Origin of the sequence: Caballeronia sp. GAFFF2 (assembly GCF_023631485.1) — a bacterium.
In the GTDB taxonomy this organism is placed as follows: Bacteria; Pseudomonadota; Gammaproteobacteria; order Burkholderiales; family Burkholderiaceae; genus Caballeronia.
Genome location: NZ_JALQDA010000006.1, coordinates 230,687 through 334,159 on the forward strand (window position 1 = coordinate 230,687; position 103,473 = coordinate 334,159).

Annotated in this window: 86 protein-coding genes, 1 tRNA gene and 3 pseudogenes (1 of these 90 running past the window's edge); 41 read left to right on the forward strand and 49 right to left on the reverse strand. The window is 61.3% G+C overall.

Translation table 11 applies throughout. The features are described from left to right. From NCT04_RS03610 to NCT04_RS03620, 3 genes are all read left to right on the forward strand, one after another. Nucleotides 1-1,588, forward strand: partial view of a fimbria/pilus outer membrane usher protein gene (locus NCT04_RS03610; protein ID WP_250463566.1) — the 3' portion only. It extends 1,121 nt beyond the left edge of the window; only the last 1,588 of its 2,709 coding nucleotides appear in the window; the start codon falls outside the window, past its left edge; the stop codon is at nt 1,586-1,588. Nucleotides 1,589-1,661: 73 nt separating this feature from the next. Next, complete coding sequence (locus tag NCT04_RS03615; RefSeq protein WP_250463569.1) at nt 1,662-2,198, forward strand: fimbrial protein; 537 nt, start codon at nt 1,662-1,664, stop codon at nt 2,196-2,198. 39 nt (nt 2,199-2,237) lie between these two features. After that, a complete protein-coding gene (locus NCT04_RS03620; protein ID WP_250463572.1) occupies nt 2,238-3,308 on the forward strand; it encodes a fimbrial protein in 1,071 nt (356 codons plus the stop codon). A gap of 102 nt (nt 3,309-3,410) precedes the next feature. Here the strand turns inward: NCT04_RS03620 and metG are convergent, their stop codons facing one another. Together metG and NCT04_RS03630 are read right to left on the reverse strand one after the other, a co-directional pair. Beyond that, on the reverse strand, nt 3,411-5,567 hold the full coding sequence (gene metG, locus NCT04_RS03625; protein ID WP_250463575.1) for a methionine--tRNA ligase: 2,157 nt from the start codon (nt 5,565-5,567) through the stop codon (nt 3,411-3,413). A 335-nt stretch (nt 5,568-5,902) separates the two neighbouring features. Further along, nucleotides 5,903-6,559, reverse strand: a complete 657-nt coding sequence (locus NCT04_RS03630; RefSeq protein ID WP_244827286.1) for a YiaD family glycine zipper/OmpA-like lipoprotein — start codon at nt 6,557-6,559, stop codon at nt 5,903-5,905. Between the two features lie 267 nt (nt 6,560-6,826). On the opposite strand from NCT04_RS03630, the gene apbC reads away from it, so the two are divergent. The 4 genes from apbC (at nt 6,827) to NCT04_RS03650 (ending at nt 11,729) form a co-directional block, all read left to right on the forward strand. After that, complete coding sequence (gene apbC, locus NCT04_RS03635) at nt 6,827-7,915, forward strand: iron-sulfur cluster carrier protein ApbC (protein WP_250463578.1); 1,089 nt, start codon at nt 6,827-6,829, stop codon at nt 7,913-7,915. Between the two features lie 120 nt (nt 7,916-8,035). Beyond that, the gene (locus NCT04_RS03640; protein ID WP_250463581.1) at nt 8,036-8,575 is read left to right on the forward strand and encodes a superoxide dismutase family protein; all 540 of its coding nucleotides are present in this window, start codon (nt 8,036-8,038) and stop codon (nt 8,573-8,575) included. Between the two features lie 192 nt (nt 8,576-8,767). Then, the gene (gene dcd, locus NCT04_RS03645) at nt 8,768-9,337 is read left to right on the forward strand and encodes a dCTP deaminase (RefSeq protein ID WP_086972352.1); all 570 of its coding nucleotides are present in this window, start codon (nt 8,768-8,770) and stop codon (nt 9,335-9,337) included. A 106-nt stretch (nt 9,338-9,443) separates the two neighbouring features. Then, on the forward strand, nt 9,444-11,729 hold the full coding sequence (locus NCT04_RS03650; RefSeq protein WP_244827289.1) for an arginine/lysine/ornithine decarboxylase: 2,286 nt from the start codon (nt 9,444-9,446) through the stop codon (nt 11,727-11,729). Between the two features lie 28 nt (nt 11,730-11,757). Here the strand turns inward: NCT04_RS03650 and NCT04_RS03655 are convergent, their stop codons facing one another. From NCT04_RS03655 to NCT04_RS03680, 6 genes are all read right to left on the reverse strand, one after another. Next, the gene (locus NCT04_RS03655; RefSeq protein ID WP_250463584.1) at nt 11,758-12,732 is read right to left on the reverse strand and encodes a Csu type fimbrial protein; all 975 of its coding nucleotides are present in this window, start codon (nt 12,730-12,732) and stop codon (nt 11,758-11,760) included. 1 nt (nt 12,733) lies between these two features. Next, nucleotides 12,734-15,154, reverse strand: a complete 2,421-nt coding sequence (locus tag NCT04_RS03660; RefSeq protein WP_250463586.1) for a fimbria/pilus outer membrane usher protein — start codon at nt 15,152-15,154, stop codon at nt 12,734-12,736. Between the two features lie 36 nt (nt 15,155-15,190). Next, nucleotides 15,191-15,916 carry a fimbrial biogenesis chaperone gene (locus NCT04_RS03665; RefSeq protein ID WP_250463589.1) on the reverse strand — a complete coding sequence of 242 codons (726 nt, stop codon included), beginning with the start codon at nt 15,914-15,916 and terminating at the stop codon, nt 15,191-15,193. 91 nt (nt 15,917-16,007) lie between these two features. Continuing rightward, nucleotides 16,008-16,514 carry a Csu type fimbrial protein gene (locus NCT04_RS03670; protein WP_250463592.1) on the reverse strand — a complete coding sequence of 169 codons (507 nt, stop codon included), beginning with the start codon at nt 16,512-16,514 and terminating at the stop codon, nt 16,008-16,010. Between the two features lie 265 nt (nt 16,515-16,779). Beyond that, a complete protein-coding gene (gene gstA / locus NCT04_RS03675) occupies nt 16,780-17,385 on the reverse strand; it encodes a glutathione transferase GstA (RefSeq protein ID WP_250463595.1) in 606 nt (201 codons plus the stop codon). An 82-nt stretch (nt 17,386-17,467) separates the two neighbouring features. Further along, entirely contained in the window at nt 17,468-18,397 is a 930-nt protein-coding gene (locus NCT04_RS03680) for a bestrophin family protein (protein WP_250463598.1), read from the reverse strand. Nucleotides 18,398-18,993: 596 nt separating this feature from the next. Between NCT04_RS03680 and NCT04_RS03685 the strand changes: the two genes are divergently transcribed. Continuing rightward, nucleotides 18,994-20,463, forward strand: a complete 1,470-nt coding sequence (locus NCT04_RS03685) for a lytic polysaccharide monooxygenase (protein WP_250463601.1) — start codon at nt 18,994-18,996, stop codon at nt 20,461-20,463. A 70-nt stretch (nt 20,464-20,533) separates the two neighbouring features. Here the strand turns inward: NCT04_RS03685 and NCT04_RS03690 are convergent, their stop codons facing one another. Continuing rightward, nucleotides 20,534-21,394, reverse strand: coding sequence for a 2OG-Fe(II) oxygenase (locus tag NCT04_RS03690; RefSeq protein WP_250463604.1), 861 nt, complete (start codon nt 21,392-21,394; stop codon nt 20,534-20,536). 384 nt (nt 21,395-21,778) lie between these two features. Here NCT04_RS03690 and NCT04_RS03695 point away from each other — a divergent pair, with 384 nt between their 5' ends. After that, a complete protein-coding gene (locus NCT04_RS03695) occupies nt 21,779-22,552 on the forward strand; it encodes a lytic transglycosylase domain-containing protein (RefSeq protein ID WP_250463607.1) in 774 nt (257 codons plus the stop codon). Nucleotides 22,553-22,649: 97 nt separating this feature from the next. Here NCT04_RS03695 and NCT04_RS03700 read toward each other — a convergent pair whose 3' ends face one another. From NCT04_RS03700 to NCT04_RS03780, 16 genes are all read right to left on the reverse strand, one after another. Further along, nucleotides 22,650-24,668, reverse strand: coding sequence for a glycoside hydrolase family 19 protein (locus NCT04_RS03700; protein ID WP_502800650.1), 2,019 nt, complete (start codon nt 24,666-24,668; stop codon nt 22,650-22,652). An 18-nt stretch (nt 24,669-24,686) separates the two neighbouring features. Beyond that, nucleotides 24,687-25,223, reverse strand: a complete 537-nt coding sequence (locus tag NCT04_RS03705; protein WP_250463611.1) for a type II secretion system protein — start codon at nt 25,221-25,223, stop codon at nt 24,687-24,689. Further along, entirely contained in the window at nt 25,198-25,575 is a 378-nt protein-coding gene (locus NCT04_RS03710) for a type II secretion system protein (RefSeq protein WP_244827303.1), read from the reverse strand. The genes NCT04_RS03705 and NCT04_RS03710 overlap by 26 nt, the downstream gene beginning before the upstream one ends. Before the next feature lie 5 nt (nt 25,576-25,580). Next, entirely contained in the window at nt 25,581-26,048 is a 468-nt protein-coding gene (locus NCT04_RS03715) for a type II secretion system protein (RefSeq protein ID WP_244827304.1), read from the reverse strand. Between the two features lie 22 nt (nt 26,049-26,070). Continuing rightward, nucleotides 26,071-27,999 (reverse strand): secretin GspD/PilQ domain-containing protein, encoded by a 1,929-nt coding sequence (locus NCT04_RS03720; protein ID WP_250463613.1) that lies wholly within the window; start codon nt 27,997-27,999, stop codon nt 26,071-26,073. Then, nucleotides 27,996-28,538: a hypothetical protein gene (locus NCT04_RS03725; RefSeq protein WP_250463615.1), complete on the reverse strand. Its 543-nt coding sequence runs from the start codon at nt 28,536-28,538 to the stop codon at nt 27,996-27,998. The genes NCT04_RS03720 and NCT04_RS03725 overlap by 4 nt, the downstream gene beginning before the upstream one ends. Nucleotides 28,539-28,549: 11 nt before the next feature. Then, entirely contained in the window at nt 28,550-29,071 is a 522-nt protein-coding gene (locus NCT04_RS03730; protein WP_250463618.1) for a hypothetical protein, read from the reverse strand. Next, nucleotides 29,068-29,649 carry a hypothetical protein gene (locus NCT04_RS03735; RefSeq protein ID WP_244827308.1) on the reverse strand — a complete coding sequence of 194 codons (582 nt, stop codon included), beginning with the start codon at nt 29,647-29,649 and terminating at the stop codon, nt 29,068-29,070. Before NCT04_RS03735 ends, NCT04_RS03730 begins: the two co-directional genes overlap by 4 nt. Continuing rightward, nucleotides 29,646-30,467, reverse strand: coding sequence for a hypothetical protein (locus tag NCT04_RS03740; protein WP_250463620.1), 822 nt, complete (start codon nt 30,465-30,467; stop codon nt 29,646-29,648). The genes NCT04_RS03735 and NCT04_RS03740 overlap by 4 nt, the downstream gene beginning before the upstream one ends. 12 nt (nt 30,468-30,479) lie before the next feature. Then, the gene (locus NCT04_RS03745; RefSeq protein WP_250463622.1) at nt 30,480-32,144 is read right to left on the reverse strand and encodes a GspE/PulE family protein; all 1,665 of its coding nucleotides are present in this window, start codon (nt 32,142-32,144) and stop codon (nt 30,480-30,482) included. A gap of 3 nt (nt 32,145-32,147) precedes the next feature. Next, on the reverse strand, nt 32,148-33,332 hold the full coding sequence (locus tag NCT04_RS03750) for a type II secretion system F family protein (protein ID WP_250463624.1): 1,185 nt from the start codon (nt 33,330-33,332) through the stop codon (nt 32,148-32,150). Nucleotides 33,333-33,349: 17 nt separating this feature from the next. Then, entirely contained in the window at nt 33,350-33,835 is a 486-nt protein-coding gene (gene gspG / locus NCT04_RS03755; protein WP_250463627.1) for a type II secretion system major pseudopilin GspG, read from the reverse strand. A gap of 73 nt (nt 33,836-33,908) precedes the next feature. Next, nucleotides 33,909-36,050: a glycosyl hydrolase family 18 protein gene (locus tag NCT04_RS03760; RefSeq protein ID WP_502800651.1), complete on the reverse strand. Its 2,142-nt coding sequence runs from the start codon at nt 36,048-36,050 to the stop codon at nt 33,909-33,911. A 560-nt stretch (nt 36,051-36,610) separates the two neighbouring features. Further along, nucleotides 36,611-37,033, reverse strand: coding sequence for a hypothetical protein (locus NCT04_RS03770; RefSeq protein ID WP_250463634.1), 423 nt, complete (start codon nt 37,031-37,033; stop codon nt 36,611-36,613). A 185-nt stretch (nt 37,034-37,218) separates the two neighbouring features. Next, nucleotides 37,219-38,625 (reverse strand): argininosuccinate lyase, encoded by a 1,407-nt coding sequence (gene argH / locus NCT04_RS03775; RefSeq protein WP_250463637.1) that lies wholly within the window; start codon nt 38,623-38,625, stop codon nt 37,219-37,221. Nucleotides 38,626-38,711: 86 nt separating this feature from the next. Beyond that, nucleotides 38,712-39,524 (reverse strand): helix-turn-helix transcriptional regulator, encoded by an 813-nt coding sequence (locus tag NCT04_RS03780; RefSeq protein WP_250463640.1) that lies wholly within the window; start codon nt 39,522-39,524, stop codon nt 38,712-38,714. A gap of 136 nt (nt 39,525-39,660) precedes the next feature. Between NCT04_RS03780 and NCT04_RS03785 the strand changes: the two genes are divergently transcribed. Next, nucleotides 39,661-40,425 (forward strand): class I SAM-dependent methyltransferase, encoded by a 765-nt coding sequence (locus NCT04_RS03785; protein ID WP_250463642.1) that lies wholly within the window; start codon nt 39,661-39,663, stop codon nt 40,423-40,425. 104 nt (nt 40,426-40,529) lie between these two features. On the opposite strand, the gene ppc is transcribed toward NCT04_RS03785, so the two are convergent. Further along, nucleotides 40,530-43,610 carry a phosphoenolpyruvate carboxylase gene (ppc, locus tag NCT04_RS03790; RefSeq protein WP_250463644.1) on the reverse strand — a complete coding sequence of 1,027 codons (3,081 nt, stop codon included), beginning with the start codon at nt 43,608-43,610 and terminating at the stop codon, nt 40,530-40,532. A gap of 272 nt (nt 43,611-43,882) precedes the next feature. Here ppc and hemC point away from each other — a divergent pair, with 272 nt between their 5' ends. The 3 genes from hemC to NCT04_RS03805 are packed head-to-tail and all read left to right on the forward strand — an operon-like array spanning nt 43,883 to nt 48,191. Continuing rightward, on the forward strand, nt 43,883-44,929 hold the full coding sequence (hemC, locus tag NCT04_RS03795; protein ID WP_244827319.1) for a hydroxymethylbilane synthase: 1,047 nt from the start codon (nt 43,883-43,885) through the stop codon (nt 44,927-44,929). Then, nucleotides 44,929-46,998 (forward strand): fused uroporphyrinogen-III synthase HemD/membrane protein HemX, encoded by a 2,070-nt coding sequence (gene hemDX, locus NCT04_RS03800; RefSeq protein ID WP_250463646.1) that lies wholly within the window; start codon nt 44,929-44,931, stop codon nt 46,996-46,998. Before hemC ends, hemDX begins: the two co-directional genes overlap by 1 nt. Next, on the forward strand, nt 46,998-48,191 hold the full coding sequence (locus NCT04_RS03805) for a heme biosynthesis protein HemY (protein ID WP_244827980.1): 1,194 nt from the start codon (nt 46,998-47,000) through the stop codon (nt 48,189-48,191). The genes hemDX and NCT04_RS03805 overlap by 1 nt, the downstream gene beginning before the upstream one ends. A 91-nt stretch (nt 48,192-48,282) precedes the next feature. Here NCT04_RS03805 and NCT04_RS03810 read toward each other — a convergent pair whose 3' ends face one another. From NCT04_RS03810 to trxB, 5 genes are all read right to left on the reverse strand, one after another. Next, on the reverse strand, nt 48,283-48,606 hold the full coding sequence (locus NCT04_RS03810; RefSeq protein WP_250463648.1) for a rhodanese-like domain-containing protein: 324 nt from the start codon (nt 48,604-48,606) through the stop codon (nt 48,283-48,285). Nucleotides 48,607-48,663: 57 nt separating this feature from the next. After that, nucleotides 48,664-49,317: a protein-L-isoaspartate O-methyltransferase family protein gene (locus NCT04_RS03815; protein WP_244827322.1), complete on the reverse strand. Its 654-nt coding sequence runs from the start codon at nt 49,315-49,317 to the stop codon at nt 48,664-48,666. A 181-nt stretch (nt 49,318-49,498) separates the two neighbouring features. After that, a complete protein-coding gene (locus NCT04_RS03820; RefSeq protein ID WP_244827323.1) occupies nt 49,499-50,119 on the reverse strand; it encodes a trimeric intracellular cation channel family protein in 621 nt (206 codons plus the stop codon). A gap of 3 nt (nt 50,120-50,122) precedes the next feature. Beyond that, complete coding sequence (locus NCT04_RS03825; protein ID WP_250463650.1) at nt 50,123-50,914, reverse strand: Smr/MutS family protein; 792 nt, start codon at nt 50,912-50,914, stop codon at nt 50,123-50,125. 227 nt (nt 50,915-51,141) lie between these two features. Beyond that, on the reverse strand, nt 51,142-52,137 hold the full coding sequence (gene trxB / locus NCT04_RS03830) for a thioredoxin-disulfide reductase (RefSeq protein ID WP_250463652.1): 996 nt from the start codon (nt 52,135-52,137) through the stop codon (nt 51,142-51,144). 372 nt (nt 52,138-52,509) lie between these two features. On the opposite strand from trxB, the gene NCT04_RS03835 reads away from it, so the two are divergent. Further along, nucleotides 52,510-54,819, forward strand: coding sequence for a DNA translocase FtsK (locus tag NCT04_RS03835; RefSeq protein WP_250463655.1), 2,310 nt, complete (start codon nt 52,510-52,512; stop codon nt 54,817-54,819). Between the two features lie 32 nt (nt 54,820-54,851). Then, a complete protein-coding gene (gene lolA, locus NCT04_RS03840) occupies nt 54,852-55,523 on the forward strand; it encodes an outer membrane lipoprotein chaperone LolA (RefSeq protein WP_250463657.1) in 672 nt (223 codons plus the stop codon). A gap of 15 nt (nt 55,524-55,538) precedes the next feature. On the opposite strand, the gene NCT04_RS03845 is transcribed toward lolA, so the two are convergent. Continuing rightward, nucleotides 55,539-55,964, reverse strand: coding sequence for a hypothetical protein (locus NCT04_RS03845; RefSeq protein WP_250463660.1), 426 nt, complete (start codon nt 55,962-55,964; stop codon nt 55,539-55,541). A gap of 194 nt (nt 55,965-56,158) precedes the next feature. Continuing rightward, complete coding sequence (locus tag NCT04_RS03850) at nt 56,159-57,073, reverse strand: LysR family transcriptional regulator (protein WP_250463663.1); 915 nt, start codon at nt 57,071-57,073, stop codon at nt 56,159-56,161. Nucleotides 57,074-57,190: 117 nt separating this feature from the next. Between NCT04_RS03850 and speB the strand changes: the two genes are divergently transcribed. Next, nucleotides 57,191-58,180: an agmatinase gene (gene speB / locus NCT04_RS03855; protein ID WP_250463667.1), complete on the forward strand. Its 990-nt coding sequence runs from the start codon at nt 57,191-57,193 to the stop codon at nt 58,178-58,180. 13 nt (nt 58,181-58,193) lie between these two features. Here the strand turns inward: speB and cytX are convergent, their stop codons facing one another. Then, nucleotides 58,194-59,498 (reverse strand): putative hydroxymethylpyrimidine transporter CytX, encoded by a 1,305-nt coding sequence (cytX, locus tag NCT04_RS03860; RefSeq protein WP_250463670.1) that lies wholly within the window; start codon nt 59,496-59,498, stop codon nt 58,194-58,196. A 186-nt stretch (nt 59,499-59,684) separates the two neighbouring features. Here cytX and NCT04_RS03865 point away from each other — a divergent pair, with 186 nt between their 5' ends. The 3 genes from NCT04_RS03865 (at nt 59,685) to NCT04_RS03875 (ending at nt 62,745) form a co-directional block, all read left to right on the forward strand. Further along, the gene (locus NCT04_RS03865; RefSeq protein ID WP_250463673.1) at nt 59,685-61,001 is read left to right on the forward strand and encodes a replication-associated recombination protein A; all 1,317 of its coding nucleotides are present in this window, start codon (nt 59,685-59,687) and stop codon (nt 60,999-61,001) included. A gap of 234 nt (nt 61,002-61,235) precedes the next feature. Beyond that, nucleotides 61,236-62,534 (forward strand): serine--tRNA ligase, encoded by a 1,299-nt coding sequence (serS, locus tag NCT04_RS03870; RefSeq protein ID WP_250463676.1) that lies wholly within the window; start codon nt 61,236-61,238, stop codon nt 62,532-62,534. Between the two features lie 120 nt (nt 62,535-62,654). Continuing rightward, a tRNA-Ser gene (locus NCT04_RS03875) sits at nt 62,655-62,745 on the forward strand. A gap of 75 nt (nt 62,746-62,820) precedes the next feature. Here NCT04_RS03875 and NCT04_RS03880 read toward each other — a convergent pair. Next, the gene (locus NCT04_RS03880; RefSeq protein ID WP_250463679.1) at nt 62,821-63,198 is read right to left on the reverse strand and encodes a hypothetical protein; all 378 of its coding nucleotides are present in this window, start codon (nt 63,196-63,198) and stop codon (nt 62,821-62,823) included. Nucleotides 63,199-63,442: 244 nt separating this feature from the next. Between NCT04_RS03880 and map the strand changes: the two genes are divergently transcribed. The 6 genes from map to NCT04_RS03910 all read left to right on the forward strand — a co-directional run bounded on the left by map (nt 63,443) and on the right by NCT04_RS03910 (nt 67,604). Next, entirely contained in the window at nt 63,443-64,225 is a 783-nt protein-coding gene (map, locus tag NCT04_RS03885) for a type I methionyl aminopeptidase (RefSeq protein WP_250463762.1), read from the forward strand. A 217-nt stretch (nt 64,226-64,442) separates the two neighbouring features. Beyond that, a complete protein-coding gene (locus tag NCT04_RS03890) occupies nt 64,443-64,967 on the forward strand; it encodes a GNAT family N-acetyltransferase (RefSeq protein ID WP_244827335.1) in 525 nt (174 codons plus the stop codon). Nucleotides 64,968-65,085: 118 nt separating this feature from the next. Beyond that, on the forward strand, nt 65,086-65,868 hold the full coding sequence (gene minC, locus NCT04_RS03895) for a septum site-determining protein MinC (protein ID WP_250463682.1): 783 nt from the start codon (nt 65,086-65,088) through the stop codon (nt 65,866-65,868). 79 nt (nt 65,869-65,947) lie between these two features. Further along, the gene (gene minD / locus NCT04_RS03900; protein ID WP_244827337.1) at nt 65,948-66,763 is read left to right on the forward strand and encodes a septum site-determining protein MinD; all 816 of its coding nucleotides are present in this window, start codon (nt 65,948-65,950) and stop codon (nt 66,761-66,763) included. A 9-nt stretch (nt 66,764-66,772) separates the two neighbouring features. Further along, complete coding sequence (gene minE / locus NCT04_RS03905; RefSeq protein ID WP_244827338.1) at nt 66,773-67,027, forward strand: cell division topological specificity factor MinE; 255 nt, start codon at nt 66,773-66,775, stop codon at nt 67,025-67,027. A gap of 268 nt (nt 67,028-67,295) precedes the next feature. Continuing rightward, entirely contained in the window at nt 67,296-67,604 is a 309-nt protein-coding gene (locus tag NCT04_RS03910; RefSeq protein WP_250463685.1) for a YXWGXW repeat-containing protein, read from the forward strand. A gap of 17 nt (nt 67,605-67,621) precedes the next feature. Here NCT04_RS03910 and NCT04_RS03915 read toward each other — a convergent pair whose 3' ends face one another. Both NCT04_RS03915 and NCT04_RS03920 read right to left on the reverse strand, forming a co-directional pair. Then, nucleotides 67,622-68,998, reverse strand: a complete 1,377-nt coding sequence (locus NCT04_RS03915) for a chloride channel protein (protein ID WP_250463688.1) — start codon at nt 68,996-68,998, stop codon at nt 67,622-67,624. A gap of 257 nt (nt 68,999-69,255) precedes the next feature. Continuing rightward, nucleotides 69,256-69,435 (reverse strand): hypothetical protein, encoded by a 180-nt coding sequence (locus NCT04_RS03920; RefSeq protein WP_244827341.1) that lies wholly within the window; start codon nt 69,433-69,435, stop codon nt 69,256-69,258. A 252-nt stretch (nt 69,436-69,687) separates the two neighbouring features. Here NCT04_RS03920 and NCT04_RS03925 point away from each other — a divergent pair, with 252 nt between their 5' ends. Next, nucleotides 69,688-70,839, forward strand: coding sequence for an OpgC domain-containing protein (locus NCT04_RS03925; RefSeq protein ID WP_250463691.1), 1,152 nt, complete (start codon nt 69,688-69,690; stop codon nt 70,837-70,839). Between the two features lie 34 nt (nt 70,840-70,873). Here NCT04_RS03925 and NCT04_RS03930 read toward each other — a convergent pair whose 3' ends face one another. Together NCT04_RS03930 and NCT04_RS03935 are read right to left on the reverse strand one after the other, a co-directional pair. Further along, nucleotides 70,874-72,178 carry an MFS transporter gene (locus NCT04_RS03930; protein ID WP_244827343.1) on the reverse strand — a complete coding sequence of 435 codons (1,305 nt, stop codon included), beginning with the start codon at nt 72,176-72,178 and terminating at the stop codon, nt 70,874-70,876. Nucleotides 72,179-72,436: 258 nt separating this feature from the next. After that, entirely contained in the window at nt 72,437-72,922 is a 486-nt protein-coding gene (locus tag NCT04_RS03935) for a TonB family protein (RefSeq protein WP_250463693.1), read from the reverse strand. 145 nt (nt 72,923-73,067) lie between these two features. Here NCT04_RS03935 and NCT04_RS03940 point away from each other — a divergent pair, with 145 nt between their 5' ends. Next, complete coding sequence (locus NCT04_RS03940) at nt 73,068-73,223, forward strand: hypothetical protein (protein WP_244827345.1); 156 nt, start codon at nt 73,068-73,070, stop codon at nt 73,221-73,223. Here the strand turns inward: NCT04_RS03940 and NCT04_RS03945 are convergent, their stop codons facing one another. Continuing rightward, nucleotides 73,224-73,496, reverse strand: a complete 273-nt coding sequence (locus NCT04_RS03945; protein WP_250463694.1) for a hypothetical protein — start codon at nt 73,494-73,496, stop codon at nt 73,224-73,226. 1,545 nt (nt 73,497-75,041) lie between these two features. Further along, on the reverse strand, nt 75,042-75,779 hold the full coding sequence (locus NCT04_RS03950) for a TetR/AcrR family transcriptional regulator (RefSeq protein WP_250463696.1): 738 nt from the start codon (nt 75,777-75,779) through the stop codon (nt 75,042-75,044). A 34-nt stretch (nt 75,780-75,813) separates the two neighbouring features. Between NCT04_RS03950 and NCT04_RS03955 the strand changes: the two genes are divergently transcribed. The 7 genes and pseudogenes from NCT04_RS03955 (at nt 75,814) to NCT04_RS03985 (ending at nt 85,799) form a co-directional block, all read left to right on the forward strand. After that, nucleotides 75,814-77,034 (forward strand): ABC transporter ATP-binding protein, encoded by a 1,221-nt coding sequence (locus NCT04_RS03955; RefSeq protein ID WP_250463698.1) that lies wholly within the window; start codon nt 75,814-75,816, stop codon nt 77,032-77,034. A 31-nt stretch (nt 77,035-77,065) separates the two neighbouring features. Beyond that, nucleotides 77,066-78,241: an ABC transporter permease subunit gene (locus tag NCT04_RS03960; protein ID WP_250463700.1), complete on the forward strand. Its 1,176-nt coding sequence runs from the start codon at nt 77,066-77,068 to the stop codon at nt 78,239-78,241. 26 nt (nt 78,242-78,267) lie between these two features. Beyond that, nucleotides 78,268-79,893, forward strand: a complete 1,626-nt coding sequence (locus tag NCT04_RS03965; protein WP_250463703.1) for a class I adenylate-forming enzyme family protein — start codon at nt 78,268-78,270, stop codon at nt 79,891-79,893. A gap of 75 nt (nt 79,894-79,968) precedes the next feature. Beyond that, on the forward strand, nt 79,969-80,736 hold the full coding sequence (locus NCT04_RS03970; RefSeq protein ID WP_250463705.1) for an enoyl-CoA hydratase/isomerase family protein: 768 nt from the start codon (nt 79,969-79,971) through the stop codon (nt 80,734-80,736). 29 nt (nt 80,737-80,765) lie between these two features. Continuing rightward, nucleotides 80,766-81,765: pseudogene (acuI, locus tag NCT04_RS03975) on the forward strand (acrylyl-CoA reductase (NADPH)). A gap of 964 nt (nt 81,766-82,729) precedes the next feature. Continuing rightward, nucleotides 82,730-83,116 (forward strand): hypothetical protein, encoded by a 387-nt coding sequence (locus NCT04_RS03980; protein WP_250463708.1) that lies wholly within the window; start codon nt 82,730-82,732, stop codon nt 83,114-83,116. 1,057 nt (nt 83,117-84,173) lie between these two features. After that, on the forward strand, nt 84,174-85,799 hold the full coding sequence (locus NCT04_RS03985; RefSeq protein WP_250463710.1) for a PAS domain-containing sensor histidine kinase: 1,626 nt from the start codon (nt 84,174-84,176) through the stop codon (nt 85,797-85,799). A gap of 30 nt (nt 85,800-85,829) precedes the next feature. Here NCT04_RS03985 and NCT04_RS03990 read toward each other — a convergent pair whose 3' ends face one another. Then, the gene (locus NCT04_RS03990; RefSeq protein WP_250463764.1) at nt 85,830-86,261 is read right to left on the reverse strand and encodes a response regulator; all 432 of its coding nucleotides are present in this window, start codon (nt 86,259-86,261) and stop codon (nt 85,830-85,832) included. 176 nt (nt 86,262-86,437) lie between these two features. Between NCT04_RS03990 and NCT04_RS03995 the strand changes: the two genes are divergently transcribed. Both NCT04_RS03995 and NCT04_RS04000 read left to right on the forward strand, forming a co-directional pair. Then, complete coding sequence (locus NCT04_RS03995; protein ID WP_250463713.1) at nt 86,438-88,036, forward strand: hybrid sensor histidine kinase/response regulator; 1,599 nt, start codon at nt 86,438-86,440, stop codon at nt 88,034-88,036. A gap of 109 nt (nt 88,037-88,145) precedes the next feature. Beyond that, nucleotides 88,146-88,493 (forward strand): response regulator, encoded by a 348-nt coding sequence (locus NCT04_RS04000; RefSeq protein WP_250463716.1) that lies wholly within the window; start codon nt 88,146-88,148, stop codon nt 88,491-88,493. A gap of 1,021 nt (nt 88,494-89,514) precedes the next feature. Here the strand turns inward: NCT04_RS04000 and NCT04_RS04005 are convergent. From NCT04_RS04005 to imuA, 4 genes are all read right to left on the reverse strand, one after another. Beyond that, a complete protein-coding gene (locus tag NCT04_RS04005) occupies nt 89,515-91,875 on the reverse strand; it encodes a putative bifunctional diguanylate cyclase/phosphodiesterase (RefSeq protein ID WP_250463719.1) in 2,361 nt (786 codons plus the stop codon). A 470-nt stretch (nt 91,876-92,345) separates the two neighbouring features. Continuing rightward, entirely contained in the window at nt 92,346-95,495 is a 3,150-nt protein-coding gene (locus tag NCT04_RS04010; protein ID WP_250463723.1) for an error-prone DNA polymerase, read from the reverse strand. Between the two features lie 14 nt (nt 95,496-95,509). Continuing rightward, on the reverse strand, nt 95,510-96,973 hold the full coding sequence (locus tag NCT04_RS04015; protein WP_250463726.1) for a Y-family DNA polymerase: 1,464 nt from the start codon (nt 96,971-96,973) through the stop codon (nt 95,510-95,512). Further along, the gene (gene imuA, locus NCT04_RS04020) at nt 96,897-97,610 is read right to left on the reverse strand and encodes a translesion DNA synthesis-associated protein ImuA (protein ID WP_250463729.1); all 714 of its coding nucleotides are present in this window, start codon (nt 97,608-97,610) and stop codon (nt 96,897-96,899) included. The genes NCT04_RS04015 and imuA overlap by 77 nt, the downstream gene beginning before the upstream one ends. Before the next feature lie 499 nt (nt 97,611-98,109). Between imuA and NCT04_RS04025 the strand changes: the two genes are divergently transcribed. Then, the gene (locus tag NCT04_RS04025; protein WP_250463733.1) at nt 98,110-98,466 is read left to right on the forward strand and encodes a hypothetical protein; all 357 of its coding nucleotides are present in this window, start codon (nt 98,110-98,112) and stop codon (nt 98,464-98,466) included. Nucleotides 98,467-98,509: 43 nt separating this feature from the next. Further along, nucleotides 98,510-99,469 (forward strand): SOS response-associated peptidase family protein, encoded by a 960-nt coding sequence (locus NCT04_RS04030; protein ID WP_250463767.1) that lies wholly within the window; start codon nt 98,510-98,512, stop codon nt 99,467-99,469. A 76-nt stretch (nt 99,470-99,545) separates the two neighbouring features. Here NCT04_RS04030 and NCT04_RS04035 read toward each other — a convergent pair whose 3' ends face one another. Beyond that, nucleotides 99,546-100,205, reverse strand: coding sequence for a flavin reductase family protein (locus NCT04_RS04035; RefSeq protein WP_250463736.1), 660 nt, complete (start codon nt 100,203-100,205; stop codon nt 99,546-99,548). 219 nt (nt 100,206-100,424) lie between these two features. Here NCT04_RS04035 and NCT04_RS04040 point away from each other — a divergent pair. Then, nucleotides 100,425-100,601, forward strand: a pseudogene (locus tag NCT04_RS04040) (LysR family transcriptional regulator); the annotation flags it as partial. 220 nt (nt 100,602-100,821) lie between these two features. On the opposite strand, the gene NCT04_RS34640 reads toward NCT04_RS04040, so the two are convergent. Further along, entirely contained in the window at nt 100,822-101,007 is a 186-nt protein-coding gene (locus tag NCT04_RS34640; protein WP_350029993.1) for a LuxR C-terminal-related transcriptional regulator, read from the reverse strand. An 8-nt stretch (nt 101,008-101,015) separates the two neighbouring features. Next, nucleotides 101,016-101,489, reverse strand: coding sequence for a hypothetical protein (locus NCT04_RS04045; protein ID WP_250463739.1), 474 nt, complete (start codon nt 101,487-101,489; stop codon nt 101,016-101,018). A gap of 429 nt (nt 101,490-101,918) precedes the next feature. Here NCT04_RS04045 and NCT04_RS34645 point away from each other — a divergent pair. Both NCT04_RS34645 and NCT04_RS34650 read left to right on the forward strand, forming a co-directional pair. Next, nucleotides 101,919-102,570: pseudogene (locus NCT04_RS34645) on the forward strand (Tar ligand binding domain-containing protein); the annotation flags it as partial. 198 nt (nt 102,571-102,768) lie between these two features. Beyond that, entirely contained in the window at nt 102,769-103,329 is a 561-nt protein-coding gene (locus NCT04_RS34650) for a methyl-accepting chemotaxis protein (RefSeq protein ID WP_350029996.1), read from the forward strand. Nucleotides 103,330-103,473 lie beyond the last annotated feature (144 nt).

Consider the following 103,473-nt stretch of genomic DNA (forward strand, 5'->3'; position numbering starts at 1 on the left):
GATCAACGATCTCTACCCGACCGGCTACGGCGGCGACCTGCAGGTGATCGTCACCGAAGCGGACGGCAGCCAGCACGTTGCATCCGTGCCGTATGCCGCGCCCGTGAATTCGCTGCGCGAGGGGCGTTGGCGCTTGAACGTGGCAGCGGGCCAGTATCGCAATTCGAGCGAATCGGGCCATCCGTATGTCGTGCAGGCCGGTGTGCAGCACGGCGTGAACAACCTGGTCACGCTATATGGCGGCTCGATCGTCGCCGAAGACTACATTTCGGCGGCGCTCGGCGCGTCGCTCAACACGTCGGTCGGTGCATTCGCCTTCGACGCGACGCAAGCCAATGCGAATCTGCCGGAATCCGGCAGCCGGAGCGGACAGAGTCTTCGCCTTTCGTTCTCGCGCAGCTTCACGCCGACGAACACCGACGTCACGCTCGCGGCGTACCGCTATTCGACGAGCGGCTTCCTCGGGTTCCGCGACGCCATGAACCTGCGCGACCTCGAATCGAAGGGCACCGCGTTCATGAGCAACGGCATCCAGAAAGGTCGCCTGCAGCTCACGCTCAATCAGAACCTCGACAAGTGGGGCTCCATTTACGCATCGGGCTACACGCAGAACTACTGGAACAAGCATGGCAACGATACCGCGTTCCAGGTCGGCTACAACACGAACGTCGGGCGCGTCGGCGTGGGGGTTTCGGCTTCGCGCGAACTCGACACGTCAACCGCGAACTGGGACAACCGCGTGATGCTCACGCTGAGCGTTCCCCTCGATCTGGGCACGAACATCGCCAATTCGACGACGAGCTTCTCGCACGACTCGCGCGACAACACGAACCAGATTCAGGAAACCTTCACGGGCACGCTCGGCAAGGACTATGAGATGAACTACGGCGTGAGCGCGGGCCACACATCGGGTGATTCCGGCAGCCACAGCGACAGCCTTAGCGCCAATGTCGGCTATTTCTCGCCTGTGGCGCAGTTGCGCGCGAATGTTGGCCGCGCCAACGGATACACGCAGGCAGGCGCGGGTGCGTCCGGTTCCGTGGTCGCGTACGGGGGCGGTCTGGTGTTGTCACCGCAAAGCGGCGACACGTTGGCGATAGTCGAGGCGAACGATGCCGCCGGAGCGCGCATTGCCAGTTCGCCCGGCGTGCGTCTGAACGGCGCCGGCCGCGCGGCCGTGGCGGGCATGCAGCCGTATTCGCAGAACGCGGTGGAGATCGACACCAAGGGCTTGCCGATGGGCGTGCAGCTCAAGACCACCGAGCAGCACTTTGCACCAACGGCCGGCGCGGTGTCGCTTGTGAAGTTCGATACCGAAGACCGAGGCCGCGCAATCGTCATGCGCTTGCGTCGTCTGAACGGCGAGCCGGTACCGTTCGGCGCGGACGTGCTGGATGCGAGCGGCGAATCCGTTGGCGCCGTGACGCAGGGCAGCCGCGCGATGTTGTATAGCAAGGCCGCGAGTGGCGATCTGATCGCCCGTTGGGGCTCGGCGGCCGATCAGAGTTGCAAGGTGCATTACGCGTTGCCCGAAGCCGACGGGAGCCGGGCGGCATCGACTGCCTTCGCGGATGCAGTCTGCAACTAAGCCGGTATCTCCCCGACACGAATCTGCAATCGACAAAGACCCGCACGAGCGGCGGCAACATGAACACGTTTGAATGACTATGCGCACACTTGGATCACTTCTGGCTAATCTCGCCGTCACCATCGCCGTCACCGCGACCGGTTCGGCATTCGGAGCGGATGCCACGCTCAACTTCACCGGCACCATCGTGCCCCCGTCCTGCACGGTGGACACCGCTTCGGCGAATCAGACGATCAATCTGGGCAGCGCCAATATCCTCGACTTTCCGAGCGTGGGATCGACGATGAATCCCACGGCGTTCAGCCTGAAGCTGACCAACTGCACGCCGGGCACCACGGTATCGATGGCCGTATCGGGCCAGCCCGACACCGTTCCGAGTGTGCTCAAGAACACCGGCACCGCGACGCAGACCGGCGTGCAACTGCTGCAGGCGAGCAGTGCGGGCGGGACCACCGGTACGGTCGTCACGCTTGGCAACACCTCCAATCGCGGCCAAGTGGACGCGACCAACGCCATGACCATTCCGATGGTGGCGCAGTTCTATCGTCTTGGAACGATGACAGCCGGCACGGTGACGACCTCGGCGACGGTCAACTTCACCTACAACTGACGCGCGCGTGACTTCGACACCCTTTGACGGAATAGCGATATGAAAGGCATCGGATTTGCCCGGCTGCGACGATATGCTTGGATCATCTTGTCGAGCGCGCTGGTTTTGACAGGCGGCATGCAGGACGCATGGGCCGACGCTTGCACGGGCGGAGGTCAGAGTGTGCAGGCCATTCTCCCTGCGACGATTTCGGTGCCGCGCGACTTGCCAGTGGGCGCCATTCTGGCGCCCTGGAGCATCACGTCGATGGTCAACTACGTGTGCACCATGTCGACGACATCCGGTTCCGGCATGTATTCGAAGTTGAATGTCGCATGGCCGAAAAGCAGCGTGACGATCGCGAGCACACCGGGCCCAGGTCTCGCGTCCTATACGGTCTTGCAGACCAATGTGCCCGGCGTTGGCATGGCCATCGCGTTCGACGGCGAGCCGAGTTCGTGTGGCGGCGCGGATTGGCTCGACGAGGTGTCGCCCTCCGTGCGGCCGCCCTACGTGGGCTGGACCTGTACCGCCACTGGTTCCAACCTCAAAAACTATGGGCGTTGGGCAGTTGCGCTCGTGAAGACAGGCGTTGTGAGCGCGGCAGGCGTGCTGGGCGCGCAGACGCTGGCGAGCTCCAGCTCCATGATCAATTTTGTCCCGGACAGCCCGGGCACCACGCCTTTTTATCTGATCGTCCCGGCGGTGACGGTCGTCCCGCTTACCTGCCAGACCCCCGACGTGCCGGTGCCGCTCGGCACCCATTTTCCGGTGGAGATGGCGTCTGTCGGTGCGACTACCGCGGCGGTCCCGTTCAACATCAGCCTCAACAATTGTCCCTCGGGGATGAATGGCGTCCTGTATGAAATCGATCCCACGACCAGTGTGCTTAACAGTTCGCAATCCGTCGTGGCGCTCAATGGCTCGTCGTCGGCCACGGGCGTGGGCGTGCAGCTACTGGATGGCTCCGGCGCGGTGTTTCCGCTGAGCACGACGAAAGCATTCTCCGGCTATAACAGTTCCACGGGTGGCAGCTATGTCATCCCGATGAAGGCGCGTTACTACCGAACCGGTACCGTGACGCCCGGTCCGGCGAACACGTCGATGATCCTCACCATGACCTATCAATAGGCATCGCCGGGCAGCGCTGCTCAGGTTGCTTGCCACGGACAGACGTCGAAAAAAAACGCCCCTCAAGAGGGGCGTTCCTGTTTCGAGCGTCGCGGTTGTCGTTCAGCGCACCCGCATTCCCGGCGTGGCCCCGCCATGCGGTTCGAGAATATAGAGCCCCGGCTCCTTCTTCTCGTCGGCGGCGGACGCCGCCAGCACCATGCCTTCCGACAGGCCGAACTTCATCTTGCGCGGCGCGAGATTGGCGACCATCACGGTCAGCTTGCCGATCAGATCCTGCGGCTGATAAGCCGAACGAATACCCGAGAACACATTGCGCGTTTTCTCTTCGCCGATATCGAGCGTCAGTTGCAAGAGCTTGTCGGAGCCTTCGACCGTTTTGCAATCGACGATCTTCGCGATACGCAGATCGATCTTCGAGAAGTCGTCGATGGAGATGACGCCTGGCGTCTCTTCGTTCGCTTGCTTCTTGGCGGGCGCCGCGCTCTTAGCCGCACTCGCACTTGTAGCAGCGGCAGAAGCAGCGGCCGCTTCCGGCGCCGCCTGCAACGACTCGCGATTCGCCGCGAGCAAGGCCTCGATCTGCTTCGGGTCGACGCGCGTGGTCAGATGCTTGTACGCGTTCACGGCATTGGCCGACGACAGCGGCATGTCCGCATCCGCCCAGACGAGCGGCGCGATGCCGAGGAACGCCTCGACCGCTTCGATCAGCTTCGGCAACACCGGCTTCAGCGCAAGCGACAACAGGCGGAACGCCTCCAGACTCACGCTGCAAGTCTCGTGCAACGCGACCGAGTTGGCCGGGTCCTTCGCCTGTTCCCAGGGCTTCGCGGTATCGACGTAGCCGTTGACGGTATCGGCGAGATCCATGGTCGTGCGCAGCGCGCGGCCGTATTCGCGCGACTCGTAGAAGCCGGCAATCTGCGGAATCGCGGCGCGCAGTTGCGCAAGCAGCGGATGCTGCATCGCGCTGTCCTGCACGCGGCCGTCGAAGCGCTTCAGAAGAAAGCCCGCCGCGCGGCTCGCGATATTCACGTATTTGCCGACGAGATCGCTGTTCACGCGCGCCTGGAAGTCTTCCAGGTTGAGGTCGATGTCTTCCATCGTGCTGTTCAGCTTGGCCGCGAAGTAGTAGCGCAGCCATTCCGGATTGATGCCGGTATCGATCACGCTTTGCGCCGTGATGAACGTGCCACGCGACTTCGACATCTTCGCGCCGTCGACGGTCAGAAAGCCGTGCGCGAACACGTTCGTCGGCGTGCGATGACCGGAGTATTCGAGCATCGCGGGCCAGAAGAGCGTGTGGAAATACAGAATGTCCTTGCCGATGAAGTGGTACTGCTCGGTCTTCGAACCGGGCTTCACCCATTCATCGAAATCCAGGCCGATACGGTCCGCGAGATTCTTGAAGCTCGCGTAATAGCCGACCGGGGCGTCGACCCAGACGTAGAAGTACTTGCCCGGCGCACCGGGGATTTCAAAGCCGAAGTAGGGCGCGTCGCGCGAGATGTCCCAGTCGGCGAGCTTGGCCTCGCCCTTGTCGCCGAGCCATTCGCGCATCTTGTTCGTGGCTTCGGGCTGCGCGAGTCCGCCGACCCAGCCGCGCAGAAAGTCTTCGCAACGCGGGTCCGACAAGCGGAAGAAATAATGCGTGGAAATCTTGCGGATGGGCGTCGCGCCCGACACCACCGAATACGGGTTGATGAGTTCGGTGGGCTGATAAGTCGAGCCGCAAACCTCGCAATTGTCGCCGTACTGGTCCTTCGCGCCGCACTTCGGGCACTGGCCCTTGATGAAGCGGTCCGGCAGGAACATTTCCTTGACCGGATCGTAGGCCTGCTCGATGTCGCGCGCGTCGATCAATCCCGCTTCCTGGAGCGCGGCGTAGATGGTGTTGCAAAGGACGCGGTTTTCCTCGGCATCGGTCGAATAATAGTTGTCGAAGGAAATGCCGAAGCTGTCGAAGTCGCGCTTGTGCTCTTTCCAAACGCGTTCGATCAGCGCTTTCGGCGTGATGCCTTCTTTTTCGGCGCGCAGCATGATGGGCGTGCCGTGGGTATCGTCGGCGCCGACGTAGTAGACCTCGTGGCCATGCATGCGCAGCGTCCGAACCCAGATGTCCGTCTGAATGTATTCGACCATATGGCCGATATGAATCTGACCGTTCGCATACGGCAACGCGGACGTGACGAGGATCTGGCGAGCGCCGTTCTTGACGGCGGGCGCGGCGGTGGCGATGGCTGAAATCGGTGCTGACATAAGGCGCGGCCCGGAGGAAATGCAGAAGTTGATCGAAGAACGCAAAAAAAGCGATTTTCGATTTTAGCAGGGAGGGGAAGGAAGACGGGGAGGTGGGGAGACGGGGAGACTTGGGCGCGGCAGCCGAAAACCATCGCACCAAAAAAAACCGGGGTCCAAAACCGGGCCCCGGAGCAACAACGACAAGAGGAGAATGGCAGGTGGCGGCCTCGCCGCGCGCCTACCGTAAAGACAGACACGCGCCGTGCGCCCAAGTTTCAAATTTTTTTCAGGCGGCTTCGCGCGCTTTGCCACGCTGCGCCGGCATCTGCCGATTCTCCTTATAAATCAGAAATTTATTGCACTTGGCCCGGCTGTGCCGTCGCGCGCAGGTAAATTTCCACGCGACGATTTTGTGCGCGGCCTGCTTCGGTCGAGTTGTCGGCAATCGGCTGGTTCTGTCCCATGCCCTGCGACGACAGACGCTGACCGGCGACACCGTGCGTGGCGATATAGGAAGCCACGCTTTGCGCGCGATTCTGCGACAGCGTCTGGTTGTAAGCCGCCGTGCCGGTGTTATCCGTATGGCCGATCACGTTGGCGATCAACTCCGGATGCTGCTGCAACGTTTGCGTGACGGAGTTCAGAACCGGATCGAACGTCGGCTTGATCGCGTAGCTGTTGGTGTCGAAAGAGATCGAGTTCGGGATGTTGACCTTGAGCGATCCGTCTTGCTGCTCGGTAACCTGCGTGCCGGTGCCCTTCGAGTCGCCGGAAATCTTGTTGCGAATGGCTTGCCAGTTGTAGCCGGTCACACCGCCGACAGCCGCGCCTGCAGCCGCGCCGATTGCCGCGCCCTTGCCGCCGCCGAAAATCGCACCGAGGCCAGCGCCGGTCGCGGCGCCGACGCCTGTGCCTACCGCCGCATTGTTACCCTGCTCCGTCGCGCAGCCCGCGACCAGTGCGCCAGCAACGACGAAAACCGACAAACGGGTCATCAACTTCAACTTCATGTTTGATCTCCTTGAATCAACGAGCGATTCGGCGCGCCGCGCCGACAGTACGTAAGGGTCTTCGGACGTGCGTCCGGACGAACCTCTACAATTATGAGAAATGAGAGCGCGTCAGTCGCCAGTGGCGATGCATCCCCGGAAACAATTACCGCGCGCAATAGTGCAATGCGCGGGGACGCGGCGCAACGGCTCTAACAATTACTTTCACTTTCCTCAGTTTGTTGCAATGCGCCGTCGCATCAGCACAAACCATTCCATGGAGTTGCAATGAGTATCGACCGCGCGAAGATCGACGCCGCACTAGCCACACTGACCGATCCGAACACCAGCCGCAAGTTCGTCGATACCAAAAGTATCCGCAACGTTTCGCTACAAAACGGCACGGTCTCGGTGAGCGTCGTCCTGGGCTATCCGGCGCGTACGCAGTTCGCGGCCACGGCCAAACTGGTCGAGGATGCGTTGGGTGCGGTGCCCGGCGTGGAAGACGTCGTCGTCGATGTGTCCTCGCAAGTCGTCGCGCACGCGGTACAGCGCGGCGTGAAGCTGCTGCCGAACGTCAAGAACATCATCGCGGTGGCGTCGGGCAAGGGCGGCGTCGGCAAGAGCACGACAGCCGCGAACCTCGCGCTCGCGCTGGCGGCGGAAGGCGCCAATGTCGGCATGCTCGACGCGGACATCTACGGCCCGTCCTTGCCGATGATGCTCGGCATCTCCGGCCGGCCCGAGTCGCCCGACAACCAGTCGATGAATCCGCTGATCGGTCATGGCATTCAGGCGAATTCCATCGGCTTTCTGATCGAGCAGGACAACCCGATGGTCTGGCGCGGCCCGATGGTCACCTCCGCGCTCGAACAACTGCTGCGTCAGACCAACTGGAAAGACCTGGATTATCTCGTCGTCGACATGCCGCCGGGCACGGGCGACATTCAGTTGACGCTCTCGCAGAAAGTGCCGGTGACGGGCGCGGTGATCGTCACCACGCCGCAGGACATCGCGCTGCTCGACGCCAAGAAGGGCCTCAAGATGTTCGAGAAGGTCGGCATTCCCATTCTCGGTATCGTCGAAAACATGAGCACGCATATCTGCTCGAATTGCGGGCACGAGGAGCATATCTTCGGCGCGGGCGGCGGCGAGCGCATGGCGAAGGAATACGGCGTCGAGATTCTCGGCCAGTTGCCGCTCGATATCGCGATTCGAGAACGCACCGATGCCGGTCAGCCGACAGTCGTTTCGCAGCCGGAAAGCCGGATTGCCGAGACGTATCGCGCGATTGCGCGGCGCGTGGCGATTGCCATTGCCGATCGTCAGCGCGACATGACGTCGAAGTTTCCGAGCATCGTCGTGCAGAACACTTGATGTGGCGCGCTTGGACGCGTTTCGCCGAAGCCTTGTGCGGTGCGGCTCGCGGTATCATGTCGCCTGCTATGGGCGGCCGCGCGGATGCACCGGGTGTCGGCGGGCCGCCGAGAGGATCGCATGAGACATAGATTCGACGGAAGGGCGGCGCACGCCGGACTTGCTTCGGCGCTCGTCGCCTGTAGTGTTCTCGTGAGCGGCTGCGGCATCATCTTCCAGAATCACGAGAAACGCGCCGACGCGGTGCTTCAGCCGACGCCTGGCAACGCGGCGCGCGGCACCATCACGCTGATCGAGCGCGCGGACGGCGTTCAGGTGTCGTATAGCCTGATCGACATGCCGCCCGACAGCGATCACGCGCTGCAGGTTCACGAGCGCGGCGACTGCATCGCCGTGGACGATCAGGACGCAAGCCCGGTCTTCGCGCTGCCGGCGGAGCGCAAGCGCGCCACCGCGCGTCTCGAAGGCGAACTCGGCAACATTCACGCGGATTCCACCGGATCGGCCACGGGCTTTTTCGTGGCGACGGACGTGTCGCTCGACGGCGTGCGCTCGGTCATCTCGCGCGCTATCGTGCTGCATCGCGAAGCCACCGATCCCTACGCCGCCAGTCCGCACAACGTGGGACCGGCGCTCGCATGCGGCGTCATCCGGCGCTGATCGATGAAGACGCCGCGAGTATCATCCGAATGGTCGATCACGGTCGAGCGTCGCCGATACGACCCGTCGTTCGCGTAAAATACGCGCTTTCCGTTTGGCCGCAGCGCGCGACAAAATCGCTGCCGCCATGCCCCGTTTCACCGCAGGCGTCCGGTCGCATGACCGCGAGCCGCAACGCTGGGTAGCGTCCCTATGAGCATCAAGTCCGACAAGTGGATCCGGCGCATGGCCGAAGAGCACAAGATGATCGAGCCGTTCGTGCGCGATCAGGTGCGCGTGACCGAAGACGGCCGCAAGATCGTGTCGTACGGAACGTCGAGCTACGGCTACGACATCCGCGTGGCCGACGAATTCAAGATCTTCACGAACATCAATTCCACCATCGTCGATCCGAAAAACTTCGACGAGAAATCGTTCGTCGACTTCAAGGGCGATGTCTGCATCATCCCGCCGAATTCCTTCGCGCTTGCCCGCACGGTCGAATATTTCCGTATTCCGCGCTCGTGCCTGACCGTGTGTCTCGGCAAGTCCACCTACGCGCGTTGCGGGATCATCGTGAACGTGACGCCGTTCGAGCCGGAATGGGAAGGCTACGTCACGCTCGAATTCTCGAATACGACACCTTTGCCTGCCAAAATCTACGCGAACGAAGGCGTCGCGCAGGTTCTGTTTTTCGAAAGCGACGAGATTTGCGAGACGTCGTATGCGGATCGCGGCGGCAAGTATCAGGGGCAGCACGGCGTTACCCTGCCGAAAACCTGATTCCTTCGCTTCTCAAAGAAACGCACACCGCATACGCTTGTCGAAAGACCGCTGTCGTCGAGCTTCCAGTCTCGGGCAGCGGTCGTTCCATTTGGAGATTCGCACGATGAAGTTCCGCTTTCCCGTCGTCATCATCGACGAAGACTTTCGCTCCGAGAATATCTCGGGTTCCGGCATTCGCGCGCTTGCCGAAGCGATCGAGCGCGAAGGCGCCGAAGTGCTCGGCCTGACGAGCTACGGCGACCTCGCGGCCTTCGCGCAGCAGTCGAGCCGCGCGTCGTGCTTCATTCTGTCGATCGACGACGACGAACTCCTGCCATATGCCGATAACGTCGTCGTGGAAGGCGACACGCCGGAACTGGCTTCGGCTATCGTCGCGTTGCGCGCGTTCATCAACGCCGTGCGCCGCCGCAACGCGGACATCCCGATCTTCCTGTACGGCGAGACGCGCACCTCGCGCCACTTGCCGAACGACATCCTGCGCGAGCTGCACGGCTTCATCCACATGTTCGAGGACACGCCGGAGTTCGTTGCACGGCACGTCATTCGCGAAGCCAAGGTGTATCTGGATTCGCTCGCGCCGCCGTTTTTCAAGGAACTAGTGCAGTACGCAGAAGAAGGTTCGTATTCGTGGCATTGTCCGGGACACTCGGGCGGCGTCGCGTTTCTGAAGAATCCGCTCGGACAGATGTTCCACCAGTTCTTCGGCGAGAACATGTTGCGCGCGGACGTCTGCAATGCCGTCGAGGAACTCGGCCAGTTGCTCGATCACACCGGGCCGGTCGCGGCGTCCGAGCGTAACGCGGCGCGCATCTTCAGCGCGGATCATCTCTTCTTCGTGACCAATGGCACGTCCACCTCGAACAAGATCGTGTGGCACGCGACCGTGGCGCCGGGCGATATCGTGCTCGTGGACCGCAACTGTCACAAGTCGATCCTGCACGCCATCACCATGACGGGCGCGATCCCCGTGTTCCTCACGCCGACGCGCAACCAGTTCGGCATCATCGGACCGATTCCGCGCGACGAGTTCAAGCCCGAAAACATTCGCAAGAAGATCGAGGCGAATCCGTTCGCGCGCGAGGCGCTCGCGAAGAACCCGAAGATCAAGCCGCGCATTCTGACGATCACGCAAAGCACGTATGACGGCGTGATCTACAACGTCGAGATGATCAAGGACCTGCTCGGCGACCTGCTCGATACGCTGCACTTCGACGAAGCCTGGCTGCCGCACGCCGAGTTCCATTCGTTCTATCAGGACATGCACGCAATCGGCGCGGGCCGGCCGCGTACCGGCGCGCTCGTGTTCGCCACGCACTCCACGCACAAGCTGCTCGCGGGCATCTCGCAGGCGTCGCAGATTCTCGTGCAGGACAGCGAGAACAGCACCTTCGACCGGCATCGTTTCAACGAGGCGTACCTCATGCATACGTCGACGAGCCCGCAATACGCGATCATCGCGTCATGCGACGTGGCCGCGGCGATGATGGAAGCGCCGGGCGGCACGGCGCTCGTCGAGGAATCGATTGCGGAAGCGCTCGATTTCCGCCGCGCCATGCGCAAGGTCGACGACGAATACGGCGACGACTGGTTCTTCAAGGTCTGGGGCCCGGAGGCGCTGGCCGAAGAGGGTATAGGCGACCGCGAAGACTGGATGCTGAAGCCGAATGACCGCTGGCACGGCTTCGGCGCGCTCGCGGAAAACTTCAACATGCTCGACCCGATCAAGGCGACCATCATCACGCCGGGACTCGACGTGGACGGCAGCTTCGGCGACACGGGCATTCCGGCCGGCATCGTCACGCGTTATCTGGCCGAGCACGGCATTATCGTGGAGAAGACCGGGCTCTACTCGTTCTTCATCATGTTTACCATCGGCATCACGAAGGGCCGCTGGAACTCGATGGTCACCGAACTCCAGCAGTTCAAGGACGACTACGACAACAACCAGCCGCTATGGCGCGTGCTGCCGGAATTCATCGCGCAGCATCCATCGTATGAGCGCATCGGCCTGCGCGATCTGTGCGAGCAGATTCACAGTGTTTATCGCGCGAACGACATCGCGCGTCTGACTACCGAGATGTATCTGTCGAGCATGGAGCCGGCCATGAAGCCGTCCGAAGCGTTCGCCAAGCTCGCGCACCGCGAAATCGACCGCGTGCCTATCGACGAACTCGAAGGGCGCGTGACGAGCATTCTGCTCACGCCGTATCCGCCGGGCATTCCGTTGCTGATTCCGGGCGAGCGCTTCAATCGCACGATCGTCGATTACCTGCGTTTCGCGCGCGAATTCAACGAACGCTTCCCAGGCTTCCATACCGACATCCACGGGCTCGTGGGCGAGGTGATCAACGGGCGTATCGAATACTTCGTCGATTGCGTGCGCGACTGAGTTGCGCCCGGCTGCGCGCTGATCGTTGCTAGAAGACGATCAGCGCCATGATGGTGTCGCGATACCTTCCCGGCGGTTTCGATTCCTGCGCCGGGACCTGGCCATAGACCACGAGCGTTTGCGGCTGGCCGGTTCCGGTATAGAAGGCCATCGTCGTGCCATTCGTGCCATCGGCCCAAGGCACCTTGTGCGTCGGGTCGATGTATAGCTGATAGTCGATGGTCTCTGTCCCACCCTGGCGAGCGAGCTTGCGGTTGGTGGTCGTCGCGCCGGGCGTCATGCCGCGATCCAGCGCCACCGAAAAGGGCATGCCCGAGACGCACGTCACCCGCAACGAACTCGTCGCCTCGATCGGTTGATCGAGCAGGCTCGCCTCCCGAAAGACGAGGGGCGACGCGTCTATCGTGCAAGTCGGGCCGACCGTCGCCGTAACCGTGAACGGACCGCTCGTGTAGGGCGCCGTCGCCGTCTTGCAATCGGGTGGCGTGCCGGTGTAACCCACATAGACGAAGTAGGTGTCCGAGGCGCTGAACGGCATGGTGTACGTGCCGTTCGGTACGGGCTGGTTAGGCGGAATGCGTCCATAGAACGGCTCGTGTTCCCAGACCTTGCCGCCCGGATGAACGGGAAGATCGAGCGTCAGCGGCACGGTGTCGGGCGCCGTGACCGATCCCCACACACCTTGATGGTCCGGATCGACGTAGAGGTTGTAGTTCAACGTTGCGCCGCTTGGGCCAATGAGCGTGCGCGAGTCGGTGTGGCCGATGTTCAGGCACATGCGAACCATCGCCGTCGAATAGCCGCTGCACAGAATGTGAATGCCGCCGACGATATCGGCGGGCTCGGTGTCCGTCACATCGATGGAGCCGAAATCCGTATAGCCCACCGAAAACGTGCAGGTTTGCGAGCGCGCCGCGCCAGAGAGCGCGCAGAGCACGAGAAACACGAGCGCGTATCTGACGGGACGAAACGAGCCGTGCGTGCGGCGAAGGGGTGCGTGCATGTCATTTCTCCTTTTGGCTCTTGCCCTTGTCCGGCTGGCAGGTGATCGGCCCGAGCTGTGGCAGGTCTCCGGCCTTCGGCGGGTCGAGCCTGAAACCGGCTGAACAGTCGCCTTTCGCCTCGTGAATCGTCACGTGGTTGTCTGAATCGAGACGGCGGAAAAATGCAACGCCGTCGTAGCCGACGATCGCCGCTTCGCCCGTACTCGTGAGCGTCGCCACGGCGCCGGCGGGCAAGGGCGCGCCCGTAATATCGACGAAACTCACCGACGCGCCCTGATAGCGCGACATGCCGAAGTGCGCGAGCGCACCCGAGCGCCGCTGCGGCGCGATGTCCAGTTTCGTTCTTTCGATGGATGCGTCTGGCGGCAGCGCGAGCGGGTCGATCGCCAGTTGATTGCGCTGATAGGAAGTCAGATTCGGCACGAGCAGATAGCCCTTCGAGTTCGTCACGCCGACAAAGCGGTTCTCCTGCGTGACAGGAACATTGGGGACGCCATCGGTCGAAACGAGCGCGAACGCGTCGGTGACCGTGCGCGTCGGCAAGATGGCGCCGTCCATGATCGCGATGCCGCCCGCCATGTCCGTGCTGAGCGCCGTCGTGCCGTTGAAGCGCTGCGCGGTCGCCTCGAAATCGCCGAACTTCGAGCGATAAGTCGTTCCTGCGAAAGCATGACGATAATCGGCTCCGGCGCCGCCTTGAACCGACCAGCCCCAGCCGCCGCCGTAATCGGCGGGACGCGATGCGGTGACGTCGGCGGTCGTGTGTCCACCCGACTGCGCCACCGTCGTGCTGACCGACGTATTGCCGCCGAGCGCGATGGTTATGCCAATCGAACCGCCCCATACTCCGCGCTGCAGAAAGTCGCGATACGTGCTTGCGAAAAGCGACCAGCGGCTGCCGATCTGGGCGTTGTAGGCAAGCGTGACGACGCGCGCGTGTCCCGAGAACGTGTCTTCGGAATCGACGTAGCTCACTGTTGCCGATTGCGACCGCATCAACGCGACCGATACGGTCGCCTGGTAAATATGCTGAAACACCGAGGTGCCGTCGAGGGCCGCGATATCGCGATAGTTGTTGGTCGCGTGCGTGGTCTGCAGCGTCAGCGAAGCCGCAGGACTGATGTACTGGTAGCCAAGACTGAAAAGCGCGCCGGTCGCGCCATTCAGCTTGCTGCCCGCGGCCGCCGCATTGAAGACGCCGAATTGGCCTGCGCGCACGATCGCGCCCGTGCCGGCGTTGCTCAAACCTTGCCCGCCTTCCGCGTGGGCTTGCAGTGTGAGCCAGTCGGTGATGCCATACGCGGCCGTGCCGCTGAAGACGGGCGATGCCTCGTACGACCAGGAGCGCAGCGTGTAATCGTCGCGCAGAAAGCCGAATTCCGCCGAATAGCTCGACAGGCCTTTTGACAGCAGATGCGTGTCGATATAAAGCGGCACGCTCGTCGTGACGCGACGGCCGAGCGCATCGGTCACGACCACTTGCGCCGTGCCCGCGCCTGTCAGACTGGGTGCCTGCGCGATCTGGAACGGACCCGGCGCGACGTTGCCGTTGTACTGGCGCAGACCGTTGATATACAAGTCGACGGCAGAGGGCACCGCGGCCGATCCGCTGAACATCGGCAGGGGAAACGTCACGAGATCCGGGCGCAGGCTGAAATCGCGCTGTATCTGGAAGCCGCCGAATCGGACCGAGCGCGTCCACGCGAGCGAGCCGGAGATGGCGTCGCCGAACGTCATCGTCATGAGTTTGGCCGGATTCGAATAGACCCAGTTCGTGTCCAGCCGCGTGTAGCCGTTGGTTCCGGCGCCGTTGAGGTAAGTGCCGGTGTTGTCGAATACGCCCGCCGGACTGAAGAGCCGCTGTTCGTTCCAGACGCCGAACTGACCGGCCGCCATTTCGCCCAGTTGGCGCGTGTACGTCACGTCGTAGTTGAGCGCGAAGCCGGTGCCGGGCGTTGCCTTCGGTGTAACCGGAAGCCGGTTGCCGAGGCGCTGCGCGATCTGACGCGACCGGTCGACGTCAAGAAGCGCCTGCTGACGCGCGGAGGAATAAGTGGCGCGCACGCCTGGAATCGATGAAACCGCGATCCATCCGTCTGCATCGGCATGTAAGTCGTCGACCCGGATGCCCGCATTTTCGAGCGTGGCGCGCTCGGCATAGAGCTGGCCGTGACGCAACTCGAAGTTGGACGGCTCGCCCAGGTTCGTGCCGTTGACGACGATCTCGAGCACGAGCGACTGCGTTTCTTGCGATTGCATGTCGAGCGAGGCGGTGCGCGGCGAGCCCGCGATATTCGGAACCTGGCTGGGCGAGCCGCCGGTGATATCGACTTGAGCAACAGCCGCTTGGGAAAACACGCCCAGTGAAATCAGGAGAGGAACACCGCGCGTCACGAGCCTTGGGCGAGTCGATCCATCCATGACGATGCACGCCGTTCCCGTGGCAACCCCGAACGATCAGGGCGCGGCCGGATTGCTCAACGATCCGTTCATACTGGCGCCGTTCACCGTGGCGCTGACTTCGCCCGTCTTGCCGCGCATGGCGCTGGCCGCGTCGGGAAGTATCCATGAGCGCACCCGGCCTGGCAGCACGTAGCCGAGCAAACCGCCGGACACGCGCACATCCTTGTCCGATGTCTTGAGCGAAACGGTGCTCAGTTGCGCGTGAATGTCGCCATCGTTTTGCACTCGCAGATACGCCTTGCCGTTTCTTTCGACGACGGACCATTGCAGCTTCGGCGTGCTCGCCTCACCGCGCGGCGAAATGAATAGGGGTACGGAATATCTAAAGCGAAACTGAACCGCCGATTGCTTGTCGCCGCCGTCGGGCGGCAACTCGTCGATAATCAGGCGGTATGCGCGTTCCTGTGCAACGGGTGCGGCGTTGGCGCGAATGACGCGGATGACTTGCTGACCGCCGGCGGGCACTTCGGCGATAGGCGGACTGGCGATCAGATCGCGGGTTGGCGTGAGTTTGTCTTCTTCGTCGGACTGATCCCAGACGAAGGTTCGCACTTGAGCGTGAATCGGTTCATCGCCATCGTTACGTAACGTGACGACCTTGCCGTTTTCCGGGCCAGCGAGCTGGATTGAAACCGGAGATATCTGCAATGACGCGGCGAGCGAGGCAGCGCATTCCAAAAACAGAAAGGCTGCCCATGCTGGTTGTGTAAAGCGTGGCATCGTCGGTCTCCCGAATTACTTCCGACGATGCCAGTGATATAGCTTTATTCGAGCTCTGGCAAGCTTTGCACATGAAGCGAAGCGAGTTGCCTCAGAACACGACCGTGGCGGTAACAGTCGAGCTATAGGTGCCTGCGGCCGGGGTGGTTTGCGACGGTACGCGGCCGTACACGACGAGGCTCTGACTGTCGCCATTACCTACACCCGAAGCCGTGTCGATGCCGGTCTGCTGGCCCCAGAGCTTGGTGCGGGCTGCATCGCGATACAGGTTGAAATTGACCGAGGCGTCGCCGGTGGCGTTGGCGAGCTTGCGCTTTGCGATGAGCGAACCGGCTGCCGTGCCGGCATCGAGCGCGACGTTGTAGGGCGTTCCGGACGTGCAAGTCACCGCGAGGTTGCTCGACTGATCGACGTTGTCGGTAAGCGCGCCGGTGTCGCCAAAATTCAAGGGGTTCGCCGAGATCGAGCAATCGTCTTGAACGTTGAGCGTCACGTCGAACGTCGCGGTCTTGTTGCCGGCGAAGGCGCTGGGCGTGGCGACGGCAACGGTGCTTGCAACGATAGCGATGATGGCGACATTCTTGATCAGGTTACGCATGCTTGAGACTCTCCGGTACGAATTTAAGCGGGAAGCTTTTGATTCGGCGCTGCGTTTTTCTGCATCGCCGCGACATGTATGAATCATAGGGACGGGCGCTTTAAGACTGAATGAGACGAATCTCATTTGAGATAGCGTTATGCTGCGTTTCCCTTGCCGCATCAAAGGCTGCGGATTTATTAAGATAGAAGCGCTGCGCGGTCAGATATAGAAACGGCCTCCCGAAGGAGGCCGCTGTCTGCTGCGATCAGGCCGCGCGGTGCGCTCAGATCAACCCTTCGGCCTTCAGCGCCGCCTGCACGCCGGCGCGCTCGCCCACGCGCGACCGATACGCCACGAGCACCGGCCACTTGCCGAGATCCAGATCGATGAACTTGGCCCAACCGAGCACCGTGAACAGATAGGCGTCGCCAATGCTGAATTCGTCGCCAAGCAAGTACGGCTTGTCTTCGAGTTGTTGCGCGGTGTAGGCGAGGCGGCGTTCGAGATTGCTCATTGCCGCCGCTTTCCAGTCGCTGCTTGCGGACGGATTGAAGAACGGAGAGAAGTTCTTGTGCAACTCGGTGCCGATGAACGTCAGCCAGCCTTGCAGACGATAACGCGCCATGGCGTCGTTCAGCGGCGCGAGATGCTTTGCGGGCGCCTGGTCGGCGATGTATTGCATGATCGCGGGACCTTCGGTCAGCACATCGCCATTGTCGAGGACGAGTGCGGGAACGTAACCCTTTGCATTGATCTTCGTGAAATCCGCGCCGCTGGCGGTGACTTTCGCCTTCAGATCGACCGCTTCGATATCGAACGGAAGGCCGGATTCAACAAGCGCGATATGCGAGGCCAACGAGCAGGCCCCGGCTTTGTAGAACAGTTTCAAAGCGAATCTCCATTAATAAGGCTCGAAAGATTATGAAGGAGAGCGCTTGCGCCAGGCACGATCCACAATGAAATTAAGTGTCTCAATCCAGTATGTAGAGCCGCGACGAAGAAGAAGCCTTGGGCGCGCGTTCGAAGGCGGGATCGGCCGACATGTCGTGCAGAACGGCTTCGAGCGTATTGCACATTGCGTTCAGGGCGAGGTCGTTTTCTTCGAGGCCGAACGGATCTTCGATCTGTGCGGCGATTGCTTCGAGCGCCATGAACGCATAGGCGACGAGCAGCGCGAACAGTGGCGTGAGCATACCGGCACCATCGACGAGACCGAATGGCAGCAGCACGCAAAACAGATAGATGGTGCGGTGAATCATCACCGAATAGGAGAAGGGCAGAGGTGTGTTCGCGAGCCGCTCGCAGCCGCCGATGACGTCCGACAGCGCGTTGAGGTTACGGTCGATCGCGATGAGCGCGTAGCCGTCGATCGTGCCGTCACGCTGGCGTTGTGCGAGCCATTCGCCGAACCATAGCAGGATGATGCCCGGCTTGAATTGCGCGGTCGAGACGCGAGCGTGCAATTCGGGCGTCAGCCGTGATGCGAGATCGGCGAGCGCATCGGTGCCGCGCAACTGATGCCGCAACGCATGCGCAAAGCCGCCGATTGCCGCGAGGAAGTGCCGCTTTTGTAGAGGATCGAGCGAATCGGGCATCGACAGAATCTGGCGTGCGAGCGAGCGCGCCGTGATGAAGAGTTCGCCCCACAGTTTTCGGCCTTCCCACCAGCGCTCGTAACTTGCGCTGTTACGAAAGCCGAGAAACACGGCCAGCGCGATGCCCACGAGCGCAAACGGCGGCGTGCCCAGGTTCACCGGATAGTTGCGAATGTGATCGTGCATGAACATCGCCGAGATCGACAGCACGAAGATGAGCGCGAGCCTCGGCAGCAGTTGGGGCAGCACGGAGCCGCGCCAGACGAACAGCAACCGGAACCAGTTCAGTTTTGGGCGAATGATCATGAATGACTACCTTGTGCGAAGCGCGGTCGCTTTCGTTGTCGATTGATGCAGAAACAATCAGCATGATAAGCGGGCCGTAGAAAGCGGCAGCGAAACGACGCGCGCACTGCGGTGCATGCGCGTCCTGATGGCGAACATCGGCTACGCTGACAACATCCGGGATGTCGGTCCGCGCGTGCTACCGCATATCGTTTGAAGCGTCTAGAATGAAACCCAAACGAAGGGCAAGTAGATTCTTTTTAAGTTAGTAAAGCGAACTATTTCAGATGGCGTAAGCGAAACATGCGTCTAAGCCAGATGCGAAAAACAGTCCGTGTGAATCCGCGATACCAGACCCCTCTCCAATTGCCTGTTTCATTTCTTCTATGCCTGGAGTGCGCACGTATCGATACGCGTGATCTTGCATAGCCGATCGAGGAGAAGCAAACAACAAGCTCGGGCACCAATGCCGTTCGAAACTGGAACGAGGCACTGAGTGACTCGACGTTCTGAAAATGAGTCCGCTTGCCGACGTGTTTCGAATCTATATCGAGGCAATTCGGCTCGTCGTACACAAAGCGGACGCTGGCTATTGAACGAGCGTAGGAGTATCTCTCATGTTGCGTCACAAGAAGAAGGTTTTGGCAATGCTGGTACCGCTGGCCGTTCCATGCCTTGCGTGGAGTCACGGCACGATGGAAACGCCGATCAGCCGGGTCTACGCCTGCTACAAGGAAGGGCCGGAAAGTCCGACGTCCGCGGCGTGCAAGGCTGCGGTGGCCGTCGCCGGGCCAGCGTTTCTTTATGACTGGGCGGGCGTCAACCAGCTTCCCAATGGCGATCACAAATCGTTCGTACCCGACGGGCATCTGTGCAGCGCCAACAAGTCGAATTATTACGGTCTGGATCTGGGTCGCAACGACTGGCCCACGACGACGATCTCGCCCGACCTGAGCGGCAACTACGAGTTCGTCTGGAACGCGACGGCGCCGCACGTGACGCGCTACTTCCAGATATTCATGTCGGCGGATGGTTACGACTTCAATCAACCGTTGAAATGGTCCGATCTCGACAGCAAGCCGTTCTGCGAGATAACCAGCGTCACGCTCGACAACGGCCGCTACAAGTTGAAATGCAAATTGCCCGCAGGCAAGACAGGCAAGCGCATCCTTTATGCGATCTGGCAACGCAACGATAGCGCGGAAGCGTTCTATGCGTGTATGGACGTGGTCATCAACTCGACTAAAACGAGCTGGCGCGAAGTTCGTCCAATCCCGACCACCGCGGTGGATCAGCCGGTCGGCACGAAGATCACCTTGCGAGTATTCGATAACGACGGTCACGATCTCGAATCGCTCAGTTACACGGTGACGCAGCAAACGACCGCTGCGGCCGACTGGGTGTATGCAATGGCCACGAAGATCAACACGGACTCCGGGCGCGTGCATCTCGGTCTCGTGGATAACAGCGGGAACATCGTGCCGCAGAAGGTCATGTCGGCGAACCGCATCTACGTCGATAGCGCGCAAGACTACAACTTCGCGATGGACTACACCGGAGCGCCCGCGCCAACGCCTGCTCCGTCGCCGACGCCCACGCCCGCTCCGACGCCGACTCCCACGCCGGCCCCGACGCCGACGCCCACGCCAACCCCTGCGCCTTCACCAAAGCCGCCATCGCCGGCCCCGGCGCCAACGCCCACGCCAACGCCGAGCCCGACGCCAACCCCTGCCCCGTCGCCAAGCGCGGGCGGATCGACCTGCTCGGTTGCCTGGCAAGCCGGCACGCTTTATAAGGCGAAGGAAACGGTATCGGATAGCGGCCACAACTACAGCGCGCGCTGGGAGAACTCCGATCAGCCATCGCGCAACGCGGGTAACGGCAAGTCGTGGCAGGACATGGGGACGTGCTCCGGACAGACCGCGTTGACATGCGCGCCGGCCTGGAGTTCGAGCAAGACTTACTCGACAGCCGGAACGAGTGTCAGCGTGAGCGGCATGAACTATCGCAACAAGTGGTGGAGTTCGGGCGTCGACCCGGCAACCAACTCCGACGGTGCATGGGAAAAAGTAGGAGCGTGCAAGTAGCAGTGCCAGCGTGTCGCGCCGGAGCGAATGTTCCGGCGCACACGCGGCGTGGATCGCTCATCTGAATGCGTCAGGCTTCGGCGCGAAACCTGCCCTGACGAATCCACTTGGTGGCAATCCACTTCTCGCCTTTTTCGACAGGCGTTCCGGCATGCAGCGTGCGCGCGTCGGTTTGACCGAGGTCATTGACATACTCGAAATACAACGCGCTGCCGCGACGCGGATGAATGCGCAAGCCGACGTCCGGAAAGGTGGTATCGCCGCCTCGTTCGACTTCGTTGAGATAAAGGATGACGGTTGCAATACGCTGTCCGCCGCGCAGCATGTGGTGCCGGCTGCCGGCTTGCTCTTCGGGAAAGTAGTCGAAATGCGGACGATATTCGCCACCTATGCCGTAGCGCAGAATATGCAGGTCCTCGCCGTTCTCGATCGGTTGCCGCACGAGTTCGGCGAGCCTGCGATCGATCCTGGTGACGAGTGTATCGGTCGATGCGTTGACGAACGCGCCTTCGCTCTTGCGTTCCTCGATAGTGATCTCGTTGCCCGAGTCGGGATCGACGACCGATGACTGCTGCACCCGCGCGCGGCCGATATCGATCAACCTCGCGCATTCGTCATCGGTCAAGACGTCGGCCAACAGCGCGACTACCGGCGTCTCGCATGTGAATACCTTTAGCGCTTCGCAATCGCTCGCGCTCAGCACGCGACCGTCGGGAAGCATGGGCTTGCCGTATCGATACACACCGGGCGGATCATCGCCGTCATCCGATGTATCGCCTGCAATGTGACGCGCGATGATGGAGCGCGCGGCGTTCGGATGGAACGCGCTGGCGACCATTGCGTCGATGAGCGATTGATGCGTGCAGCCACGGCGGATATTCTCGTCGAGCCAGTTCTTCCATGTAGCGTCGAAGCGCGGGTTCGTGCTCATCGTGGCGTCATCAAAAAGCGAGAGTTTCGATTCGTCCCGAGCGGTGCGTGACAAGCCGACGCTCGGTTGAACGCTGGGCAAATCAGCTTTCATGGAAGCACAAACGCTGGCGTAAAACAACGGCATCCTTGGACAATCCGCCATTGAAGATCGTGCTAAAGAAGTGAATCGACCAATGAATCGAAACGCTGACTGCATGGCGGTTTGGTTCGTCGGCTCGGTTCGTCGATTAAGCGTGGCGGAAAGCCCGAAGCACACTATCCTTGTTGAATGTCCGCACGTTCAACTGTAGCGCTCGTCTTGCGAGCCGGCACGCGTCATTCCATATCGACGCTGCTGGCCTGCGCGCTCGTGATGTCGACGAGGCAGGCGAACGCAGCTTCCATGTTGAGATGCGAGGCCGCGGATAATTCCGTCCGCTATGCGAGCGAGAATCTCGACAACGCGAAATGCAGTCGCGTGAATCTGATCTGGCAAGCCGCCTATCCGCCGGTGGCGTCGAGCGTTGCGCCAGCCCGTGCCGCCGCATCGGGCGATCAGGGCGCGCTGGCATCGAGCGTGGCGTTACCGCGTCGTGCAAGTCTTGCGAGGCGCGAAGCCGTCACGCCTGTCTATACCTACGTGGAAGACGGCGTCAGGCATTACCTCACGAAGATGCCGCTGGGCGTGGCGCAAAACGTCGAAGTCATCAAATTGCACTTCATGGAGACGTGCAGCTTGTGCGCGCCCGAAGAGAACATCGGCATCCCCGCTTTGAAGCTCGACTTGCGTTCATATCAACGTGAAATCGATGCGGCTGCTTCGACCTTCGGCGTCGATAGCGCATTGGTTCGTGCCGTGATTCATGCGGAATCGGCGTATCGCAAGAACGCGATATCACGCGCGGGCGCACAAGGGCTCATGCAACTCATGCCCGCGACGGCGCTGCGCTTCAACGTCAACGATCCCTTCGATGCCGCGCAGAATATTCGCGGTGGCGTGAGTTATCTGGCGTGGCTGCAAACGCGCTTCAACGGCAACGTCGATCTCATGTTGGCGGCTTATAACAGCGGCGAATCGAGCGTCGACAAATACAACGGCGTGCCGCCCTACAGCGAGACGAAAATCTACGTCTCGCGCGTCAAGGCGTTAACCGAGCGTTACAAGAGCGGCAAATGACGATGGCACGGTCTTCGGAATCGGACGCACGATGCCGTCGTTCGCAGGCCGCGCGTTCAACCAGAACGAACCGTTGAACGCGTGCCCGTGGACGTTGCTATTGCGTGTTGTCTATCACGATCTGCCCGTTGTATTGAACCTTGCCGCGGAAGAAGTAGTCGGTGCAGGCCTTGTAGTCGCCGGGCGTGAGAAGCGAGAACGGCATCTGATAATCGACGAGCTTGCATCCCGTGACGGGCTTGCCGTTGGCCCACGCATAGTCCTTGTCCAGATACGCCTTGATTGCCGCGGCCGAGCCTTCCGTGAAACCGCGCATGTTCGCGCAGCCTAGCGGTTCGTCGGCGGGAATGGTGACGCCGAGTTCGCGCGCGAACTCCTTGTACGCGTTGATGCGATTGGTGACTTGCGAGCGTTCCGCGCCCCCCTGACCGCACTCTATGCCGCCGTTGATGATGTAGATCGTCGCGCCGAAGCCAGGCTTCATGTTGTTGCCGACGTCGACGCTATTAGGCTTCCAGGTGCCGTCGATCGCCCAGGTCATCGGCGGCTTGGGCGTCTGCGGGGTCACGGCGAACCATACCGCAGAGGCGAAGTTCAGCCATGTATCCGCGACTCGGCCGGGGTCGTCGAGCAGCACGTTGGGGTCGCCGTATAGCGCCTGTGAGAACGGGCCGAAGTTGTAGTTCCAGGACAATTGCTTGGCGCCGCGCCCGAAGTAGTCGAGGTACTTGCCTGCCGCGTTCTTCGCGCACGGAAAGAAGATCCAGTTGGTCGCATGCGAGCCCGGCGCGCATTGTTGATACGCACCAACGGCCGAGCCTTCCTCGTAGCCCGACTCGCGAAGGAACCATAAAGCCTGCTGCCAGAACGGGATGGCCGTGTCTTGCGGCATTTTTGCGAGCACGGCGTTGTTGTGGTCCGCATAGCCCGAGCGAACTTGCGCCGGCGTGAGCGACGGCCAGTTGGCGCCCGTCTCCTGAACGAAGTGCGCGAAGGACGTGGCGAGCAACTTGCGGCAGATGGCGGCGGCGTCGCGTCCGTCCGTGTAATCGCCGCAGTACGCCGGAAACTTGGCGATCCCGCGCAAGAAGCTGACGTAGGAGTATTTGATGTTGCGCACCGGGAAGAGCTGGTCGAACTTCGCTTCGCTTACGATCGACTCGACTCGCTTCACATTCGATGGATTCGCCGCGCGTCCGGGCGTGACGGCATCGACGTCGGTATCGGGCAGCACGCGCAGCGCGTCGCGGATCAAGCCGATCTGGCCGTTGGTCTGATCGACGAGTGTCTTCTCGGTCGCGTTGAACTGGGCGACGGTCGGATAGCCGGTGGGTTCGGGGATGTAGGTGATCTTCGGCTTGTAGGATGCGATTGGAGTCGGCGCCGGTGTTGGCGTTGGTGTTGGCGTTGGCGTGGGTACGGGCGCGGGAGCCGGCGTTGGTGTCGGTACGGGTGTTGGCGTCGGCGCTGGTACAGGCGCGGGCGTCAGCGTTGGAGTTGGTGTTGGCGCGGGCGTTGGTGTTGGTGTTGGTGTTGGCATAGGCGTAGGCGAAGGTGAGCCGCCAGAACACGCACCGAGATCTTCCCACGCACCATAGGCGCCCGATTGCGCCGGGTTGTCTCCCTGGGTCCACCACTTATTTCGATAGTTGCGGCCGTTATAAGTTATGCGCGTACCCGGTGTTGCATAAGCTTGGGTAGCAGACCACGCTGCAAAGCACGATGAAGTTGGCGTTGGCGTTGGCGTTGGCGTTGGCGTTGGGGCGGGTGTTGGAGATGGCTTTGGAGCTGGCGCAGGCACAGGAGCCGGAACTGGCGCAGGAGCAGGAGCAGGAGCAGGAGCCCCCGCCGCCCCCACATCCTTCCAAAGCGTCGGCGTAGTCGCAGGAAACCATCCCGCGCCCGGATATGCCGTATGCGCCTGCTGCGCCTGATAAACGCGACCGCTATAAGTCACCGTGGCGCCAGCCGCATAGGTCGCGCCTTCGCGCCATGCTTCCTGCGCGGACACGATGCCGGCATGCAATAGCAACGCGGCTGGAAGCATCGCCAACTTTCTACGAACGGTCAACATCTCAGCACCTCTTTTGGAACGCGACGGCCAGCAGCTGCACATGCCGGCCCGATATGAAAACTACCTTCGATTCATGCTCATTTCCGGGTAGCTCGTGAACTTCCAGTCTTCGTAGCTCGTCTTCAACGCGAAGCTCGCGTCCTCGTCGGAGAAGCCATCCGTTTTCAGCGGCGTTTGCTTCGATGAGCTGTACACGCCGTACAGCTCGCCGTTGGGGCCGCGCACCGTTTGCCATTCGCCGTTGGTCATCGGGTCGGTGTATGCATCGCGCAGGTATCGGCGCACGAAGGACGCGCGCGAGTCGCGCAACAGGTCATCGAGGCTCTTCGGAAAAGCGCCGCCAGGGTCGGCCTTGACGTACTCACGAATCGCGTTGCGGATCGCATCGCCCTTTTTCAGCAGTTCGAATTCGCGGTTGCGCTGAATCTGCGTGCTCCATACGGTGCCGATCTGCATCAGATAGATGCCGATGAGCGCCACGCACATTAGCGCCCACAACATGCCGAAACCATGCTGCCGCTTGCGCGATGCAAACGCTCGACGCGCTCGATCCGAATGCCGTCCGCGCGCGCTACCAGCTGCCGTAGTCGGTGCCATCCCTGGCCTTGCCTTTTGCGCCGCTGCGCACGTTATAGACGCCGGGCGTGCCGTCGTTGGGCGGCTCGGTCGTCCAGGTCGTGCGGCTTTGCGCGACCGGGTCCATCGGCACCTCACGCAGATAGCGGCGCTCGACCAGTTCGTTGAGCGATTGCGGATAGCGCCCCTGATCGCCGCGAAAGCGGTCGATGGAATCACGCATGGCGGCGAGATTCTCCTGCAGCACGGTTTCCTTGGCTTTCTCCGCCTGCCCGAAGTAGCGCGGCACGACGAGCGTGAGCAAGGTCGCGATGATCGCCAGAACGACCAGCAGTTCGATTAGCGTGAAAGCGCGCAGCATTCGTTTGTTCATGACGCTCACCACTTGCGGTAAGGGACGCCGTTGAGGCCGGTTCCTTCCGAAAGCGAGTAGACGTCGTAGACGTCGTTGCCTTCGCTCGGTGAATCGGCGGAACTCGAATAAGCGCGCTTGCCCCAGGTCTGTTCATCCGAACGGCTCGGGCAATCGCACATCGGATCGCGCGGAACACGCCGCAGGAAGAAGATGCGCGCGTGAGTCGGATTGGTCTTGTCGACTTCGCCGTCCACCAGTACGTCGAGCTTGGCGGGATAGCCCGTTTCGCCGAGCGGACGATCGAACTTGCCGGCATCGCCGGCGGCTTTGTAAGCATCGATGGCATCGCGAATACTCCATAGGGCGCGCCGCAATTCATCTTCGCGGTTGCGTTGCGCGGTCACCTGCACGAGCGGCGCCGCGACCATCGCCAGCACCGCGATGATCGCGAGCGTGATGAGCAACTCGATGATCGTGAAGCCCTTGTCCATGGTCGCGGCTGGTTGCACGTTTCTAGGGTTGGGTGGGCGGCGGCGAGGTCGCGGCGGGTGGCTGTGGCGGCGGCGTGGGTGCGGGCAGCGCCATTACGGGCGGCGGCGCGGAAGGCGTCGGCACGGGCGGAGGCAGGGCAGGCGCGCTGCCCGCGCCGCTTGGCGGAACGCGCACGCTTGCGTTCGGTCCGACCGGGTCGCGCTCCGTCGAAATGCGCGTCTCCGTGCCCGAATCGAAGGACACGACATTGCCCGCCGGCATGGCCTGATTGCGCACGATGCGCGGCGTCAGCATCAGCACGAGCTCCGTCTGATGCTGGTCGTTCGCGCGCGTGCCGAAGATCCGGTCCAGCAACGGAATGCGGCTCAGGCCCGGCAAACCGGAGCCGGACGCGCGCTCGTTGCGCTGCAGGAGACCCGCGAGCAGCTGCGTTTCGTTGTTGCGCACGCTCATCACCGTTTCGGCCGTGCGAGTGCCGATCTGATAGGCGACCAGTCCCGTCGTCGTCGTGATCGTGTCGGTAACGTTCGACACTTCCATGCGCAACTTCACCTGCACTTCGTCCGAGTTGACGATCACGGGCGCAACTTCCAGCGTGAGGCCCACGTCCTGATAGTTGATGCTCTCGGAGCTGAAGTTGCTGGAGAGCGTCGTCGTGACCACGGGCAGACGGTCGCCGATCAGCACCTTCGCCTTCTCGCGGTTTCTCACGCGGATGCTCGGGTTCGCAAGCGTCTTGGTTTTGCCCTGGTTCTGCAGCATGTCGATACCGACCGGCCCGATCCTCACGAGCACGTCGCTGCTGTTCAGGTTGCGCAGTTGCTGCAAGGTGAGCGTGCCCGGCGCGCGGGTCGAGGCATCGGAATTGGTCCCGTCCGGCATGAGCGCGAACTCGATACGATTCGGATACGAAATGCCCATCTGCAGCAGATCGGATGACGATACTTCGAGAATCTGCGCGTCGATGACGACTTCCGCGGGCGTCACGTCGAGCGCGCGGATGATCCGCTCCGCGACCTTGATGGTGTCCGGCGCGTCGCGCATGATGATCGCGTTGGTGCGTTCGTCGAGCACGGCATCGCGCGTCTTGACCATCTGCTTGACCGCCGCGAGCACCTGCGCCGCCTGCGAGTTCTGCAGATAGAACGTGCGCACGACGAGGTCCTTGTATTCCGTTTCCTTGTCGGGCCGCTTCGGGTAGATCAGGATCGAGTTGCCGCTCACCACCTTGCTCGCGAGCTGGTTCGCCTGCAGGACCATCGTCATCACTTGCTTGACGGGCGTGTTGCTCGCGAAGATGGTCGTCGGCGCGGCGGCCTGCACTTCGCGGTCGAAGGTGAAGTTCAGTCCGGTAATGTTCGACATCAGCTCGAAGATACTGATAAGCGGCTGATCCCGGAACTGCACCGTGATCGGCTGATTGAGGTCCTTGTTGAGCTTCGGTTCGAGGTCTTGTCCCTTGGGCGCGAGCAGCAGGTCGCGCAGACGGATGGCGCGCGCGTTGTCGGGCTGCTTCGAGAGCACGTCGTTGAGAATCGCCATCGCCTGGTCCGGTTGATCCTGATAGATCGTTTCGGCGTATTGCACGGCGGTGTCGATGGGCGCCTGCTTCTCGATCCACGCAATCATCTCGCGCGGCCCGTCGTCGCCGGGCGCGGCGGCCTGAGCCTTCTTCGCCCACGCGATCGCCTGGGCCGAATCTCCCGCGCGGTACGCGACACTTGCCCGCTGCAAGTACTCCAACGAAACCTTGCGACGCAGGCTCACATACCAGTTGTAGATTTCCAGGTCGTCGGGATACTGCGCGCTCTGCTGCGCGAGCAATTCGAGCTGCGCGTCGGGCGGCATGGTCCCCAGACGGTTCTGCAGATCCTTGCGATGCATCTCGCCCGCGCACGCCGTCAATAGCGGAATCAGGACCCAGACCGTAATGTCTTTGAGCCGGCTCATTTCAGTTCTCCGAGCGACAGCGTTTGTCGGCGCTTCAACGGCAAGTACATGAACCTCACTTCTTTACGGTTGATGTCCTCGATCTTGTAGGCGTTGAGAAGCACATCGCCCTTACGCAGGAAACCCGTTTTCTTGCAGTTGATGCAAAGCGGGAACTCACGTCCGGTGCCGCTCAGAACGACGTAGAAGATGCCTTGCTGGTCCAGCCACAGCGAACGGACGACAAAAGGCAAGGGCGGCAAGGGCGGCGGTGGCGGCGGCTTGATGGATTCGGGCGGCGGAGGCGGCGGCGGTGGCGGCTGCCAGTTCTGCATGGGGAAGATGTTCACGGCGGCAACGCGGGTATCCGGCGCGGCGTTGGCTTGCGGCGCACTTGCCGGTGCAGGCGCGCTCGCTCGTGAAACTCGCTCCTTCGTGGCCACCGCCGGAGGACGATCCGCCTCGTCGTCGGGCGCCCCGCGAAACCATACGAACAAGATCAAGCCGAGCGTCACGACGAGCAGCCCGCTTATCGGCCACGAGATTCTCAGCGTTCGCATATCGAGCGGCTTCACTTGGCCGCCTCCACGACGAACGAACATTGCAGCCGAACTTCGAGATCGGTCACGCCGATATTCGGCCGCGACAGCGTGAGCCGCTCGCAGCGAATGCCCGGCAAGGTCCGCAACTCGGAGAAGAAAGTACGAAATTGCAGATACTGACTCGAAAACGACGTCTCGACGACAAAGCGGCGGGAGGGCGAATCCTTGTCCTGCGCGGCCATCTGATACGTGATTTGCGGCATCGAGATACCGTTCTTCGCGGCGATCGCGTGCAGGCTGTGCAGGAAAATGAAGTAACGCTGCTCCGGACTCCTCGGCGCCACGGCTTCATCCGGCATGGGCGGCGGCGGTTGTTTCAGCTTCGCGGTGCGCGCATCGAGATCGAGCTCGCGTGCGGCGATGTCGTTGCGAAGCGGCAAGATCTCGACCAGCGCGATGATCGCCGCGCTGCTCAGGAGCAGTAGCGCAAAGAGCCCGAAGGTGCCGAGCCGCCACTGCGCGCGGCGCAGTTCCCAAAGCCAGCGGCTCATCTGGAACCTCCGGCGGAAGACGCGGCCACATCCGGCGCCGACGCGCCCGTTGCCGCCTGCGTCGCGAACGGGCGCCACGTCACCTGAAGCGCGGTTTCCACGGTTTTGACGGGCGGCCCCGGCTTCTCGCTCTGCCGCTTGATCGAGACGCTTTCGGCGGCGGGCTGCGCCTGCAGCCAGTCCGCATAGGAGATCGCTTCCTGCGCCGAGCGCGTCTCGAACTGCATGTTGATGGTGCGCGATGCGGTCACGATATCGAGCGAGAGCATCGCGATATTCGGTTGCCAACCGCCTTCGATCAGACTGCGCGCCGGTTCCGCCGCATAGCGCTGCTGCGCCATCAAGGCGTCCGCGCGGGGATTGCGCGTGCCGCGATGCGCCCGGCCAATGCGCTCGAAGCGTTTCTCCTCCTGCGCGACCGACGCTTCGCGTTCATCGAGCGCGGCGCCTTGCTCCTTGAGCTTGTCGCGATACTGCATCGTCACGAACAGCACGACGACGCCGAGGGCGAGCGCAATCAGCCCGGTCGCCACGCCCGGACGATTGGCCCGATGCAGGTCGATGGCGGGCGCTTTCATGGCGAAGCCTCCCATGGCGCGGCAAGCCATTCGACGAGCGTTGCATCCGCGACCCAGGGATCGGCTGCGCCCGGCCCGATGGCGTAACAGCGCTCGGGCGGCTCGGTGGCGGCGAGCACGAAGGCGTCGCGCAGCACGTCGTCGAGCGGGCCCGCCACCGGCAGCGCGATGAAGCCGCTCCAGCCGCCGCCGCGCCGCAAGCCGATATGCGCGATGGCCGCGCCGCTTGCCGCCTGCTCCAGTTCCACGACGGCGATGTTGCCGTCGCGAATGTGCGGCGCATGCTTTTGCATGGAGAAGGTAAAGCCCGGCTCGATACCGAGCAATTGCAGCCGTCGCGTCTTGCATAAGCGCTCGATGCCCGCGCACAGCGCCTCGGGCATCGCGGCGGCGAGGCGGCCTTGTTGCCACGCGCCATCGGTGACGGCGTAGCGCCACGGCTCGGCGCCCGCGCCCGCCTGCACGGCCTGCATGCGCGCCATCGACACCCATTGCTCCGGCTTGGGATGCGGCCGCCACGGCAGCGCGTAATAGCGCACGAACGGCGCGCCGACGACCACGCGCAGGCCGTGCAGCCCAGGTCGCGCGGGCTTCGGCGCGAGCGCCTCGATGGCCTTGAGCGCGGCCGCCGTGTCGCCCGGCGTCGTAAGGGCTTCGGTATTCACGTTGCTCGCGACGCCGGACTCTCGCACGCGTTCGCCATCGACCCATAGCGTCACGCGCGGCATGAAAGCGCCCGCGCGGGCCGTGCCCGTGCGCCTCGAAGGGCGCTTCGCGACGGCGCTCATCGCTCCGACCAGATCCGACCAACGTGACATGTTCCGTCTCCGCTATGCCGGTTCGACGATCGTGACGCGGTTGACTTCCGCGAGCGTCGTGCGGCCATCCGCGACCGCGCGCAGGGCGATCTGGCGAATCGGCACGAAACCGCTTCGATTCGCGAGTTGCTTCAGTTCGATCAACGGCCGCCGTTCCACGAAGCACTGCTTGATCGCGTCGTTCATGCGCAGCACTTCCGCAATCGGCTGACGCCCGAGATAGCCCGTCCGGCGGCATGCCTCGCAGCCCGCGCCACGGCGAAAGCGCCAATGCGCAACCTGCTCGCGCGTGAGCGCGGAGGCAAGCAGCGTGGCGTCGTCGGGCACCTCGTCGTCGCGCACGCAATGCGGACAGTTCTTGCGCATGAGCCGTTGCGCGACGGCGCCGAGCAGCGCATCGACGAAGCTGTGCATGTCGACGCCCATGTGAAGGAAGCGATCCAGCACGGAGAACACGTTGTTCGCGTGCACCGAGGTCAGGACCAGATGTCCCGTGAGCGCGGCCTGCACGGCGATGCCAGCGGTTTCGCCGTCGCGGATCTCGCCCACGAGAATCTTGTCGGGATCGTGCCGCAAGATCGAACGCAGGCCGCGCGCGAAGGTGAGCCCTTTCTTGTCGTTGATCGGAATCTGCAGCACGCCCGCGAGTTCGTATTCGACGGGGTCCTCGATCGTGATGATCTTCTCGTCGCCCGTGTTGATTTCGGTGAGCGTGGCGTAGAGCGTGGTCGACTTGCCCGAACCAGTCGGGCCCGTCACGAGCAACAGGCCGTAGGGCTCGCGCGCGATCGAGCGAATCGACGCTACCGTGTTTGGGTCGTGTCCGAGTCCGTCCAGACGCAGCGTCGTGCTGTTTGCATCGCCGCGCTGCTTGTCGAGCACGCGCAGCACCGCGTCCTCGCCGTGAATCGACGGCATGATCGACACACGAAAATCGATCTCGCGCTGATTGATGAACGCCTTGAAGCGGCCGTCTTGCGGAATGCGCCGCTCGCCGATATCGAGCTCCGCCATGACCTTGAGCCGCGAGAGCACTTGCTCCGCGACATCGGTGCCGGGCGCGGACGCCGTTTCCTGCAGCACGCCGTCGATGCGGTATTTGATGACGAGACCCGTCGCGGTGCTCTCGATATGAATGTCCGAGGCGCGTGCCCTAAGCGCGTCGTACAGCGACGAATTCACGAGCCGGATGACGGGATGCACGTCCGCCGAAAGCGTGGCGAGCGTGATCTCCACGCCCGCCGCGGCGGCGTTGCCGGTCTTGCTGTCGACATTGACCTGCGTGAGCGCCTGATGCGCGGACTCGTGCAGCGCGAGATACGCCATGAGCTCGCCCGGCACGCAGAAGGCGAACGCGAATGGCTTCTTAACGCGCTGCATCGCCCAGGCACGCAGCGGCGGATCGAATGGATCGGCAAGCACGAACCACAGGCGCGCGTCGCTGTCGGCGGCAAGCAGACAGCGGCGCGACATGGCTTCGCCGAACGGCAGGAGGTCGAAGCGCGGTTCGAGCGTTTCGAGCGCGGTGGCGTCGAAGCCGCGCAGGCCGATGGTCTGCGTGACCTTCTTCAGATAGTCGGCGCCGTCGTGTTCCGCTTCGTCCCAGAACTGCTGCTGCTTCGGGCGCGGGTCGCGCACGGGGTTCGCCTTCGCGGGCGTATCGGTGGTCTGTTCCATGTCTTATCCCACGCTTCCGGCCAACTGAAAAATCGGCATATAGAGCAGAAAGATGATCGTCCCGACGATGCCGCCCACCACCAGCATCAGCACCGGCTCGACCACGCGCATCAGCGTGTCGATCGCGCGGTCGAGTTCCTCGTCGCAGAATTCGGCCGAGCGCGTCACCATGCCGGCCAGCTCGCCGCTCTGCTCGCCGACGCGGATCAGCCGCTCGGCCACCGGCGTCGTGAGATTCGCGGCCGGCAACGCGCCGGACAGCGACTTGCCCGCGCGCACTTCGTCGAGCGCGCGCGCAAGCGCGGACTGCATCAGCGAAGGCAGCAATTGCGCGGAGAGTTCGAGCGCCGCGACCATCGACATGCCGCCCGCGAGCAACAGGCCGAGCGTCCGGTAAAACCGTGTCAGGGCGAAGAGCCGTTGGTAATCCGCGAGCTTGGGCAGGCGCAGCACCGCGCCGAACAACCTGCCGCGCACCTTCTCGTTGCGCAGCGCCATGATCGCGCCGGCGAGCGCGGCCACGATGCCCGCGAGCAGCACGCCGCCGTGCTCGGCGACGAGGTTGCCCCAGGCGAGCATCATGCGGGCGGAGAAGGGGATGTCTTTCATCGACGCGAACACTTGGCTGAACTTCGGAATCACGTAGAACGCGAGGAACAGGATGATGAACGCGCCCGTGGCGATCACGATGGACGGATACACCATGGCCGACACCACTTTCTTGCGCACCGCCGCGAGCCGCGCGTCGTAGTGGTGATAGCGCTTGAGCGCCTCGGAAAGATGCCCCGTCTGTTCCGCCGATGCCACGGTCGCGACATACAGCGGCGGGAAATGTTCGGTTTGACGCTCGAGCGCCCGCGACAACGGCTCGCCTTCGTAAAGCGCGGTGACGATGCCTTGCAGCACCGTCCGGTTGAGGCCTTCCTTGCTTTTGTCGCGCAACGTCTCGACCGTTTCGACGAGACTCAGGCCCGCTTCCAGAAGCGCGATCAGTTCCTGCGTAAAGAGCGCGCGCTCGAATACGGGCTTGCGCAACGAGAGGCCGCGCGTCTTCTTTTCCACGGGTGTCGCTTCGATCAGCGACAAACCCATGTCGGCCATGTTCTGCCGAAGCTGCGTTTCGTCCGCTGCATCGAGCTCCAGTTCCTGCTGGCCGCCGTCGGACTCGACCCGCACGCGATATCGCATGACTGCCGCCGAATCCATCATTTGCCGATGATGTCCGCGTCCTCGCCCGAACCGCCGGGCTTGCCGTCGGCGCCGTAGGTCATGAGGTCGTAGTCCTTGCCGTTCTCGCCGGGCGAGCGGTAGACGTACGGCTTGCCCCACGGATCGTTCGGAATGGCGCTGCTCATGTACGGACCTTCCCAGCCCGAGGTGTTGCCGACGTTGCTCATCAACGCCTGAAGCCCGGCGTCGGTGCCGGGAAAGTGGCCGGTGTCCAGACGGTATCGATCGAGCGCGTCTTCGATACCCTTGATCTGCGTCGCCGCTGTCTTGGAGCGCGCCTTGCCGACTTCACCGAAGAGCTTCGGGCCGACATAGCCCGCCAGGAGCGCGATGATGAGCAGCACCACCAGCAACTCGAGCAAGGTAAAGCCGCGCCCGCGCCAGCCGAGATTGTGCCGGGAGAGTTTCGTTTTCGACACAGCGGCCGTCGAGAACGCGGCATTCGTCAATCGATCCTGCATGGCTGCCCCCGATTCATTGCACTGCGCATCGTCTGCGCCCGGCGTCACGCACCGGGCGCAGTCGCGCGGCCGATCACTTGTTGACTTCGCTCATGACGCTCAGCAGTTCCGCGTTGGCGGCGTCGCCGTCCAGCTCCCAGCCGAAGACACCGCGCAGACTGAACTGCTTCACGTAGGCGTTCTTGACGCGGATCGTGGTGGGCGAGTCGTAGGACCAGAAAGTCGTGCCGTCGAACTTGTACGACTGCTTCGTCACCGGATGCTCGTACACCGTGCCTGCGGCGCTCTTCAAGAGCCGGTAGTCCTGGATGCCGGCCTCGTACTTCCCGGGCGCTGTCTTGGTGGCTTTCTGATAGAGCCCGTCTCCCTTCGGTCCCGGCGTGACGCCGGTCCAGCCGCGCCCATACAACGGAATGCCGAGAACGATCTTCGACGACGGCACTCCCGCTTTCAGCAAGGCCTGGATGGCGGCATCGGTGTAATAGGTGTTGCCGGGAGCGCCCGCCATGTTCGGGCTGGCCGGGTCCGGATACAAATGCGACTGGAAGTCCGTCGGGCCGGTGCTTTCCCATCCGCCGTGATAGTCGTACGTCATCACGTTGATCCAGTCGAGCGGCTTGCTGTAGTCGCCCGGGTTCGTGCTGGCGATCTTGTCGCCACCCGCGCCGATGGCGACCGTCAGCAGATAGCGTTTGCCGTTTTGCGCGCCCATGGCGTCGAGTTGCTTGCGGAATTCCGTCAGGAGAAGCGTGTAGTTCTCCTTGTCCTTGACGTCGTACGTGTTGTAGGGCTGACCGCCGCCACCGGGAAATTCCCAGTCGATGTCGATGCCGTCGAACACGTTCGCTGCGACGCCATCTCCGCCCGCGTTCGAGGCAGCATCGAAGGGCACGTTGCCCTTGATATAGACATCGATGCACGACGAGACGAGCTGCTTGCGCAGCGCATCGGTGGCGCTGGCCTTGCTGAACCACTTCGACCAGGTCCATCCGCCGAGCGAAATGATCATGCGCACGTTGGGGTACTTGTCCTTCAATAGCTTGAGCTGATTGAAGTTACCCTTGAGCGGACCGGACTTGCCCTGACGTGGATCGCCATAGGGCCAGTCCCATGCATCGCTCTTGCCGTTGACCGATTCGTTCGCCGAGAAGCCTTTTTGGTAGTCGGCCCAGGCGTCGCCGCCGGTGCCTGCGTCCGGGGCATTTTCGTTGGTCGCACCCGGTTCTGCCTTGTTGATGATGCCGCACTCGTAGCCGCCGTTCTTCTGATAAACGTTGCCGAATGCGTAGTTGATAAACGTGAGCAGCTTCGCCGAGCCCGATGTGTCGACATCCTTGACCTTGTAGTTGCGGTCGTAGATTCCCCATTGCGCGAAGTACGCGCCGACTTCACGCGCGCCGGCGGGAGCGGGCGTGGGCGTTGGTGTTGGTGTTGGCGCAGGAGTAGGCGTAGGCGCCGGCGTAGGCGTCGGGACCGGTGTCGGCACGGGTGCCGGCGTAGGAGTCGGGACCGGTGTTGGTGCTGGTGTTGGAACCGGCGTTGGTGTCGGTGTCGGCGTTGGGGTCGGAACCGGTGTTGGTGTTGGCGTCGGCGTCGGAACCGGCGTTGGTGTTGGTGTTGGTGTTGGTGCTGGCGTCGGCGTCGGCGTTGGAACTGGCGCTGGCGCCGGTGTCGGCGTCGGACTTCCCGAGCATGCGCCTATGTCTTCCCATACGCCGTACTGTCCGGACTGCGTCGGGTTGTCGCCTTGGGTCCACCACTTGTTTCTGTAATTGCGTCCATTGGCCGTGACGCGCGTACCCGTCTGTGCATAAACCTGCGATGCCGACCACGCAGCGAAGCAAGCCGAAGGTGTCGGAGTGGCAGAGGGTGTTGGCGTTGGAGTCGGCGTCGGGGTTGGTACGGGAGTTGGCGCAGGAGTCGGAGCGGGTGTCGGCGCAGGCGCAGGCGCAGGCGTGGGCGATGGTGCTGGCGTAGGCGTAGCCGCGCTCACATCGCGCCACAAGGTCGGCGTGCTGGCCGGAGTCCACCCAGCGCCTGGATAAGCCGTATGCGCCTGAAGAGCCTGGTATGTGCGCCCGTTGTAGGTGACGGTCGCGCCCGCCGCGTAGGTCGCACCTTCCTGCCATTCGGCGCTTAACGCATTGATTGAATAAGCGACGAGCGCAGCCAGCGTCAGCGCAGTAGTCTTCGACTTCATGCCAAGGCGATTCATGAGAACGGCCTCCTTACTCGGTTTGTTTGGTTCGTTTCGATCCGCGACTCATTTGCGCTGACTGAACTGTCGTCAAACCCTCTCTTATAGGGCTCGTGCGATCATTGATAATCCAGCGACCAAGGCGAGGCAAGCCGAAAATCGGATATTAGGTTTCCTACGGAAAAATTTTTAAGGGTAGACGGAGCATGTTTTCCTTGACGTTTTTTTCTTGTGAGAATGACGTCGATTCGTTCAAGGAACTCGTTGAGAGAAGCGAAGCAAATACGAACGATCCAGGCGAAACTGCGAATGCAATCTCGAACCATGACGATGCTTGCGTTACAAAGAAAGCTGCCACCGTTTAGCAGATGCCTTCAGTCGGGAAGACGATGAAGCAGATGCGGTGAAGCCGGAAGAACATCCGAGACCCGTCGTTTTATATTTGTGAATTTAAATCGGGATTGTTGGGCATCTAAAGCGTGTAGGGCAAAACACTCGACCTGCATTGCATCGCTTTCCAATGAATCGAGCGTTGTCTTGCAAGTCGTATCGTGCGCACGATTGGCGCCCCGCGAATATCAAAACTCGACGGTCACGAACTTGACCAGCGGCGTGGTCTCGGAGTTTATCGCTGACGATTGCGGTTCCGCGGCAACGCCGATCGTCTTTCGAGCATCGCCGTAAGCTGCCGTCGCGGCCTGTGCTGTTGCTTGCCTGGAGACGGCGGTGCTCGCATGCAGTTCGCTCATGACGGAAACGCCGTAGGGCGTTTGTTTTCCCGTGCAATCCACCTTGATGGACGTTCGGGCATTCGCACCGGAAAGCATCTCAATCGGATCTGCCGTTTCCGAACCGCTGACGATCGAGCAGGCATTGTGGATGGTCAACGTGACTTCTAGTTGTGAGCTTTTGCGCTCGGCATATGAGGCGGACGTGCCGGAAAGCGCTTCCGCCGCAACGAGCGCAGCCAATGCGGTACTGCGAAAATTGCGCTTGTGCATGATGATTCCCGAAGGCAAAAAAGTGTCTCTCATCATGCTTGCGGGCTACGCCAAGGCGGATAGGTTCGCTCCCATTTCATGCGCTCATTTGAACCATGCAGTGTTTCGCACGGCGTGATAAAAACCGGCGTTCCCAAAAAAACGGACCCACGAATGGGTCCGATTCGAAGCATGGTCCGGCTCGATCAGCCAAGCGCCGCACGCGCCGCCTTGGCGGCCGCACGCACCTGATCCGGCGCGGTGCCGCCCGCATGATCGCGGCTCGCGACCGAACCTTCGAGCGTGAGATATTCGAAGACATCGTCGCCAATCAGATGCGCGACGTTCGGCAGTTCCTGCTTCATTTCATCGAGCGACAAATCGGCGATATCGCATTCGCGATCCACGCAGATGCGCACCGCATGCGCCACGGCTTCGTGTGCGTCGCGAAAGGGCAGGCCACGTTTCACGAGATAGTCCGCGAGATCGGTGGCCGTCGAGAAACCTTGCAGCGCGGCCGCGCGCATGGCCTGCGGCTTGACGGTAATGCCCGCCGCCATTTCCGCGAAAATGCGCAATGTGTCGGCGACCGTATCGACGGTATCGAAAAGCGGCTCCTTGTCTTCCTGATTGTCCTTGTTATAAGCGAGGGGCTGGCCTTTCATCAGCGTGAGCAGCGCCATCAAATGACCGTTCACGCGGCCTGTCTTGCCGCGCGCGAGTTCGGGCACGTCGGGGTTTTTCTTTTGCGGCATGATCGACGAGCCGGTGCAGAAACGATCCGCGAGATCGATGAAACCGACGCGCGGACTCATCCACAACACCAGTTCTTCGGAAAAGCGCGAGACGTGCGTCATGACGAGCGCGGCGGCCGCCGTGAATTCGATGGCGAAGTCGCGGTCGGAGACGGCATCGAGCGAATTCGCGCAGATGCCATCGAAGCCGAGCGTCTTCGCCACCGCGTGACGGTCGATCGGATAACTCGTGCCCGCGAGCGCCGCCGCACCCAACGGCAGGCGGTTCACGCGCGTGCGGCAGTCGCGCATGCGCTCGGCGTCGCGCGAGAACATTTCGACATAAGCGAGCAGGTGATGCCCGAAGGTCACGGGCTGCGCCACTTGCAAATGCGTGAAGCCCGGCATGATGGTGTCGGCGTGCTTCTCGGCCATGTCGATGAGCGCGCTTCGCAGGTCCTTCAACAGTTCGTTGATACGGTCGATCTCGCCGCGCAGCCACAGGCGAATGTCGGTTGCGACCTGATCGTTGCGCGAGCGGCCGGTGTGCAGGCGCTTGCCGGCGTCGCCGATCAACGCGGTCAGCCGCGCCTCGATGTTCAGGTGCACGTCTTCCAGGTCCAGCTTCCACTCGAACTCGCCGCGCTCGATTTCGCCCTTGATCTGCGCCATGCCGCGCTCGATGGCGGCGAGGTCGTCCGCGCCGATGATCTTCTGCGCCGCAAGCATCGACGCGTGCGCGAGCGAGCCTTGAATGTCGACGAGAGCGAGCCGCTTGTCGAAGAACACCGACGACGTATAGCGTTTGACGAGATCCGACATGGGCTCGGAGAAGCGAGCCGACCAGGCTTCGCCTTTTTTGTGCAGTTGGGACGTCATGGTGATGTGATTGGCGGTTGAGGCGAATGAGGCGGCTAAAGCGGCAAGCCGGAAGTCGAAGATTTTAACATTCGGCGCCTGCTGCCTCAGTCGTTGCCGACGAGGATCACGAGCTTCAGATCTTCGCGATGCGCGGGCTTGAAGGTGATCTGGTTGAACACGAGTCGTCCGCGCGACGGATGATCGAACGCGCGTTCGCCGCCTTCGCGCTCGAACACGTCCTGCGACGCCCAGTAGCGCGCGAAGGCATCGCTGGCGGCGCCGAGCGCGTCGATCAGCGTGCGCGTGGGCGCGTCGTTGAGGTGACGGATGGAATCGGCGCGAAACTCGGCGGCAAGACGGCGCGCGCGCGTGTCCCAATCGACGATCAACGCGCGCGCCACCGGCGAGGTGAACGTGTAGGCGAGCAAGTTGCGGTCGTGTTCGCCATCGAGCCAGCCGACGAACAGTTCTGACGCGTGCGCGTTCCAGCGCAGCGCATTCCACTGGCGGTCGAGCACGTAGGCCGGCGCGCCGATCAGCCCGACGCTCTGCAAGAGCGCGGCGGGCACGTCCTGCGCGGTGGGATCGGGCTCGGCGGGATCGCGTTCCTCGGCCAGTTCGAAGAGATACGCGCGTTCGGCCCGCGACAACTGCAATGCGACGGCGATACGCGCGAGCGCATCCGCCGAGGCGGAAACCGGCCGGCCCTGCTCGATCCACGTGTACCAGGTCGGGCTGACGCCGCACAACGCGGCGACTTCCTCGCGGCGCAGCCCCGGCGTGCGGCGGCGCGGCCCCGGCGGCAAACCGACGGACTGCGGCGAAAGCCGTTCACGATGCGCCCGGATGAATTCGCCGAGCGCGCGTGCGGGGATATCGACAGCTTCCCTGGATTCGGTCTTCGGGGTTGTTTTCATGAGGCGTGGCGGGTAATGTCGATACCAGAATAAACAGTCAACTTGTACTGGTACAAGGCGGGCTCTATTGTAGCGGCAGGCCGGGCGGCTCAGGAACCGCCCGGTCGTCCCCAAAGAACATTCCGGAGCCATACCGATGAAACACCACGACCAGGTAGCCGATGCGTTCGGCAGCACCGCCGCCGCCTATCTCACAAGCCAGGTTCACGCGAGCGGCGCCGATCTGCAAAATCTCGCCGCGACTTTTGCCGCGACGTGCGGCAACGCGACCGTGCTGGACATGGGATGCGGCGCGGGTCACGCGAGTTTCGCGGTGGCGCCGCACGTGCGCGAGGTCGTGGCGTACGACATCGCCCCGCAAATGCTGGCCACGGTCGATGCCGCCGCGAAGGAACGCGGCCTTGCCACGATCCGCACGCAACAGGGCGCCGCCGAGTCGCTGCCATTCGCCGACGCCTCGTTCGACTGGGTGGTGAGCCGCATGAGCGCGCATCACTGGCGCGACGTGCCGCGCGCGCTGGCCGAAGTGCGGCGCGTGCTCAAGCCGGGCGGCCGGCTGAAATTCATCGATATCGCGGGCGCCGACGATCCGCTGTACGACACGCACATTCAGGCAATCGAACTGTTGCGCGATGCATCGCATATCCGCGACTATCGCGCCGACGAGTGGATCGCCATGCTCGATACCGCCGGCTTCGACGCGAACGTGACCGAGCGCTGGCGTATCGGCCTGGAATTCGATTCGTGGGTGACACGCATGAGAACGCCACCCGAACGCGTGACGGCGATCAAATCGATGTGGGCGGCCGCGCCCGACGAAGTGCGCGAATACTTCAAGGCCGGCGACGACTTCTCGTTCGAGCTGGATGCGTTGATGATCGAAGGCAAGCGGCGCGACTGAGCGCCGCTCGGATGCCGCAAGGGCTACTTAAACAAACGTGCCACGAACACATGGCGTGATTCGTGGCACGTGAAAGATGCAATGCCCGTTGCCGGGCGCATCGATCAACCCGTATTACGCAGGCCCGCCGCAATCCCGTTGATCGTCAAATGAATCCCGCGCCGCAGCCGTACGTTCTGATCGCCCGCGCGATGCCGCTTGAGCAGTTCCACCTGCAAGTGATTGAGCGGATCGAGGTACGGAAAACGGTTCTTGATCGAGCGCGCGAGCAGCGGATTGTCAGCGAGGCGCTCGCCCTTGCCGGTGATTTCCGCGAGCACGTTGCCGGTCCGCTCGTGCTCCGCGACGATGCGATCGAACACGCGCTTCCTGAGCTTCTTGTCCGCGACGAGCTGCGCATAACGCGACGCCACCGCGAGATCGGTCTTCGCAAGCACCATGTCCATGTTCGAAAGCAGATTCGTGAAGAACGGCCACGTCTTGTGCATCTTGCGCAAGGTGCCGAGGCGCTTCGCGCGTTCCGCGTCCGAGTCGGCCGAATCGAGATAAGCCGTCACCGCGCTGCCGAAGCCGAACCAGCCCGTCAGCAGCAGGCGGCATTGGCCCCACGAAAAGCCCCACGGAATGGCGCGCAAATCTTCGATCTTGCGTTGCTTCGGGTCCTGCAGCTTGCGCGATGCCGGCCGGCTGCCGATGTTCAGTTCGGCAATCTCGGCGATCGGCGTCGAGGCGAAGAAGTAATCGGTAAAGCCGGGAGTTTCGTACACGAGCGCGCGGTACGCGGCCATCGCGGAATCGGAGAGCGTTTGCATCGTCGCTTCGAATAGCGGCAATTGCGCGGGCGCGTTCTCGTGCGGCAGAAGCGATGCCTCGAGCGTCGCCGCCACCACCGTTTCCAGATTGCGCCGCCCGATTTCCGGATTGCCGAACTTGCTCGAAATGACTTCGCCTTGCTCGGTGAGACGGATTTGCCCATCGACCGTGCCGGGCGGCTGCGACAGAATCGCCTGATAGGTTGGGCCGCCGCCGCGTCCCACCGTGCCTCCCCGGCCGTGGAAGAGACGCAAGGTCGTGCCGCGTTGCTTGAACAGCGCGACGAGCGCCAGTTCCGCGCGATACAGCTCCCAGTTGGACGTCAAGAAGCCGCCGTCCTTGTTGCTGTCCGAATAGCCGAGCATGACCTCCTGCTCGTTGCCCTGATTTTCGATGAGCGCGTCGATGCCCGGCAGCTTGAAGAACTCGCCCATGATGACCGGCGCATTGCGCAAGTCGGCGATGGTCTCGAAGAGCGGAATCACCATCACGCCATCGCGCGCGGGATTGTCCTTGCTGCCGAGGCAACCGTGCAGCACGCCGGTTTCCTTCTGCAGCAACATGACTTCGAGCAAGTCGCTCACGGTCTCCGTGTGCGAGATGATGTAGTTGCGCACCGCGCGCTTGCCGAACTTCTCGCGCGTCACGCGTGCGCCTTCGAGCACGCCGAGTTCGCTCTTCGCGAGATCGGAGTAATCGGCATAAGGAAGACGCAGCGGACGCGGCTGCGCAAGTTCCCTGAGCAACACGGCGCGCTTGTCTTCCTCGGAAAGCGCCGCATAGTCGGCTTCGACGCCCGCGCGCGAAAGCAACTCCGCGATCACCGCTTCGTGGATATCCGAGCTCTGCCGCAAGTCGATGCTCGCCAGGTGAAAGCCGAACACTTCCGAAGCGCGCGTGAGCGGCGCGAGCCGCAGCAGCGCAAGCGAGCCGCCATGATGTTGCGCGAGCGAATCGATCAGCACATGAAGATCGCGCGTGAATTCCGAGCTATCGCCATAAGGCGTCGCGCGAATTGGCGCCGCGCCGCGTCCCGCGCTGCGCACCGCGACCACGCCTTCACCCAGCCGCACGCGCGCGCTCGCCGCGATTCGCGTATAGATGCCGATCAGCGCGCGCCTATATGGTTCGTCCGTGCGATGCGGCGACTGGTCCGGCGAGGTATCCGCGAGCGCCTGCAAGGCTTCGCTCGATCCGGCGAGCAGATTCGACACGGACAACTCCGCGCCGAGCTTGTGCACCTGTTCCAGATAGTGTTCGAAGATGACCGTTGCTTGCCGCGTGATGGCGTTTTCCAGCGTGGCGGCGGTGACGTTCGGATTGCCGTCGCGGTCGCCGCCAATCCAGCTTCCCATCTGGAAGAACGGCGGCAGCCGCGCGGGCAGGCCGTGTTCAGCGAGCGCTTCCTCGATATCGGCGTAAAGCGCGGGAATTTCCTCCAGAAAAGTCGCGCGATAGTACGAAAGCGCGTTCTCGATTTCATCGGCGACCGAAAGGCGCGACTCGCGCAACATGCGCGTTTGCCAGAGCGAGGTCACGCGCGCCCGCAGGACGGCTTCGTTGTGCGCGCGTTCGCGCGCTGTCAGTTCTTGATCGCGTTCGGCAAGCAGGCGCGCGATGTCGTGTTGCGCATCGAGAATGCTCTTTCGCGACACTTCCGTCGGATGCGCGGTGAGCACGGGCACGATGAGCGCGGCATCGAAGAACTTTTCCAGCACCTTGCGTGTTTTGCTGACGTTGGACTGCTCGCGCATGCGCTCGATGGCGTAGGCGATGGTGCCCGGCTGCGAAGTCGAACCGGCGAGCGCGTGAATCCGCCGCCGCCGATTGTGATGCCGGTCTTCCGCGATATTCGCCAGATGCGAGAAATAGCTGAACGCGCGCACCACGCTGACCGTCTGTTCCGGCGATAAAGCACGCAGACGCTTTTCCAGCGCTTGCGACGCTTCGTTGTCGTCCTCGCGGCGAAATTTGACGGCGGTCTGACGAATGGCTTCGACGAGGTCGAAGACGGCGTCGCCTTCCTGTTCGCGCAACACGTCGCCGAGCAGGCGGCCAAGATAGCGGATGTCTTCGAAGAGCGGACGGTCCTTGTCGTCGCGCGTGCGGCTGGTCGGCTTCGGCCGTTCGGCGCCATTGATGGCCGTTTTGACGCTCGCCTTCTTGGGAACCGGCGCGGCCTTTGGAGCCACACTCGCCTTCGATGCCTTCACGGCACTGGCCGCTTTCGTCGTGCGAATGATTGGCGTCGCTGACGTTGGCATCGCTGACGACGAGGCGCCGGTTGCATGGGCCGCGCTCGATGCGTCGGCGGAAGAGTCAGGCGATAGAGCGTTGCGGCGCGCGGGGCGGGCCGATCCGGAAGTCGTCACGTCGGGTTCTCCTCAGAAGCTGCGCAGTCAGGGTAACGCGACGAAATCACCGACGAAACGAGTTCTGCACAGCCGCGCGAGGTGCGGCGCGAAGCTGCCGCAACCGCGCCGCAGCCGCTTTGCCTTCCGCTACCGGAACGCGTGCTGAACGCTTCGAAAGGCGCGCGGACTAAGGCTCTGGCGCGCCGCGTGTCTTCAGGTCGACCCTGGCCTGCGTGCTACCATTGTTAGCTAATGTCTATTTATCCATCCCGTCATTCGATCGAGCTTCAATGAATTCCGAGACGCATTCAACGACACCGCCCGCGAGCCTCACAATCGTTTCGCGGGAAAGCCGGCTGGCGATGTGGCAAGCCGAGCACGTGCAGTGTGCGCTGCACAAATTATATCCATCTTGCGACGTCAAAATTCTCGGAATGACGACGCGCGGCGATCAGATTCTCGATCGCACGTTATCGAAGGTCGGCGGCAAGGGTTTGTTCGTCAAGGAACTGGAAGCCGCGCTCGCCGACGGCCGCGCCGATCTCGCGGTTCATTCGCTCAAAGACGTGCCGATGCAACTCCCCGAAGGCTTCGCACTCAGCGCGATTCTCGAACGTGAAGATCCGCGCGATGCGTTCGTCTCTTCGCACTTCGATTCGCTCGCTGCGTTGCCGGCGGGCAGCGTGGTCGGAACCTCGAGCCTGCGCCGCGAAGCCATGATTCGCGCGCGCTATCCGCATCTCGAAGTGCGGCCGCTGCGCGGCAATCTCGACACGCGTCTAGGCAAGCTGGATCGCGGCGAATACGCGGCCATCATTCTCGCGGCGGCCGGTCTGATACGGCTTGGTCTCGAAGGACGCATCCGCGCGTATCTGGATGAAACCGACAGTCTGCCGGCGGCGGGGCAGGGTGCGCTCGGCATCGAGATTCGTGCGGATCGCGCCGATCTCGTCGCGTGGCTCGCGCCCTTGCATCACGAAGCGACCGCGCTTGCCGTCGAAGCGGAGCGCGCCGTGTCGCGTGCGCTTGGTGGCAGCTGTGAAGTGCCGTTGGCCGCTTACGCGCATTGGGAGAACGATTCGCTGTACTTGCGCGGCGCGGTCTCGACGCCGGATGGCACGCGCGTCTTGAACGCGGAAGAACGCATCGCCACGCCCGATCTTGCCGCCGCGCTCGAACTGGGTTTGCGCGTATCGGCGGATCTCGAAGCGCAGGGCGCCATGGAGATCGTCAACGCGCTAACCACCATCAGCCACCCGGACGGGCCGAACCGAAGCCCCGGCAACGACGCGGCCAATCCCGACCTGATCCCGCCTTCGACGGCGGGCAAGCACTGATGGCGAGCGAGCGTCGCGCCACCATCGTCGTCACGCGGCCTGCGGGACAATCGGCTGCGCTCATCGCGCTTCTCGCCGATGCCGGTTTCGAGACGCTCGAGTTTCCACTCATCGACATCGCGCCCGTCGCCGACGACGCTTCTTTGCGCGCGGCCCTCGACGAACTCTACGGGCCGCAACGTTACGCGCTCGTGGTTTTCGTCTCGCCGAATGCGATCGATCATGCGTTCAGCCGTCTTTTCGCGCCGTGGCCTGTGGACGTGCCGGTGGCCGTCGTGGGTCCGGGCAGCGTCGCGGCGCTGGCGCGGCAAGGCGTGAGCGCGCCGGCGTATCGCGTGATCAGTCCGTCGGCGGAAGAAGCCGATCCGCGTTTCGATTCCGAAGCGCTCTACACGGCAATCGAAGCCGCGCTCGGCGAGAACGGTCTGGAAGGCAAGCGCGTGCTGATCGTGCGTGGCGATGGCGGGCGCGAGTGGCTCGCCGAGCGCCTCACCGAAGCGGGCGCGCAAGTGGAGAAGGCGGCGGCGTATCGCCGCGTGCTGCCCGAACCGTCCATGCACAAGTGGGAGCGCATCCACACGCTGCTCGCGGGCAACCCGCACGCGTGGCTGCTGACGAGTTCCGAAGGCGTGCGCAATCTCGACGAACTCGCGCGCGAACATCTCACCGCCGACGAGATCACGCGGCTGCGGCACGCGCAGGTGATCTGCCCGCATCCGCGTATCGAGCAGGCCGCGCGGCAAGCGGGTTTTGATAGGATGACGGTGTCCGGCGCCGGCGACGAGCGCATCGTGCAGGCAGTCGATGCGCTTTACCCGCGCAAATCGGCTGGAATTCAGGCTGAACCTCACACCAATCAAGCACGTGAAACGCACGCGAAGCCCGCACCGGCGGATGCATCGCCGGACACGCAACCGGCCGCCGCGCCGGCCCACCAAACGGCTCAATCACGCATGACTGATTCGAACGATTCCAACAAAGCTTCACCTCAGCCCAACGTGCCACCGCCTCCGCCCAATACGCCTTTCACGCCCTACGAGCAGCAGAAGCGGCGCGGCGGCGCGGGCACGGTGTTGTTGTGGTTCGTCATCGTTATCCTCGCGATCGCTGCGGGCGCGGGCGGCTATGCGCTCAACCGCAAGTTCGAACGCAATAACCAGGCGCTCGCACAGCGCGTCGAAGAGGCCAACGCGCAAGACGCGCAACTGCGCGCCAAGGCCGACGAAGCCGCGAGTTCGACCGCCGCGCTCAATACGCAGGTCATTCAGTTGCAGGGCAAGCTCAATGACGCCGAGGCGCACAGCCAGGCGTTGCAGCAGCAGTATCAGGACCTCGCGAGCAATCGCGACGACTGGACGGTTGCCGAAGTCGAGCAGATTCTGTCGAGCGCAAGCCAGCAATTGCAATTGACCGGCAACGTGCAACTCGCGCTCTTCGCGCTGCAAAGCGCCGACACGCGGTTGGCCGCCACGAACGGTCCGCAGGTCGTGGCGATCCGCAAGGCCGTCGCGCAGGACATGGACAAGCTCAAGGCCACGCCGACCACCGACCTCACGGGTCTCGCGATCAAGCTCGATACGGCGATCGACCGCATCGACAGCTTGCCGCTGTCCGGCGAAGCGCCGATCGATCCGGCGCGCGCTCGCGCGTCAGAACCGGGTGACAGCGCGTCGATTGCTGCGGCGACCGGCGTGCCGCGCTGGAAGGTGCTGTGGTATCAGATCACGAGCGGCATCGGGCAGCAGTTGTCGAGTCTCGTGTCGGTGCGGCGTATCGACAATGCGGACGCCATGCTCACGTCGCCGGATCAGGGTTACTTCGTGCGCCAGAACGTGAAGCTGCGTCTGTTGTCCGCGCGTCTTTCTCTGCTTTCGCGCAGCGAGCCTACGCTCAAGTCCGACCTGAAAGCCGCCGATGCCGCGCTTGCCCGCTACTTCGATCCCTCGTCGAAAGCGGTTCAGGCCGTGCGCGATCTCGTGAAGCAGGTCGATCAGGCGTCGATGGCCGTCGCCGTGCCGAACCTGGACGCGAGCCTCGCCGCCGTGCACCAGTTCAAGCGAGGCGGATGATGACGATTCGTGGACTCATCTGGATTGCGCTGTTGTTCGTCGTTGCGGCGATCATCGCGACGGTCGGCGGCTTCAATGGCGGGCAGATTCTGCTCGTGCTGCCGCCATATCGCATCGACATGTCGCTCAATCTGTTTGTCGTGGCGCTGGTCGTGCTGTTTCTCGCGCTCTATGCGCTGATCCGCGCGATCCGCGGCGTGTGGAAGATGCCGTCGCGCGTGGCGGCGTATCGCACGCGCAGCAAGCTTGCGAAGGCGAACGCGTCCTTGCGCGATGCGATCGGCCATCTGTACGCGGGCCGCTTCTCGAAGGCCGAGAAAGCCGCGCGCGATGCGTTGAGTGTCGAGGACAACAAGGGCGCGGCGGGCTTGATCGGCGCGAACGCGGCGCATCGGCTGCATGAATACGCGCGTCGCGACGAGTGGCTCGCGCAAGTCGGCGGCGCGGACTGGCAGGACGCGCGCCTGATGGCCACCGCCGACATGCGCGCCGATGGCCGCGACGCGGACGGCGCGCTCGTCGCGCTGACCGAGATCCAGGCGCAGGGCGGGCGGCGCATCCATGCGCAGCAGATCGCGTTGCGCGCCCAGCAGCAGTTGAAGAACTGGGGCGAAGTGCTGAAGCTCGTGCGCATGCTGGAAAAGCGCGAGGCGCTGCATCCCGCGGTCGCCGTGCGGCTGCGGCAAGTCGCGGCGGAAAACCTGCTGCGCGATCGCCGGCATAATCCAGATGCGCTGCTCGAACTGTGGCAATCATTGTCGCCGGTAGAGCGTCAGTCGCCGCGTCTCGCCGATCTCGCCGCCGAACTGCTGATCGCGCTGGATCGTCGGGCGGAAGCGAAGAAGATTATCGAAGACGCGCTTGCCGTGAACTGGGATGCGCGGTTGTTGCGGCGTTATCCGGATTGCATCGTCGGGGGCGACGCCTTGCCGCTCATTCAGCGCGCCGAAGCCTGGCAAAAGGAACGCACCGAAGACGCCGACCTGCTTTTCACGCTCGGTCGTCTGTGCCTGCATCAGCAATTGTGGGGCAAGGCGCAGGCGTTTCTCGAATCGGCGCTGAAGCTGGCTGAAGACGAGCCGTTGCGTATTCGGACGCATCGCGCGCTGGCGCGTCTGCACGAGCAACTTGGCGATACCGAAAAGGCCGCGGAGCATTATCGCGCAAGCGCGCTGGCAATGAACGTGGTCTGACGCTTTCGTTTCGACACAAAAAAGCCGCATGCGCTTCAAACGCATGCGGCTTTTTCGTTGGCTGGCCTGAAGGCTCGGATTCAGGCTCGGTTCAATACGTTGGCACCGAAGGATCGACCTGACGCGACCACGCGTCGATGCCGCCGTACAGATTGAACACGTTCGTGAAGCCGCGCGACTCCAGAAACATGCCGACCTGCGCGCTGCGCGCACCGTGGTGGCAAATGCAGACGATCTGCGCGTCGTCGTCGAGTTCTTCGCTACGCGCGGGGATGTCGCGCATGGGAATCGACACGATCTTGTCGAGCTTCGCGGTCTGCAGTTCCCACGGCTCGCGCACGTCGAGCAAAACGGGAGCGGGGCGCGAGGTGTCGGCAAGCCACGCGGCGAGTTCGGGTGCGGTCAGATTTTGCATGGAATCGAGTAAGGACGATGGCGAAAGCCGGGCGGCGCCCGGCCCGAACGCACCGAATCAGAACCTGAATAGCGAAGGATGCACCGCGTTTTGCAGCGGCGCGACGAGCGTTTCGAAGACATCGGACACGCGGAATTGCTTTTCGTCGACCCGCGTGATGATCTGCGCCTTCATGACCGGCGCCGTGCCGACGAAAGCGGCGATACGCCCGCCCACTTTCAACTGTTCGAGCAATTCCTGCGGCATGACCGGCATGCCGCCCGAAACGCAGATCACGTCATAAGGCGCGCCGTCGGCCAAGCCCCGCGCGCCGTCGCCGTGAACCACATGCGCGTTCGACACACCGTTCGCCGCAAGATTCTGCTTCGCGAACTCGGCGAGTTCCGGCGAGATTTCAACCGTGGTCACGCTGCGGCCGCGATGCGCGAGGAGCGCCGCCATATAGCCCGAGCCCGCGCCGATTTCCAGCACCGTCTCACCCTTGTGAATGGCCAGTTCTTGCAGAACCCGCGCCTCGACCTTTGGCGACAGCATGCGCTCGCCGCCGGGAAGCGGAATTTCGAGGTCCGCGAAAGCGATATTGCGGTACGCGGCGGGAACGAAGTTCTCGCGCTTGATGAGCGACAGCAGATTCAGAATCTCCTGGTCCAGTACTTCCCAAGGACGAATCTGCTGCTCGATCATGTTGAAACGCGCTTGCTCGATGTTCATGTTCGTTGTGCGTCGTTGTGCGTCGTTGTGCGTCGTTCTGCAAGAAGGGTAGCCGCGAAGGCCGCCGGGTCAGACTTTCAGGCAGCTTCAGGCGGGTTTGAAAACTGTGCGATTGTAGCAAATAGACGGGTTTTCCCGCCCGTTCGTGCGCAGCCAGTGCGGCTCGGCCCATGCAGTTCGACTAATGCGGCAGTCGGATATCGAATTTGAAGGTGACGAGCCGCGCGACCAGAATGAAAGCCGTAGACAGCAGCACGTTGTAGATCGTGTCCACCTGAAGCTGTTCGAGCCCGATATACATCCAGCAGCCCGCGAACGCGCAGACTGCATACGGCCGCGAATCGCGCAGGATCAGCGGAATCTCGTTGCACAGCACGTCGCGCATGATGCCGCCGAACACGCCGGTGGTCACGCCCATCATCGTCGCGGTGAAAACGGGCATTTGCGCATCGAGCGCGATGGAAGTGCCCGAGACGCTGAAGAGTCCGAGGCCGATCGCATCGGTGATGAGGAGCGCGCGCTGATCGAACAGACGCGTCGTCACGCGTAGAAAGAAGGGCGCGAAAATCGCCATCGCGAAGATGACGAACACGTATTCCTGATGCTCGACCCAATAGAACGGCCGGCGTGACAGCAGCACGTCGCGCACGGTGCCGCCGCCGAAAGCCGTGGCGAGGGCGACGAGAAAGGCGCCGACGGCGTCGAGCCGGCGCTTGCGCGCCTCGATGAGACCGGAGAACGCATACGCGAAAATCGCGAACGCCTCCATGATGGAAATGGCGAGAGTCAGCCTGGGATGCACGTTCTAACCCGCTTTGCGGTTCTTGTCTTGTGGATGTTGATGATGTCGCGGCGCGCTCGCCGGTTGCAGCAGCACGAGCACGGCGCCCGCGCCGCCATCGTGCGGACGCGCCTGACAGAACGCAATCACTTCGACCTTCTGCACGAGCCACGCGCGCACCTTGCCCTTGAGCACCGGCTCGCGGCCGACGGACCCGAGCCCCTTGCCGTGAATCACGCGCAGACAGCGCAGCCCGCGCTTCACGGCTTCGCGGATGAACTCCGCAAGCGCCTCGCGCGCTTCCTCGCGGCGCATGCCGTGCAGATCGAGTTGCGCCTGAACGATCCACGCGCCGCGCCGCAACTTCCTCACGACCTCCTGACTGATGCCCGGACGACAGTAGGAAAGCGTCTCGTCGATATCGAGCAGGCTTTCCGGGTCGTATTCGTCGGAGAGCGCTTCCTGCAGCACCGCTTCCTCGTCGCGCCAGCTTTGCAGCGGAAGCGGTGGCGGCGGCACGCGAGCGATAGCGATGCGCGGCGGCGTCTTCAATGGCTCGATTTCGCCGATGGCGCGGCGAAACTCATCGGCCTCGGCCAACGTTTCGCGTTCCGCACGCACGGCCGCGACGCGTTCCACCTCGCGCTTCTCCGCCTGCGCCTTCAACGCGCTTTTCAGCGATCCGAGTCCGGCGAGCCCTTCGCGTTTCACCGCTTCGGCGACATCGACGGGTTTCGCTTCGACAGGCGCGCTGACTTGCGGCGTGGCGGCGCGCCGCAGTTTCGGTTCGTTCGGATGAGGTTGGTTTTTCGGCATCGTTCGGCCAACGGATAAGCGCGGGACGGTCAAACGCAGCGCGCCGATTGTGCCACGCGCGGCGCCATGCACCTGCACGCAACGGCGCTCGCGAAAATAAAAACGGGCCGGCGGCGCGAACCGTGGCCCGTTCTTCAGTCTGGTTCAACCCTCGATGCGGCTGAACTCAGTGAGCAGTACGCTGCGCGCCGGCAACCATTCTAACGGTCCGACGCGCGCGCGGTCGCTCAACGATCCTTTTCGTGGCTCATCGAGTGCGGCGTGGGCGTTTCGTCGATGGTTTCCAGATAACGTTGCGCATCCAGCGCCGCCATACAACCGGTTCCGGCGCTCGTGATTGCCTGACGATACACGTGATCCTGCACGTCGCCCGCCGCGAACACGCCGGGGATGCTGGTGGACGTTGCGTCGCCCGTCGTGCCGCCCTTCGTGATGATGTAGCCGTTCTTCATTTCGAGCTGGTTGGTGAAGAGATCGGTGTTCGGCTTGTGACCGATTGCGACGAACACGCCTTGCAGCTTGACATCGGTGGTATCGCCGGTTTCGGTGCTCTTCACGCGCAGGCCGGTCACGCCGGTCGCGTCGCCGAGCACTTCGTCGAGCACGTGGTTCCACTTGATATCGACGACGCCTTCCTTTTCCTTCGCCAGCAAGCGGTCGATGAGAATGGGCTCGGCGCGGAACTTGTCGCGACGATGGATCACCGTGACCTTCTTCGCGATGCCCGCAAGGTAAATGGCTTCCTCGACCGCCGTATTGCCGCCGCCGATCACCGCCACTTCGCCGTTGCGATAGAAGAAGCCGTCGCAGGTAGCGCACGCCGACACGCCCTTGCCCATGAACGCTTCTTCGGAAGGATCGCCGAGATATTGCGCCGATGCGCCCGTCGCGATGATGAGCGAGTCGCACGTGTACTCGCCCGAGTCGCCGATCAACCGCAGCGGACGCTCGTTGAGCTTCGCCGTATGGATGTGATCGAAGACGATCTCGGTGTTGAAGTTGCGCGCGTGTTCTTCGAGGCGCTGCATGAGTTCCGGACCCTGCACGCCCGTGGGATCGCCCGGCCAGTTTTCGACGTCGGTGGTGGTCATCAACTGACCGCCCTGAGCTAAGCCGGTGATGAGCAGCGGCGACAGATTCGCGCGCGCGGCGTAGACGGCGGCCGAATAGCCGGCGGGGCCGGAACCGAGAATCAGCACTTTGGCGTGTTTGGTCGATGACATGGCGTTTGGTCCGTTATTGATGGCCGTCGGGTTGTGGCGCGGCAACTTCGACGCCCGGCGCGAAAAGCGGCTCATGACCGCGACGCGCCATTGCAGCCCCGACGAACTCTAGTTGGGTGCAAGGGATCAATTATAAAGGCCGTTGCAAAAGCCTTCCGAGTGAACCTTTCAATCGGTTTGATAGCCGAGCGTCGCAGGAATCACGAAAAAATCGTTGCTTAATCGTGGCTTAAATCACGAGCGTTTGCGTGTGACGAGTGTTACAGGTTGCAAGCACGGACGCCTTTTTGCGCCGTTCACCGCAATGCAGCGTTTACAATAGGCCACCTTATATGCGGCACTTTATAAGCCGCGACAAGCGACTCCGAATCAATGGCCAAAGCATCCTATTCCGCGAGCCCGCAGGCGCTGCCGCACCGCATGTCGCGGCTCTTCACCGAGATTCGCTGGATTCTCCAGGTTGCGCTCGGACTGTTTCTCGTCATGGCGCTCCTTTCCTATAGCCGGAAAGACCCGAGCTGGATGCACGCCATCAGCGTGGATCACATTTCGAACTGGGCTGGGCGCGTCGGCGCCAACACGTCCGATATCCTGCTGCTCGCGTTCGGGCTCTCGTCGTACTGGTTTGTCGTGCTGCTCGGGAGGCGGATCGTCGCGAATTACCGGCGCATCACGCAACCCGCGCTCGCCGACGACGACACCCCGCGCGATCGCACCTGGCTCGCCGAGGCATTCGCGTTCGTGCTCGTGCTGCTCGCAAGCGATGGCATCGAGGCGTTGCGCATGTGGTCGCTCAAGGTGCCGCTGCCGCGCGCGCCGGGCGGTGTGGTCGGCGACATGGTCGCGCGCCATGTTTCCCATGCGCTTGGCTTCACGGGGGCGACGCTCTTTCTGCTGATCGCGCTGGCCATCGGCTTGTCGCTCTATTTCCGCTTCTCGTGGTTGTCCGTGTGCGAAAAAGTCGGCGACGGCATTCTCACCGCGATCACCGGCGCGCAACTCCGGCGCGAAGCGGGCCGCGACCGCAAGCTCGGCGAGGAAGCGGCGACCAAGCGCGAAGGCAAGGTCGTGCGCTCACGCGTGAAGCAGGAAGATCACGAGCCGGTCGTGATCGTGCCGCCGGTCGCCACGCCGCCGCGCTCCGAGCGCGCGGAGAAAGAGAAGCAGGTGCCGCTCTTCAAGGACCTGCCGGGCGATTCCACCTTGCCGCCGCTCGCGTTGCTCGATGCGCCGCCGAAAACCCAGGAAACCATTGCTGCCGACACGCTGGAATACACCTCGCGTCTCATCGAAAAGAAGCTGAAGGACTTCGGCGTGGAAGTGAGCGTGGTCGCGGCGTATCCGGGGCCGGTCGTGACGCGTTACGAGATCGAACCGGCCACGGGCGTGAAGGGCAGCCAGATCGTCGGGCTCGCGAAGGATCTGGCGCGCTCGTTGTCGCTCGTGTCCATCCGCGTCGTCGAAACCATTCCAGGCAAGAACTTCATGGCGCTCGAATTGCCGAACCAGCGCCGCCAGACCGTGAAGCTCTCCGAGATTCTCGGCTCCGAGGTCTACGCAGCCGCCGCCTCGCCGCTAACAATGGGCCTTGGCAAGGACATCGGCGGCAATCCGGTCTGCGCCGATCTTGCCAAGATGCCGCACTTGCTGGTCGCGGGCACCACGGGTTCGGGCAAGTCCGTCGGCATCAACGCGATGATTCTTTCGCTGCTCTACAAGGCAAGCGCGGATCAGGTGCGGCTCATCCTCATCGACCCGAAGATGCTTGAAATGAGCGTCTACGAAGGCATTCCGCATCTGCTGTGTCCGGTCGTCACCGACATGCGGCAGGCGGGTCACGCACTCAACTGGGCGGTCGCGGAAATGGAGCGGCGCTACAAGCTCATGAGCAAGATGGGCGTGCGCAATCTCGCGAGCTTCAACAGCAAGATCGACGAAGCGAAGAAGCGCGACGAAACCATTCCGAACCCGTTCAGCCTCACGCCGGACGAACCCGAGCCGCTCGCGCGTCTGCCGCATATCGTCGTGGTCATCGACGAACTGGCCGATCTGATGATGGTCGTCGGCAAGAAGGTCGAGGAGTTGATCGCGCGGATCGCGCAGAAGGCGCGCGCGGCGGGCATCCATCTGATTCTCGCGACGCAGCGGCCGTCCGTCGATGTCATCACGGGCCTCATCAAGGCAAACGTGCCGACGCGCATGGCGTTCCAGGTGTCGTCGAAGATCGATTCGCGCACGATTCTCGATCAGCAGGGCGCGGAATCGTTGCTCGGCATGGGCGACATGCTTTATCTGCCTCCAGGCTCGGGTCTGCCGGTGCGCGTGCATGGCGCGTTCGTGTCGGATGAAGAAGTGCATCGCGTGGTCGACAAGCTCAAGGAGCACGGCGAGCCGAACTATATCGAAGGCATTCTCGAAGGCGGACTGGCCGGCGAGGGTGAAGAAGGCGCGCCCGGCGCAGGCGGCGCGACCGATGGCGAGTCCGACCCGCTTTACGATCAGGCGGTGGAAGTGGTCATCAAGAACAAGCGCGCTTCGATCTCGCTCGTGCAGCGGCATCTGCGCATTGGCTATAACCGAGCGGCGCGGCTGCTCGAACAGATGGAGAACTCCGGGCTCGTTTCGTCGATGTCGTCGAACGGCAACCGCGAGATTCTGACGCCGGCGCGCGATTCCGATTAAGCGCCGACGTGTTTTGAATGGAGAACAAAAGCATGAAGCAACACACGGGGAAGAAGGTATTCGGCGCCGCGCTGCTGTCCGCGTCGATGCTGTTTGCATCGCACGCGTACGCGAGTGGCACGGAGCAGCTGAAGGCCTTCGTTTCGCAAGTCCACGCGGCACGCGGCGAATTCACGCAACAGGAAGTCAAGGCGCCAGGCAAGGTCAATAACGGCGCAAGCTCCACGACTACGCCGACCAAGGGTGTGACCTCCAGCGGCACATTCATGTTCGCGCGGCCGGGCAAGTTCATCTGGTCGTATGAAAAGCCGTACTCGCAGGTTTTGCAGGCGGACGGCGACAAGCTCTACGTCTATGACAAGGACTTGAACCAGGTCACCGTTCGCACGCTTGGCGGCGCGCTTGGCGCAAGCCCCGCCGCCATCCTTTTCGGCAGCAACGACCTCGACAAGAACTTCACCTCGCGCGATGCGGGCGAGAAGGGCGGCATCGACTGGCTGGAACTCACGCCTAAAGCGAAGGACACGCAGTTCGAACGCGTGGGCATCGGCTTCAAGGACGGCAATCTGCAAGCCATGGAACTGCACGACGTGTTCGGCAACGTCACGCTTCTTACGTTCTCGAACATTCAGAAGAACCCGCCGATCAAGAGCGATACCTTCAAGTTCAACGTGCCGAAAGGCGCGGACGTGATCAACGGGTAAGGTTGGGCGCCCGGCTTATTGATAGTCGGTGACGACCGTCACGAGCGCTGTCGATGGCGCTGACATGGACAGCACGCCGCCTGTCGCGCCGACGTGAAACGTGCCATCGCTGCCGCGTGCGGTCTGACGTCCGGCGCCATCGGCGAAGCGCGCGTACACGCTGCCGGCAATGGCGACGCGTGCGTTCGGCGCGTCGGTTGGCGGCGGCGTGAAGTGCACCGAGACCGTCTGGTCGCTCGCATGGTTCGTCGCCGAAAAAGTTGCGGACGTTGCCGCCGTCGATGTCGATACGCCAAACGGCGGCGCCACCAGCGCGCCCCGGAATGTGATCGTGCCACCGGGCATCGTGTACACCGGGGCGGATACCGCATAGGCGCTCATCACGGCGAGCGCCGCTGCCAATCCAACCCGGCGTGTTTCTCTCAGCTTTGCTTGGTCCATCTGTTCCCCCGTTGAAAAATCCGTGTTTCGCGCGACGTGATTAAGCACATCCGATCATTCGGCTTATTTTTGAGATAACGCGATTAGCTTGGATATTAGGAGAAATTGTGTCGGTCGAGTGATTGGCTTTTGCTAATTGCTCGCGGAAATCGATGCTTGTCGAATAAGCATGCGTACTGCTTATTTAGCTGCGTCTAAGCAGTGTGAGCGGCGGTCATGTCCTCGATGAATGCATCGACGATATCGTTCTTCGCATTGCGCGAGCCGCGTCCACGCTCGGCGCGCACGACCATGTGAAACGCCACGCGATAACGCATGAACTCGGGATTCAACGCGGCGAGCAAGCCGTCTTTCACATAAGGCGCGGCGAAATGCTCCGGCAGATAACCGAGATGCCGCCCGGATAACACGAGCATGGCGACGGCTTCCATGTTGTCCGCGACCGCGCCGATAGTGCGCGGCGTGAGCGCGCCTGCTTCGGGCAGCGGATAGCTTCGCCACGCCCACGCATGATCGGCGGCATCGTCCGGACTCACATTGCCCGCGTGTGCAAAAAGCGGATGCTCGCGCGCGCAGTACGCGAACTGATCTTCGGCAAAGATCTGCGTGTATTCGAGCGACGGCACGCGATGCCAGAAGTAGCCGATCGCCATCTGAATGCGGCCGGCAAGCAGCATTTCCTCGAGTTCGCCTGGCGAGCGGACGAGCACGGATAGGCGCACCGATTCGTCGCGTCGCCGGAAGCGCGCGATCGCCTCGCTGATGCGCGCATTCGCGCTCACCGGCGTGTTGCCGATCATCCCGAGCGTCAGCGTGCCGACGAGTTTTCGGCCGACATGGCGCGCGGTGGAATCGAACGTTTCGACAGCGGCGAGCAACGCTCTGCATGCATCGACGAATTGCTCGCCGCGCGAAGTGAGTGCGAAGCCGCCGCGTCCGCGCTCGCAAAGCCGGTAGCCGAGGCGCGTTTCGAGCGTCGCGAGTTGCGTGCTGATGGTCGACTGGCCAACATTGAGCGTGGCCTGCGCGGAGGAAACGCCGCCTGCATCGACGATGGCGAGAAACACGCGTATGAGCCGCAAATCCAGGTCGGAAAGATGAGTGAACACGCGCGCCGCCTATACATCGATTGGAATCGATGTGAAGTTGTTTTCGTCGCCATTTTAGCTTGGGTCAAAAGCGGGTACTAATACGCCATCTTTGGCTCAACGGGAACATTTGACACCATGAATACGTCTTCGCTCTTTACGCCTGCCGAACACTTCAACGCCGAACGTCCGCAACCGCTTTCCGGCAATCAGATGCCGCGCTGCGGCGGCATCACCACGATGATGCGTCTGCCGAACGTGCCGACGGCCGCCGGTCTCGACGTCTGTTTCGTCGGCGTGCCGTTCGACCTCGGTACGTCGAATCGCACGGGCGCGCGTTTCGGCCCGCGTCAGGTGCGCAGCGAATCGGTACTGCTGCGCCCGTACAACATGGCGACGCGCGCCGCGCCGTTCGACTCGCTGCGCGTGGCCGATATCGGCGATGTCGCGATCAATCCATACAACCTGCTGGATTCGATCGACCGCATCGAGCGCGCATATGGCGAGATCCTCGCGCACGACTGCAAGCCGATCACGCTTGGCGGCGATCACACCATCGCATTGCCGATTCTGCGGGCGATCCATGCGAAGCACGGCAAGGTCGGGCTCATTCACATCGACGCTCACGCCGACGTCAACGACACCATGTTCGGCGAGAAGATCGCGCACGGCACGCCGTTTCGCCGCGCGGTGGAAGAGGGCTTGCTCGATTGTGGGCGCGTCGTGCAGATCGGCCTGCGCGGCACAGGCTACGAGGCGAGCGATTTCGACTGGTGCCGCGAACAGGGCTTTCGCGTCGTGCAGACGGAGGAGTGCTGGAACAAGTCGCTCGCGCCGCTGATGGCCGAAGTGCGCGAACAGATGGGCGACGGGCCGGTATATATCACCTTCGACATCGATGGCATCGATCCGGCGTTCGCGCCCGGAACCGGCACGCCGGAAATCGCGGGTCTGACGGTGCCGCAGGCGCTGGAGATCGTGCGCGGCGCGTGGGGCTTGAATATCGTCGGGGCGGATTTGGTGGAGGTTGCGCCGCCGTACGATCCGTTCGGGACCACGGCGCTGCTCGGGGCGAATCTTGCGTTCGAATTGTTGTGCGTGTTTCCGGGCGTCGAGCGGCGCGCGTGAATCGGGCGAGACGTTACGAAGCCAACGCCGCCCGCCGCGTTGAAACCAGCAGCAAGTAGCAGACGGCGCCCAACGCAAGCGATGGCAATGTCGCGCCCAGATTCGGCAGCCACTGGTTGATCGCGTGATAGGCCGCGATTCCGATCGCCCACGCGACAAAGGCGCTCACGTGCCAGCCGCCCGAATAGCCATAGCGGCCGACGGACTGGCCGAGCGCGGAGAGATCGACGCGGCGTTTTCTCACGATGAAGTGATCGGCCAGCACCACGCCGAATAGCGGCGCGAACACCGAACCGATCAGCAGCAGGAAGTTCTGATACTTGCCCATGGCAACGGCGAGCGCGACCAGCGTGCAGAGCGCGCCGAACGCGGCGGAAAGCACGGGTACGCTCACGCGCGCCCAGAACGTGCCCGTCGAGACGGCGGCGGAGTGGATATCGGCGAAGGCGTTGTCGATTTCATCGATGAGAATCAGGAGCAGCGCAATGCCGCCACCCGCTTGCGCGAGCGCGATGGTGAGGAGCGCATCGCCGCCGCCCGCGGCCAGCCCGTACACCGCGCCGAGCGCGTAGAACCACAGGTTCGCGATGCCGTAGCCGAGCAGCGTGCCACGAAACGAGCCGCCCGCGCTGCGGGAAAAGCGCGTGTAATCGGCAATCAGCGGCAGCCACGAAAGCGGCATGGCAACGACTAGATCGATCCCCGCGCCGAACGCCAGCTCGCCGGTGCCAGGACGCGCCAGCAGCGCGGCCAGATCCTGCTTGGCCAGCAGATTCCACGTGAGCCAGCCCGCGCCCGCGAGCAAAAGCCAGATGCCCCAGGTACGCAGAAAGCGCCGCACGAAGGACAGCGGACCGCTCACCGCGAGCAGCGTGGCGAGCACGCCGAAGATCACGGTCCAGACGAGCGGCATCGACAGATTGAAAGATTGTTTGGCGAGCGCGTTCGCGGAATCGCGCATGACGATGATTTCGAACGAGCCCCAGCCGACCAGTTGAACGGCGTTGAGCACGGCAGGCACCGACGCGCCGCGCACACCGAGCGTCGGGCGCAGCGAGGACATGGCGGCGAGCCCCGTGTCCGCGCCGACCACGCCCGCGAGCGCGAGCAGCACCACGCCGATCACCGTGCCGATGACGATTGCCACGAGTGCGTGCGGCAGCGACAGACCCGGCACGAGCAGCGCGCCCGCCTGCGCGACCAGCAGGCCGATGCCGAGCGAGAACCACAGCGCGAAGGCGTCGCTGGTGCCGAAGGCCCGCCGTTCGGGCGGCACGGGAATGAGCGGGGCGTAAGTCGACGTGTCCTCTTGCTGCATTGGATTTGATCCTTATCTTGTCTGTTCGCGGTTTGTCCGAAGCCGTCGCTCGCGCGCGAGCATCGGCTGTCATAATGACCCGGATTTTGCGGCCACGCGGAGCAATGCGCTAGCTCTGCCGTTCGGCATAGGCAAAAATGCGTCCGGTGACCCGGCCGTCGGCGCCTCACCTCACTCAGCAAGCACATGTTCGACGAAAACCGTGGCACCGTCCCGCTCGCGGAACGCCTGCGCCCCCGCACCATCGACGACGTGATCGGGCAGAAGCATCTGCTCGGTCAGGCGAAGCCGCTGCGTGTCGCGTTCGAATCGGGCGAAGCGCATTCGATGATCCTCTGGGGCCCGCCCGGCGTCGGCAAGACCACGCTCGCGCGCCTCATGGCCGCTGCCTTCAACGCCGAGTTCATCTCGCTTTCGGCGGTGCTCTCGGGCGTGAAGGATATCCGCGAGGCGGTCGAGACGGCGCAGATTCATCGCGCGAACGGGCGCCAGACGCTCGTGTTCGTCGATGAAGTGCATCGCTTCAACAAGAGCCAGCAGGACGCGTTCTTGCCGCACGTGGAGTCGGGCCTGTTCGTGTTCGTCGGCGCGACGACCGAAAATCCGTCGTTCGAAGTGAACAGCGCGCTGTTGTCGCGGGCCGCCGTCTACGTGCTGAAAAGCCTGGACGCCGACGAGTTGAAAGAACTGCTGGAGCGCGCAAGCACTGAACTCGGCGGCCTGACCTTCACCGACGAATCGCGCGACGCGCTGATCGGTTCCGCCGATGGCGACGGCCGCAAGCTCCTGAATAACCTGGAAATCGTCGCACGCGCGGCCGCGCAGCAGAAGCAGACGCACGTGGATGGCGCGTTGCTCGGCAGCGCGCTCGCCGAAAATCTGCGCCGTTTCGACAAAGGCGGCGACGCGTTCTACGACCAGATCAGCGCGCTGCACAAGTCGGTGCGCGGCAGCAATCCGGACGCCGCGCTGTACTGGTTTTGCCGCATGATCGACGGCGGCGCGGACGCGCGTTATCTGGCGCGGCGCATCGTCCGGATGGCCTGGGAAGATATCGGTCTTGCCGATCCGCGTGGCGCGCGCATCGCGCTCGATGCCGCCGAAACTTACGAGCGGCTCGGCTCGCCCGAGGGCGAACTGGCGCTCGGGCAGGCGCTCATTTATCTGGCGGTCGCGCCGAAATCGAACGCGGGCTACAACGCGTATAACGAGGCACGACGCTTCGTCGGCAAGGATCAGTCGCGCGGCGTGCCGGTGCATCTGCGCAACGCGCCGACGAAGTTGATGAAGGAGCTCGGCTACGGCCACGAGTATCGCTACGCGCACGACGAACCGGACGCCTATGCCGCCGGTGAAACCTATCTGCCGGACGGCATGCGCGACCCGCACTGGTATGTGCCGACGCCGCGCGGGCTGGAAGGCAAGATCGGCGACAAGCTGTCGCGTCTCGCGGAACTCGATGAAGCCTGGCGGCGCGAGCACAAGGATGAGAAGAAGCGGTAAAGGGTGTTGCACGCCGGCGGGTGCTTCGTTTCACTCGCACCGCCCGCCTGTTTCATCGAGCGAATCGAAGCGGCACGCGCCGGCCGTAACCGGTGCGTTAGACTTCACAGCTACTGGCGGCGCGCCTTGCCGCAAATATCGGCGGCGCATGATCGCCTGAACGCCAGCCACGGCCGCGCCCGATGCGTGCGCTAAAATCGTCGTTTTCGAATACTTAACAAAAGCATCCCCGACATGCTCGACATTCAACACCTCCGTAAAGACCTGGACGGCGTCGCGAAGCGCCTCGCCGACCGAGGCTACACGCTCGACGTTGCCGCCTTCGTCGCGCTCGAAGCCGAGCGACGCGACATCCAGACCCGCACCGAAGAACTTCAGGCGCGCCGCAATAGCCTGTCCAAACAAATCGGCGCGATGAAAGGCCGTGGCGAGGACACGTCGGCGGTGATGGCGGAAGTAGGCGGCATCGGCGACACGATGAAGGCATCGGCGACGCAACTCGAAAACGTGCAGAAGCGTCTGTCGGACCTGATGCTGACCGTGCCGAATCTGCCTCACGAAAGCGTGCCTGTGGGCAACGACGAGAAGCAGAACGTCGAATTGCGCCGCTGGGGTTCACCGCGCGCGTTCGATTTCGAGGTCAAGGATCACGTCGATGTCGGCGCGCCGCTCGGACTCGATTTCGAAACCGGCGCAAAGCTTTCGGGCGCGCGTTTCACGCTCTTGCGCGGGCCTATTGCGCGGCTGCATCGCGCGCTCGCGCAGTTCATGATCGACACACACACCGAACAGCACGGCTATACAGAAGCGTACACACCGTACATCGTGAATCCTGAGATTCTCTACGGGACCGGACAGTTGCCCAAATTCGCCGACGATATGTTCCGCGTCGAGAAGGGTGGCGACGAAAACACGGTCACGCAGTACCTCATCTCCACCTCGGAGATTTCACTCACGAACACCGTGCGCGACAGCATCCTCGAAGCGAGCGCGCTGCCGGTGAAGCTGACGGCGCATTCGCCGTGCTTCCGTTCCGAGGCGGGTTCATATGGACGCGACACGCGCGGCCTGATTCGCCAGCATCAATTCGATAAGGTCGAGATGGTGCAGGTCGTCGCGCCCGAGCACTCGTACGCCGCGCTCGACGAGATGGTCGGGCAGGCCGAAACCATTCTGCAGAAGCTCGAATTGCCGTATCGCGTAATCACGCTTTGCACGGGCGACATGGGCTTTTCGGCGGCGAAGACCTTCGACCTCGAAGTGTGGTTGCCGGCGCAAAACACCTATCGCGAGATTTCGAGCTGCTCGAATACCGAGGCCTTCCAGGCGCGACGCATGCAGGCGCGCTTTCGCAATCCGCAAGGCAAGCCGGAGTTCGTGCATACGCTCAACGGCTCGGGTCTCGCGGTGGGACGCACACTGGTTGCCGTACTGGAGAATTTCCAGAACGCGGACGGCTCGGTGACCATTCCCGCGGTTTTGCGCCCTTACATGCGTGGCGCAGAGCGTATCGAGGCGCCGGCCGTGGTCTGACGTTTATTTTTAAAAAGGGTCTTGGAAAGCTCGAACGACTTCGTTATACTTTCGTTCTTCGCTTGGCAACGACCCGCTTCGCGAAGGCCGGCAAAGCCTTTAAGGCCTAGGCTGGTAGACGGAAAGGTGGCAGAGTGGTCGAATGCGCTGGACTCGAAATCCAGTGTACAGTTTTGCTGTACCGTGGGTTCGAATCCCACCCTTTCCGCCAAGATACTAAACCCCGCAAGTCGTGAGACTTGCGGGGTTTTTCGTTGGGGGCCCGGTTTCGTTCAAGGCCTTCGCATCACGTCGTGCATCGCGCCACATCGAACCTCAGTTCGGGCTCCGGCAACCCGCTGTAGTCATCCACGGATCGCTGCACCTTCACCTCTGTTCCATACGCGGATGGCGTCAAGGTCACGAGCCACGCGTTCGGTCCGACGACGAGCTCCGTCGCTCCTTGATTGCGCACCGTCTGCACCGAAGGCAACCTGCCTTCGAGACAGCCTGATATATCCGACGCACGCCGCGCCGATGAAACATGAATCACGGGCTTCGACGCTCTCAGCTCCGGGCCACTCGTCGAACTGCAGGCAGCCAGCACGGACAAGACCGCGGTAACGGTACAAACGGCATAGACGGAATAAACGGCACGAGCAGCATTCAGGCGATGCAGGTTCATATCTTCAGGCTCGGGTTCTCAAGTGCGAATGCGGGTCACTAGACCACAATCGCGCATCGATCACAAGACCGCACGGCGCGATCGCAAACGCCCGGTGTCGCCACGAAACGCAGCACGCATGCGCCTTTCCAAAGAGAGAGGGCCGCACGAGAGTGCTATCATCGGCCCCAATGTCCTCGTGCACGGCGCGCCCCAAGCGGCGTTTCTCGCGCCACGCACGCAGGCGCGACGAACACATCTGCCAATGGCCATTACGCTCAAGACACCCGCTGACATCGAGAAGTTACGCATCTCCGGCCGCATGGCCGCCGAAGTCCTCGCCATGATCGGGGAACACGTGCGCCCCGGCGTCACCACGGACGAACTCGACGCCCTCTGCAACCGCTTCATCGTCGATGAACTGAAGGCCGTGCCGGCGAACGTCGGCTACATGGGCTTTCCGAAGACGGTCTGCACGTCGGTGAATCATGTCGTCTGTCACGGCATTCCCGGCCCGAAAGAACTGAAAGACGGCGACATCATCAATATCGACGTGGCCATCATCAAGGACGGCTACTTCGGCGACACGAGCCGCATGTACTACGCCGGCACGCCGAACAAGGAAGCGCGGCGCCTCACCGAAACGACCTACGAAGCCATGGTCGCGGGCATCCGCGAAGTGCGTCCGGGCGCGACGCTCGGCGACGTCGGCCACGCAATCCAGACGGTCGCGCACCGTGAAGGCTTTTCGGTGGTGCGCGAGTACTGCGGTCACGGCATCGGCCGCGTGTATCACGAAGATCCGCAAGTGCTGCATTACGGCCAGCGCGGCGCGGGTCTGCGGCTCAAGGCCGGCCTCGTCTTCACCATCGAGCCCATGATCAACGCGGGCCGTCCCGCCACGCAGCAGTCGCGCGACGGCTGGACGGTGACCACGAAGGACCGCTCGCTGTCAGCGCAGTGGGAACACATGGTCGCGGTAACGGAAGACGGCTTCGAGTTGCTTACGCCCTGGCCGGATGGCGTAGGCGCCTACGCCGCGCCGTAAAGAAGCGCGCGAGTACCGTTTGCGCGCGCCGTGATGGTGCGTGAGCGGCGAGAGCGCGTCTGCATGTGCGCTGTAAAGCACTATCCGAGAAGAAAGAATTGACGGGTACGCCCGTTCGGTTGAAGCTACGCGAATGGCCCGAATACCGGAAAGGCCCGAGCGCCTTCGAGGCAGAGAAGCCAGAGAGCCGGAGAGAATTTGCCTGCATGAGCCCCGCATGAGTCCCTCACTGACCGTCAACCGAATCGCCTCGCAACAGGGCGCGGTATTGCGCGAGCTGCGCACGTCGTCGCTGCGCGAAGCGCCCTATGCGTTCGGCGAGACGCTGGAAGATGCGCTGCGCGTCGAGCCGCAATCGTTCGACGACACCGCCGCCGAGCACGCGCATTCGCCTCGCGTCGCGACCTTCCTGCTGTATACGGAAGGGCATCCCTGCGGGCTCGTGCATGCGTATGTCGAGGAAGCCGGATCGGCGCGGGCCTTCGTGGCGGCGCTCTGGGTCGCGCCGGCAGTGCGCCACCTGCGTGGCGGCGAGTTGCTCGTGAACGCCGCGTCGCACTGGCTCGCGGCGCAGGGCGCATCGGAAGTGCATGCGTGGATCGCCGACGAAAACCGCACCGCAATGCGCTTCTACGAACGTCTGGGCTTCGGCCCCACGGGCGATCGCCGCACGATGTCGTCGCACGAACAGGAGCACGAACTGCTCTACGTGCGCCACGTTCAGCGCGAGACCGGCGCGTAAGTCTCGCTTCACCCTTCCTTCGCGCGTACTCATCGTTTCCGATAGCTGAAACGGGCCGTAAAAAGTATGGCCGCGCGCCCACACGCCTGTAAAATACGCAAAAATTTTGGCCGTTCCTATGTCGCTCAACAAAACGCCCTTCTTCGAACTGCGCAGCGGCTCCGTCGACACGCTCTACTTCGTCGTCAAGACTCCAGACCTCGATGCCCTGCGCACTGAACTCACGCGGCGCTTCGAGGCGACTCCCGAATTCTTCGCGGGCGACGTGGTCGCCATCGACGTGCGCCGGCTCGCCGAGAAAGCCGAAGGCGGCGAAGGCGAGCGCGTCTCGCTCGCGGAATTGGAGACGCTACTGAAGAGCGTGCGCATGCGGCCCGCGGGCATCGTCGCGTTGCCGGTGCAGCGCTGGGCAATTCAATGGGCAAGCGAGGGCGGCTTGCCGGTCCTCGAAGCGCGCGACCGGCGTGGCGCGCCGAAGCCTTCGGTCGATGAGGCCAAGCCTAACGTCGAGGCCGCCGCGGCGATCGAAGCAGCAGTCGCCATCACGCCGCCGCCCGCGCTGCCGCAGCCGTCGACCATCATCGACCGGCCGTTGCGCTCGGGTCAGCAGGTCTACGCGAAGGGCGATCTCATCGTGCTCGGGCTTGTGTCGTACGGCGCCGAGGTGATCGCGGAAGGCAATATCCATATCTATGCGCCATTGCGAGGCCGCGCGCTCGCAGGCGTGCACGGCAATCACGACGCGCGGATCTTCTGCACTTGTCTCGAACCGGAACTCATCTCCATCGCGGGAATCTACCGGACGACCGAGAACCCGCTCTCGCCCGATGTGCAGAGCAAGCCGGTGCAGATCTGGCTGGACGAAGAAAAACTGATGATCGAACCGCTGCGGCTGACCTGACGCCGCGCGCCCGATGCCCCTTGGCGCGCGCTCGATTAAGCAACGCGACGGACCTATTTGACGAACACAAGGTACTTGTATGGCAAAAATCATTGTGGTGACTTCGGGGAAGGGCGGCGTCGGCAAGACGACCACCAGCGCGAGCTTCGCATCGGCGCTCGCATTGCGCGGCCACAAGACGGCCGTGATCGACTTCGACGTCGGTCTGCGCAACCTCGACCTCATCATGGGTTGCGAACGCCGCGTGGTGTACGACCTCATCAATGTGATCCAGGGCGAGGCGAACCTGCATCAGGCGCTCATCAAGGACAAGAAGCTCGAGAACCTTTACATCCTTCCGGCGTCTCAAACGCGTGACAAGGACGCGCTCACGCTCGAAGGCGTGGAGAAGGTGATCGACGAACTGAGCAAGATGGACTTCGAGTACATCATTTGCGACTCGCCGGCGGGTATCGAGTCGGGAGCGCTCATGGCCATGCACTTCGCGGACGAAGCGCTTATCGTGACGAACCCGGAAGTGTCGTCCGTGCGCGACTCGGACCGTATCCTCGGCATTCTCGCTTCGAAGACCAAGCGCGCGATCGAAGGCAAGGACCCGGTCAAGGAGCATTTGCTGATCACGCGCTACAACCCGAAGCGCGTCTCCGAAGGTGAGATGCTGTCGTTGAACGACATCCAGGAGATCTTGCGGATCGAGCTGATCGGCGTGATTCCGGAGTCGGAAGCGGTGCTGCATGCATCGAACCAGGGCTTGCCTGCGGTGCATTTGGACGGCACCGACGTTGCGGAATCGTACAAGGACGTGGTGTCGCGTTTTCTCGGCGAGGAAAAGGCGCTGCGCTTCACGGATTATCAAAAGCCAGGGCTGCTGCAACGTATCTTCGGCACCAAGTAAGGGGACGCAATGTCGATTCTTTCGTTTTTGCTGGGCGAGAAGAAAAAGTCCGCTGCGGTCGCGAAGGAACGCTTGCAGTTGATCATTGCGCACGAGCGCGCGGGTGGCAAAGCCGCCGCCGATTACCTGCCGGCGTTGCAACGGGAACTCGTTGCGGTGATTTCGAAGTACGTGAAGATTACTGACGACGATATTCGAGTGAGCCTCGAACGTCAGGACGATCTCGAAGTGCTGGAAGTGAAGATCGAGATACCGCCGGCATAACGCCGGGCTTGTGTATCGAGATGAACGTATGAAGCCAGGATCGGGCGATCCTGGCTTTTTTCATGGCGACGTTATCGTTTGCGCGCGGCTTCAAATGCGCGTGGCTTTCATCAATATTCGGTTGCACTTCGGTCATCTCGTAATCAGACGTTTGTCTTCCTTTTGACCACGTCGCGCATTGAACGGACATCGGCAGCAAGGTTGCGTTGCCGACATGAAAATCCGCGCCACCCGGCGCGTTCAATGTCCTGGAATACGAGGTCCAAGCATGAAAACTTCCGTTCGCCATTTGCTCGCTTCATCCGCGCTTATCGTCGCTGGCGCGCTCACCGTGACCGCGGCATCGGCCGAAATCGTGATCATGGCGCCTAGCGCGCCGCCCGCGCCGCGCCATGAGCCGGTGCCGCCCGCACGCGCGGGTTACGTGTGGGATCAGGGTCACTGGAACTGGGAACACGGCCACTACGTCTGGGCGGACGGCCATTGGGAAGCCGAGCACGTCGGCCACCACTGGGTGCCGGCCGTTTGGGTGGAAGATCACGGCCAGCATCGCTATGTGGCAGGGCATTGGGACTGATCGGCGCGTAAGGCTGATTACTTTTGCGGGGCCGCGTCTTTCTCGACGACGGCCTCGTCTCTTTCCGGCACCTCGGGCGAGGCCGCCGGTTGTGGCAACGGCGCCATATAGCGCTCGGACAGCGCCTCGTATAAAGGCGGCGCGAACAAGCGCGACACGCGGCTCGACACCAGCGCGGTCGCCATCAGCGAGATGACGAGCGCGTGGCCGTTGATCATCTCCATCACGATGACGAACGCCGTAATCGGCGATTGCGTCACGGCCGCAAGATAGCCGACCATCGCGAGCGCGATCATCATGGGCAGCGACATCTGTCCGAACAGCAGATGCAACACGTTGCCGAAGCCCGCGCCAATCGACAGCGACGGCGCGAAGATGCCGCCCGGAATGCCCGGCAGATACGAACCGATCATCGAGATCATTTTCAATAGCGGGTAGAACACCGAAAGATGTTCGCGGCCTTCGAGCAGACCGCGCGCTTCCGCATAGCCGCTGCCGAAGGTCGTGCCGCCCGACACGAGCCCGACGATCGCGATGACCAGTCCGCACAGCGCGGCGAACACGACCGGACGCGACGCATGCAAATGCCGCAAGGGCGCGGGAATCCACCTCGACGTGTTCAGAAGGAGCCAGCAGAAGACGCCGCCCGCCATGCCCGTGACAATGGCGGTCACGATCACCGCGACGGCCAGCATGTTCGAAAAGTGCGTGCCGACGTCGATGGTGCCGAAATACGTGTAGTTGCCGTTGAGACCGAGCGCCACGATCCCCGCGATGATGATGCCCGTGATCAGCACGCCGCTCGTGCGCACTTCGAAGCTGCGCGTGAGCTCCTCGATGGCGAAGACGATGCCCGCGAGCGGCGTGTTGAACGCCGCCGACAGACCGGCCGCCGCGCCCGCCAGCACGAGTTGCCGTTCGATCAGCGAGTTCGAGCGCGGGTAGAAGCGCCGCATGTTGAACATGAGCGCCGCGCCGACTTGCACGGTCGGACCTTCACGGCCGATGGTGAAGCCGCCCAGAATCGCGATGAACGATACGGCAATCTTGCTCGCGAGAATCCTGAGCGTAAGCAGCCGTCCGCCGGCTTCCGAAGTCGGACTGTTGAGTACGGCGATGACCTGCGGGATGCCGCTGCCTTCCGAGCCGCGAAAGAACCTGCGCGTGACGAAAACGCATAGCGCGGCGGCAGCCGGTGTGATGACGAGCGGCAGCCAGGCGTGCGCGGCGCGCGCATCGAGAAAAAGTCCGTAGCCCCAGTCGATCAGCCGCGCATAGTAGACGGCGATCAGTCCGACGGCGATTGCGCCAAGCCAGAAGATACCGTAGCGACGCCACAGGCCGCGTGTGCGTCGCGCGGTGCGAAGAGAAAGAGAACGTAGCGCTCGGATCATGCGGTCGCTTCGGCCAAAGGGCAGAGTATAGCGAGCGTCCCAAGCATGCGGCAGGTTACGCCTGACGAAGCAGACCCCGGAGCCAGAAAAAAGAACAGGCGCGAGGCTTTCGCCAGGCGCCCAAGAAACGCTCCCGACAACGGGAGCGGAGAGGAGAAGGTTGCCGCGCATGCACGGCACTCCTGAAAAGACTTTTGCCCGTGACGAAAGTTCAATCGGCTTGAAAAATCTTGGTCAGTCGAAAACTAGACACGTTTTCAGCCGGTAAGCATCTCGAAAGCGATCACCGCGCCGATGGCTCCGATATTCGCAATGAGCGCCTCGCAAACGACGCCGCGCCATGTGAGCGGCCGGAACTTCATCGCGAGGAGCAAGGCCGTCACCAAGGCCAGTGCGATGACCACGACGAGATGCGAACTCTGCAAATGAAAAGGCATTTCAGCCTCCTGTCGATTGAAACGGCATTCCTTCCCGCGACCGGCGTTTTATCGAGTATTAGGTATTGGCATAGTTACTGCAACACCCAACAAAATAGTCATTTTGCCGCCAGCTTCCCGACTGTCTTCAAGTGTTAATTTAAATACGCGTTGATTCAGGGAATTTTCTTTTCAGGCTAGGTACAAACCCCGTATGCGCGCGAACGCCATGTTGGCCGCGCGCCCGACCGCAGTGCGTGGAGCATTCTTCCAATGAGTTCCCCGACCCAACGTTCTCTCGAAGTCGATTTCTTTCGAGGCGTCGTGCTGCTCATCATCGCGGTCGACCATATATCGGGAAGCGTGCTGTCGCACTTTACGCTGCATCAATACGCGTTCTGCGATTCCGCGGAAGTATTCGTCTTCCTCGGCGGTTATGCGTCGGCGGCGGCATACACGGCGCTTGCGACTCGCCGTAGTGCACAAGCCGCCCGCCGACGCTTTTTCAAGCGAAGCTGGGAGATCTATCGCGCCTATCTGCTGACCGCGGTTCTCATGTTGATCGGCGGCGCATTGCTGATGCTCCTCAAGATCGATTCGCCGATGCTGCGGTACACCGAATGGCCGACGTTCCTTGCCCGTCCGGTCGGGCTCTTGTTCGACATCACGACCTTGCGCCAGCAGCCGTATCTTTCGTCAGTCTTGCCGATGTACTCCATCTTCGCGCTCGCGGTGCCTTTCGTGGTTCCGCTCGCCGAGAGGAAGCCCGTTATCGCCATGTTCGGCAGTCTGCTCGTGTGGCTCGCCGCTCTTCCCTTGGCGCGCGCGCTGCCCTCGACCTACGCCGAAGCGTGGTCGTTCAATCCGTTCGCGTGGCAGCTCATGTTCGTGATGGGCATCCTTGCGCGCGTGCAGCCTGTCAGCAACGACTTCCACGCAAGCCGTACTGCGCGTTGGCTGACGTGCGGAGCGATCGCGATCGCACTGACCTTCGCATTCTTCAAGCTCTTCCTGGAAACGCAAGCGCCGCCGGGTTACCTCAAGCAGAACCTGGCGACGTTGCGTATCGTGAGTTTCGCGGCCGTTGCGTGGGTGATTGCACGCGCGGTCTATGCGGGATGGATCAAGGCGCTCGCGGCTAAATTGCCGGGCGTGGTGACCATCGGGCAGCAAGGGCTCGTGTGCTTCATCGCGGGCACGTGTGTGTCGCTCGTGCTGGATTCGGCGTTGCGCGCCATCGGCATGACGCACTATCAGTGGATTGGCGGTCTCGCCGCCGATGCGCTCGCTGTCGGCACGCTCCTATGGCTCGCGCACTTCTGGGCCGAGCGCAAGCGCACGCGCGTCGAACGGGAACGCAAGCGCGTGCCGCTCATCAAGGGCCAGCCGGTGCCCGCACATGCCGTGAACCCGCGCGATCGTTGAACGCGCCGGTATCGTCATCGAAGTCATTCGAACGCTATTCAAGTGCGATGTCGCGCGTCTCGCGCATGCACAGCACGGCGATGAGGCTCACCGCCGCCGCCGCCGATACGTACCCGCCGACCCACGACAGTCCGCCGCGATTTGCGAGCAATTGCGCGATATAAGGCGCGACCGATGCGCCCAGAATGCCACCCAAGTTGTACGCGACGCCCGCGCCGGTGTAGCGCACGCTCGTCGGGAACAGCTCGGGCAGGAGCGCGCCCATCGGCGCGAAAGTCACGCCCATCAAGAACAATTCAATGGTCAGAAAGAGCGCGACGTAGACCGTGTTGCCGCTGCCGAGCAGAGGCAGCATTGCGAAGCCGGAGAGGATCGCCGCGAGACAGCCGACGATCAACACGGGCCGTCTGCCGAAGCGGTCGCTGGCGATGGCTGAGATCGGCGTCGCAATTGCCATGAACAGCACGGCAAAACACAAGAGACCGAGAAATTTCTCGCGCGAGAAATGCAGCGTGGAGACGCCGTACGACAGCGAGAAGACCGTCGAGATGTAGAAGAGCGTGTAGCAGACGACCATCGCGAAGGCGCCGAGCAAGGTCGGCGCGAGATAACGGCCGAGCAGCGTGGCGATGGGAACGCGCACGCGCTCGTGACGCTCGACGGCCGTGCGGAATGCGGGCGTCTCCGCGATTTTCAGGCGCACGTAAAGCCCGAGCCCGACGAGCACCGCGCTCACGATGAACGGCACGCGCCAGCCCCAACTGCGGAATTGTTCGTCGGAGAGTGAGAGCGCGAGGCCGAAGAACAGGCCGTTGGAAGCAAGAAAGCCGATCGACGGCCCGAGCTGCGGGAACATGCCGAAGAGGCCTCGCTTGCCCTTGGGCGCGTATTCCGTTGCAAGTAGCGCCGCGCCGCCCCATTCGCCGCCGAGCCCGATGCCTTGCCCAAAGCGCAGGATGCACAGGAGCACGGGCGCGAGACTGCCGATGGAATCGTAGCCGGGCACGAAGCCGATGAGCGTCGTTGAAATGCCCATGACGAGCAGCGACGCGACGAGCGTCGATTTGCGGCCGACGCGATCGCCGAAGTGCCCGAAGATGAACGAGCCGATAGGCCGCGCGACGAACGCAATGCCGAACGTGACGAAAGCCGAAAGCGCTTGCGCGGCCGGCGATCCGTGTGGAAAGAACACCGGCCCGATGACGAGCGCGGCGGCTGTCGCATAGACGTAGAAATCGTAGAACTCGATTGCGGTGCCGATGAAGCTCGCGAAGATCACGCGCGAGGTGCTTTGGGCGCCGTCGCCTGGCTTGGCGGCGGAAAGCGTGGGTGATGACATGGTGTCTCCGTTGTCGTGTCGCTTTTGTGGTGCTTATGGTGGCGCATTCCTGCTCGATGGGCGAGCAAGGCGTAAGAGCGCACGCAAGACGCTTGTTGGGGTGGGCGGTAAAACGGTCGAGCGGCTCGCAGGAGTAGAGCGCGAACCGGACAAAGACTTTCAACGGACGCGAGGGGTAGGCGCGGTCTGAAAGCCGTGCCGGAAGCGGGTCCGGCCGGGATGTCAAAAATTATAACGAGCGTGCCGCGCGAGCGCCAATCAATCGATGGTCGTCGCTTGTGGCGAATGCGACGTTTGCAACTGGAAGTGGCCGTCGTCGTTGAACATCCAGCCTTCGAAGAGTTCGAGTTGGCCGTTGCCGTTCAGGAGGCGCGCAGGCGGCACGGGCAATGGCGACGAGCGCCGCAGCGAGGCGAGCGCGGTGGCTTCGGCTTCGTCGTCGCCGTTGGTGCGATACACCGACGAATTGACGACGCGCCCGTTGCGATCCACGGTAAAGGACACCAGCACGAACGAGCGCAGCATGGCTTGCGGCGTGCCCTTCAGCAAGTACGACGGATTGCGTTCGAGGATACGTTGCGCGACGCGCTCCTTGTAGTCGCCAAGCGATGCGCGAGACGGTGCGGTTGCGGCGGAGCGTGCTTCGATGACGCTCGGTGGCGGCGTGATCGTGCAGGCGGCCAATGTCGCGGCAAGCACGATGGCGACGAGCGTGGCTGACGGCGGAATCGGTGCTTTAGGCATCGCGAGTAGCATCTGATGACGATGGATCGATGGTAGCCCGTGTCGGCGCCGCAGTGTTTGCGATTCTGCGTGCGCTTTTGGATGCGCTTCTTACAGGCGCAGGATTTGCTGACGATGCTTACACCCAAGGCAAACAGGAGGAGCCATGACTAGCGAAGCGAAGCCGGCCGAAGCACAACCCGCCGAACACAGCGACAACGAGAAGAGCAAGCTGCCCGAACGCGATGACGAAGGCCGCAAGCAGTCGCCAAACGATCGCCCAGGAAAGGAAACGGGCGAGGGCGAAGCGCCGGTAGGTTGATCAATCCACGAAGGGTTTGACGAGTTCCGCACAGCGCAATGGCGCGGCGGTTCTCGTTGTTTCTGGCTCGGCGGCGCGCGTTTCGACGCAACGAAAAACGCTATTGTTTTTCTGCAGCACGTAAGTATCCGCAGGCAAACCGGACGCGCGTTCGGCGATGCTCGTCACGGCTACGATTCCGTAGCCGTTTTGAATCAGATCGAAAAACGAGGTTTCTGCCTGACGCCATTGAGTGTTGGATTGCGGCTGTGCATGCGCTGTTATGCCTGTCATGGCGATGCAACCCAAAGTTACTTGCGCAATACGGCTTGGCTTCATCAGGCTTGTCTCCGCTTTATCGATCGATGAGGCGGTTAGATGGTAATTAAGCCGCCTTGTTCATGCGGATTGTGGCAGATAGGGTTTGGGCGCTCGTTGCCGTTTGCAAGTGCACGTGCGCGGTAGGCAAAAAAAGACCTCGCGCGAGGCGAGGTCAAACACTTCGAACGGCTTCCTTATCGCGAAAAGGCGTTTAACGCGACGAGGAAGCAAGGTCAAGGATAGGGATCGGGCGATGCCTCATATATCGGAGGAATCCGATTGATTGTTGCTCTTGGGCATGCAGCCGTATCGGACGGTTGTCTCGTTTTAAGCTTTTGTTACCCAGTGCGGCGAGTTGGCCATGTTTCGAGCGGTTTCACAGGGAATTCGCCTTCGCGAAGCCTTATTGGTCGATCTTTCAGTGTTGGATCATGCGGCTCGATCAAACGCGCGCTTTTCCATGAACCAAGATCGATAGCACGCTAGAGCATGCCGACTGTAAGCAGTTCTGGATGCTCGAATTTCTTGATTTCCCGGCGTCGGTGCAACCAGTTCGTCATGATCGAAAGAGAATCTCGCTGTTCTTGCTTGCTGATGAATCAATTGCGCGCCGGAAAACAAAAAGCCCCGTAATTCTTAAATTACGGGGCTTTTAGAGATCGCGCTGGCGGAGGCGGTGTCCGCCAAAGAGTGAGCAAATATAGGGGACACAGCCTGACATATAGAGCTTATCCACCATCCCATCCACCAAAAAAGGAAAACGTCTTTTCAACCGTGAGAAGCGCTCATTCTACCGAGTGGTGTGACCCTTCTCTCGCACAGTTACCCAGGCGGCTCGTGAATGGTGTCCGTCTGGCAGATAAGATCCATTTTTCGCATCCAGCGTAATCAGGCTGCAGGGCTGCAATCCGGAAAACAGCGTCGTCGTGCACGACGCGCATTCGCGCTTTGAGGTCTATGCGGTACCGGATGCGATGCTCGCTGTGCCAACGCGAGATAATCGTCCGCCGCACTGACCTCTGTGCCGCTGAGCATGCGGATGCCGGTACAGTCGCCACTTCCTCCCAGCGCACTTCTCATGCTCTGGCTGTGCCCTCGCACGCCGTTCGATGCGCAGTTCTGTCGAGTGAGCCTTCTCTAAGCATCACGCCATCGCCGGATCACGATATTGCATCACTAGCGAGATGACGGCAGAGCTGATTGGGTCCGCGCCGCCTTCGCGGTCCCCATACAGATGACCCAACACGAGTTCCCGCCTTTCGTCCTTCGTCTAAAGCCGCCATCCAAGCGGACAGTCTTAGGCGTAAAGCCTGACGTGTGGAACAGCGGTCGTTTGAAATTGCATTCGACGGGCAATGAGTATTGGTCGACACGCCAATGTCTGTCGCACGGGCTTGTCGCTAAAAACTTAGTCGGTGCGGACATTCGGTGCGAAAGATAACGCATCGGGTGCACGTACAAACCATCGATCCGACGAAGGTGGCCGTGCCATCATTTCTGCGTTCTCATGCGGACGCGTTACTGTGCACGCGCAACGTAAGCTGTGATTACATCGTTCCACACATTCGTCAGCCCAGTAGCCAGGTCCTCCGCTGCTGGGAACGATGAGGTAAGCAGTTCATCTTGATGTACATGCCGCTCACGTAAGGCTTCGATCGACATCGCGATAAGCAGGCGTAATGAGCCCCGGAAATCACGTCGCAGTGCAGTGCCGAATTTGACTCCGTAAGCGCGTGCGACCGCCTCGATCACACGATCAACCCAAACAGCGTTCATTTCCTCCCGCATCCGCACCAGCGACGGCGTATAGGCCGACACATGTGAGAAGGCGGCAAACAGGCCCGCGTTGATTTCATAGGCTTGGCAGTACCACAGATTGGCGGCATAAACGGCGTCGGTCTCCTTGTCCGGTGCCTCTTTGCCGCGCCGCGCTGCGGGCGGCGACCACAAGGCCTTGAAGAACGCGACAAGCACCGCCTCCACGGCCACGTCGATATCATCGAAATAGTTGTAGAAGGTGCCGCGCGACAGCCCAGTGTCGTTGAGGATCGTCTCGATCTGGGGGCGTCTGCCGGGGTCCGCCTGCAACTGTCGTGCGAGACACGCCATGACCGCGCAGCGCGTTCGCTCGCGCTTTGGCAGTTTGCGGTCCCGACTCTTCAGATCCAGCAATTCGTCGAAGCGCTCGCCTTTCCGAATCACCAGTCCATCCAGCCACGACTTGCTCGCTTGCAATGTCAATTCTTCCGTAGACATCGGCCACTCCTTGCCGCTAAGAGGGAAGCACCCCTTGACGCGAAAATTTTTATACTTAATGTCCATAAATGACAGAGTGTTCAAAAATGAACGTATCGTCATTTTACCTGATGACGCTTCCGCACGGTCGAGAACGCACAAAACAAACGACCCTGCACAACATGATCGAGCCGAGGGGCAGAGGCACATGAAGACCGGATCCACCATCGAGTTCATCCATGTCACTAAGCGCTACGGCGCCGTGACCGCGCTGCATGATTTCTCATTGTCGGTCAAGGCGGGCGAGTTCATCACCGTGCTCGGCAGTAGCGGCTCCGGAAAGACGACCGCGCTAAATGCGCTCGCGGGCTTCATGCCGATCTCGTCGGGCGATATCCGCATCGGCGACCGGTCGGTTGCCGAGTTGCCGCCAGAGCGTCGCAATCTCGGGATGGTGTTTCAGAACTATTCGCTGTTCCCGCACATGAGCGCAGCGGAAAACATCGCTTTTCCGCTGCGCATGCGCGGCACGCCGAGGAAAGAAATGCAGGAGCGCGTCAAACGGGCGTTGCATACCGTGCGGCTCGACGCCTACGCCGCCAGAATGCCTCGCGAGCTGTCGGGCGGGCAGCAGCAGCGCGTCGCCATCGCGCGTGCCATCGTGTTTGAGCCGCCGGTGCTGCTGATGGACGAGCCGCTCGGCGCGTTGGATCTCAAGCTGCGCGAGGCGCTGCAATTCGAGATCAAGTCGATCCAACACCAGCTCGGCTGCACCGTCGTCTACGTCACGCACGACCAGCGCGAGGCGCTCGCGATGTCTGACCGAATCGTCGTTCTACGCGACGGGCAGATCGCCCAGGTGGGCAGCCCGCTCGACATGTACGACCGGCCCTGCAGCCGGTTTGTGGCGCAGTTCATCGGGCAGACGAATCTGTTCGCGGCGGAGCTTGGCGATCGCGGACGCATCGCAGTTCCAGGTCTTGGCGTCTCGTGGAGCGACGCACGCGCGTCCGCGCCAGCCGTGCGGCATTTCGTGAGCGTGCGGCCGGAACATCTCGCGCGCCGCACGTGCCGCAACGACGACGTGTGCATCGATGTCACGCTGGACGAAGCCATCTTTCTCGGCGACATGATCGACTTCAGCGCGCGACACGAAAGCGGCGCAGCCGTGCATTTCCGGGAGCCGCGCAGCGAGGGAGCTGCCGGGCTGCAACGCGGCGACCGCATCTCGCTGGCTTTCTCTCCGGGCGACGCGGCGCTCGTTCCGGACCTTTGATCTGTCCTTTCACGCACCCATGGAGTTGCCGATGGCATCACTTCGTTCAAACGCGACGCGCGGCGCACTGGCAGCATTTGTGTTCATGTCGGCGCACGCTCACGCCGATTCGCTGGTCCTGGCCAACTATGGCGGCGCTTGGGCGAATCTGCTCAAGACGGTCTGCGGAGACCCGTTCTCGAAGGCGACCGGCGTGACCGTCACGCAAGCGTCCACTGGAGATTCGCTTGCTCAGATCCGCGTCCAGCAGACCACCGGCAATGTGCTCTGGGACATCTCGCCAACCGAGGGCGCGTCGCTTCCGGTCGCCGAGCGAAACAAGTGGCGGTGCCAATCGACTGGAAGGTCGTCGATCCCGACAACAAGCTGCCGCCGATCGCGCGTCAGCCCTATGCCATTGGCGCGATCGCCTATACCACCGCCATCGGCTACCGCACCGACAAGGTTCCGGCGGGAAAAGCCTTCAACGGCTGGAGCGAAGCCCGTGTGCCTGGTCATTCCTATGTCAGTCAGCGAGACCAGCTATTTGAAGTTTCCGCCGACCGGCTTCACGCTGAAATGGTTCGCGAGCTTCTTCGAAAGCCCGGCGTGGATTTCCGCGACGATGCGCAGCGTCACCATCGGCTCCTGGGCCTCGCTGCTCGCCACCGTGCTCGGCACGATGACGGCTTACGCGCTGCGCCGTTCGACGCGCTGGGACCGGCTGTTGGGCGGTGCGTTTCTTAGTCCGCAGGTCGTGCCGGTGATCATCGTTGCGCTGGGCGTCATGCTGGTCTTCAACCGCTTCCATCTGTACGGCTCGATGACCGGCATCGTTATGGCGCACGCCATGCTGGCGCTCCCGTTTGTGGTCATCAACGTAGCGAGCGCCTTGCGGCAGCGAGGCGAAACGCTGGCGCTGGCTGCCCGCGTCATGGGCGCGGGACCACTCAGGGCATTCTGGCATGTCACCTTGCCGTCGCTGCGCGCCTCGATCGTGACGTCGGCGATCTTCGCGTTTTTCGTTTCGTTCGATGAACTCGTCGTCGCGCTATTTATCATGGGTCGCAACGAGACCTTGCCCATGCGCATCTGGGCGAACGTGCGCGACGACTTGACCCCGGTGGTCGCCGCGGTCGCCACGCTACTGATACTCGTCACAGTGCTGGCCGTGCTGCTGTCCGAATGGGTGCTGCACCGGCCCGCGCGCGATCGGCAACCCGGCTAGTCCTCGTTACAACCTACAAGACTCTCATGTTCGCCGAATTCAGTACCGAAGATCCCGCGTCCCTGCATCGCCGTGTGGAAGCGACGCCGCTGCCTGAATCGATCTACGACCAGTTGCTCGAAACCGTCGCCGCACACGGCGACCAGCCTGCCTGGCACTTCATCGACAGCGGTCAGAAGAGAACCTGGCGCGAGGTGCTGCAAGGCGTCGATCACGCCGCTGCCGCGCTTGAGGAACTGGGCGTGAAGCCGGGCGCGCATGTCGCCGTGATGACATGGAACTGCGAGGAGTTCGCGCTGACCTGGCTGGCGCTCGCCCGTCAGCAGGCCGTCATCGTGCCGGTCAATGCCACTTACACGGCGCGCGAGATCGACTACGTGCTGGAGACTTCGGACGCGTCATTCCTCGTGATTGATGCCGAGTTCCTGCCGCGTCTGGAAGAACTCGCGGTGCTGCGCGTGAACAAGCAGCACGTCGTCGTGGTGAATGGAGCGGCGCCACAGGGCATGCGCGAATGGCCTGCGCTGCTCGACGCCGCTAAGGACCGACGGGCCGCCGATGTGCCGCGTCATCGCGACAACTTGCTCAATCTGCAGTACACCTCCGGCACCACCGGGTTCTCAAAGGCGTGCATGCTGTCGCACGATTACTGGCTAATCCTCGCGCATAGCTCGACGCAGTTCTTCGGGACGCGCCTCTCGCGCTTCTATGTGGGATCGAGCCTGTTCTACATGGTGGGTCAGCGCATTTTGCTGAACGCGATGGTGAGCGGCGGTTGCGCGATATTGCCGCGCAAGTCGGGTGCGAAGCGCTTCATGCGCGACGTGTCGGCGTACGAATGCGACTACTGTGCGCTCTTCGACATGGTCTACAAGCAGCCGTCGTCGCCCGACGACGCGCGCAACGCGCTGAAGATCGCGACCATCTTTGCGTTCTCTCCCGCGCATCACCGCGACTTCGAACAGCGCTTCAACGTGCGCGGGCAGGAGTACTACGGCATGACGGAAATTGGCGGTGCGGCATACATGCCTGCCGACGCGCTTGAACGCATGAGCGGCTCGGGCAGTTGCGGCATCGCGGCGCCATTCCGTGAACTGAAGGTCTCGGACGAAGCCGGCCAAGCCGTTGCGGCCGGCGAGCCCGGCGAATTGATGGTGCGCGGCCGCGGTCTTTTCAAGGGCTATTACAAGCGCGAGGACGCGACTGCCGAGAGCTATCTCGACGGCTGGTTCCGCACCGGCGACATCGCGCGTCAAGACGAGGCGGGCTACGTCTACATCGTCGGCCGCATGAAGGACATGGTGCGTCGCAACGGCGAGAACATCTCAGCACGGGAGGTCGAAAGCGTGTTGCGCAGCATGCCAGAGATTCAAGACGCGGCGGTTATCGCGGTTCCCGATCCGTATCATGAGGAAGAGGTCAAGGCCTATATCCAGCTCGCGCCGGGCGTCGCGGCGGAGACGGTGACTCCGCAACGCATCGTCGAGTATTGTCGGCCGCGGCTGGCGGCGTTCAAGATGCCGCGCTATGTCGAGTACCGCGATGCATTGCCGTTGACCGATTCGCAGCGCGTGCAGAAGAAGGTGCTGCGCGCCGAAAAGCCCGACCTGCGCGTGGGCGCCTACGACCTCAAGGAACAATGCTGGCGCTGAGTCAAGCCGAGCATTTCATCGACGATTACAAACGAAGCAGCGGCGCTTCGCCGCATCAACGATCACGGAGCAGCCATGGGCGAAATTCGCGCAACGACACTCGAGGCCATTCGCATCCTCACCATCAGCAATGAGCGCAAGCGCAATGCGTTTGGAGGGCAAATGTCAGCCGATCTGCTGCGGCAATTCGAGAGCGCCGACGCCGATCCGGCGATCCGTGCAGTCGTCGTAACGGGAGCGGGAGACATCGCGTTTTCGAGCGGGCACGACCTCAACGACCTGCCGACGGGCACCGAGGCGAACGGCGGCGCCGACGAAGAGCCGGTGCTGAAGCCGATGAGCATGAGGAAGCCTGTCATCGCCGCGGTCAACGGCCATTGCTACGCGGCCGCGCTCATGCTCGCCATGTCCTGCGACTTGCGCGTGGCGAGCGAAAATGCCACATTCGGTTCTCCAGGGGCGCGGCTCGGCATGCTGCCCGAGGGTGGGCAGTTGGGCCGTCTGCCGCTTCTGATGGGACGCTCCGCGGCACTTGAGTTGATGCTGACGGGCGCGCCCCTAGGCGCCGCCGACGCGTTTCGCTGCGGCTTCGTGAGCCGTCTCGTGCCGCAGGGACAGGCGCTCGACGCGGCGCTCTCGCTGGCACAGTTGATCGCGGCCAATGCGCCGGCGGTGGTCAGCGCGATCAAGCAGGGGGTGCTGGTCGCGGAGGAAACTGGCGTGACCGGCGCGGCCGCATTTGAGCAACGAACGGCGCGCGTGCTGGAGAAGGAGGCGGACGCCGTGGAGGGCGTCAAAGCATTCCTCGAAAAGCGCAAGCCGGTTTTTACCAACATGGTCTGACTGGCCAACCCGAGTTCACGAGAAATCCCATGTCATTCAAAGCCGTCTATCTGCATAAAGATGAAAGCGCGGGCTTCACCGCGACGCTCGCCGCGCTGGAGGACAGCGCGCTCGACGACAATTCGCTCGCCGAGGGCGACGTTATCGTGCGCATCAGACACTCGACGCTCAACTACAAGGACGGACTGGCCATCGCGAACCGCGCGCCGGTCGTGCGCAAATGGCCGATGGTCGCGGGTATCGACGGGGCGGGCGAGGTCATGGAGTCGGCCGATCCGCGCTGGAGGACCGGCGACTTGGTCTTTATCAACGGCTGGGGGCTCGGCGAGACCCGTTGGGGCTGTCTTGCCGAGAAAGCGCGCCTGCCCGGCGCGTGGCTACAACGCGTCCCGGATACTTTCTCCATGGTCGACTGCATGTCCATCGGCACCGCGGGCTATACCGCCATGCTGTGCTGCATGGCACTCGAGGAGCAGGGCGTGCGGCCTGCCGACGGCGAGATCTTGGTGACCGGCGCAACAGGCGGCGTCGGCACGTTTGCCATATCGCTGTTGAGCTCGATGGGATACACGGTGGTGGCCTCGACGGGCAAAACGGGTGAGCGCACGTTCCTCGAAGCGCTAGGCGCGTCGTCTCTGATCGACCGGGCGGCGTTGTCGGCGCCTGGGAAGCCGCTGCAAAAGGAACGATGGGCTGGTGTTATCGATAGCGTCGGATCACACACGCTCGCGAATGCATGTGCGCAAACGCAGTACGGGGGCGCCGTCGCGGCTTGTGGACTCGCACAGGGGATGGACCTTGCGATGACCGTCGCGCCCTTTTATCCTACGTGCCGTATGTCTAGTGGGAGTCAACTCGGTTATGTGTCCGATGGAGCGTCGGGAACAGGCTTGGGCACGGCTTGCTTCGCAGGTGGACCGAAGAAAGCTGACACAAATCGCACGAACGATGCCGATAGATAGCGTGATTGACCAGGCTCACCAATTCGCCGCGGGTGGCTTCAAAGGACGCATCGTCGTGACAATGTGAAACGAGGAGTCGTTGATGAGCCGACTGTAGGACCTATGGTTGCGGAGCCTTGAGTGCGACCATCGTACAGATTCCCACTGCCTGACAGAGGCTCTAGTGTATGTCCTCGCAGGCTGACAGGCAGCAGACGACATGCGCGGTCAGGCGTCTAATACGAAGTCGTGAGCGGCCGCTGCTTGCCTGGTGACCTGAAGGACGACTTGGGGTCGAGGTTGCGTCCGTCCGCCCTTCAAACTCGTAGCTCGAAAGCGGCCAGTCGGCAGCGAGTACTGCCGACCCTTTCTTTGCCGGTCAGCGGATCGCGACCCGTTCGTCGCTTTCCGAATTACTCCGGTCATTTGTCAGCCGACGGGCCCCCTCGGTCGTTCATCGTCTGGTTTCACGAGCATCGCCGGGGCATCAGAGTCAGCGAACTGAGCGGAGCGGCCGTTTGAATGGCGCGATTTCTGAGTCGCTCAACGGCGGCTCATGGCCGGCTTGCGGCAGTGCCGGTGGCAATAAGCTTACCGAACAACGGCCATTCAGTGAGGACAGGCGGGGTCTCCGTTGGCCGAACTGGACGGCGATATCGATAGGCCACTGAGGGCCGACTTTGGAAATTAGCTCGACACTTGCCAAGCTACGGATCGAGCCTTCGTGCCTACTTTCAAGAATTCGCGCGAAGTTTCCAAAGAGGCACGCGCTGCGTTCAAGTTGCGGTGGGCGTACTAAATTACGCCTTGGGGAGGGGGGTGAAAAAGTCTAGAGCGAATCGGCCCGGGACCGACCGTTCCGCCGAATTTTTACATCCACAAAATCTAGTATGGCTCGCTACTCGTAAATCTCTGATTACTTTAAGAGTGCGTTTTGATTTTGATGAATTTGCATAAAATTTCGGCAAAAGAAACTGAAAAATGTGCTCGCGCGAGCGGCAGCTCAATGGGTTAATCGAGCGCAACATTGCCCGCATTGTAGGTAGGCAGCCATGGCGCGCGCATGCACGCCAGCCAAGGTCTTGAAGATGCGCGGCTTTTACAGGCGGAATCCGAGTCGGCGACGTGAGGAGCCCCATGTTACCAAACCACTGGGAGATCATCCCGCGCACTTTTCCGGCGCCGAGCTCGCCGCATGGAACGACATCGCGCACGGCGCGCCACGTGACGTTCTAATCAGTTCCGACCGCGTTACGGTTCAGTTCGCAGCGCGTTTGCTTGCCGATTTCGCGCGTCGATTGGGCAAATTCACCGCTGCTAAGCTGGCCCGCTTGGATGCGATGCTCGGAAAGTTCGGCTTGTCGCCTGCCGATCGCTCGAAGGTGGCGGGCGGCGGTGAGAAGAAAGGGGGTAATCCTTTCGCCCAATTGCTCGGATAAACCATCGATCGAAATCAAGAGATCGCAATGCTGCGCGCGCTCGTCAATTACGCAATCGTCTCATTGGAGGGCGCAAGTGATGCTCACGGCCGCCGAGTACGTCAGACAGGCGCCTTTGCGCGAGATGTCTGACGCTGTAGTTGAGGTTTTGGAGGCAAGTAGAAGCGATCTTTATGAAGCTCTCGGCAATGCCCGACTTCCAATTAATGCAGTCGCCATGGCCCACAAAAATGGAAATTTGATTCGCCGCTTACCTTCTCCCACCGCCTCCCCAGCTTTAACATCTTTAACATCACTTTAACATCCCTTTAACATGTGCCGAATTGGCTCAAAGCCCCGTCAGTAAAGAAGTCCAGCAAATTGGGGACATGTTAAAGGCTTTAACATTTTTTGTTAAAAGGGGATTTTTTCTGCACGTGAGAGGACGGTCTGTGTCCGCGTGAGAGGCCTCCAGATATCAGATACCCCCTACCCTGGCTTCCTACATGTCTCACCATCTGAAGCCTTCGCAATTGGTAATGCGCCGACGTCTTGGTGAGGGTGTACGCGCTCACTTGGTCGACGACTCGTGATGGCCTGAGTCTTCCCGGGGAAATTCCGAACGTATGACATAGTCGCCGCGCGGTCGCCACTACTCTGATTTAAGCGACCTATCGGGCCGGGAGCACCTTTACCGCTAAGTCTGGTCGAGCTAGCATCGTCATGCGTAACGCAGTTGGCTGATCACTGACGATCAGCACTGTCGGCAAGGAGTTGCGCGAAAACTCTACATGCCAGCCGTTGGTTTAATAGGGACGCACCACCACATTTTAGGCACCTACGCCGCGCCCGAATCATATCGTCGCTCGCCAGGAAGTCTCTTGTGTAAGAATTCTGAGGGTAAAAAGGCAGCATGCGTACGATAGAAAACTAGTTTCGAGTGATTCTTGCGAATCGGAAAATTATTGGGCCAGTCGGACATTAAGGTGACAGAAGATCTTTCAAGGTGCGCGGGCTGCTTTGAACACTCAGGCAAGAACGTCATCCCCACGTCGTCGCCACGGTTCTCGATACTTTTATGGATCAACTTATCAAAACTTTTGGCACCGCTGCTTTGCCCGATCCAGCCACTTTGTTCGCGCTGCTGGTGGATGCGTATGTCGTAATGGACATTAACCACCGGATCGTCTTCGTTAACCAGTCCTATCTGCACCTTACCGGGCAGACCGAGGACGCGCTGCTCGGCATTTCCATCTTCGAGATCAATCAGCACGGCGACGCCGCACAATCGGCAGCGCGAGTGGACTGTATCGAGTCCGTGCTGACCGATCTCAAGCCTGGTCAGACTCGGTCGTCAGTTTATTTCCATGCCGACTGGCCAACGGAATCAGACGGGCTCGTACAACGCTTCTGGAAACTGAAGGCAAGCATTATAGATCTGCCCGCGGATGCTGGACGCTACTACGTTTTGCGAGTGAGCGATGTCACGTCCCGGGTTCAAGAACGCGAGGTAGAACAGCGAGATAAGGCGCGGCTGCGCTCCCAGGCTCAGCTTCGCCAGATCGTTGCGGTGGAGAAAGAAAAGCAACTGAGAGAGAGTCGCGAGCAGCTTTCCGAGGTATTGACGTTCGCCAAGGTCGGTGCATGGCAGCGCGACATTGCGACCGGTGCGGTCGTGTGCACCGATCAGTGCAAGCTAAACATGGGCATCGCAGTTGAAGAAGAACTCAGCGAAAAGCGCTTGTTTGCGGAATTAATCCATCGCGGGGATCGACGACGGATACGTGCCGAACTGATCGCATCGATCGCCGAGCATCGTGATTATGAGGTCGAGTACCGCGTGCCGGGACGGGCGGGCACAACGCGTTGGGTCCTAGCGGGTGGCCGCGCGCGCTATGACGAGAACGGTTATCCAACCCACATGCTCGGCTTCACACTGGATATAAGTGTTCGAAAGGAGAAGGAGCTGGAGCAGCAGCGCATTGCAGGGAGCGAGCGGGCGGCACGCGAGCGCAGCGAGGAAAACGCCCGAGCGATGGATCATTTTTTGACTGCGGTGTCGCACGAACTCCGTTCACCGATTGGCGTGATCATCAACTGGACGGAGCTGCTCAGCCGTTCAGGCGACAAGATCGGGCTGTCCCGCGCTACTGATACGATTCAACGAAATGCGAAGCAACTTTCGCTAATGGTCGATGATCTGCTCGACAGCGGCGCGATCGTTTCAGGCAAGCTGTCGATTCAGTTCGCTCGAGTGGCTCTCGACACGCTCGTGAGCGATGTGATCAACGACCTTCGTCCGCAGGCCGAGCATAAAGGTTTGGATGTGACTTGTCTGCAGCTCGAGCCAAGCTTAGTACAGGGCGACGCAGCTCGTCTTAAGCAGATCGTCTGGAATCTCGTTACAAACGCCATCAAATTCTGTGATGCCGGAAAGATCGAGGTCTCGGTGTCCCATGTAGGCATGCAGGCAATTGTCACTGTGCGCGACACTGGTTGCGGGATTGCGCCGGAGGCCATTACCACGATCTTTGATCGCTTCGAGCAGATTCGTCCGAAGTCGTCCGGTCGCGTCAGCGGCCTTGGGCTCGGCCTTTGGCTCGTCAAGACGTTGGTTGAACGTCATCATGGAACCATCGAGGTGCAAAGTGACGGGGAAGGGTACGGCACGACGTTCCTCGTCAGCCTACCGCGCGAAGCGTAGCGCGGTGGGCTGAATGTATCAGGCATTGTTCTAACGCGGCTTACCTTCGTTGAGAACAATCCAGAAGGTGCCGATATCCCGAATCGCATCCATGAAAACGTGAAACTCGACCGGTTTGACGACGTATGCGTTGACGCCCAGATCGTAGCTTTTGAGCAAGTCCGTTTCTTCGCGGGAAGAGGTCAACATCACGATCGGGATGTGTTTGAGGCGATTGTCGGATTTGATAGCGGCCAGCACTTCATGACCGTCCACCTTTGGCAGCTTCTTGTCGAGCAAAATGACTGCGGGATGCACGTCGGGGCGGTCTGCCCAATCGCTTCGCCGTTGAAGATAGTCAATGGCTTGCGCCCCGTCGCGGACCACGTGTACCGGATTCTCGACGCCAGCCCGCTCCAGGGCCATTAGCGTTAGCTCGATATCGTTCACGTTGTCCTCGACTAGCAGAATGGTCCGCGGCACTTGGTCGCCCATGACACTCCCTTCCTTTGCAGCGCGACGCGCTGTCGGCCTGTTGACGTGGCCTTCATTGTAGCGCTGGGAAATTCCCTCTGAAGATCGCACATAACAAGCAGCAAAAGACGCCTTTCACATAGGAACAGACGTTGCTATTAGTGAAACACTCGTGGAATTCCCTTATGAATCTGCTTTTTGACCCCACCCGCCTGAGCGCACTGGAAAACTTACGCATTCTCGACACACCTGTCGACCCGCACTTTGACGCTCTGACCCGCCTGACCGCGCATGCGCTTCGAGTATCACAAGTTTTCATAAATTTTGTCGACGGCGCGCGTACCTGGTGCAAGTCTGCTTGGGGTAGCGCGCGCAAAGCGGTCGCCCATGCCGAATCGCTCTGTGCGCTGGCGCTCCTTAACGGCGACGACGTGGTGGTTTTTGACGCCACACGCGACGACGATATTCGTGCGCATCCGGAATGCGCCGACGATGAAGGAACCGTGTTTTACATGGCATTCGTACTGAGATCGCCCGAAGGCTTGCCGCTCGGCACGCTGTGTATCAAGGATCGCGTGTCGCGTGAGGTGGCGGCTCATGACATGGAAATGCTGCAAATGCTTGGCGAGCAAGTCGTCTTGCTCCTGCAAAAGACTCTACAAATCGAGGTAACAATCGAAGACGCTCGGCGCAGCCGCGATCAGTTCTTGGCAATGCTTGCGCATGAACTGCGTGCCCCGATGTCGCCGATTTTGACGGCCGTGCAGGTGCTCGGGCGAAGTGAACTCTCAACACAGCAGAGGAGTTGGGCAAAAAAGCTTATCGGCCGGCACGTCCGGCATATGGGCCAAATTGTCGAGCACCTCCTATCTGCTTCGATGGTTTCGCTTGGCGCCATCGAATTAAAGCTGGAGCCGGTTGCAATAGACGATCTTGTCGACCAGGCGCTCGAAATGACGGAAGGAATACTAGGTCAGCAACAACATCGCGTTACGCGCTCTTCGATCGACCGCCCCTGGGTGATGGCGGACCGCGTCCAGTGTCCCCTCATTATTGCCAATCTCTTGATGAATGCTGCGAAGTACACCCCCGAACACGGCCTTGTGGATATACACGTCGAAGGTAACGGTGAAACAGTAACGGTTCGCGTCACCGACACCGGTATCGGGATAGACGCCTCGGACATGGGCGAAATCTTTCAAGTCTTCGGCCAAAGCGATCGGTCGCTTGACCGCACACGTGGCGGCATGGGGTTGGGGCTACCCCTTGCCCGACGGTTGGCGGAGTGGCACGGCGGCTCGCTCCATGCGCGTAGCGATGGGGTGGGACACGGAAGCGAATTTTTGCTTACCCTAAAGCAAGCCATCCCGATTGCCGATATCAATGAGAAGGAGCGTGAAGCGCTATCTACAAAGGTACTCGACATCATCGTTGTCGATGACAGTGTGGATACCGCCGATGCCTTGGCGATCTACTACCAGATGTCGGGGCACACGGTGCGCACCGCCTATTGTGCGCGTGATGCTATCGAGATGGTAAAAGAGCGGGCGCCAGACATTCTGCTGAGCGACATTGGTCTGCCGGAGATCGACGGGTATGCACTTGTTCGGAAACTTCGCGCCCTGCCATCGGGCTCCAACATATATGTGGTCGCTGTGACGGGCTATGGCAGCATACGAGACAAGCGGGCAGCGTTGACCGCCGGGTTCGATGCGCATTTCTCGAAGCCCGTCGATTTAGCTCAGCTAGATATCGTAGTCGATGATGTGAGTCGCAAGAATTGATTTGGGGTTTAGGGACGTCAACCGTGGCGGACGCTGACTGCGCAAGCAGTGGGGGCGGTCACACTTAGTTAAACGTGACGAATTAGATTCAGATGCAGTTGAGGCAGAGATGCTGTTCCTATTCGTTGAAGATGATGAGAATGTGGCCCATGCGTTTGCGGAACTCGCCACATCACTCGGGCATCGTGCAGAGGTTGCACACTCGGGCGGCGAGGCATTGCGCATGACTGGCGGGACGCGCTATGACACCGTGTTCATGGATATTGGCCTTCCCGACATCGACGGTCGTACGTTGTGCGACTATATTCGTTCCGCTGGTGCGTCGCACGACGCCTGTATCGTCGCGGTGACTGGACATCCAAACTTTCGTGACGACGTCGAAACCAGTTCGTTCGACGGTTACCTGCCTAAACCTGTCACAGCTCCCGATCTGATCGAAGTAATAGGCCGGTGTTAGGCGACACGACGGCTAGCTTCGCGCGCTCCTCAGCCGACTAACAGCGTCTGAGGGTTTGGGTTTTCGATCGCTTCCCAAAAGGTGCGGATTCGTCATGTCTACAACGTCACGGTTCGCTCGTCCAAACGACTTGGATCTCTTGGCATGTCATGACGCAACGCCTTAAGCAAACCAATGATGTGAGTGGCCCTCTGCTACGCGAGCAGATGCAATTGAAGTTCCAAATGCGCGATCGTCCTCGGCGCGAGCCAGCCGCTTACGACGAATGCTAACCGCCATCGTAGGCATTTAAAATATTTATGGCCATCATCGATCTGGTACCGGAAGCTGACGTCGGCGATTATAAATCGCGCAGCCTTAAAGGCCTTGCCAACTTGGCCCTTCACTGATGATCTTTTCGCTTCTAGAGGCTTGAGTTCTGCTGGATCGACAGACAAACACCATTCGACGATCCCGACCACCTTAGCCATCTTTGCGAAGATAATCACTGAAACGGCATCGTTGGCTTGGTCTAAATCGACACGTCGAGCAGCGGAAGGAGGGCGCAGTCATGTAGCGCAAGCGCGATCTCGTCGCTAGTTTTCATGCTGCAAGCTCTCTAGAAAGGTAGCGAACCTAATTTATTAGAAGTGCCGTGCAGCAAGCATGCGTCGATTTCGCGAGTAAATCATCGATTCACGAAAATGGTAACGGACTTCCTAGCAACTGTGTCTCTCGGAACCGAGAGACCTACAGCATCGAGTGCCAGCTAGACCTTCATCAAGAGATCAGCTTAGCTAAGGTGCGACCAACCTCATAAGCCAAGTGCCAAAAAACAACGAATGACAGTTGATTTGAAGTTCGTTCTTCGCTGTCGAACTATTCTCGCCAGCCTTTCGCCGCTGCACCACTTCGCGTAGAGAGAGAATTAAGTTGAAGGGTGCCAACATCGTCGTCACCAAATCTACGGCCTTGCATTGCGCTAGGGGTGAGCCGCACTTTCAGGCCAAGCAACGACACTAAGTCGTCATCGGCGCAGTGCCTACTGGGTTTGCAAGTTGAGTGCTTCCTGCGTCGATTGCGCTTCACCTCCGTGAATACCAGAGGCGGCTACCATGCGGACATACGGGCCGATGGCAGAGGCGGACAGTGGGCGGCTAAAGAGGTAGCCTTGTATATGCATGCAGCCCTCCAGTCTCAAGACTATCAATTCTTCTTCAGTTTCAACTCCTTCCGCGATCACTGTCATGCCGAGACTGTTCGCCATACCAGTGATCGCTCTTACGATGGCCAAATTGCTGTCGTGATGAGCGATGTCTCGAACGAAAGATTTGTCGATTTTTACCTTATCAAATGGAAAGCTGCGAAGGTAGCTAAGAGACGAATATCCAGTACCAAAGTCGTCTAGGGCAAAACTCACGCCGCGCTCGCGAAGAGCGTGTAGGGTGTCTAGCACACCGTCGTCGGCATCCAAGAACACAGATTCCGTGATTTCAAGGACAAGCCTTTCCGGAGGTAAGCCGCTGTCGGAGAGTGCCGAGTCAACGATTGACGACAACGATGTATCTCTGAACTGTACCGGCGAGAGGTTGACCGCCACACACGTATGTCCGGGCCAGTGCGCCGCTTCCAGACAAGCTTGCCTGATCACCCATTCACCGATCTGCACGATTAAGCCTGTCTCCTCTGCAAGTCGGATAAAACTGTCTGGCGACACAAGGCCACGTTCCGAATGAGTCCAGCGTAACAGCGCCTCAGCAGTGCCTACGCGAGCGAGGGACAAATCGACGATCGGCTGGAACATCAAATGGAATTGCCGGCGCTCCAATGCAAGCCGTAAGTCGCGCTGCAAAGCACGCCGCTCTTGCGCGCGAACATCCATGTCCGCCTCATAGAAGCGCCACGTTCCGCGCCCATCTGATTTTGCCCGGTAAAGCGCAAGGTCTGCGTTCTTGAATAGCTCATCTGAAGCAGCTGCGTCAGCCGGTGCAACGCTTATACCGATGCTAACTCCGATGCCCACGCGCATACCGTCTACGTGATAGGGTTCACTCACTGTCGCGATGATCCGCCCGGCAAGCGTGTCAGCGGAATCGGAATCCGCCCCGCTGAGCAAGATGACGAATTCGTCGCCACCAAGCCGCGCTACCAAATCTCCCGAGCTAACGCATGCAACAAGCCTTTTAGCTACTTCCATTAACAAGGTGTCGCCGGCTGCATGCCCTAACGTGTCGTTTACGTCTTTGAACTGATCAAGGTCCGCCCACAGCAGCGCAAAGGGGTGCGAAGGGCCAGCGAAAGCGGCGGCAAGCGCTTCGTGGAAAGCAAAACGATTTGGCAGGCCGGTCAGACTGTCATGGCTTGCCATGTGCGCGATTTGGGCTTGGGACTGCTTGGCTGCGGTTACATCACTGCCCACGCCTCGGTAGCCTCGGAAAGTGCCATCTTTGCTGAACATTGGCTTGCCGGTAATGTGCCACCAGCAATGCCGTCCCTGGATGGTAAGCGGCACAAGGAGGTCGCGAAATGAGTCTCGTGCGCATAATGCCTCGCTCAGCCGAGTTACCGCCGAGGCTGCCGCTGCCGGGTCTGTGAGCTTGAAAATCAAGGAGACGAAGTCTTTGCCGCGCAAATCGCCCTCCACCGCGCCGAACACCCGGATCATGCGTTCGGATATGTGCTCCAGCCGATTTGATGCATCTGTCCGCCAGAGCCAGTCGCTAGATTCTTGCTCAAACTCACGCAGCAACAGGCCGACGACTTCACGTTGCTCTTCGAATTCCATTTTTCCAACGGTGCGCTGAATAAAGCTTCGATGGCTATGGAGCGTACTGATGAAAATAAGCGAGGAATAAACGACTACCAAGGCGGCAAGCACGGGCCCAGCGGATCCGCGGGTCATCAACATCGCCACGATGGTGCCGAGCATCACCGGTACGGAGATCAAGAACGCAGCTAGCAGCGTCGGCGCGATTACAACAGACGAAGCGATTAAGCCGGAGCTAACGTAGACGATCAGGAGAATCTGATTGGCGTCAGCGTGTGGGGCTAGGCACACGGGCATCGTGGACCACAACAGGCCAATGATTCCGACATGCAAATTGCGCATTCGATAGGCGCGTAGCGGCATGTCGTGAGGCCTGGGCTGGCGCCTCCAAATTACGCTGCGCCGGAAAGCCGCCGCATAGATGACTACGAATGTGGAAAGAAAAGCCAGTAGGTAGAAGTGAGGAGCGGAACGCCAGAACGACGCGAACAGACCAAATGCCGCAAGCACGCCCACACAGCCAATTGCGCCGCCGAGGTTGGCAAGTGTATCGACCTGCTCAACGCGAACCCGTCCGCTCAGGTGAGCCGGGATAGAAGTCAGAAAGCGTTTTGACAATAAGGCAATTCGGGTCATTTTGCCGTACAGCTCGGGCGACCTTTCCAGGTCGCCGTTTCTGTTTTCGTAGATGCGTTGAAAAAGGTTAGTGCGATTGGCTGCAGCCGACCCTACCTTGCAGGGTTGCTAACGGTGTCATGATTTGCCGCTTCTCATCATTTACGACCAGGTACAAAGAAACTTGAACTTCACTCGAAACAGACGTGAAAGACCGAACAACCTTTGGCGCAAATATTCAGGTTCGCGCTCGCCTGAGCTGCACAGATAACGTAAAAGTCGAAGAATAATCTTTGCGCGAAGCGCGAACCTCTTCAAACCGATCGCAGGTGACAAAATTTTGTTGACAGCAAATCGGGCAAACCATGGAACTAACAGCAAAATCGAATCATTCGCTACGTTGCCTCAGCTGTGAGGCGTTTGATGACGCCGGTATGAGCCAAGCCTCGATCGAAATGAGGTCAGCTTGAGTTAAAAGACAAACTTCAGGATCAACAGAAGTTTCGGCTGACGGCGACGAGACCGCCCAAAAGATGCGACATATCTACGAGCCGCTGAGCGATCAGATGTCGGACTTCTCCCTGACATTGCCAAGTACCGTACACAGCCAACAGCGCAGCGCCTAAAGCTTCTTTCCGCTGTTTCTCGAGTAGCGATGGCCAAATGATCACGTTCACGTTGCCCGTTTCATCTTCGAGCGTGACGAACATCACGCCCTTAGCCGTCCCCGGTCGTTGCCGTACGGTGACAAGACCGCAACCGCTAGCTAGCCGTCCGTTCCGGAATGTGCGTAGCGTTGAGGCCGGCATTAGACGCTGCTCGAGAAGTGTGGGACGCAAAAGCGACAATGGGTGTCTACCAAGCGTCAGCCCGGTCGAGTTGTAGTCGCTGACGATATCTTGCGCTTCAGAAGGTGCGCCAAGTTCCGGTATCTCATCGTCGACTCGACTATCAGAAAGAAGGTCTCGGTCGGGCACGGCAGCGGCTGACTGCCAGAGCGCCTCGCGTCGGTTTCCTGCGAGCGATTGAAGAGCGTTGGCTGCCGCCAGCACTTGCAAATCGTGGCGATCAAGTTGCGCTCGGCGCGCCATGTCGCTCACACTCCCGAAGGCTCTCACCGCTCGAGCGTTCTCGATGCGCTCGGCGGCGCCGTCGCGCATCCCCTTCAACAGCGAAAGTCCGAGCCGAACAATCGGCTGTAAGTCATCATGCTGACGCTCAAGGACCGAATCCCAGCCGCTGATCGTGACATCGATCGACGCGACTTTGACGCCATGACGCTTTGCATCTTGCACGAGCTGAGAAGGCGAATAGAAACCCATCGGCTGCGAGTTGAGCATCGCCGCAAGAAAGGCCGCCGGTTCGTGGCACTTGAGCCAGCTGCTTGCATACACCAGCAGCGCAAAACTCGCCGCGTGACTTTCCGGAAAACCGTACTCGCCGAAACCCTTGATCTGCTCGAAAATCGCTTCCGCGAATGACTGGTCGTAGCCGCGCTCTTTCATCCCATTGACGATGCGGTCATAGTACTTTTCCAGTCCGCCCTTGCGTTTCCATGCCGCCATCGCGCGGCGAAGCTGATCGGCTTCGCCTGGCGTGAAGCCTGCCGCGAGTATGGCGACCTGCATCACTTGCTCCTGAAAGATCGGCACGCCAAGCGTGCGACCCAGTGCGATCTCTAGTTCCGGGCTTGGATACGAAACGGGCTCGATTTTTTGCCGCCTTCGCAGATAGGGATGCACAGCACCACCCTGGATTGGTCCCGGTCGCACGATCGCGACTTCGATCACGAGATCGTAGAACGTCCGCGGCTGCATGCGCGGCAGCATGCTCATCTGCGCACGCGATTCGATCTGAAACACGCCAACGGTGTCGGCCTGCGAGATCATCTCGTAGGTCACCGGGTCTTCTGGAGGAATGTCCTGCATCTCGAATCGCTCGCCGCGCTGTTCGGAAACGATATCGAGCGTGCGGCGAATGGCCGACAGCATGCCGAGCGCAAGCACGTCAATCTTCAAGAGCCCAAGTGCTTCGAGATCATCCTTGTCCCATTGAATGGCGCTACGATCCGCCATCGCTGCGTTCTCGACGGGCACAAGCCGCGTGAGCTTGCCGCGACTGATGACGAAGCCGCCTGAATGCTGCGACAGGTGACGCGGGAAATTTAGAATTTGCGCGGCCAACTTCGCCCACATTCGGATGAGCGGGTTTTCCGGATCGAGTCCGGTCTCTTCGAATCGACGCAGCAGGTCTTGCGAGTGATCGAACCATTGATGGCTCTTCGCCACCTTGTCGACGATCTGCGGATCAATGCCGAGCGCCTTGCCGGTCTCGCGCAACGCGCCGCGTGGCCGGTACGTGGACACCGCTGCTGCAATGGCTGCACGATCCCGTCCGTATTTGCAGTAGATGTACTGGATGACTTCCTCGCGCCGCTGATGCTCGAAGTCCACATCGATATCCGGCGGCTCGCCACGTTCCTTCGAGATAAAGCGCTCGAACAGCATATTGCCGCGCGACGGATCGACTTCGGTCACGCCCAGGCAGTAACACACCGCACTGTTGGCTGCGGACCCGCGTCCCTGACACAGAATGTGCTGGCTGCGTGCGAAGCGCACGATGTCATAGACCGTGAGGAAATACGCCTCGTACCGCATCTCGCCGACCAGTTGCAATTCGTATTCAATCTGCTTCTGCACTTCATGCGGAATGCCCGCCGGAAACCGCTTGTGCGCGCCGATGTACGTCTCCTGTCGCAGATACGCTTCATGCGTAAAACCTTCGGGCACGAGTTCATCGGGATACTCGCAGCGCAGTTCGTCCAGCGAAAACGTACAGCGCTCAAAGATGTTCAGTGTTTGAGCGATCGCATGCGCTGGATAGAGGTTCGCGATGCGCAGCCGTGATCGAAGGTGTTGCTCTGCGTTAGGCGCGAGATCGTAACCGCATTCGGCAACGGGCTTGCCAACGCGGATCGCCGTCATCGTGTCCTGCAGCGGCTTGCGGGAGCGAAGGTGCATCACCACGTTGCCAATCGCCACGACCGGCACGCGGTGTTGTTCGGCGAAATACTCCACGCTGCCGCGATGAATATCATCCATCGCGCGCTGATGCAGGATGAGACCCACCCATGCACGCGCGGGAAAGGTCTCGCTTAACCATTCGATCTGCGCAGACAACGCGTCTTCCTTTGCCGGAAAATCCGGCACGAGGATTGCCAAGCAATCGGGCATACCGCGCAGATGTGCAAAGGCCTGATCGGGCTTCGACAGATCATGCGGCGTGAGCATGTACGAGCCCTTCGTTGCGCGCATGCGGCCGAGCGTGATCAGCTCGGACAGATTTCCATAGCCATTGCGATTCTGCGCGAGCAGGATGAGACCAAATGCCGGGCTCTTGTCTGCTTGCACGAGGCGGAAATACGAGCCGATGATCAGCGGTAGCTTTTCATCTTTGGCCTGGACGTGCGCGCGCACGACGCCGGCGAGCGAACACTCATCGGTGATTGCGAGGCCCGAGTAACCGAGTTGCGATGCGCGCAGCACGAGCTCTTCGCCATGCGATGCGCCGTGCAGAAACGAGAAATTCGTGAACGCGAAAAGCTCCGCATAGTCAGGAAGCGTTGACGAGAAAAGATCCACGGCCACACCACCTATTATCCGAACAGGCCGTGAAGGAACCAGCGAACCTCTTCGGTCTTCACGCTCGGTCGTTCACGGTAGATCCAGTAACAGTTTTTATCGGTCGCTTCCGCGACATAGTAGTCGCGCGTCACCAGTTGGCCGTCATACCAGCCGGCCTCGATGCGCTCGCCCGTCGACACAAGCTTCAAAGGCGAGCCGTAAAACGGCCGATGATTCTTGATCATCAGCCGCACGGGTGAGTCGAGCAACCACGTTGGTCGCGGTAGGTCAGCAGGAGGAGGGCATGCCTTGGTTGTTGCCTGCACGGGCACCCATTGATTCGCATGCTCGGGCCGATGATCCGAGGTCGGTGCCGGCCGCAGGACGTTCTCGGCGCCCAGGCGCGCGACAAGCAGTTCGATCAATCGGTTGTGGTCCTGGGCCGAGCCGCCTGAATCGGGGAACAGCGAATCGCTGGGTGGCTCGGCGGGTTCCACTTTTGACGCGGTCAAGCGCACAGCAATCACAGCGGCTTCGAGCTGGATGCGCCCGAGCCGCTCCTTCAGCAGCCGAACAAGATGCTCTTCGTACCAGGTGGGTTCGGCCAGCGCGATGTCGATCGTCGTTGGCTCGATCGCCTGTCGCCCCCGTTCGTGCTCGAGCGTAATCGTCGCTTGCGTGAGCGCCAGCTGCTGCCCGCTCAACCATCCGCAAAGCTGCACGATCAGGCGCCGCGCTGAGAACAGCACCGCTTCCGCATGCTCGACGCGATCGGGCAGCTCCGTACGCGCATTAAAGGCAGGCGGCAGTTCCAGCCACTCATAAAATTCCGGCGACAGGCCATAGGCGCGGTCTAGCGAATCCAGTAAGTCCACACCGCACCTCTTTTTAAGACCTGCACGCGGCAGGCGGCGAACATCGTTGAGCACCCGGCAACCGAGGCCGTTGAACCATTCGGAGAATGACCGGACTTCGGGTACGACCATGAAAGGTAACTGCCCGAGATAGCGTTCGAGCGAACCCATCTTGAGCACCCGCCGTCGGCCACGCTTGGCAAGCAGCCACGCACCTTGCCCCGTGGGCGCGACGCCCATGCGCGCGGTCACACCAATCGCGTTGACCACCTTCCGGATCTCTCGGCACACGTGTCGGATGCCCCCGAAGAGGCGAAGACTGGCGGTTACATCGACCAGAATCGTTTCCTCTTCTCGAACCGCCACCTGAGGCGAAAAGCGCAATAGCGCGAAAGCGACTTCGCGTTGCACATCGATCTCGCGTGTTGGACTGCGGTCGTACATCAACGCATCTACTGCAAGCGTCGTGACCCCGCCGCGCTTCATCCCCACCATAACTCCTGCCTCTCTCGCCGCCTGGTCAAGCACGATGACCTCGTCGCGTTCGAGCACCACGCAGCCGTGTTCAGTCGGAGGCGAGTACCTCGGTCGGAACACCTCCAGCGAAAGCCGGGGCAGGAAGATGGCGACGAACACGGCCATGAGGACTGAGCAGAATCGGAGATGGTTGCAGGTGGATGGACAGTTGATCGGTTCGGGTTGGGCCTCGTCGCTTGATGACATCGACGGCGAGGCCGCCGTCGGCGGGTCGCACACCGAGCCGTAAGGCCGCTGGCGACGAATCCTGGGCGGCGGCAAGCGGTCGAACCAGAATCAGGAGGGTCTCGGTCGCCTGTGCCGCTAGATGCAATCGTCGTAACGCTTCCGACCGGATGTGCTGTTGCCAGAAGAGCAGGGCGCCGCAACTTCGAGCATTGAGCACGCGTTCGGCGCACCAGAGCGCATCCGCTGTCTTGGGCGCGCGCAGCATCATCAGTTTGTCCAGCGGCACGCCCAGATAGGCGAACGCCAGGCTGTTCGGGACGTGCGGTGCCTGCAGAAGCGCGACCGGCCGCTTGCTCGCGGCGACGAGCGCGGGCTTGAGCAAGCGCATCTCCCCGATCCCCGGCTGTTGCACCAGCAACTCAACCAGTGCGCCAATCGGCCATCCGCCACCGGGCAGCTCCGCCGACAGGGCCGCGTAGCCGGTGTCGATGGTCTTACCATCGGCACGCGCGAGCTGAGATCCGCGCCAGAGCGCCGGGTGAATCAACTCGATGTGTTGAGGCAAGGCGGCCATAGCACAATTTGAGAGTGCGAAAATACTGTATGGATGTACAGTATCGAGTGTAGCGTAGAAATAGAAGCAGTGATTTGCACCTTTTTATCTAGCCGAAGAAAAAGTCGACGCCTATGCTTGCTCCGAGACACCCAACGCCCGAGATTGCCGACTGCGTCGCCAAGTTGCGTCAAAACTATGGCGACGATTGACGTAGCCGTCGCGCGCTGCAATGCAGACGAGCCACGCGTCTTCGCGCGAACGAACGGTCGGACCGGAGTGCCCGACGAGTTCAGCCGCTGGACGGCTGATCGCAGCAATCGGAGCTACTGTCCAAGAAGCGAAGGGTCGTATGTTGGAACGGGCTGCGCTGCAAAGAACGACAGTCGTTCCACGTCGTTGAAAGTACCGGACGCGACCGCAACTAAATGGAAGTAAGCAATCAAGACAGCTGACTTCGGTGATTGAAGAAGGGAGCCGAGGAAGGCGGCTAGTACGTTGGGAACACGCAAGGAGCGGAATGAAGCTACCTAAAATTGACGAACTGACCGGCGCCCGGGCCGACCTCCTGTGCTTTCTGGTGGCAACGCTCGCCGCTTCGCATGCGCTGACGCAGGAGTGGCGGATAGATCACGTTGTGGAAAGCGGCCGCATTTGGCTTAAGCGCAACTTTGTTTCAATGGATTGGCTCGAGCGCGTCCGCATCGGCCAACTGGCCCTTAGAATTGCCCGGCGCGATCTGAAGGGAGCGGGCATTGCTCTTCGTCAATCGGATGTGCAGGTGTTATTTACTGGCGACATGGGATTGAACCATGCGAGCACGGTCGTCCAGAAGATGATGAAGCTATGCCGCGAGGCAACGGGCACGCTAAGCTGAACCATAAGCGAGCGGCACCAACGAGAACAAATTGGAGGCGGCAGTGTGCTACTCGGCGCAGATTCAGGCGGACTATCGATGCTACGTCAAAATGTTCGGCGCGCAGATGGACATTCGTGAGTTTGCGCGCCTGTTCTGGGAACACGCCGAAGGCAGCAAAGTCAAGATCCCAAAGGCGATGGACGACTCGTTTCTTCATCCTGAGAACGACGACGAACGGCAGATCAAAGAATTCATCGATCGTTTCAACACGGGGCAGGCGAATACGCTCGAACAAGAGCTATTCAAGCAGCGCGCGCGCCTCGCTGATGCCGAGCGTGCGTTGGACACCAAAGTAACCGCGGCGGCGACAAATAGCCGCCGCATCGCCACCGACAAGATCGATTCTGCGTTGCGCCGGCTTGATGATCTACATCGCACGACACCCAAGGATCGCGACTCGCGCATCTTTCCTGGCTACTATGCACCAGTGCTGATCATCGAAAACGGGCAGTACGTCGTGAAGCCGATGCGCTATCAATGTCGTATCGCGGGCAAGCCCACAAATTACGATCGACGCTTCCCTGGGACATACAACGCGCGGCGAGATAATTTGGAAGGTTTCTGGAAGCCCTGCTTCGGCCATACGCACGGCATCATCCTGGTCGACGTTTTCTATGAGAACGTCAGCAAGGCCAAGATGGAAGGCACTCTCCTGGAAGCGCATGAAAAGAACGAGAACGTTGTTTTGGAATTTCGTCCCAACAACGGCCAGTTGATGCTCGTTGCGTGCCTTTGGTCGCGATGGACGTCACGCGACGAGCCCGATTTACTCTCATTTGCTGCGATCACGGATGAACCACCGCCCGAAGTTGAAGCGGCTGGTCACGATCGCTGCATTGTCCCGATCAAAGCGGAAAACGTCCAAGCCTGGTTGAAGCCCGATGTATCGAATCTAGAGGCGTTGTACACCATTCTTGATGATCGGGACCGACCGTATTATGAGCATCAGCTTGCCGCTTAGATTTTGCCAATGCGAAGCTCAGGTTGCTCGTCGGTCCGGTTCAAGATACAAGACAACGACATGAGAATTCTTCGCATCACGTCTTGGCAAGTGCCTCGTACGCTTGTTCTGGTATATCCGCGAGTCGGGACGGATGCACTTGGCCGCTGAGACCATAAAACTTTTGAAAGTTCATGATCAACGGCGACCACTTGTCCGGATCGATCCGATTGGCATGACCTTCCACCAGCAAATCAGGATGGACGTGAACGCGTTGGATCCGCACCTCGATCAAGCTGATGAAGCCGCGCAATTGATCGCTATCTTCGCCAATGCCGTGGACTGCCGAAACAGCAGATTCAAGTTGAATCGGACATTCGAGCGCGCGCGCCGCCGCAACCGTATCGGAAGCCACCCTCGTCAATCCAGCGCGGCCAAGTTTGTCGAGTTCATAGACGTAGCCCATTGCGCGCCTGAATTCAGGAACCGGATAGACGCCTGTGGTGCGGGCGATGCGATCAACAGCGCCCGCCTCTTTGACTGAAGGAAGATTCAGCACACATTCGCCGGTACGGACAAGGTTGCGTGCGGTCTGCGATCCAGAAGCGATACCAAGCACACCTCTCCACCCTAACCAAAATACGGAAGATATAGGCGCGAGATTGTCTGTACCGTTTTCATTGACGGTGCTAACCAGGACAACCGGCGTGCCTAGGTAAAGGATATGAGGTTCAGCGACAACGTGAGGCGCTTTCATGAGTTTGTGCTCCGTGAGTGGATGGACTCATGATGCGACTTCGACGGATTCAATGCCATCCAGTTCTTGCCCTGTTATTTCGCGTCCGGCGAACATACGATAATGTCGCAACAGAAAAGTCAAGGAGCGTTATCGTGGCTGCAGATGTCCTTCTCAGCTATATCGCAGGCTCAGTGTCAATTGAGCGTCTGCTTTCACGCGATCAAATGTCTTATTAACGTCGATGCTCACGTTCGTGCCGGAGAACTTGTTAAGGTCCTGTCGGATTATCTGGCCGCACCCATGCCGGTCACGCCGCTCTATCCTTATCGGCAACACTGCTCCCGCCGCTTTCATGTATTTGCGACTGGCTTTTCGAACTTGTGGGGAGGCAATGCTGCGAGAGGTCGGGGATGAAAGCTTGTTATGAACGCGTGCGGTTAGCCACTCGAGCTTTGGCGACAAGGGCGCTCTTCATTTTGCCTTTTGGATCGCAGCTAGGCCGTGAGCCAGGCAAGCGGCTGTCGTAGTCGGGAGCCTGTTGCTCGTTTTGCGAGCGGACGCAGGACGCTTCAGAGTAACATCGAGCTAGTTCGAAATCACTTACTCGATCCCGTGCGGACTAGACGGTCAGATCTCATGGCGATGCGAATTGCAATGTTCGGTCATGGAGGACGCACACATCTTCCTCAGAGAACAGCCGAAATAGCTCCGCAGTTGTCGCAACGCCCAATTTGAGCATGGCGTTCGTCCTGTGGGTGCAGATGGTTTGTTTCGATCGGTGGCGTGTCAAAGCGATTTCCTTGAGTGATTGACCCGCCAAGGTGGCTTTCAGTACGTCGATCTCACAGGCGGTGAGGGGCTGGTAACACTGGCCGCGTCTGGGCAGTTCGCCGCATACTCGGCGACCGTGGAGGAAACGAATTTCTGACGAATATGCGCTGCATTAATGGCGGCCTGCAAGTGCTTGCCGACATCGTCGCCGTCGAGAAGGGCGTGAACAGCCTTCATGGCCGACAGCGTCGCTAGGTAAGCCGGATTTTTGATGCAGGAATGCAGCACCAAGCCCACGTTGATATGACCTGCTCGTATGCGCGTAAGCAGTGGTTCGCCATCGGCGTTTTGCCAAGAAGATACGCTTTGAAGATCTGAAACGATCACATCGCAGTCGTAGGCAAGCTTCGACAAGGTTTCTGGACAGTGCGTTGTAGAGGCGATCGCGATCCCGGCGCATCGCCGGACGGCTGCCTCGGTGCCTAACGCGCTAATTAAATGGCCGCCAGCACAAACAACTTTGATCGGCATCGCAATCTCCGGATAGCACAGAGCTGTCGAGGGCAGCGAGGGTGGTGTCATCAAACAATCGAATAAGTAAGGCCCGGTTATAGAGGATGTTGTCTATACGGTTCGGTGGGAGGGGCCGTTCAGGGCGCTCGCCAAAAGCGTACGCCATAGTAAAGGCGGATGCCGGAGGACCTTGTGCACAATACGACCGTCCACCAGCGTCCGCAGTCAAGTATTTCCCGCGAGCGCACGTCCACGACTGAATTTTTGCGCAAAGACCTGCCGTTATTTCGACTCGTGACAGACGGATTCTTTTTCAGTGGAAAGACGACCCTTCCGTAGAAACGGCTAGGCTGGAGACGCCGCCGACGATACCCACAATTCTTATAATGGGGAAATGAAACATATTGCGCAGAAGTATTTTCGATTAGAGGCCGTGTTGCGCTTGCGATGGCCTTCTTGGCCGCACTGTTGCTCATAATCGGCGTTCTTGGGCTGACCGGGATGAGCTATTCGAACCGGGCGCTCGAAGGTACCGCAACCGATCAGATGCCGAGTGCGACTAACGTTGCAAACGCGGAAATCTATTCCGCGCGAGCGTCTGGCCCTGGACCGCTCCGCGTTGATGTCAGGCACGCCGGAAGCGAATGCGGTGCTGGAGCGCGCAAAGATGCTCTATGCGACATCGGAATCCTGGTGGCAAAAGTATCTTGCGCTACCTCACGACGCCGATGAGATTCGACTCGTTGAGGATATTAAGCGTGCGCGTGCGTCATATGCCGACGCGCTCGCGCAATTCGCGAAAGTCGTCGAAGCCGATGATCGGGCCGCAATGGTCGATCATGCGAACCAGCTGCAGGTCGCTTACGGCAAGCTCTCGCAAGCAGATGACGCGCTAGGCAAGTTCCAGGCGGACAGTGCGGAGCGCGGTTTGACCGATGCCCGCTCGAATTATGCGGTGCTCCGCCTCATTATCATCATCTCATTGTGCGCGGCGCTCACGACATACGTGACACTGCGCCGTGCAATTGGAGCACGGCTTGCAGAGGCGCTAGAACACTTCGACGCGATCGCAGCCGGCGACCTTCGACGTACAATCAGCACGCGTTCGAGCGACGAGATGGGGCAATTGCTTCAAGGTGTCGCCCGTATGCAGGAAAGCTTCATCAAAACGGTACGTCCCGTGAGAGCAGGTTCGGAATCGATCGCCTCGGCGAGCAAGGAAATCGCAGCGGGTAACACGGATCTCTCGTCGCGCACGGAAGAACAGGCGTCTGCGCTACAAGAAACCGCTTCCAGTATGGAACAGTTGACGGGCACCGTCCGGTACAACGCTGACAATGCGCGCCAAGCTACGGTACTGGCGAAGAGCGCGTCTGAAATTGCGAATAAGGGTAACCAGGTCGTCACTCAGGTGGTAGGACCGATGGGTGACATTAGCCGCAGCTCGGCACGAATCGCGGACATCATCTCCATGATCGAGGATATTGCCTTTCAAACGAATATCCTGGCGCTCAATGCAGCTGTCGAGGCCGCGAGGGCGGGCGAAGAAGGACGCGACTTTGCTGTCGTCGCGGGCGAGGTGCGTTCGCTCGCTCAGCGGTCCTTTGCTGCAGCTAGGGAAATCAAGGAATTGATTAACTCGTCGGTAACGTCGGTGAATGCTGGATCGACACTCGTGCATCAGGCGGGCAACACAATGAACGAGATCATCGGGGCGGTGCAACGGGTGAGGGACATCATGGGCGAAATCGCGGCTGCTTCTGAGGTGCAGAGCGCCGGTATCGATCAGGTTGCGCGGGCGGTTAGCCAGATGGACGAAGTTACTCAGCAGAATGCTGCGTATTTCGGACGAAGGTGACCGGCCGTTTCGGGATCGTGACCGACGATTTCGGCAACGTGACCGGCCGTTTCGGGAACGTGACCGTACGGACCGGACGACAGGACTGGCGTTGCGCATGACATCAACCACGCGAGCTATGCTCGCCGGCTTTGGCCGGAGAAA

Bases quoted from the DNA above. Each gene is read 5' to 3' on its own strand.
- NCT04_RS03615 (WP_250463569.1), top strand. From the start codon at position 1,662: ATGACTATGCGCACACTTGGATCACTTCTGGCTAATCTCGCCGTCACC.
- NCT04_RS03620 (WP_250463572.1), top strand. From the start codon at position 2,238: ATGAAAGGCATCGGATTTGCCCGGCTGCGACGATATGCTTGGATCATC.
- metG (WP_250463575.1), bottom strand. From the start codon at position 5,567: ATGTCAGCACCGATTTCAGCCATCGCCACCGCCGCGCCCGCCGTCAAG.
- NCT04_RS03630 (WP_244827286.1), bottom strand. From the start codon at position 6,559: ATGAAGTTGAAGTTGATGACCCGTTTGTCGGTTTTCGTCGTTGCTGGC.
- apbC (WP_250463578.1), top strand. From the start codon at position 6,827: ATGAGTATCGACCGCGCGAAGATCGACGCCGCACTAGCCACACTGACC.
- NCT04_RS03640 (WP_250463581.1), top strand. From the start codon at position 8,036: ATGAGACATAGATTCGACGGAAGGGCGGCGCACGCCGGACTTGCTTCG.
- dcd (WP_086972352.1), top strand. From the start codon at position 8,768: ATGAGCATCAAGTCCGACAAGTGGATCCGGCGCATGGCCGAAGAGCAC.
- NCT04_RS03650 (WP_244827289.1), top strand. From the start codon at position 9,444: ATGAAGTTCCGCTTTCCCGTCGTCATCATCGACGAAGACTTTCGCTCC.
- NCT04_RS03655 (WP_250463584.1), bottom strand. From the start codon at position 12,732: ATGCACGCACCCCTTCGCCGCACGCACGGCTCGTTTCGTCCCGTCAGA.
- NCT04_RS03660 (WP_250463586.1), bottom strand. From the start codon at position 15,154: ATGGATGGATCGACTCGCCCAAGGCTCGTGACGCGCGGTGTTCCTCTC.
- NCT04_RS03665 (WP_250463589.1), bottom strand. From the start codon at position 15,916: ATGCCACGCTTTACACAACCAGCATGGGCAGCCTTTCTGTTTTTGGAA.
- NCT04_RS03670 (WP_250463592.1), bottom strand. From the start codon at position 16,514: ATGCGTAACCTGATCAAGAATGTCGCCATCATCGCTATCGTTGCAAGC.
- NCT04_RS03680 (WP_250463598.1), bottom strand. From the start codon at position 18,397: ATGATCATTCGCCCAAAACTGAACTGGTTCCGGTTGCTGTTCGTCTGG.
- NCT04_RS03685 (WP_250463601.1), top strand. From the start codon at position 18,994: ATGTTGCGTCACAAGAAGAAGGTTTTGGCAATGCTGGTACCGCTGGCC.
- NCT04_RS03690 (WP_250463604.1), bottom strand. From the start codon at position 21,394: ATGAGCACGAACCCGCGCTTCGACGCTACATGGAAGAACTGGCTCGAC.
- NCT04_RS03695 (WP_250463607.1), top strand. From the start codon at position 21,779: ATGTTGAGATGCGAGGCCGCGGATAATTCCGTCCGCTATGCGAGCGAG.
- NCT04_RS03700 (WP_502800650.1), bottom strand. From the start codon at position 24,668: ATGTGCAGCTGCTGGCCGTCGCGTTCCAAAAGAGGTGCTGAGATGTTG.
- NCT04_RS03705 (WP_250463611.1), bottom strand. From the start codon at position 25,223: ATGGCACCGACTACGGCAGCTGGTAGCGCGCGCGGACGGCATTCGGAT.
- NCT04_RS03710 (WP_244827303.1), bottom strand. From the start codon at position 25,575: ATGAACAAACGAATGCTGCGCGCTTTCACGCTAATCGAACTGCTGGTC.
- NCT04_RS03715 (WP_244827304.1), bottom strand. From the start codon at position 26,048: ATGGACAAGGGCTTCACGATCATCGAGTTGCTCATCACGCTCGCGATC.
- NCT04_RS03720 (WP_250463613.1), bottom strand. From the start codon at position 27,999: ATGAGCCGGCTCAAAGACATTACGGTCTGGGTCCTGATTCCGCTATTG.
- NCT04_RS03725 (WP_250463615.1), bottom strand. From the start codon at position 28,538: ATGCGAACGCTGAGAATCTCGTGGCCGATAAGCGGGCTGCTCGTCGTG.
- NCT04_RS03730 (WP_250463618.1), bottom strand. From the start codon at position 29,071: ATGAGCCGCTGGCTTTGGGAACTGCGCCGCGCGCAGTGGCGGCTCGGC.
- NCT04_RS03735 (WP_244827308.1), bottom strand. From the start codon at position 29,649: ATGAAAGCGCCCGCCATCGACCTGCATCGGGCCAATCGTCCGGGCGTG.
- NCT04_RS03740 (WP_250463620.1), bottom strand. From the start codon at position 30,467: ATGTCACGTTGGTCGGATCTGGTCGGAGCGATGAGCGCCGTCGCGAAG.
- NCT04_RS03745 (WP_250463622.1), bottom strand. From the start codon at position 32,144: ATGGAACAGACCACCGATACGCCCGCGAAGGCGAACCCCGTGCGCGAC.
- NCT04_RS03750 (WP_250463624.1), bottom strand. From the start codon at position 33,332: ATGCGATATCGCGTGCGGGTCGAGTCCGACGGCGGCCAGCAGGAACTG.
- gspG (WP_250463627.1), bottom strand. From the start codon at position 33,835: ATGCAGGATCGATTGACGAATGCCGCGTTCTCGACGGCCGCTGTGTCG.
- NCT04_RS03760 (WP_502800651.1), bottom strand. From the start codon at position 36,050: ATGAATCGCCTTGGCATGAAGTCGAAGACTACTGCGCTGACGCTGGCT.
- NCT04_RS03770 (WP_250463634.1), bottom strand. From the start codon at position 37,033: ATGCACAAGCGCAATTTTCGCAGTACCGCATTGGCTGCGCTCGTTGCG.
- argH (WP_250463637.1), bottom strand. From the start codon at position 38,625: ATGACGTCCCAACTGCACAAAAAAGGCGAAGCCTGGTCGGCTCGCTTC.
- NCT04_RS03780 (WP_250463640.1), bottom strand. From the start codon at position 39,524: ATGAAAACAACCCCGAAGACCGAATCCAGGGAAGCTGTCGATATCCCC.
- NCT04_RS03785 (WP_250463642.1), top strand. From the start codon at position 39,661: ATGAAACACCACGACCAGGTAGCCGATGCGTTCGGCAGCACCGCCGCC.
- hemC (WP_244827319.1), top strand. From the start codon at position 43,883: ATGAATTCCGAGACGCATTCAACGACACCGCCCGCGAGCCTCACAATC.
- hemDX (WP_250463646.1), top strand. From the start codon at position 44,929: ATGGCGAGCGAGCGTCGCGCCACCATCGTCGTCACGCGGCCTGCGGGA.
- NCT04_RS03805 (WP_244827980.1), top strand. From the start codon at position 46,998: ATGACGATTCGTGGACTCATCTGGATTGCGCTGTTGTTCGTCGTTGCG.
- NCT04_RS03810 (WP_250463648.1), bottom strand. From the start codon at position 48,606: ATGCAAAATCTGACCGCACCCGAACTCGCCGCGTGGCTTGCCGACACC.
- NCT04_RS03815 (WP_244827322.1), bottom strand. From the start codon at position 49,317: ATGAACATCGAGCAAGCGCGTTTCAACATGATCGAGCAGCAGATTCGT.
- NCT04_RS03825 (WP_250463650.1), bottom strand. From the start codon at position 50,914: ATGCCGAAAAACCAACCTCATCCGAACGAACCGAAACTGCGGCGCGCC.
- trxB (WP_250463652.1), bottom strand. From the start codon at position 52,137: ATGTCATCGACCAAACACGCCAAAGTGCTGATTCTCGGTTCCGGCCCC.
- NCT04_RS03835 (WP_250463655.1), top strand. From the start codon at position 52,510: ATGGCCAAAGCATCCTATTCCGCGAGCCCGCAGGCGCTGCCGCACCGC.
- lolA (WP_250463657.1), top strand. From the start codon at position 54,852: ATGAAGCAACACACGGGGAAGAAGGTATTCGGCGCCGCGCTGCTGTCC.
- NCT04_RS03845 (WP_250463660.1), bottom strand. From the start codon at position 55,964: ATGGACCAAGCAAAGCTGAGAGAAACACGCCGGGTTGGATTGGCAGCG.
- speB (WP_250463667.1), top strand. From the start codon at position 57,191: ATGAATACGTCTTCGCTCTTTACGCCTGCCGAACACTTCAACGCCGAA.
- cytX (WP_250463670.1), bottom strand. From the start codon at position 59,498: ATGCAGCAAGAGGACACGTCGACTTACGCCCCGCTCATTCCCGTGCCG.
- NCT04_RS03865 (WP_250463673.1), top strand. From the start codon at position 59,685: ATGTTCGACGAAAACCGTGGCACCGTCCCGCTCGCGGAACGCCTGCGC.
- serS (WP_250463676.1), top strand. From the start codon at position 61,236: ATGCTCGACATTCAACACCTCCGTAAAGACCTGGACGGCGTCGCGAAG.
- NCT04_RS03880 (WP_250463679.1), bottom strand. From the start codon at position 63,198: ATGAACCTGCATCGCCTGAATGCTGCTCGTGCCGTTTATTCCGTCTAT.
- map (WP_250463762.1), top strand. From the start codon at position 63,443: ATGGCCATTACGCTCAAGACACCCGCTGACATCGAGAAGTTACGCATC.
- NCT04_RS03890 (WP_244827335.1), top strand. From the start codon at position 64,443: ATGAGTCCCTCACTGACCGTCAACCGAATCGCCTCGCAACAGGGCGCG.
- minC (WP_250463682.1), top strand. From the start codon at position 65,086: ATGTCGCTCAACAAAACGCCCTTCTTCGAACTGCGCAGCGGCTCCGTC.
- minD (WP_244827337.1), top strand. From the start codon at position 65,948: ATGGCAAAAATCATTGTGGTGACTTCGGGGAAGGGCGGCGTCGGCAAG.
- minE (WP_244827338.1), top strand. From the start codon at position 66,773: ATGTCGATTCTTTCGTTTTTGCTGGGCGAGAAGAAAAAGTCCGCTGCG.
- NCT04_RS03910 (WP_250463685.1), top strand. From the start codon at position 67,296: ATGAAAACTTCCGTTCGCCATTTGCTCGCTTCATCCGCGCTTATCGTC.
- NCT04_RS03915 (WP_250463688.1), bottom strand. From the start codon at position 68,998: ATGATCCGAGCGCTACGTTCTCTTTCTCTTCGCACCGCGCGACGCACA.
- NCT04_RS03920 (WP_244827341.1), bottom strand. From the start codon at position 69,435: ATGCCTTTTCATTTGCAGAGTTCGCATCTCGTCGTGGTCATCGCACTG.
- NCT04_RS03925 (WP_250463691.1), top strand. From the start codon at position 69,688: ATGAGTTCCCCGACCCAACGTTCTCTCGAAGTCGATTTCTTTCGAGGC.
- NCT04_RS03930 (WP_244827343.1), bottom strand. From the start codon at position 72,178: ATGTCATCACCCACGCTTTCCGCCGCCAAGCCAGGCGACGGCGCCCAA.
- NCT04_RS03935 (WP_250463693.1), bottom strand. From the start codon at position 72,922: ATGCCTAAAGCACCGATTCCGCCGTCAGCCACGCTCGTCGCCATCGTG.
- NCT04_RS03940 (WP_244827345.1), top strand. From the start codon at position 73,068: ATGACTAGCGAAGCGAAGCCGGCCGAAGCACAACCCGCCGAACACAGC.
- NCT04_RS03945 (WP_250463694.1), bottom strand. From the start codon at position 73,496: ATGACAGGCATAACAGCGCATGCACAGCCGCAATCCAACACTCAATGG.
- NCT04_RS03950 (WP_250463696.1), bottom strand. From the start codon at position 75,779: ATGTCTACGGAAGAATTGACATTGCAAGCGAGCAAGTCGTGGCTGGAT.
- NCT04_RS03960 (WP_250463700.1), top strand. From the start codon at position 77,066: ATGGCATCACTTCGTTCAAACGCGACGCGCGGCGCACTGGCAGCATTT.
- NCT04_RS03965 (WP_250463703.1), top strand. From the start codon at position 78,268: ATGTTCGCCGAATTCAGTACCGAAGATCCCGCGTCCCTGCATCGCCGT.
- NCT04_RS03970 (WP_250463705.1), top strand. From the start codon at position 79,969: ATGGGCGAAATTCGCGCAACGACACTCGAGGCCATTCGCATCCTCACC.
- NCT04_RS03980 (WP_250463708.1), top strand. From the start codon at position 82,730: ATGGCGCGCGCATGCACGCCAGCCAAGGTCTTGAAGATGCGCGGCTTT.
- NCT04_RS03985 (WP_250463710.1), top strand. From the start codon at position 84,174: ATGGATCAACTTATCAAAACTTTTGGCACCGCTGCTTTGCCCGATCCA.
- NCT04_RS03995 (WP_250463713.1), top strand. From the start codon at position 86,438: ATGAATCTGCTTTTTGACCCCACCCGCCTGAGCGCACTGGAAAACTTA.
- NCT04_RS04000 (WP_250463716.1), top strand. From the start codon at position 88,146: ATGCTGTTCCTATTCGTTGAAGATGATGAGAATGTGGCCCATGCGTTT.
- NCT04_RS04005 (WP_250463719.1), bottom strand. From the start codon at position 91,875: ATGACCCGAATTGCCTTATTGTCAAAACGCTTTCTGACTTCTATCCCG.
- NCT04_RS04015 (WP_250463726.1), bottom strand. From the start codon at position 96,973: ATGGCCGTGTTCGTCGCCATCTTCCTGCCCCGGCTTTCGCTGGAGGTG.
- imuA (WP_250463729.1), bottom strand. From the start codon at position 97,610: ATGGCCGCCTTGCCTCAACACATCGAGTTGATTCACCCGGCGCTCTGG.
- NCT04_RS04025 (WP_250463733.1), top strand. From the start codon at position 98,110: ATGAAGCTACCTAAAATTGACGAACTGACCGGCGCCCGGGCCGACCTC.
- NCT04_RS04035 (WP_250463736.1), bottom strand. From the start codon at position 100,205: ATGAAAGCGCCTCACGTTGTCGCTGAACCTCATATCCTTTACCTAGGC.
- NCT04_RS04045 (WP_250463739.1), bottom strand. From the start codon at position 101,489: ATGCCGATCAAAGTTGTTTGTGCTGGCGGCCATTTAATTAGCGCGTTA.
- NCT04_RS34650 (WP_350029996.1), top strand. From the start codon at position 102,769: ATGGAACAGTTGACGGGCACCGTCCGGTACAACGCTGACAATGCGCGC.